Below are 113,782 nucleotides of genomic sequence, written 5' to 3' on the forward strand. Positions count from 1 at the left end.
CAGGAAAAAGCTCCTCACCATCAAAACCTACTATTCCTTCTACTTCCTCACCAGAATCCGAATCATTTATTAGCACTTCCTTGAGGAACAAAAGACCTATAGCGAAGAGCGCGACCCAGAACGCCAAATACAGGAAGCCTCCAATCAAGGCCAACCTAGCCACAAAAAAAACCAAAGTATTCAATGTCGGCGGCGAACCTTTCTTACCCATCCAGGTAGCCGCCCTTTTCTCATATTTCAGATAGCTAGCAGATATCCTGCCCATCCATTGACCCACGAGATAGAAAAATCCATTTTTCTTCGTTTCGGCTGCCATGCTGCTGACCTCGCGTTGAGATTCCGTACGTGTTCGGACCAGCTTTGCAGATGAGCCGCAGAAGAGCCTGTAGGGACTTTCGGCAAATGCTGACGGATTGGCCTTTTAATAGGGAGGCTTTTGAAGGGGATCACCCTTGCGGCCCCTGAGACCGCAAGTTTCTTACCGTTGCGTGGTCGAATAGATCGATGGAGGATCAGGGCAGGGCTCCTCCACTTCAGAGTCAACTCTCTCTGCACCGCAGTTAGGATCCTCTCTCAGAATGCCCATCAGCACCAAGAGCCCAAGAATCAAAGGCACTATCCAAAGCGCCAAATACAAGAAACAGCCGAGAAAGATCAGCCTCACTGACATCTTCAAGACGTCGGCCAGAACCGTGGGCACGCCCTTGTCCAGTAGCCAGTCCATGCAGTCATCCTCAGCCCTCTGGTAGCGGCCAGAGAACCGCCCCAGACAGAAGCCCAGCCGATAGGACGATCCACGACGGGCAGCAGAAGGCCCGTCCCCTTCGCTGCTGTGTTGTGCTTTGCATCGTGCCCACCAGTCCTTCAACGTCTGCATCTGTGCCTGCGAGGCCGCAATGAGCTCAGGATCAGAGGTGGTTTTGATCACCTTCACGACAGCCAACTCGGCGTCGAACCGGTGCACCGTGTATTTGTAGTTGGAGCCGCCCTCTTCTTCCGTGTATCTGGACTGGGTGACATGTAACACAGCGTTCGCCCCCCACAGCCTGGCGGTCTCGATCAGCAGTTGGCGGGCCTTGTTGAGGTCACTGGATTCGCTCCAGCCTTTACCCGTGATCAGTACCCTCTTCATGCCTTTCGGTGGGCCGGCTTTGGACCAGACGAAATCGTAGGGTTCAACATAAATGTCTGTCGGGCCAGGTCCAGGAACCACACGTTTTGCCTTCGAGCCCTTGGCAGAAGGTGTCGGCATGAACGTGACGTTCTGCCCAGTCACCAGAGGCGCTCGACCTTCGACGTCATCAAGGTGGAAAAAGTACTGCTCCCTGTCCTCCCCTTTGATGAAACCGTACCCCTTGATGGGAACAAAACTGATGACGACACCTGCGATGCTACCGGCGGCTCTACTGTCCATGTCTGCCACGTAAATCTCTCCATAGTCATACGTCACTGGTAGCCCGTCTGCTGCTTCATCCACCCCGAAGCTCAGCACAACGTTTCAAAGAACCCGCAGCCGTTACTGGCCTGCAGGCCCTCAGCTTCGCAGATGGATACGAGACATATGCGTAGGGGAATTCGCAAAAACAGTGGGTATTTTTCAGCAGGAATCGCCGCCGCTCGAGAGCTCACGGTGACCTTCAGGTTTGAAGTTGGCGCGGGGTGGACGGTGGGCAGCTTTTTCAGGGTTCGGTGGGCAGTTGAACGAACGTTTCTTGGTCGTAATTTGCTAAGGCCAGCAAGACAACTCGCTTTCCATTGAGTGAAATTTCCTAGAAAATCCGGACCGCTTGTATGCGCCCAATCTCGCGGCTAGGCTTCGACTGTCACTGCTCATCAGTGATCAGGTTTAGCAGCCTGGAAATAAACATTGGGCGCACAGCGCCACCCTAGTCGGGCGCTATTTTTTTGCCTCCGCTTTATGGTGGCTGTGCGCAGGGCATCCTCACGGGTGCGCCGGGTTCCCAATGTTCCGGTCTGCTAACCTGCGTACAGCTGCCACCTCTTCGTTTAGCAGCGATAACTGGCAGTTCCACTTAACATTGGAAGTGCAAATGTGTTCAAAGTAACCCCCAATCCGCCTGCAATACCCAACGTTGAAACCATCGATCCTCGTATCGCCGACCGGGCTTTGTCTCACTACAACCTCGGCCCGGGCGCGGGATCAAAACCTGCCCCTGTCACCACGCTGCACGATCACCTGAATGAACCCAGGCATCAGGAAGACGCCCTGGCCAACGTCTACTCGATTCTGCAATCCGCTGCGGCCACTGCTTATGAACACGCTGACAACCAGACCGGTTCGAACCGTAAGGTGGCAATGGGTGTGGTGCATTTGATTGAGCTGGCACAGCTGAGAATGGATTCGGTACTGGATGAGCAGGCGATCAGCTTCAGCGGCTGATAGCTCTTAAACGCTAGAAGAACGGGAAGCAGTGCTTCCCGTTCATTTTCACTTGAATATGAAAGCCGTGTCAGCCACCACAAGCAATTGTCTGAGACCTGCTCAGACCGGGATCAGAAACTCAAGGTACTGTCTGAGATCAGTTCACCACGACACTTGCCGCCTTGACCCAAACCTTATCAAGATATTTCGAAAACTAACGATGCAGCGTCCCATCACCCTGTGAGCGCCTCGAATTAGCAATGCACCAATGATGGCGAAATTCCATCACAGTGGTTGGAGTGCTGGGCTGGCTCAGCTAGAGTTCCAGCATCTATCAGCTTGGCGCTCAGTCGCTGAGCAGTCATCAGGGAAGAGAGTATGCAAATTCAGCATCTGGAAATCGCAAACTTCCGCAAGCTACTGTCTGTACGAATCGATCTCGCAGCTCAGACCACCCTGCTCGTGGGAGCCAACAACAGCGGCAAGTCGTCAGCAATGTTGGCTTTACGCAAGTTTCTTCTATCTAAAGCATCAGTTTTCAGACTGCAAGATCTGACGCTGTGCCACCTCGTCACTATTGATGCAATCGGCGAAGCCTGGGAGGCTGCAGATGATAGCTTCCCAGTCCCCGTGGCAAATGACTGGACGGATTGGCTGCCAACACTTGATGTATGGCTCGAAGCGTCTCAGGGTGAGCTTCACCACATCCGTGATCTCATTCCTAACTTCGCGTGGAAAGGTGGCCATGTCGGAATGCGGTTCCGCTTGGAGCCGGATGACATGCCAACTCTGTTCGCTGATTACCGTAAAGAGCGGGCACGAGTGAGGCTGCTTCGACAAGAAATTCAGAAACAGACAGCCCAAGGGGTGGAGCCACCCTCGCTTCCTCTCTGGCCGCAGAACTTGCATGACTACCTGAATCGGCGAATTGGTAAAATCTTCAAGATCCGATGGTACCGACTTGATCCAGAGCAGCTACGAGCCCCAGATCCTGCAACTCGTAAAGCGAACCAGCAACCGCTTGCGGCCACTGCAACGCCTCTCGAGCGCAACCCATTAACAGACCTGATTCGAGTCCACGAAATCAATGCGCAGCGCGGCTTTGGAGACAGCGCTGACGAAGGCGTCTTGGAAGGAGGACATGGATCGGGCAGGAAGCTCTCGGAGCAATTGCGAGCGTACTACAGCAGGCACCTAGATCCAGGCGATAGCCCGGATGTTTCAGATTTGGAGGCGCTCAGAGCAATCGAGGCCGCTCAAACTGCCTTTGACACCCGCTTAAGCACGAGCTTCGCGCCTGCGCTCCAAGAAGTGGCCGGTTTGGGCTATCCGAATAACTCCGATCCGTCCATACGAGTTGCTACCCGCCTCGCCCCTACCGACGGAATGAACCACGAAGCGGCTGTCCTTTTTGAACTGGACTCCGTGGGAGGAGCGCCTGGCGCACCACCTCTTCGACTTCCCGAGACGTCTAACGGGCTGGGCTACCAAAACCTCATCTCAATGATATTCCGATTGATGGCGTTTCGAGATGAATGGCTTAAGAAGTACAGAAGTCCTGAAGAGCAGAGCGCAACTGGAGTTGAGCCTATCCACTTGGTTCTCATCGAGGAACCAGAGGCTCACCTGCACGTCCAGGTTCAGCAAGCGTTCGTAAAACACGCCTACCATGTGCTGTGCAGCGACCCACTGTTAGCGAAGTACCCCAACCTCAGGACACAGCTAATGGTCAGTTCTCACTCCAGCCATGTGGCTCATGAGATTGACTACGAAAACCTAAGGTACTTCCGCAGACTCCCGTCTGGCATGGCCGGGGTACCAATCCCGGTCTCTACCGTGTCGAACCTTAGTACAGTCTTCGGCAAGCCCAATCAAACGAAGGAATTCGTTACCCGTTACCTTCGGGCCCAACATGCCGACCTGTTCTTTGCGGATGCGGTGATCCTGGTCGAGGGGGCCGCTGAGCGCATGTTACTTCCTCATTTTTTGAGGCAACACTTCCGCTTCCTTGACCAGTGCTACATCACCATCTTGGACATTGGGGGAAGCCACGCGCATCGTCTTCGGCCTCTGATTGATGCATTGGGTATCGTTACTCTGGTGATAACCGACTTGGACGCCGGTCTCCATCAGGTCGGCAAACCTGTCGAGCGGAAGAAAGACCAATCCACTAACAACCCAACAGTGCGCCATTGGATGCGAGCAGCAGGCCTTGGACATGATGTGGACTCACTACTGGATCTGCCCTTCGACAGTAAAGCTCAGCAGATTGACGATCTGTTTTCGATCAGGATCGCTTATCAAACACCCATTACTGTTCGCTTACCCAAAACAGGGATGGACGTCGAAGCATTACCAAATACGTTTGAAGACAGCCTCGTGCTGAGCAACATTGATCATTTTGCTGACAAAGCAGGACGCGGGCTGATGCGATCCTTTTCCAAGGCGCTACGTGAAGCTGAGACCTCCCTCGAGCTTGGCGCAGAGCTGTTCACCAAGCTCAAGGATGGTGATAAGGCTGAGTTCGCCTTGCACGTTCTCGGCGACTCTAATTTCTCCCATTTGGCAGTGCCGACTTATATCCATGAAGGCCTGACGTGGTTGCAGTCCAAGCTCGAAAGAAAAAGCAAAGAACTATTGGTCATCCCATCAGCGATTGTCGAGGTGACGCCATGAGCCACCAGCCAGAAGCTGCTATGGATGATGTTCCAGATGCCGACCAGATTATTCAGGACTGTCTGAATCTCGATCATCCGAAGAGTTTTTTCCTATACGCCGGCGCTGGCTCTGGAAAAACCTATTCGTTGGTCGAGGCAGTGAAAAATCTAAAGAATAGGGAGCGGCAACGACTGACTTTTGAAGGACGTCAAATTGCGATCATCACCTATACCAATGCGGCGTCCGAGGAGATTTCCCGCCGTCTTGAACACGATCCGCTGGTGGTTGTGTCAACCATCCACGCCTTCTCCTGGCGGATGATTCAGGGCTTCAATGAAGACATTCGTGAGTGGCTTCGAGTCAAACTCACCGAAGACATCGAGGAGCTTAATGAAAAACTCGGAAAGGCCCGAGGGCAAAACAAGACCTTTCTAGCAAACCAAGCTTCGAGGGATAGCAAAGTTCGTCGGCTCGATTCCCTGAATGAGATATCGACATTCACTTACAGCCCTACTGGCGACAATCGCGGTAGGCAGGCCCTAAACCATAGTGAAGTCATTCAAATGGCTGCTGCTTTTATCCAACAGGCTCCATTGCTAAACGTTATGGCAGATCTGCACCCGGTACTGTTGATCGATGAGAGCCAAGATACCTACGGGCCGCTCATGGACGCTTTTCTGCGAGCACAATCCCTCATCCCTGACCGGTTCTGCATCGGGCTTCTCGGCGATACCATGCAGCGCATCTACAACGATGGAAAGGTGCACTTGGAGGAAGCGATTCCTCGAGACTGGGCCGTACCCGAAAAACGTATGAACCGTCGCTGTCCAACACGGGTGGTTGATCTTATCAACGTAATCCGTGCAAGCGCAGACAATCATCAGCAAACGCCAAAGCCCGACGCCATAGAAGGTACGGTTCGAATGTTTTGCACCCTACAGACTCCAGGTCAAGGTTTCGGGTTGGAGGAAGACATCTCACACCGCATGGCAGCTATCACCGGCGACGCTCAATGGGCATCTGGTAAGGATGGAAGAAAGACACTGATCCTTGAACACAAGATGGCTGCACGTCGGATGGGGTTCGAGGGTGTGTTCACGCCGCTGTATGGGGTTGAGCACCTGCGGACGGGACTACTGGACGGAACCCTGCCAATCTTGAAACTGTTCTTCGAACGGGTAACCCCTATTCTTCAAGCTGCCAAGACGGACAATTTCAGCCTCATGGAAGCTGTACGGCTTCAGTCTCCGCTTATCGACCCTAAATCCATGAAAGAGGCGCCTGACCAGTTAGCCTTGCTTGAGAAAGCAGGAGACGCTACTAAATCGCTGTGTGAACTGTTCAATGACAATGATCCCCTGATAGGGGACGTCGCTCATGCCCTGTTCGAAACAGGCCTACTAGATCTTCCTGATCGCCTTGTAACAGCTCTATTGCTGGGTACCACAACTGATGACCCTCCCGATACATCGGATCGTGATGCATTAGAAACCCATGCATACCAGGTTCTACTGGGGCGTCCCTTCTCGGAAATGGCTGCGTTCGCTGGCTATACCGAGGGGCTATCCCCCTTTGACACGCACCAAGGTGTGAAGGGGCTGGAGTTCCCCAGGGTGATGGTCATCCTCAATGACGAAGAAGCGGGCGGTTTCCTTTTCAGTTACGACAAGCTCTTGGGGGTCAAACCAGCTTCTGATGGCGACGTAAAAAATCAACGTGAGGGCAAAGATGATTCCTTGGCTCGCACTCGTCGTCTGCTCTATGTCACTTGCAGCCGAGCCGAAGAAAGTCTCGCGATTGTGGTTTACACCGCTCAGCCTGGGATAGCTAAGCAGCGAGTGATCGAGGCTGGTTGGCTCAAGCCCGAAGAGGTCGATCTTCTGTGAGGTTCACTACCAACAACATGACTTCTCTTGACGGAAGTACTGAAGTGCCAAGTAGCACAGTGCCTGGCTTCGGCTAGGTGAGTAGCCGCCTAAATCATTCAGACCTTTGCTGCGATCAACTGTGGGCTTTCGCAAGCCCATCGTGCCCCTCAGGCCTGAGTTTGACACCGGGCTGATATATCCCACCGCTTGCTGGCCCGACCTGCTACCCGTTTATGAGCTGACGTCGCGTCGTCATGAACACCACGGCCGATGGACGTGGAATCAGCGGTCTTGGCACAATGTTCACTTGGAAAGGAACCCACCCAAGGAACACCATGGCCCGCCCCGTACACCCCCTGCGTTCAATATTGATGATTGTCGGATTGCTGATGAATGTGGGCACGCCTGCCGTGGCGGCGTCCTTCGATTGCCAGAAAGCCTCGACACCGGTGGAGCGAGCTATCTGTGCCAATCCCGAATTGAGCGAGCTGGACAGCACCCTCAGTGCGCACTACAACCGGGCAATCACCAAGCTGGCACCCGATCAGCGCGATGCCTTACGCACTGGTCAGCGTACCTGGTTGAAAGCCCGCAACGCCTGCGCCGCTGAACCGGACAAACTGGCTGCCTGCCTGCAACCGCTGCTGAGCCAGCGGGTGATCGAGGTGGGTACGCTGACTCAGCCGGACACGGCGGCCCTGGACGCGACCATCGCCAGCATTCCCTACCACCCGACCGAGGCGGCGCAAGGGCTGAGGCGTTATCCGAGCAGTGAGTTAGCCGCGGCCTGGCTGGTTTACCTGCATCGTTTTGAGCCGGCCAGCGGGGTGACGCAAGAAGAAGCCGAAGCGAGTCGCCAGCAGGTACTCAAGGCACTGGCTGACGATGACTTTGCGCGCTCGGTATTTAGCGACATTGAGAATGATCAGTCAGTGAGTCGCGACCGGGTCGAGTTGACGCTGCTGCGCATGATGATCGAACGGGCACAATACGCATTCTTCGCCGACCAGCGCGCCTATGTGCACTGCTTTGTTTTCTCGCGCCAGGGTGAGGCTGCCTACGACGCCTTCGGCTCGCTCTACGGTTCTACCCGAGACACCTTTGCGCCGATCTGCGCACCCCAGGGCAACCTATTTGAACAAGGTCCCTGGAAGCAACTGAGCGGCAGCTTTAACGAAGCGCTGTCTGCGGCGAGCGGGAATGCCGGCACCATTCGCTTTGCCAGCTATGCCGAATGGCACTTGATGGCGCTGCGGGCTACGGTGTCTCCCCGGGACTTTCTCAAGGCGCCGGCTGCAAAAGCGGATGATCCCGAACAGAACGTGCGTGACTGGACCGACGACAAGTCCTGGCCGAAAAAACAGCGTCAGCAGGCCTTGGCTGCGGTTGAACCCGCCCGACAGGTGACCAGCACCTGGTTACAGCACGAGCGTGGTTTATCGGCGGACGAGGCACAACAGGCCGCTCGGGAAATCGTTCGGCAGTGGATGAGCCAGCGCCTGGATTTCATCAGCGAAAACAGCGGGGGCGAGTAAACCCCGCTGCCCCTCCTCCGTACCGGGTGACGCCTCCTGGGTGGAGAGGCCTCAGGGCATTTTCAAACTGGGCAGTGCCGCCTTGCCCTCGGCAGTCAGGATTGGCTGCAACTGGTCCCAGCTAAAGCTCAGCTCAACGTCGCAACCATCGCCCGTGGCGCGCGTCGAGAGCTTTATGCCCTGAGTATCAAATGTCAGGTCCGAGTCGGAGTAGCTGGGGGCGTGGCAGCCTTCGGCCTCAACCTGATCCTCGGCCCCCTTGGGTTGCTTTACCATCCAGGCGCCGAACTTGGCGGGCAGTTTGATATTGCCGTAGTAAGGATCATGCCACTCGTAGCGTCCACCCAGCCAAGACCACGGGTCAACGCTTTCACCGGTTTTCAGGTTCCAGGTGTGCCGACCCCAGCTGTTACCGTTTAAGCCGTAACCGGCGGTCCAGCGATAGAAGTGGACGGTGATCCATTGCGACGACCAATACGTGGGCTCGACGTGGATTTCACTGGTGAAGACCCCGCCACTGTTACCCAGGGAGTTGCGCCGTTCTTGGTAAAAATCTTTTTGACCTTCTGGGCTGATCGCTAGGCGTGCCAAGTCCTTATTGATCTTGGCAATGGCCGGGTCATCCCCTTCAAGCTTCAAGGTGACTTGTGCACCTTGGGTCTTCACCTGATAGGGGTGGTCCTGGAAGCTTTTTTTCTCGATCTTGGCTGCCGGCGGCACGGCGTCGATTGGGTCGTTATAGGTATCGCTGGTACAGTCTCTATCGTTTGATGAAGTGCCGATGCGCTCAAGGTGCAAGGGAGCTGGCTGGCTGTCCTGGCTCTTGCTCCACGCCCCGGTCAACACATCGCCCTGTGGTGCATCCAACCGCCAGATGCCGGTATTACCTGCCTCGACCCATGGCTCACCCGTCTTGCTCTGGGTCAGTTGAATGGGCGTCAGGAAGCGTTGGTAGTAGTAACTGGCACCCCCGAAAGGCGGTGCGTTGAAACAGACAGTGATGGGGCTTTTGCCTAAAGTGCCTTTCCAGACGCCAGCCAGGTCGGCATGGGCGAAGGACGAGAGGGTCACGAGGGAGAGCAGTAACAGAGGGCTTCGCATAGGAATCAGACGTCCGGATGTCCGATGAATGGGCTTACTGGTGGCGATCCTAGGGAGCGTTCGGATTTGAGTCAACCGCATGGGTGTACTCGCGCCCAGGCTGATCGCGCGACGGATCGTGTCCTCCTCATCCGTATTGCTGACATAGGCCAACAACGGGTATCGACGGTGTCTTCCACAACGACCTTGAACCTGGGAACAGGCGAACTCACCAAAGTCCCCATACAGCCAGGATCAATGAGTTTTTGGGTGAACGGTGGAAAGGGTGTGAAGCTCCGTGGGCGATTGAGAGAACGTTTCTCCACGGTGATTTGCTATGGCCAGCAAGACATCTCGCTTTCCATCGAGTGAAATTTCCTAGAAAATCCTGGCCGCTTGCGCCCGTTATTTTCGGTGGCTAGTCTGCGTTTCGTCACCGCCCATTCGGTGACCGGTTTTGACAGACCGATACTCACAGGCGCAAGCAGCGCCCCAATCACCATTGCAGGCGCGAGCCTGTCGTGCGTGTTTGTTATGGCGGCTGTGCGCAGGGCATCTTCGGGTGCGCCGGGTACCTGTGTCCGGTCTGTCAACCTACGTACAGCTGCCACCCTTCCCTGTTGACAGCAGGCGGTGGTAGCCCATCACAGGAGCTCCATCATGTTCAAAGCCACACCCAACCCGCCGGCGACACCCAGCCCATTAGACCTCACCCCTGATGCCGTCGATCGAGCATTGGCGCACTACATTTTTCCGCAGCCCTCCACATCCAAACGCTCTCGACCTGACAACGTCGCGAGTCCAAACCTTTGGGAGCAAGCCCTCGTCGATGCCTGTTCCATTCTCGAATCAGCCGCGGCCATGGCCTACGATCATGCAGACAACCTCACAGGCTCAAACCGCAAGGTCGCCATGGGCATTGTTCATCTGATTGAGTTGGCGCAACGCCGAGTGGACTCAGCGTTGGAGGAAAAGCTTCGAGGGTTTCGGGCCTGACTGAAGTGGACCTGCGGCAGCGTTTGCTGAAGATGGTCTGGTAAGGGGAGCGCGCTTTTCTTACCAAAACGGTAACCGTCTCAAAGGGCGGTTACCGAATCAGCAAGCCCTCACACCAGCCCGTCGGCGATCCAACGCTGGACTAGGTTCCAGACCATGGTCAGGTTCATTTTCCATGTGGCCCTGCCGTACAAATCAGATCTGAATCGAGGGCAAACCCCAGAGGTGCCACTGCACACTCAATTCTCCCGATCATCCCTTCAATCCATCTGCTCGAACCGCCGCCGCTTCATGAACAATCCCATCCCCATCGCCACGGCAAAAACCGACAGCAACCCCAGATCAAACCCCAACAAGCGGGTCTGACCTGCCACAACGCAGCCAACCGCACCCGCCGCCACCAACACCACTCCTAGCCACTTGCGTAGCAGATACGGTTTGAGGAATTGATCGAGCAGAAAGGACACCACCAAGGCAATGACCAATTGAGTAATGTCGGACATGTACGTCTCCAGTCAAGTCTTGATGATCAATGTCGAGAGGGTGCGTTGCGGGCCGATACCGCCGTTGACCTGCGCCTCGATGCTGACCAGTACGTCGCCAGCATGGTAGGTGGGTAGGATTTCATTGGCATACGTGCGCACACCGGCCCCTACAGGTATCGCCACGTAAGAGGGGGCCACGGCCTTGGCGGCGGCAGTGAAGGCCATGCCTGCAAGGTTGGCGATCGTGGTGCGTTGGGCGTTGAGGGCATCGCCCTGTTGCCGGGTCAACGGCTTGGAGATGCCGATCATCATCACGCACGGCAGGTTTTTGGCCAGCATCTTGTCGTACACCTCGACGACCTTGCTGTTGACCTCATAGTGGGCGCTTTTTGCCTCGCCAAAATGCAGCTCGCGCAGGCGTCCGCGTTCACTGTCGGTGAGCGTGATCTGCGAGACGTTGAAGACGATCCCGTGATTGCCCATGTATTGAAAAGTCCCTTCGAACTTCATCGCGCGCTTCCTTTCGGCACAAAGGTGGCGATTCTCTACAAGGAGCGCATTGAGTTCAAATCATTTCACCTTGCTGGCAAGGCGGCGGGTGCCTTCATCGATCAGCTCGCACAGGTGTAAGCGTCCGCCGCACGCGCCTCCCATCGCCTTCGCGCGCGTCGTGGCGACGGTGAGACTGGGCGGCTCTTGCTGCAAGTCTGGTGAGGGGGAGTTACGGTCCTCTCACCAGACCTGCAGCAATTTCCGTAACGGTTATCGAATCCTCAGGCCCTCACACCAGCCCGTCGGCGATCCAACGCTGGACCAGGTTCCAGACCATGGTCAGGCTCAAGGTGGGTTCGCACTCGGTCATCGACATGGTCACCTTCAGGATGGATCGTGGGTCCCGCACGTTCGTGCCCTGCTCTTTCGTCAGTCGGACCCAGTGCTTCCACAGGAGGTGCTCTTCTTCAGAGCGAACCTGGGGCCAGCTCCCCTTTCGATGGGGAATCCCCAGCATGTCGCGCCAGACGGCGACTTCTTTGGCGGGCAAACCAAACAACTCAGTGATCATGGGCGTGCTTGCACCCAACCTGATCGCACGACGGATCGTGTCCTCTTCATCCGTAATGCTGGCATGGGCCAACAGGCGGTGGACGATGGTGCTGTCCACGAAGACCTTGAACCAGGGAACCGGTGAGTTCACCAAAGTCCCCATGCTGCAAGGATCAATCAGGGTTTGCAGATCTTTCTCTTCGAAGCCCATAGCCAAGCAGCTGCGCAGTTGACCATTTTTGATGTTGTCCAAAACTTGAAAGGCGATTGCCAGATTCAAAGGGTGCACGTGTACCTCCACCATTCCATGGTTTTTTAACGGCCTCATTGACGAGCCGTTCGTCCTCAAGCCCGATAGTCCATTGGGCTCTATGTGTTTTCACGATAGGCATTGCGCTGGACACTCAGTATCTCGACACCTGCCCAGCCCTCCATACGGCAGGCCAGCTCATACAGAAAGCCATGGCTTTTCAATTGCTCCGCGCTGAGTTTGAGCTGGACCGTGTAGGTTGTATCGCCAGTGGTATCAGGACTCAAGTCCATTTGTTTTTCTCCCTGTTATGGTTATCGCTTCCAGGTGCGATAGACGGTGATCACTGAACGGCCGACGTCCACTTTCCTCTGTGAACCTACGAAACCGATCCAGTGACTCACCGAACGATTCCGCTCTACAGCCGCTCAATTTTATGGTGCCCCTAATTATGTAGTGCTTCCCTGAAGGATCAGCTGTCAGAAAAGGCGCTTCATCCAAAATGAAAAGCATGCGTCAATTGTGAGGCGACTGTTTTCTTTAGGAATGCGTCAAAGATCGCGCAGTTTTCCAATAGATAACAGCGCCCTCTGCTCCCCGAGTAACGGTGCCCGGTGAGCGTATATCTGTGCACAATTAAATTGTCCATTTCCCACAGCACCACCGGAAGCGGCTGACTATCTCACCCAGTGAGTTTGAATCGATGATTGGGTCTGGTTAGCTGTCGTTGGCAGCACCTTCCCAAGTGGTCGTGATCTTCGAGGCCACGGTGTGCAGATAGCACATTGATCATCCCTAGTTCGCCCAGCATTCGGAAGCGCGAACAGTCGTCGACACCCTCGCCGATCGAATGCCCCAACCCCACCGTGACGGAGACCTACCGTCAGGTGGTGTCTCCTTGTCACGTATCCATTGAGTAGGAGACACCATGAGTATATCTATGGCTGTATTTGACGCGCTGTCAGCCATCAGCGTACCACCGGAAAAAGCCAAAGCCGTCGTAGAGGCTTGGGAGGCCGAAGTGCGAAACACAGCAACGAAATCCGATCTGGTACGAGCGGAAAAGCTGCTGATCCAAAAAACCGTCGATCTAGGTCGAGAGCTGCGTGGCTCGATCAAAGAGCTAGGCGACACGGTCAAAACCCATGGCGAGCAGATACACACGCTCAGCCAAGCGATAGTTACCCAAGGGATCGAGCTTCGCGCTGAAATGAAGGAACAAAACAGCTCGATCCGTACTGAGATGAAGGAACAAGGCAGCAAGCTTCATGCTGAGATCAAAGAACAAGGCAGCGAATTTCGACTTGCAATGGAAAAACAAGGAGGCGAGTTCCGGCTTGCCATGGAAAAGCAAGGTAACCAGCTTCGTACTGAACTCAAGGAGCAAGGCAGCGATCTGAAGAAATCCATTACAGAGTTAACTGCAAAAGTTGATAAAAGCTTGACCCTTGTCTACTGGCAGCTCGGCGTGGTTTTCTTAGTCTTTGTTATTCCAGTAGGAAAGCTTGTTTTCGATTATGTTGTTAAAGAATGGCCGCTCTGACACATTGCCTCACCACTCTACCGGCAGGTTTCGACCTGTGGTTTAAACGCTTCAAGACGTGGGCACTGTCTACGTTGCTCTGAAACACCACCATTTCTGCCCATGCGGGGAACACTCCCCGTCCGGGCGCAGTGTCTCTCCGTTTTGGGCTTTTCCTGGAGAGACCTATGAAACTAGATATACCGACACCGCAACAAGATGCGCTGCTCGACCTGCCTATCGTTTTTACGCCGAGGGCGTGGCATGAGAGTGTTTACATAGCGAAGCCACTGAACATCGCCGAACAGGGCTTTCGCTTGACTGCAGTGCTTCAGGCCGTTCGCAATGCCATCATTCAGGAGTCTTGGGATGATGAGCCATTGTTCTTTGACTTCAGCCACAAATGCTTTCCCTTTACGGGTGAGCGATCGGCACTGGCTCTGTTGGATCTGCGTCTGGTAGTAGACCGTACGGAAGCAGAACGGCATGTGCTGACGCTCATGCTCAGGCATGAAGCCGAGGCGCTTGAGAAGCGGATTCCTGGAGAGCTCTTTGCTCTCGGTGAAGTCGTCATGACCCTTGGTGTAGAAGCGCTCGTTCAACAAGGTCTGTTGGACATAGCGCTCTATCTGGACCGTCACCTTTGTGGTGATTGGGGAGAGCTACCTGGGGCGGACAGACTGAAAAACGAACGGGCGGTACTGACCGGCGCCAGCCTGTTCTCGCGATACGACGTTGACGTTGGAGCGGCGAAGAAGCTCTGGATCATCACGTCGGCAGACAGGGGATTCACCTCCCTGCTCCTGCCTATTGAACCCACCCTGCCCCAGTTCGACTGAGGCTCACTGACCGCCTACCCGACTTTTCAGGCGAGTAGGCGGTTTTTGGCTTTCCGCGCTTTGTGATCAGTATTACCGCGTTTGAAGGCTTGCGTGATGCAGGTAGTCACCCAGGCTTCACAATCTCCTACACCTGCTCAATGCCATTCAACGCTCGATAGACTCCTTCGGTCGCTTGCCCAAGGATGTCACCTTCATAGAACGCGCGTGCGCCTCGAAACGACACGGTAAACAGGAACCTGCCAACTCCAAAGCAGAATAGCCGAGCGTTACAAAACTCCTTTGAAATGAGACACGTATCTTGCCAATCTTGATGTATACATCAATAATCGCGTCGGCGTATTGCTCGCTAGGAGGTGCCGTATGCGAACACTGCGAGAACTCGGTGCGGAGGTCGCGATTAGACGCCGCGCACTGGGCCTGAAGCAATTGGATGTTGCCAAACGTAGCGGCGTGACTGCTGAATCTTTGTCTCGCTTCGAGCGAGGCCGAACCTCCGAGTTCGGAAGCCGAAAGCTCATGGCCGTTTTAGCTGCGGTGGGAATGGAGCTCGCCTTGGTCGAAATCTCGTCAGACCAATGTCAGCCCCCGAGAGAAACCACTCGAACACACGGACGCCCAACCTCCGCTGGTCTAGAGGCCTAAAGCATGCGCCCACTGTTAAACTGTTAGATTAAGAGCCAGGTTTCTGGTGATGGAGTAATGCAATGAAATCGGTTGAGCTTTTCGCTGGCGCCGGCGGGCTTGCGATGGGATGTGAGATTGCCGGTTTTGAGCACCTCGCCGTGGTGGAGTGGGACAAATGGGCCTGCGATACCGTGAGAGAAAACCAGAAACGTGGCTACCCAATCCTGGCGGGCTGGAATCTGCACGAGGGAGATGTGCGCGAATTCGACTGGTCCTCAATTCCGCAAGATATTGAACTGTTAGCGGGCGGTCCTCCATGTCAACCATTTTCTATTGGTGGCAAGCATAAGGCCCATCAGGACAACCGCGACATGTTTCCCGCAACCGTCGAGGTGATCCGCCATCTTCGGCCCAAGGCGTTTATCGTGGAGAACGTCAAAGGCCTGACCCGCTCAACATTCGCGAACTATTTCCACTACATCCAATTGCAATTAGAGTTTCCCGAACTGCCGCCGAACAAGGACGAGGACTGGGCCGACCACTTGGCACGTCTGCAGGTTGAAAAAACGTCTGGAAAACGCAAAGGCAAGGGACTGACGTACAACGTAATCCCCACGCTGGTGAACGCGGCCGACTATGGCGTCCCGCAGAAGCGCGAGCGTGTGTTCATCATTGGCTTCCGTGACGATCTTGACATCGAGTGGTCATTCCCCGCACCCACGCATAGCCATGACGCGCTGCTCTATGATCAGTGGGTCACTGGGTCCTATTGGAAGCGCCATGGCATTCCGCAACCAGAAAGACCCACCAAATTTGCTACGCGTGTAGCCAAGTTGCGCCAAGCCAAGGAACCACCGCAGACATTGCCATGGCGCACCGTGCGTGACGCGATTCAAGGTCTCCCCGACCCAGAATCTCGAGCAGCCTCGCGTGTACCTAACCATCTGTTCCAGCCGGGCGCACGCGTATATCCAGGCCATACCGGAAGCCCGTTGGATCTGCCGGCCAAGACATTGAAAGCAGGAGATCATGGCGTTCCTGGTGGCGAAAACATGCTGGTAAGGGACGACGGAAGTGTGCGTTACTTCACCATTCGCGAAAGCGCGCGGATACAAACATTCCCGGACGGTTTCCGCTTTCATGGAAGCTGGACCGAAACTATGCGCCAACTTGGAAATGCCGTGCCAGTCGTCCTGGCACAACGTGTGGCAAGCAGTGTCGCAGAGCAATTAGCATTGGCCGAGTTAACCCGGCTCGCCAAGATCGAACAGGGTATTAAAAGGAAGAGCGCGTGACAGGCAAGGTCATTCCATTCAATCCGCTGGACAAAAAAAACCTTGGCGCCAGTGTCGCCGAGGCCTTGTTAAGCAAAGAGATTCATCCGCTGAGCGATCTACCGGTATTCGAGGGCGCGGGAATCTACGCGATCTACTACACGGGCGACTTTTCGGCCTATCAAGCCATTTCCCGCCTGAACAATGACGGCAAGTTCCTACTTCCGATCTATGTGGGCAAGGCGGTTCCCGCCGGCGCACGAATGGGAGCGAATCAGGAGTTGGCGGCTGGCAAGGTATTGCACAAACGGCTGAAGGAGCACGCAGAGAGCATCAAGGCGGCCGAGAACCTTAATACTGAAGATTTCCACTGCCGCTTTCTGGTAGTAGACGACATTTGGATTCCACTAGGTGAATCGCTGATCATCGCCAGGTTTACACCCGTCTGGAACTCATTGATAGACGGTTTTGGCAACCACAACCCCGGCAAGGGGCGACACGCGGGCATGCGACCACGTTGGGACGTATTGCACCCGGGACGTGCCTGGGCACTGAGTTTGGCGGAGCGTCCCGAGACTGCGGCGCAGATTGGCCAGGACGCCGAAACATACCTGAGGGTTCTACCGGCCTGCTTATCCGGGCAGTTCATCGAAGCCGAGGGTGAGTAATACAACGTCACCGTGATGAAGGCATCAGGAGTGAACTCCATGATCCTGTCATCGCGGTAAATCAGGCGCGGTGAAAAAAAGAGAACACATGGAGTACTTCAAGGAGCTGGAGTTTGACCTGCCTTCGGCGCTGTTAACGCAACTGGTGAACCTGTTCACAGAGATGACGCCGGGGCCACTAACAGAGGAAACGGTTTCAAATACGCCGGAGGCACAAGGGGTCTACCAATTATTCCTCGATGGCGAGTTGATCTATGTTGGCAAGACAGACGCGGATGCGGGGCTGCGCCGCAGATTGTCGCGACACGCGAAGAAGATTCGCTCCCGACTGAATCTGAGCCAAGAGCAGATTACCTTCAAGGCCGTGCGGGTCTATGTATTCACCACCATGGATCTGGAAGATTTACTCATCAAGCACTACCGGGCCTTGGAAACCCCACTGGCGTGGAACCTCAGTGGGTTCGGCTCCAATGATCCCGGACGCAACAGAGACGAGTCAGTGGTCAAGGAAGGGCACTTTGATAGCCTATATCCAATCGACCTGGATTTTGAAGTCGAAATCGTGCAGTTGGAGGGAGATCATAGTGCGGCGGGAATCCTCAAGCAGTTGAAAGATCAGTTGGCCTACACGGTTCGCTTCCAGAACAGGGGTGGCAAATCCAAAAGGCCTCATCTCGATCTTGAGGGTGCTTCGGTGCGGCTATGCTCCAAGCGGGATAGCGTTCGGAACATTTTACGCCAGGTCAAAGGGGCTTTGGGGAGTGATTGGCAAATCACCGCGTTGCCAGGCTATGTGATCATCTACAAGGAAGGGAAGCACTACCCTCATGGTGAGGTTATCCAGGCCACTACGTAGCTGGTCTCGCCAAGAAAAGTCGAACGCGCTGCTCTAGCGCGTCCAGATTTCGTAACTCGCACTCCCAGATTATTAACGCTTCCCATCCCACTTCGTTCAGCCTTTGGAGATTGAACTCATCTCGCACCTTATTGCCTTCAAGCTTCGCTCGCCAGAACTCCTGATTGGATTTTGGAACACGTGCCAAAGAGCAATTCTTGTGCCGATGCCAGAAGCATCCATGTACAAAAATGACCTTCCTCTTGCCAGCGAAGACCAGATCGGGCTTCCCTGGCAGCTTAGCGCCATGTAGGCGATATCGAAAGCCGGCCCCATGAACCAGTCTGCGCACCACCATCTCCGGCCGGGTGTTCTTCGCCTTAACCAGCGACATGACATGGCTACGTTCTGCAGGAGTGATACTGTCCACCATACTTGAATTTCCACGACAATTGACCTAAACCGCTCATCACGCAGTCTTCACGGTTGAACCTATAGCCGCATGAGGCAGTGGCGGGCGCTTGGATATCCGCTATCGCCTATTCTCCCACAGCGACCGCCAAGTCGATCATGTTGCTGATCTCGAAGACATTTTTCATGTCTCGCTCAAGAGTATATCCCCCAAGCGAGTGCTGACCTGATGCTTTTGTGATCGACGCAAACTCAACTCTAGTCATTCGATCAGCAAATAACGACACAAGTTACGCAGTCGTTTTTGTTGCGAACACACAAGATTTAGCTCGAGGTGGGCTCGCTAGCATAGGCCATAGAAATGGCCCCGCTTTCCATCCAAGATCCGGGCCACCCTCTTGCTTCAGAATAACAAGGGCCGGTGCCAATCTAGTTGGCGCTTTCACCAAATTACGAAGTTCCGCAGTACCGAGAATAGACAACCCGGACCTATCGCCAGATGCCGATTTTGATAGCTGTCGTCCCTCCTCGACCAAAATTAATATTTTTCCAGAGGCCTTATTCGCGTAGTAATGAAGTAACCCTTTCATAGCATCCCAGTCGAACCCAGGCGCACCGTCCATCACCAGGGAGTTGGAAATTATGTCAAGAAGCGCTACTGCATCTTCAAGATCAATCTCAGAGAATATCTTGTTTCCAATGCACTCTTGTGGAATGAGCTTTTCCGCTTCCTTGACCAGTTTTTTCAGATGAGTGTTTGCCACCGTATTAAATCCAGTAGGCGTCAAAATTTCATTTGGCCTTATAGCAATCACATCACTGAGGGATATCTTGCTGGGCGCACAGGGTATAATTCCATTTTTTGCATCATTTTGGATAAAAACAACACCTTGATCGTGCGACCCATCTTCAAACGCTTCGCGAAGAGCGGTTTCCAAACTATGTATCTGGACCAATCTTGAATACACGTCTCTGGAGGTATAGAACCGGGTTACAGCAAGGTCGGCCTGAGGCCTCGCACCATACATCCGGGAATGCTGGAGAACTGTATCAGCTTGCATCCTCTTAGGATTCCTACCGTAATAAAAAGCCAAGAGACTGGGAACGGTAATACCTCGATCCAGGATACTTCCCCCAATAAAAATATTAGCTTTAGTTCTCAGTTTTAACTCCGCCGTCTCAGGATCAAGAAGAGGCTCAAGTTGAACATCCGAATTTACGCGCTGCACATTAAGCTCACCGTCATCTATCAGCTTACACACATCAAAATAGGCTTGCTTTTTATCCGGGAGATGCCCGCGATCAGCTTCGACAGATCTGCTAATATCACTATAGGCCTCATCAAAAACATCCCGAAGGCGACGATCCCTCTGTTGAACAGCTTCCTCAAATGCATTACGCAATTTCTCAACTGTTTCCCACTGCCAATTATGAGCCTCTCTCTGAGTATCATTATGCATAATCATCGCATATTTCTGAAGGGGCTGATCCAACTCCTGTTGTTGTCGTCGCCTAATTGCGACCGACAACAAAAAAGTAACAAGACTAAGACGTAAAGCCTTAATGTTATCACTAGTCCATAAACGATCCTCCCTGATAGTTCGCCCATCATTAGATCTCAGCGCGTCATGCTCTCTCCCCTCAACCTCCATATAAAGATAATGACGCGGATCATCTGCCCCATACCCCCCAAAATATGCTTCCCCCCCGACATAGGCGTCATGTATAGGCAGCAACTCTGTAAAGCTAGGTCTCTTTGGATAAAAAACCTCTTCTGCTTCGCTTGCCCCCCCATAATTATCTGGCTGCAAATAGAGCGCATAGGGAGTGGCAGTCACCTGGAGAAAATACACATCTTTTATACTGCCGCGCAACGCATCCATCTGATTTGCGATGGTGCCTTGTTCATATGCTTTTTCGCCTCGCCTCTTGGTAAATCTAATACTTGCCATATCAGCTTCATCATCAACAAGTAAAACGCGGCGATCTCTTAGCTCAGGATGATCCACCTCAAAAAGTTTTTGAATCCTATCTAGATTTTGCACCTGTTTCTTGGCGACAATTACTATTTTCCGTCTGCGTTCAGATTTGGTGAGGGGCAATGGGGCGGCCATGATATCGAACAGTACGATTTCATCGTTCTCGATAAACTCTTTAAAGTCTCGCCCGATACGCTTTACGGTTTGACTGGCGAGGGTCCGTGTTCCTTTTGTTAAAACAATGGCGATATCGTAATCTCGATCAAAAGCACGAGCGATAACACCTAAAAAAGCTCGCGTCTTACCTGACTGAATTTTTCCAAGCAGCATCCCCGGCTTATTGGGATCCTTTGCAGTGGAGAGCTGATCGACGACGTTTTCCACACACTTTTGCAGGTGTTCGTCATCATTTCTTTTCTCACGTAGCCGTGCGTAAAACCCCATCCTCGCCTCCATGCAGTTAGTGATGCTTCGTTTAGTATCGTATCGCACAAATTTTGTAGGGATTCAACATCCTGATGAATTTAGATCCGCCGCATAGCCTCATCAGGCGATCGCAACGCTTTCTCATCAGACGTGCCAGCTTTACGCAGCACGACCAGATCCTCACGCAAGACATTGGTGATTGACCTCCATGGAAATACTAGTCAGTCTTAATCCAGCCTGCGGCGACCCAATCGAGACTTTCCGGGATCATGTAGTGGTTGCTGGTCTCGGCTAAGCGTTGACTGACTAACTCTTCTGCTGCTTTGAACAACGTTTTGGAGACTTGAGCATCCAAGCCGGTATCACAATGAATAGTAGGGTTGAGCAGCCATTGACTCACAATTAATGGATTCAGTCGGGCATCGCTCCCGTTAACCTGAACTAACACAAACTCCTGGCGCAACCGTTTCCCTTGTGGCCCCTGCCAACGCAGCATAGCACCGAGCAAAGCCCCCTCCCCCAGCTCAGGGGTGACGATTGCAGCTACCTGACCACCAAAATCATACTGACATGCCTTGCCAAGCAGGTACTGCATTAGCTTGGAGTTGAGATCCAGCATGTGAGTATTCGGGCGGTTAGCAGCCAATAGGCGATCCAAGGTAGCATCCATTCGCGGAGAGCTTCTGGATGACAACCCCATTTCAAGCATGACCTGCTCAGGAAGTCGAATTCTTAGTAACCGGTCTTTATGAGTACGCTCTGCCAACTCAATGCCGAGTTGGTCAAACATACCCAAAACGAAACTGTAGAGGTGCTCGAGCGTGATCACCAACTCATTCCGTAACTCATTAGGATCACTGGTGGCGGCATAGGCGAAAAGTTCTCTATGTTTGGCGGCCGCAGTTTTTGCTTGATTCAGTGCTTCGTCAATGCGCTCACGGGTACGTTCAATACCGAGTTTGGTCGCTTGAAACAGGATATCCTCGACATCGACCAACTCAGCCAGCTCTCCTAGGATCTCGTCCCTCAGCCCATCGTTAAACTCATTCTGCTGCACCTGAGCGAGATCAATTACAACACTATCGATACGTTCGTACATCAAGTCAACAATAGACTGATCCAGGCTATCCGTTTGCTGGATATTGAAAACAACTACTTTCTTTTTCTGTCCATATCGGTACAAGCGGCCAATTCGCTGAACTAGACGCATAGGATTCCAGGGAAGATCGTAGTTGACCATGATGTGGCAACTGCGTTGGAGGTTGATACCCTCACCACCGGCCTCAGTCGAGATCAAGAAGCGGGCTTGGTCTTCGAAGCTTTTGATAGCTTCCCGCCGCTCGGCATGCTGCATGGAACCGTTGATGAGTCTTACTTGATCATCCCCATACCGCTCGGTGAGAGCTTCACAGAGATAGCTCTGAGTAGTGCGATATTCGGTGAAAACTAAAATTTTCTCATCAGGATTGTTCGAGTGGATCTTATCGATAATCTCGTTAATAAAAAGCTTTAGCTTCAGGTCGTTGGATTTTAGCGCCGCAGCCTCTTCGATGAGGTCTTTGAGCAGCTGTACCTCCCCAGCAAAGAATTCACGAGAGTCGCTAGCGAACTGCTCCTCCCACTCTCCTAGGTAGCGCTCATCGCGAGCTTCATCTGATGAAACATCATCCACAACACCGTCAAGAAGTCGTTGAAGGCGATTGCAGAGTGCGCGGTGTATCGCAGCAGCACTGGAGGCCGCCAATTTTCGATAAACGGTCATAACGAAACCAATCGTATTACCAGCTCGGCCCATTGCTTCGCTAACAGCGTAGCCTTGGCGCAAATAGCGTTGCAGGGTCTTATCGAACTCGATGGACTCGACACTGCTTGTTACCTGTAAAGCTTTAGTGATCTTACCTTGAAAGATGAAGTTACCCTCAGCATCAGTCACGTCCGCCTTATGATTGCGAAAAACCATATCGCGAAGAATTTCCGGTTTCAGATTAAGCATCAACAAATCAGTACGGCGTTCAGGCCGAAGTAGCTCCAGTAAAGCCACGAACTTATCTTGCATGCCTTGGTGCGGCGTCGCACTGAGCAACAACATGTGCTTGGCTTGACTACGTAGTGCTTTGGCAAGCTCGTATCGTTCAGAACTGTTCAGCTTTTGGCCATATTGGCGGCGGCTCAAACGGTGGCTTTCGTCAAAAATCACCAGATCCCAAGGCTCAGCTTGCAGTAAATTTTCGAGATGGCCCGCCTGCTTCAGCCGATCCATCGAGCCAATGACGCAGTCATGCATTTTCCACTGGCGAGGCTCATTGATGGAAAAGTCTTCACCATATATTTCGAAATCTTCCAATTTGAACTTGTGGTACAACTCCTCTTGCCATTGCTTGGTTAAACCTGCTGGAGTGATCAAGAGGATGCGTTTCACCAGATCACGCTGTCGAAGGGCATGCAGAAGCATCCCTGTTTCGATGGTCTTACCCAACCCCACATCATCCGCAATCAACCAGTTGAAGTTGCCCGATGCGAGGATGTGGTGCACTAAGTGAATTTGATGCGGTAATGGCTCAATCTCTAAATGCGAAAGCGCGCCGGTATTTTCATTCCACACCTTGATTGCCTGAGCCAACATTCGCAGGCGCAGACGCTCTGCATCTTTCGGCTCACACACATGAGCGGTGACAAATTTATGCTTAACACCTTTGACCTGGCGCAGATATTGATAAGGCATCCAGTGGCGCTTCCCGGCCTCAGGAAAGTCTACCAGTACCTGCTCGCTGCCCGCCAATAAACGTTGCTGCATGACGACACCCTGACCCAGCGAGCGGACGCCAGTGCCTGGAGTATTGTCCACTACATCCATGCCATTCTGAAAACCTGAGCGAACAGCCATAGCATCGACGTAGGCAAGCTTTCTCTCCGGACTGAACCAATGCACTTGCAGCTGACCAGTGGCCTCGATTGCTATTTTGACAATGCCTTTGCGTTCATCTTGGCCACTGGGCGACTTTTGGCTGACCCAGCAACCGGGTACATGAGTAAGTCTTAGAGGCTTCATGTGCTAATCCCTTATCTATATAGCGAGATTGGATTGTTAGAGATCGAATCAGCTTTGCCCCATCCTCAGGAGTCAGCAGTAAGGCGCCCTTGCTGAAGTGACCTTACTCAAGCTAAGGTCCTTGTGCTAGCCTTGGTATTGAGCTTCTGTGTACTAATAGACTCTGAGATTTCCTCACTGCCCGCCATGACCTCACTTGCGTGTTCATCAGCAGCACAGACTGGCACGACGACCGACTCTTCTGAGCAAACGGGTTGATCGCTGAAGTAACAACCGGACTCTTGAGGGTGCTTTGTTTGAAAAACACCATATGCCCGGAGCAAATTGGTTTTCTCAACCTCCAGCTCATCCTCTAACCCAAGATCGCTAAACTCCTCGACAGCCAGCTCGTAAGGGGAGCCAAAATCAAACGGCAGGTCCGGCGGCAGGCAGCCCTCAAGATTCGAGAAGCGGAACCAGAGATAACGGGCAAAAGCTTTGAAGACTCGCCGCAGCGTCATGTTTTCGTACCATGACGCAAATAGCTGCTCAAGGAAAACTTCGACCTCTTCAATTTGCGGCAGTGACTGAAAAGACCGGACAATTAATAGCGCTGTTGGCCAAGAGAGCACATGATGGGACAAACGACTACTACCGGTCTTATCAAACGATATCCAATAAATATCGTTCCCGGCCCAGATTACTTTTATATGTGCTGCTAGAATCAGCTCTCCAGGGGTTAATCCCTTGTCTATCTCCCGCTCTAGCGCAAGACGGGTCGCCCCCCAACCACTCATGACAAATATCTGCTGAATCAGTGGCAAAGCACTATGCGCCCAGTTAGCCTTTCCTATCAGTTCTACCGCCTTCTGTAGAGCCCGATCCTCACGGCTCAGACTGTCCAGCTGATCTGACGGACTTTTTACAGCGTCCTCATCACCGTCGAACACCTCATCTGGATCAAAAGCGTAAGCGGCGTAGTCGTCCTCTAGGTCAAGAAAGCTCTCTTGCTGGCTAGTTTCACATTCATATTCTTCGATGGACTCGAAGAGCGTCATACCTTGAAAATCATCATCTAAATCAAAGTCGTCTGTCAGCTCTCCAAAGCTCGAACCACTCTCTAGTTCCCGTAGTTGTGACTCTTGACTCAGTTCAACTGCGTCCTCGTAATTGAATCCGCAAAATCCTTCCAGCTCGCCAATCTGATCGAGCAATTCCGCCTCTGATGGTTTGACAAGTGTTTCGACGGCCTTGGCTTGAACAATAGATATATAAGGGGGTGTTCTCTCGGGGGTGTTAGCATTGCCATCGAGTCTCTTTGAAGTCGCACATGAGGGCTTAGTAAAGACTCTAATTTCATTTTTTTCATGGAGTAATATATAGGCTTTTCGGGCTGCCAGCCTGAGCGTTGGTTTCGCAGTACTGGTGAGGGCCCCATCCTGCTCAGGCTCCAGAGTACTTCCATATAACCCGACTGTTGCTGAATTGCTCGTCGCCCCATTGATTGCATGAAAATGCAGGGATGTTGTGCCCGCCTCATCCAAAACAGCCTCATCAGTTAGTAACGGATATTCAACAGCAGCCTGCTGGATAAATTGGAAAGACTCGTCAGCGTTGCCTGCGGATTCACAGACAGCGGTAGAGTCGCTCTCAAGCGACGTCAACCTCATCGCAATAGAGTTGATGAATGCCAGATCGGTCACGGTGGGGAGTTCATCCCCCCAAACATCAATTACAGGCTCAATGAACGCTTCTTGTTGACGCTCTAGTAGCTGTGCACGCCGCATGGCCTCCGCACTATCACTAGAGCGTCGCTGCAACATGTACACACGACTCAAAAGGTATAAACACTCAGGGTTTTCATCTAACTCAAGTGCCTTTAACAGCAAGGATTCGGCTGCTTGAAATTTTGATGCAGCTACCTGCTCGTTTACCTCACGCAGCAGTATTTCCTTACCTTTTTGCCTGCTTTTCAGCGACAGCACTGATGGCTTTCGACGTTTTTGAACATGCAGGATAAACTCAAGCCTGCGTTGTATTTCACCTACGGCGTGGTGGCTTTTCAAGAACTCACTAAGGAGCGCTCTAGCAGCAGAGCTCTGCCCTTGGTTGACCAGTAACGAAATGGCCTCCAGCAGCCCCTCTGAGGAGTGACCGTAAAGGCATGAGCGAATTTTCGTCTTCAGCTCATCTGGATCCGAGCCTGCAAAGCTCCAGAGCCCATCTAAAAGAGATTCCCAGTCCATTCTCTTACCAACTCCATAATGACCCAGCTCGAATGCGGTCAAGACAGAGGTGACATACCCACTCCATTGGCCCGATGGCTTGCATCGGCTACCACAATATCCGGACTGCTCAGACAGGTAAAGTCGAATGGCCATCTTTTGGCCATCTAGGCCCCGGAGTAGCTTGGCATCAGTGAAATTGCGGTCACAGCTGTTGACGGCCTTGAGTTTACCGCCATCGATGCCAACAATATTTTCTCCGAACAAACCCAGCGACGTAACCGTCCGGGCAATACACCTTGCGATCGACATTGAAACCCCACATCCGCAGCGCCCTTGCCGGCGAAACCGCTCAAGAAAAGCACGAACAACGGTCGATCGAAGAGACTGGTTCGCCGGCTTACGGTGCAAAGTCATGTGCACACGGGTCACTGACTACTTCGTATCAATGAGATAGCCCCTGGTGCTCGACTGCCTTCTGTGCGATGCGGGCACAATTGGAGGTTCGCCCCCCCCTTCAAGTGGCAGCCCCATACTCACTCATAAAATTTGCCGGCCAAAAGAATACTTGCGCAGCGTTGCCAGACATTTGACACGGGAGCATCTGTCGGGGAGCACCTGGTACTGGCCGTTGCCCACGAGGCCGCAGCATCGAGAAATGCATCCACAGAAACGTTCTCCCATCCCAAGGCGCCCGATCCATAGGGAGAAGATGCCGAGGTCTTTTCCAAGAAACGCTCCTGAGCGAAATCAGAGCCAAGGGCTTCTAGAAATCGGATGAAGGACTGCTCATCGCGTACGCCTTTCAGCAGTTGATCAAGATCGGCGGTCATAGGCCTCCTGGCAGCGATGTAAAGGAGAGAGAGTGGCTCGGGCGGTATGCTGCTGTACAGCGATGGGGTGATCAACCTTCTACTACCAACGCTCATGTTGGCTCGAAGGCTGCCATCCTTCAGCGGCCCCTTTTAACCACCAGGATCGAACACAGGGTCAGTGGTGCTCACGGTCTCTCACTGGAGCCGGCAAGAGTTCTCTCTTTCCCTTGAGTGAAATTTCCTAGAAAATCCTGACCGCTTGCGCCTGCCCATATCGGTGGCTATCTTCGAGCCGTCACTGCTCATCAGTGATCGGGTTTAGTAGCCCGCCGTTTGACTAGGCGCAAAGTGCCCCCTTCAGCAAGGCGATGTCTTTCGACCTGCGCTTTATGGTGGCCGTGCGCAGGGCGCCTTTGTGCGCGCCGGGCCTAGTCACCGGTCTACTAACCTGCGTTCGGCCGCCACCTTTAAATCGTTTAGTAGCGATGGTTGCGGCTCACTTCATTGACTGACTTGGAGTCACGCCACATGTTCAAACCTACCCCCAATCCGCCTGCAACCTCAAACATCGAAAGCATCGACCCTCGTATCGCCGACCGGGCGCTGTCTCACTACAACCTCGGTCCGAAGGCAGGTGCCAAACCAACGCCTGTCACCGTGTTGCATGATCATCTGCATGAACCCGGGAACCAGGAAGACGCCCTGGCCAACGTCTACTCAATTCTGCAATCCGCGGCGGCCACGGCCTATGAGCACGCCGACAACCAGACCGGTTCGAACCGCAAGGTGGCGATGGGTGTGGTGCATCTGATTGAGTTGGCACAGCTGAGGATGGACTCAGTACTGGATGGACAGGTAGTCAGCGTCAACGGCTGACCGCGTTCAAACGTTTGATGAACGGGAAGCGAGACTTCCCGTTCAATTGACTTTCAAAGCCCCACAGGCAATTGCCTGACACCTGCTCGGACCGAGACAAGAAACCCAAGGTAGTGTACGACTCAGCTGAACCACAACACCCATCAACACGAGTCGCTGACTGCACTCAATGTGGAACTGGCACGGACGGCCTTCGCGGTGGAGGAAGCAGTCGTGATGTGGCCCCCCAAACCAGCTCACCAGGGGAATCCATAGGTGGGCGTAATGTTCGAACTCCTTGGGTTTGTAGGTAACGGGGAGTCAAGTCGCACCTCTAGCTATTGTTGGATAGCCCGGCGGCTTACACTGTCTTCGTTTGTGGCACCGCCAGAGGCCCCATCCGGACATGAATACTTGCTAGACTGTCGCGCACAGGCCCAGGGAGTGGTGAGTCATGCGTGGAGCGTTCGCTCTGATTGCGCTGTTGAGTATTTTTTGGCCTGGCTTGGTTTTTTCAGCGCTCAAGGTGGAGCAGTTGAAATCCCGTCTCTATCCGGAAAAAGCGGATGATTTTGCCACTCCTCTGATAGTCGGTACGCCAGCGAATGTCGCGCTGCGCATCAATAACTGGCTGCAATACAGTCAGTTAGGCCTGATAGATGGCAAGTACACGCGATCGCCATTTGAAAAGCAGGATCCGGAAACGGGTACCGTCGGGCTGAGTTATTCCGTTCTGGATCAAGCACCGGGCTATCTGTCGCTGGAATTGAATGACTACTATATGGGCGCTCATCCCAGTTACAGCAGTCGGCCAGTGGTCTTCGATCTTCAGAGTGGCGAGCGGATCGAACTTGTCGATCTGCTCACCCCCGCCGCCATGGGGCGCCTGGACAAGCGCATGCTCCGTGCGCGTCTGGCAGCTATCGATGAACTCCTGAAAAGGCCGGACAGGGCCGACTCTTCGCCGGGATCGGATGACGGTCATGAAGACTCTGAGACTCAGCGCAGCAGTTACAGGGAATGTCGTGTACGGATGATTCGCGGCAAGTTGACCCGTAATGATTTCTACCTGGCGGGCGGCAAACTGACCTTGCTTCAGGGGTGTGAGTTCCCCCACGTGATCCAGGCGCTGGATGACCTCATGGATTTGCCGTATAGCGAGACTTACGCCGAGCTGGCCCCCGGCCTGACTTCTTACGGTCGCTGTCTGTTGCTCTCGCAGCAGACGGATTGTGACTTGAGGGCCACCACGGGCTTGCATGACGGGCTCTATGTCGGCGAGCTGGGTGACAAGCTGCCGATCAGCCTGATGATCTTCGGTGACGGGCAGCCGTTCTATTTTTACAACCGCGACAAACAGCACATTCCGCTAACACTCACCCGAATGGGCACGGGGCATATTCTACTGCGCCTTGATCCTGCCGATGGGGGATCCGAGGTGTTCGACCTCAGGGTTACGGCCGACGGGAGCCTGTCGGGCAGCTGGACCCAGGGCGGGCGCGAGAAACTCCCGGTGACACTTCACTGACTCAACCGCTGGCCGGCTGAGGCACAGCGTCCTATCGACGCGATCAACCAACGTTCTCAATAAGGAAGTCCCATGATCAGGGATTTGTCAGTCCGTCTGCCGCTTGGTCTGGCGGGGTTGCTGTTGTGCATACTGACGGGGGCCCTTGCCCACGGGGCCGAAGGTGTTGCCCAGACGCTGCCGTTTGCGCCATTGCCTTCGGTGCATATCACCGGCGACGGCGCCATGACGCCGGATGCCTCCGGGGCTTTTCAGTGGCTTGGGCAAGATAGCCGGAAGTGGTCGTCCACCGATTACCATTGTGTGGCAGCCCCCACGACGTTGGACAGTTGGAACCCCGTGACAGGCCAGTTGACGCAGCGCCCGATTGTCATGGATGGCCTTACGGAAAATGCGTTGCTGCAATGGCAGGCACGGTTACCCACGGGCATCGTTGGGCTGTGGATCGACTCCTGCCCGGGGCGCCAGATGGCGTTGTTCGGGTTTGTCGCCAATGATGGCAAGTCGCTGGGTCATGTCATCGAATACCGCGAGTCCCAGCCGCCTTCGCAAAAGGTCGTGCTATCCCCTTCCATGTTGGGCCACGTCTGGCGCACGGAGGCCGATCGTCATTTGCACGTAGAGACCATCAGCGTGGTCGACGGCACCCTGCAGGTGACGCAGATGCCCGAGCTCGCGGTTGCCTACCGAAACGATTATGGCCTGGCCACTGTTGGCCCAGGCAATTTGATGATTCTTGGAGGCGGCGATGACCCGTACCGTGGTTGTAATGCCTGTCGTGACCAGACCTACGTGCTCGATGTAAAGACCGGCCAATGGAGTGACGGCCCGAGAATGCTTGAGGCACGGTCCGAGCTCAATGCCACGGCCCTTGCCGATGGCGGTGTGCTTGTCTCCGGTGGCTTTACGCATTTGGCGGGGGGGAGCAACGGGTCACGGACCGTAGAGCGCCTGGACCCCGCAACGGGCCGCTTTGTCCCGGCGGCCCCCATGCCTTCTGGCAACACAGGGCATCGTGCGATGGTTTTGCCAGGCAGTGATGGCCGCCTGTTGATGATGATTGCAGGCACTAGCGGCGACATTCTGGGGTATGACCCCGAGCGTGACACGTGGCAAGTGCTGGCGTCCGGTATGAGTTCACAATACGGCGGGTGCGCCGTTTTTCCATTTCAGGCGGCTGGTCGCCTCTATGCCTGGGCTGAATCAGGCTCCTTTGAGCACTCTCAATGCCTGGGGGACCAGAGCCTTTATCCGGTTGCATTGCGCCAGACGCTCTTCCCTCGCCAGGAAGCCGTTGCGGTGCCGCCGCAGTTGTTGTCGCTGCACCGGCAAGGCGCGGTTTTTTTGCCGGCGACGGCAAGCGAGCCGGCAATGGTGATGGGCGGTTCAGGCCTGAATGTGGTTGATAGCATCGACACCTCCGGCCGTCTGGGCACGGTATCGCCCATGCAGGCCGCTCACGACAGGGGCCGGGCGTACCGCTTCAATGGCGGCGTGCTGATAATGGATGGCAACCTGGACAATTTCAGAAAAAGCGATCCCCCGCAGCATTACCTGATGGAGTGGCTTCCCCCCGGCAAGGCTGACGATCCCCCGCAATGGCAGCGCGTCGATGGCACAGCGCCCTCGGTTATCAATGCGCTGACGACCCTGGCCAACGGTAACCTGCTGGAGGTTAATGCGGCAGGCGAAATTCATGAGATCAGCCTGGATAGCAGTACTACCCCTGCATCCCTGAAGCGGGTGGCGTGGCCGGCTTTCAAGCACCTGCGCCGGCCTTCGGCCACTGACCCGATGCAGATCCGCCAGATAGGCGACGGGCGAATTGTCTTTGTCGGCGGCGAATCCCAACCGCATGGGCTGGCGCTGTTTTCGCCGGACTCCGAGCGGCCCGAGGCGGTGGATGAATTCCAGGACTTGGGGGATTTCGACAGTGTCGCTACCTATGTGACATTCGACCCGCAGCATGGGCGCTGGAGCGAGTCAGCCCCCAGTGTTTTCACCCAGGCCACCTCCTTTATCCTGGCGGACGGGCGAGTCGTGCGCTTTGGGATATTGCCCCTTGCGGCAAGTGATGGCCCTTATCCGATGGAGATATCCTCCCTAGATGGTGCGCACTGGTTGCGTCAACCGAACACCGGCTTGCCTGCCTTTGGTCAGGACCGCAGGGTACTTGCCGTGAGCGACGACCTGGTGATGAAGGGCTGGGTCGTCGAAGCCCGCGCACCGAATGGCGGGCACTACGATACCGATTGGTTTGATCCGCAGACGTTGAAATGGACCACGGTGCTCTCCGCAGGCTCCCTAGGTCTTGAGTATCAAGTGGTGAGATTGCCCAATGACCACAGTGTTGTTCTGCAGGAGGACCGATAATGAAACTCACTTTTCTGGTACTCACGGCGAGCCTGCTGGTGTGCAAGAGCGCAGTGGCCCTGGATGACGGCACCTTTTCAGGCAAGCTGGTCATGGTGGTGGGCAACGATGTGACCACCTCCGACCCGGTAGTGGCAGGCAGCGACTGGCTGTCATTTCAGTGTGACGGCAGTGGCTGTAGCCTGCTCCCGGCGCAGGTAAGCGTCAGCGATGTGCCGAACAACAGAGACAGCATGGAGATGGTTCTGCAGCGGCTGCACTTCTCGAACACCGGATCGGACTCGCCCCCAGTCGTTGAAGCCTGGTTCCGCCGGGACAAGGCTCATGCCTGGCTCAAACCCGGCCCGGTACTGACCTTTGCCTCCGTTGAGGGACCCGTGGCGGCAGTTGTAAACCTTTCGACGGAGTCGTTCGAAACGGTCGCCGCCGGGCGTACCATTACCCTCATGCCACTGCTCGACAGGGATCGCAAGCGGATCAGGCTGCAACTGCGAGAACCGGGCGTACGGCAGATGCTGGATGATGTGAGTGAATGCCTGGCATCCCCGCCCAGCTACCTGCGCTGGGCCGGTGACCTGGATGGTGACGGGCGTCCGGACTATCTGATCGATTATCCCCGGGGAGCCGATAAGACCCATGCCGTGCTGTACCTGTCCTCACTGGCCGGCCCCCAACAGTTGGTAGGTTCAGCGGCTGTTTTTGATAGTGCTGTGGACTTCACCGGGTGCGATGGCAGCAACTTCTTCGGGAGTGAGTGAACAGGGCCGGAGATGCTTGCCCTGGCCCATCCGCTGCGCGTGACAGATGCCGGTGTGTCCCGAGAACAGAAAGGTCATGACGCAGCTGATAGCGACCATAGGGCCGACGACCTGCGCTTTATGGTGGCCGTGCGCAGGGCGCCTTCGTGCGCGCCGGGCCTAGTCATCGGCCTACTAACCTGCGTTCAGCCGCCACCTTTAAATCGTTTAGTAGCGATGGGGGCATCTTCTCATCCGTTTGGGTCAGCTTACTTTTTGTCTAACGGGTGGTTACGTCCGTTACTCACCGGCACCATGCCCAAGTCTGCAGGGTCAACACCGTCCAAGCAGCCAACGTTGTAGGCGCACTGTGACGGATCGATTCGCCTAATGTGATGGGTGTACACCCCACAGACGGAACAGAAATAGTGGCAGGCCTGCTGGGTGTTGAAGCGATAACTCTTCAGCACGTCGGCCCCTTTCAGGATCTTCAGGCCCGTGAGGGGAACGGTGCCCATAACGGCGCCTCGCCTCTTGCAAAGTGAACAGTTGCATCGTTTCGGATCAACCACGCCGTTCGGTAGTTCCAGCTCAAGCACCACCTCCCCACAGTGGCAGGAAGCGTTGTGAACCGGTTTGATTTCTGTCTCACCAATACGCTTGATCATCGGTTTCGTCCTTGTACGGCACGGTTGACTCCACAGTACCCGCAGATTACCGAAGCGCCAGGCTGGGCGCACTCTGATTGACCAGGGTCGCGGCTTTTCAGGGCTGCCGTGCACTGCATACGCATCGTGCGGCAAAGCCCGACTAGTCGACCAGTCAGTATCCGACGCGAATCGCAGAGTCTGATTTGTAGTCCTCTTCCCCGCTCTGTAGCTGCGCCAAGATCCTGAAAAAGCTTGTAGCAGTTGGGGTTTTGACAGCCCACTGCAGCGTTGGTCATTGTGTCGGTGCGTACCGCTGACGCTGTCAGCACCATGCCCATGTAGCTTGGATCCGGGAAGCTACGATGCGCCATTGCGCATTGATCCACTCCCCAGGTCGCAACGCTTCCAGTAGCGCGACCGATCGACTGCTGTCGATGGAAGCTCTGCTGTTGCTTCACTGTTTCCCCCATACGGGCCTCGCCCGTATGGGCCAGGTCCTCCCTTAATCTTGGAGGCTCCATGAAAATGGAAACTGTTTTATACAAAGCGTTGGTCGCATCCAACGTTCCAGAAGTACACGCTACTGCCGTCATTGAGGCAATGGAGAAAGAGATGACCTCAACCCTTGCGAGTAAAACTGATCTCGCGGTGCTTCGTGCCGAATTGAAGATCGACATCTCCGAGCTTCAGAAAAGCCTCGTGAAGCTTGACGCCAAGGTGGATACCTTGAGCAAAAACCTGACGATACGTCTCTTGTTGATCATAGGCGCCGCAGCCGGTGTATCTTCCGGCTTGGTCACTTCTGGACTCAAGTACCTGGCGTAACACCATCCGTTGTACCCACCCACGCGGGGAATCCTTCCCCGCCGGGCGAAGTGTTCTCCGCGTTCCGCTTCATGAATCTGGAGAATCGTCATGCCCAATATCTGCTGCAAAGAGCCTCAACGGCTCACCTTTTACCTCGTCAGCGCAGAAGCTGACACGGTGATCGAACACCGGATCCCTGCGATGCCCGCTGCTGGTCGGCCTTCACTTCATGGGTGTGGTGTTTGTCCGCCATGCCCACCCAACACCTTCTGTCAGGCCGCTGATCTGTCGTCAGGTCGGCAAGACAGATACCTCACTCTGCGGCTCCGGCTACGAACAGGCCACATGCGTTCGTGCGGCTGATCGTCGTCACGCGGCTCCATTGATGTTGGGTGTCCTCCACGGCTCCTGACCACGGTTTCAACCCCACATCCATCCATAGGGATTCTCGCCCTATGGGGCGAGCGTTGTCCCGCCCCAGGAGAGCTTTATGGGAAAGCTACTGAATGTGCTGTGCCTACCGTTTCCGTTCATTCGGAACCCTTACGTCCCCGATTCGTTTCTGCGCCTGGACGCGTTTCAGCGGCAGTTCACGATCATCTGCAGCGGTGTCATGCGCTTGCCGGAAGAAGCGCCGCGTGTGGGTTACTACCAAGTCACCGGCGCGTACGAGGTGGGGCATGCGGGTCTAATTGAAGACGCCATTGTGCTCTGTACCTCACGGTTCGAGGAGCTGCATGCGTATCCGAAACTGAGTGCAGCGGAGTCGTTCGATCCGCGAACGGTAGAGGTCTACTACACCCCGTCCGAGGCCTGTAAACGAGGCCCTGTGATCTGTGCACGCGCTGATGTTCAACGGGTGCTCTCAGGTGTTGTAGGCCCCTCTGAGATCGTTTGGCGACGTCCTTGTCGTACGACTGATGAAGCGTATGCGCTTGAAGCACGGATACAGGCACTGCTCGCACAAGCCAACGAGGACATGCATATAGAGGCCTACGAATCGGCGAATCTTGCTCGTCGACAAGCCACGGAGCTGAAAGGCTTTTTGGTTTCACCCAGATGGCGAGTGCCTGTGTTAAAGGCTCTCGACGATACAGGCGTCACCTGCTGCACCTACTGATACTCAAGGCTGGATAAAGCCTCAATAACCGTCACCGGGAAATCACCTCCCGGCCGGGGCGGTGATTTCTCTGAACTGGAGAAATCTCATGTCCCCACAACCGAACCCAGATCGCGTCAGCAAGATGAAGTACTCACTGTCCGTCACGCCACGGGCCTGGGACAAAGCGGTGCAGAGCAATCAGCACCGATGTGGTTCAACCTACGAAAGTCGGCTGCTGGATCTGTTGCACGCCGTAAGCAAAGCCCATAGCCGGCAGCCCGATGCTCAGCAGGTTCATTTCGGGCTCTACCAGCGGCTGCACACACGCCGTCGCACGAAGCAGTCCTCTCTGGAGCTGACACTAAACCTGGTGGAAACAGACCCAGAGACACCGTATCTGCTCCTGTCACTCAAGGACGAGTTGCTTGCTTCATGAGCTGACTCGCCCCATGGCAACACCTCACTCAAGCCCGACGCTGTCGGGCTTTTTTTTCATTTCCGTCACTCAATTCTGTTCAGATTTAGCTTGAGGCAAGTTTTAGCAGATAGGAGAACCTGAAAATGGCTGCATTGATCTCATCCTGAGTATCACGAACGTAGTGCGACAGTTTTAATTCTCAAGAGCAATGCGTTGGGCAGGCTTGTTGAGAGGTTGCGACAGTTTTGCGTGGCTTTGGAGGTATCTTGGAGGCTGCAAATTTTGCGGAGCGTCTGCGACAGCTTTAATTCTCAAAATCCATACATCAGGCTAATCGCCGCCTCACTTTTCGTTGCCTGCAGAGCAACGCTACCTGAATAAAGTTGCTCTTGCTGCGTCTGGTCAATGCAGCGAACATGACTCTCGACAACGCAGCGCCTGCCTGAGCAGTACGTTGCTGGCTGTCATACCTCCCCTGCATACCCGCAAGCCCCGAATAAGGGCCTACGGGAGAGTCATGTCTAATAAAAACGAGAATTGAAAATATGACCAGAAATACAGGCAAGCTGTGTGCGCTGTTTTTTACCTTCGCCGGTGTGAACCTGGCACATGGCGCCGATACCGGGTTCCTAGAACAGTCCACGGCGACCTTGCAGACCCGCAACTACTTTTTCAGCCGGGACTTCTCCGATCTCCACGGAACAACGCAGTCATTGTCACAGGAATGGGCCCAGGGCTTCATTCTCAACTTCGCGTCCGGGTATACGCCCGGACCGATTGGATTTGGCTTGGATGCTGTCGGTAAATTCGGCATCAAGCTCGATAGCAGTCCAGGTCTGACTAACACGGGGCTATTACCGGTAAAGAGCGACGGCCAAGCCGCTGACGAATATGCTCGGCTGGGGTTCGCGGCCAAGATTCGCATTTCCAAAACCGTACTGAAGTTCGGTGAGCTGCAACCCAATCTGCCAACATTGGTGTTCAGCGATATTCGGCTGCTCCCGCCGACTTACCAGGGCGCGAGCGTTACCAGCACTGAAGTTCCCGGCCTGACGCTGCAAGGCGGGCATCTCACCTCGACCAGCCTGCGCAACGAGGCCGGCGAAAGCCGACTGCAGGCCTTGCTGGGCAACAAGCTACAAGGTCAGGTGTCGAGTGATGCCTTCAACTACGCGGGCGCCGATTACACGTTCAACGATGAACGCAGCACCGTGAGCGCCTGGTTCTCGCAGTTGGAGGACATCTACGACCAGAACTTCTTCGGCCTCAAACATAGCCAGCCGATGGGAGACTGGGTGCTGGGCGCCAATATCGGTTACTACGATGCTAAAGAGGAAGGTCGAAAACTGGTCGGCAAGATTGACAACCAGTCCTTCTTCTCCTTGCTCTCGGCCAAGCATGGAGGGCATACGTTCTATGCCGGTTACCAGGGCATGTATGGCGACAGTCCCTTTCCCCGGCTTTTTCTCAATGTCAGCGCACTGGGCAATGAACTGCCGACCTATGAGTTCGTCTCCACCCACGAACGCTCCTACCAACTGCGTTATGACTATGATTTCGCCGCCCTGAAGGTGCCCGGCCTGCTGGCCAGTGCTCGCTATGTCACCGGCAACAACGTGACGACAGCCGCAGGTTACGAAGGCAAGGACCGGGAACGTGATCTGGACCTCAGCTACACGTTCCAATCGCCCCAGCTGAAGGGTCTCGCCGTACGCATACGCAATGCCGTCGCGCGTTCCAACTACCGCACGGGCATCACCGAGAACCGTTTGGTCATCAGTTACACTTGGAAGCTGTTTTAAGAACAAAGAGGGGGCGAACAACTTCACCCCCTCTTGCGTTGCCATCACCTTCAACTGACCTCAACGGTCATCTCTATTTCGACGCACGCCCCCAACGGTATCTGCGCCACGCCAAATGCCGAGCGGGCGTGCTTCCCCCTATTGCCAAACACCTCGGCGAACAGCTCCGATGCGCCGTTGGTGACTAAGTGTTGCTCAGTGAAGCTGGGGGTCGAATTCACCAGACTCATCACTTTAACAATCCGAACGACCCGATTCAGATCGCCGAGATGCGCGTACAGCGTCGCCAACAAGTCGATCGCCGTCGCACGTGCGGCCGCGTAACCGTCTTCAGTGGTCAGTGTATCACCCAGTTTTCCCGCCCATACCTTACCGTCTTTCTTCGCAATGTGCCCAGACAGGTAAACCAGATTGCTACTTTGCGCGCTCATCACATAAGCGGCGGCCGGCGCGGTGGTGATGGGCAAGGTGATTCCAAGGTCGTTGAGACGGATATGGATGTCATGTTCACTCATGGTCTTCTCTCTTCACTGCAAATATGCCAGCGCCCGGGTTGACCGGGCGCTGGCGAAGTTGATGGGGTTGAAACCTGTGTCAGCCCGGGATCGGCTCGTGACTGAAAGCCTCGACTTCGCGAATCAGGCTCTGCGCGGCCATCATCACCAGATCGCGCCCCTTGTCCGGTGTCGCCTGCGCCGGGTCCGAGCCCATGCGGCCATCCAGATGGCGCGCGCGGAAGTCGTACGCTTCACGGATAGGCCCCCACGGCGCTATCCGCGGCGAGTACTCGGCCGTTTTGATCGAGTCTGGGTAGGCCCATTGGGTGACGGCAATCTCGGACGGCGTGGCATGAACGCCGTGCCCGGTCGGGAACTGTTCCTTGGCCAGGTCGCCGACCCCTTCGAGGTCCCACCAGTTGCACAACTTCAGCGCAAACCCCGCCGGGCGTCGGGCAAAACTGGCCTCGGCGTAGAGCTCGGAGAATGCCGCCTCAATCGACGCGACGTTGCCACCGTGCCCATTGAGGAAGAGGATTTTTTCAAATCCATGAGCCGCCAGCGAATGCACCCAGTCCCCAATCGCGGCAATAAAGGTCGACGGGCGCAGCGAGATGGTGCCGGGAAAGCCGATATGGTGCTGGGCCATGCCGATATTGAAGGTCGGTGCAATCAGGATGTCCGCGCTTTTTTGCGCTTCGCCCGCAATGATTTCGGGGCACATCCAGTCGGTGCCCAGCAGGCCGGTAGGGCCGTGTTGCTCGTTGGAGCCGATCGGAATCACGATGGTACGGCTGCGCTCGAGAAATTCCCCGATCTCGGCCCAGGTCGATAGATATAAAAGCATTTTCGGTTCCTCTTTGATTTCAGTGACACGGGATTGCTCAACCCATGCTGTATTCGCGGGCCGAACTGCCGCGCGTTCGCGGTTTGGTCGAAATGATCACGAAGGCCGCGCACAGGAATACGCAGCCTACTGCAACAACCCCCGCATTCAGGCTGCCGGTGGCGGTTTTTGCCCAGCCGATCATGGCCGGCCCCCAGAAACCACCGCAAAGCCCGATGGTGTTGATCAAGGCAATACCGCCTGCCGCCGCATCGCCCTTGATGTGCTCGGACGGCATTGCCCACAACACGGTGTAGGCCATGAACATCATGCTGATCGACAGGCTGAGCAGCGCCAGCGACAGCAACAGGTTGCCGCCGGCGAAGGGATAAAGGATCAACAGGAGGGCGCCGATGGCCGCGGGTACCGCGCAGTGGTAGCGCCGCTCGCCCACCCGATCGGAGCGGCGCCCGATCCAGTACATGCCCAGGGCCGCGCCGACATAAGGAATGGCGGCATACCAACCCAGTTGCCGGGTATCGTTGACGCCCAGGGCCTTGATGATCGCCGGCAGCCAGAAGCTCATGGCATAGATCGAAAAGATGATGCAGAAGTACGCCGACGCCAGCACGTAGATCTTGGGGTCGCGCAACACCGCCCGGAACGAATGGCTGCGCGCCGCCGTCGCGCCCAGTTCGGTTTCCAGCAAGTGCTTTTCTGTCGCATTCAGCCAAGGGGCGTCCAGCGGTCGATCGGAAAGAACGAAATACATGAGAATGCCAAAGAACACACACGGCAACCCTTCAATCAGAAACATCCATTGCCAGCCGGCCAGGCCGCCCACGCCGGCAAATGCAGTGATCAACCAGGCGGACAACGGACCGCCAAGAATGCCGCCAATGGGCCCGGCAATGAACACGATTGCAATCGCCCGCGCCATGCGATTCGGGCCGTACCAGCGGGACAGGTAATAAATCATGCCCGGGGCAAACCCGGCCTCGAATACACCCAGCAGGAAACGCATGGCATAAAACGTCGGCACGTCGCGCACAAACAGCATGCAGGCCGATGTGATGCCCCACAGCACGAGAATACGGCTGAAGGTTTTACGCGCGCCGATGCGTGGCAGCATCAGGGTACTGGGTAGCTCAAACAGGACGTAACCGATAAAGAAAATTCCCGCGCCCGCGCCATAGGCCGCATCCGACAAACCCAAGTCACTTTGCATCTGCAGCTTGGCAAAGCCGACGTTGATGCGATCCAGGTAGGCAAAGACGTAGCCGATGAACAACAGCGGTAGCAGCCGCCAGTTGAGCTTGTGGTAGAGGGCATGAATGGCATCACTTCTTGCCGGCGCCAGAAAGGTTGGCATACGAGTCTCCAATTATTTTTGTTGGCCTACGTTCTTGCCAAGGAATGGTGCGCCGACTTGTAAACTCCAGCAATAGCAACTAAGTTCGTATACTGTTGCTCTACAGGCAACGCAATTTTCTGACGGGTAAACCTGCATGCGGGAAATCAATCAACAACGACTTCGCTACTTTCACGAGGTGCTGGTGCACGGCTCGATCCGGGGCGCGGCGGAGAGCATCAATACCTCACCCTCCGTGATCACCCGTCAAATCAAACTGCTGGAAGAGGAATTGGGTGCGCAGCTGTTCGAGCGCCAGGCCCGTGGCGTGCGGCCCACCGAGGCGGCGGCGCATCTGCTGGAGTTCTGGCGCGGTTATCGATCGCACCAGGAAAAGCTCGAAGACCAGCTTCAGGCGATCAAGGGCCTGCAGCAGGGCCATGTGCGAGTCGTCATCAGCGAAGGCTATGTCGATGCCTTGGTAGACAACGTGCTCGCCCCCTTCTGTAAGCAATACCCCAAGCTCGATGTCACGCTGGATATCCTGCCGGTGGACGATGTGTTGAACGAAGTGGCGGAAAACCGCGCGCACATCGGCCTGGCCTATAACCCACCCGCACATCCGCACATCGATTATCGCGCCGCGTCGTCACAGCCGGTGATGCTGCTGGTGCGCCCCGATCATCCGTTGGCGGTGCGCGGAACGGTAGTGAGTGTCGAGGATATTCTCGGCTGCAAACTGGTACTGACACCGACGACGTTTGGTATCGGGCACGCGATCAAGCTGCTGGAGTATGCCGAGAAGATCGAAATCCGCCCGACGCTGATCAGCAACTCACTGGCCGCACTCAAGCGGTTAGTGGCCTCAGGGGATTTTGCTTCGTTGGCAGGGGAGTTCGCGGCCTACCGGGAAATCGAAAAGGGCCAACTGGCGGCAATCTTGATCAACCATCCGCTGTTACTGGGGGTTGAGGCAAAGCTGCTAGTGAAGTCCGGGCGACCACTGGCCGCGCCGGCGCAAGAATTGCTGAACTGGATGCTGCAATACCTGCCAATGTTTAAATCGTGAGAGACGCAGAGTAGACACCCCACCGTCGGAGCCTAGCGGCTAAGGGCGGAACGGTCGTATCTTAAGGGGGGAACGGTGTCCTGTCTTTCATGGGGCTCGTTCAGTAAGTGCCAATACCAGTCCGAGGCCCAAAGTCAGCTTGAGGTTGACGCTAAGATTGCAGAGCCACTTATTCACTTAATCGCTCCATAGGGAGTTCTGCTATGGATTTTCAGATCGTTGGAGAGCTGTTTCCATCGACAATGAGGGGCTTTCATGGCGAGTATTCGTCATGTTCTGTTCTTGCTGGATCATCTTCTCCAAAAGGCGCCTGGCGCGTACCGCACCGCCATCACTGGCCAGCAATACCGGCTTGAGCGCCCAGAAATCCTGGTCGCCTATCACCTCCTGCTGGGCTTGGAGCATGGGCATGTCTTCGGTGGTAAAGGGTTGAAGCAACCACTGGATATTTTCTTCAGCAAGCCGCCTGCCTTCTTCACCGAGTTCTTTGGGAAAGGCAATGCCAAACCAGTAGTGAGTGGTACCGGCGGTCTCCGGGGTGAAGACATGCGCGACATATACCGAGCGACCGTTCTCTCGAGGCTCTCCGCTCGGGGTGTAACCGCTGTTAAGCAGCAGATTGGACGGCGCATTCCATCGCACGTCGAGCCAGCGATCAACCCGTTGCCCACTGGGAATACCGCGTAAACGCTCCAGATCGGGCGTCAGTTGCTCGTTGTGGGTGGTACGTTTGGAGTGTACAACTTCGCCATGCTGTTCAACCTCAATGACACCTTGGGCCACGGCGGCACTGCCCAAAGAGTTACCGTGCAGAAACTCAATATGACTCAGGTCAAGAATGTTATCAGTCTCCAGCACGTAGTTGGCTTTCACGTGCAAGTAGCTCTTTCCGATGTAAGCCGTTTGCGGGTCCATCGCACTGAAATCGGTAATCAATGCCGGGTCGGCTCGGTCCGGTTCGCCCATCCAAATCCAGGCGAAACCGTGACGCTCCTGCATCGGGTAGACCCGCACCCGGGCAGCATTGGGAATCGCACCGTTGCCATGAGGGTTATGCACACAGGCACCGCTGCAATCAAAGCTCAGTCCATGATAGGCACATTGAATTCTGTCATTGTGAAGGCGCCCTAAGTGCAGTGGTACGAATCGATGAGGGCAGCGATCCTGCAGCGCCTGTAAGGTGCCTTTGCTGTCGCGAAACAGTACGATTTTTTCGTTGAGCACGGTTCGGGGCAGTAGTTGACCTTCGATCAACTCGTCGGCCCAACCGGCGACATACCAGCAATTGCGCAAAAAACTCATGATGATCTCCTTCAAATATCCAGTCGTAAAAACGCACTGCTGGCCCGGGAACAACACAGCAATATCTGATTGTTTGAAGCCTTTTCCTCCTCAGTGAGGAACAGGTCACGGTGATCGGGAATGCCTTCCAATACCCGGGTCAGGCAGGTGCCGCATACACCCTGTTCGCACGACAGCGGCACCTGGACCCCAGCCTCCAGCAACACCTGGGCGATGCTTCGACCCTCGGGCACCTGCAAGGTCAAGCCGGATCGTTCCGCGTGTAGGGTGAATCCTTCGCCGGCGACGTCGACCTCGGCGGCGAAGTACTCGCAATGCACGTTCGCCGCCGGCCACCCCTGCCGGTGCGCAGTGCCTATCACTGCATCCATGAAACCTGCTGGACCACAGACGTAGACATGCCGTTGTGTCTCTGGCCCTCGCAGCAAGCCAGGAATATCAAGCCGCTGCCCATCGTCATCGATATGCAGCCTCACCTTGTCGGCAAACGGTGCCTGCGTCAGCAACTCCAGGAAAGCAGCACGCCCCCGGTTACGTACGCAGTAATGCACTTCAAACGATGCGCCAATCTCGTGCAGCCGCCAGGCCATGGCCAGGATCGGCGTAATGCCGATCCCTCCCCCCACCAGCAATGAATGCCCCGCTCCCTCCTGTAGGCGAAACTGGTTGCTCGGAGGGCTAATCGCAATCAGCAAGCCTTCGTGAAACTGTTCATGAATTCTTGCCGAGCCCCCCCTTGAAACAGGCTCGCGCAAGACTCCCAAGCGGTAAACTTGACGATCTTCGGGCGAACCACAGAGAGAGTAATGGCGGCTAAGGCCTGGAGCGACCTGGACCTCAATGTGTGCTCCGGCCTCAAACGCTGGCAGCCCATTGCCAGCAGGATCAACCAACTCCAGAGAGATAATGCCCTCGGCTTCTTCCTTTCGGCGGGCAATACGTACTTCCAGTAAACGGCTCATCATCCGCTCCTCAAAAAAAATCGTGGGTGTAGGTCAGGTAAAGGCGGTTTTCGTCCAGGTCCCGTTGGGTGGTAACGCTGCTGCGCAGCATCGCGTTGCGCCATTGCATGCCGAATCCCCGCAACATCGGGCTCTGGAACGTGTAGCTGATCATCAAGTCACGCTCCCATTCGTGTTGGTCACCTTGATCGGACTTGATACCACCGCCACGCTGATAGATGACCTGACTGGTCAGACCCGGCATCCCCATCACCGCAAAGTTGTAGCCATACTGTGCGACCCAGGTGTTCTCTCCTGCACGCTGGAAGCGGGCACCGGTCTGGCGGTCGGTGATCAGGTAGGTCGAGGAACCGTCGCCCTGGTTGAGAAACGGAAAATCACTGGAACCATTGAGGTGCTGATAACCCAGGCTCACGGCATGGCCGCCCAGGCTGTAGGTGAACAACCCGGCCAAGGCACGATTATCCACTTCGCCGTTGTTGTGATAACCGCTGCTCACATAACCCTCCTGACGCCCGGCCAGGGTTCCGTTCAAGCCGGCGGAGGAGCTGTCGAAGAAACGCAGGTCGGTCTTGAGGCTACCCACCGGTAGCTGTTGCGTCTGCACCAGACCGAGGAAGTGCTGCTGGTAGAAGTCCTCCAGATTGCCGTAGTAGTACTGCAACAGCAGGCTCGAATCGACCTGGTAGTCGACCCCGGCAAAATTGAATTTGTTGCTGCGCCGTCCGGCCGGCCCACCTGCCCCGGCAATTGCCAGGTCTTCGTTGTTCGACGAGTTGCGGCTCTTGACCGCGCTGACCTGCCCGCCGGTCAGGGTGAAGTGATCAAAGTCCCGTGAGGTTACCTGCACACCCTGGAATGTTTCCGGCAACAGGCGCCCGTCGTTGTAGATCAGGATCGGCATCTTTGGCAGCAAGGTGCCAGCCTTGAGTTCGGTCTTGGCGATGCGGATCTTGCCGGTCAGGCCGAGAGTGGCGAAGTCATCCACGGCGCGGCCGCTGGCGTCACTGGGAAAGACGAAGCCACCCTGGGCCGCAGCGGTCGGATTGCCATGGGTGCCCTTGCCCGAGTCCAGGCGTACCCCGAGCATGCCCAGCGCATCGACGCCGAAGCCCACCGGGCCCTGGGTGTAGCCAGAGGTGAAGTTGAGGATAAAGCCCTGGCCCCACTCCTGCAGTTTCGACGGTGCCGCCGCACCGCTGCGGTTGTCCTGGTTGAAGTAGACGTTACGCAGGTCGAGCTTGGCCTTGGCATCGTCGATAAAGCCATCGGCGCGGCTCTGCTGCGCGATGACCAGGGTCAGCAGCGAGAGGCCGAAGGCCATGGGTTTGAAGGCACGCGAGATCATCTTGAGTTGACGCATGGTAGTGACACCCTTGGTTTTTTTATTGTCGGGAGCTCGGGGCCGAACGCGGGCAAAGCGCGGCCCCTCCTGCCGCGAACGGCAGGATTGGTGAAGTTGTGTCTGTGAGTCGGCGTCAGTGCCTCAGTGGGCGGCGGACACCTGCGGTTCACTCAGGTCTTCGCGCACCGCAAAGCGCTGCAACGAGAAGATCGCGATAGAACCGAGCAAAGCTGGTACCGCCAGGGCGATAAAGAACAGCTTGGGCTGGCCCAACTGGGCGATCAGCCAGGCACCGAGCATCGAACCGATGATCGAGCCAACTCGGCCGTTGGCCATGGCCCAGCTCACCCCGGTGGCCCGTGCCGTGGTCGGATAGATGCTTGCGGAGAGAAGGTTCAGGCCGTTCTGCGCCCCGGCTACTCCGAAGCCGACGAAGAACACCGCCACGGTCAGCCAGGCCGCCTGACCCAGGGCAAAGCCCACCAGCGCGATCACTAGCGCCGCGCCGAGGTAGGCCAGGCCCAGCACCTTGTACTGACTGACCCGGTCCATCAGAAGCGCCATGAAAACCGCTCCGAGGGTCCCGCCCAGAGGCACCATGGCACCGATCCGCGCCGAGCTGGCGATGTCATAGCCGGCGTCCTTGAGGATGCTCGGCAACCAACTGGTCAGGAGGTAGAAGACAAACAACGAGCAGAAGAACGTGCCCCACAGCAGCAGCGTGCGCAGCGCCCGGCCTTCGCTGAAGAGTTGCGAGATCGGTGAGCGTTCGACCACCGGCCGCTGGTCCTCGACAAAGGTCACCTCGTCCCAGTCGCGGCGCCCGCTAATCTTCTCCACCACCGTGCGCAAGGCCACGGTATAACGCGGATGCGCGGCCATATAGCGCACCGACTCTGGCAAGTACCAGGCCAGCAGCGGCAGTAACAGCAGTGGTGCCATCCCGCCGATCAGCAACACGCCACGCCAACCGAAGGTCGGGATGATCTGGCTCGCCACCGCCCCCCCCAGGGCCAGGCCCGTGGTGAAACCGCTGTAGCTGAGGGTCACCATGATCATTCGCCGCCGCAGCGGCGAATACTCGGCGCTCAAGGTGATGCAGGTCGGCATCGCGCCACCGAGGCCGATTCCGGTGAGGAAACGCAAGGCGGTGAGGCTATCGATGGAGTGGGCCCAGGCCGAGGCCAGGGTGCCGAAGCTGAAGATCAGCACCGACACCAGCAATACCTTCTTGCGCCCGTACTTGTCGGCGATGGGGCCGAACAGAAAGGCCCCGCACATCAGGCCGAACAGGCCGGCGCCAAAGGCCGGCGACAGTTGACTGGGTTGCAGGCCCCATTCCTGGCGCAGGGACGGCGCGATATAACCGATCACGGCCGTATCGAAACCGTCCACCAGCACCACCAGGAAACACAGCAGCAGGACAATGATCTGGTAGCGAGATATCCCGCAGGCGTCGATGATTTCGCCAATGGAGGCGGTTTTGTGGTTCATGGTGTTTCCCCTGTTATTGGATTTGTCAGTGGGGGTGAAACAAGTTTCAGCACGCTCAGGTCGGGTAGATTTTCGACCTCTGCAACAGGTCCAGTGCAACGTCGACGATCATGTCTTCCTGGCCGCCGACCATGCGCCGCGCGCCCAGTTCGACGAGGATGTCCACCGCCTTGAGCCCGTAGCGCTTCGCAGCGATTTCGGCATGGCGCAGGAAGCTGGAGTAGACCCCGGCGTAACCCAGGGCCAGGGTTTCGCGGTCGACCCGCACCGGTCGGTCCTGCAACGGCCGGACAATGTCGTCGGCCGCATCCATCAGGGTGTAGAGGTCGGTGCCGTGGTTCCAGCCGAGGCGTTCGGCGGCGGCGATAAACACTTCCAGCGGCGCATTGCCGGCCCCGGCGCCCATGCCGGCGAGGCTGGCGTCGATGCGGTCGCAGCCCTCCTCCACGGCAACGATGGAGTTGGCCACCCCCAACGACAGGTTGTGATGGGCATGCATGCCGGTTTCGGTGTCCGCCTTGAGCACCGCCTTCACCGCGCGAAAACGCTCGCGGATATCCTGCATGCCCATCGCGCCGCCGGAATCCACTACGTAGATGCAGGTGGCGCCATAGCTTTCCATCTTCTTCGCCTCGACAGCCAGGTTCTGCGGGCTGGTCAGGTGGCTCATCATCAGGAAGCCGACGGTGTCCATGCCCAGCTCGCGGGCATATTCGATGTGCTGGCGCGAGACATCCGCCTCGGTGCAATGGGTCGCCACCCGGACCACCCGGGCCCCGGCGTTGTACGCGGCCTTGAGGTCGTGGACGGTGCCGATGCCGGGCAGCAACAGGGTCGCCACCTTGGCATGGCTGATCACATCACTGACCGCTTCGATCCATTCCAGGTCGGTATGGGCACCAAAGCCATAGTTGAAGCTGGAACCTTGCAGGCCGTCACCGTGGGCGACTTCGATACTGTCGACCCTGGCCTTGTCGAGGGCACGGGCGATGGTCTGCACATTGTCGATAGAGTACTGGTGGCGCACCGCGTGGCTACCGTCACGCAGGGTCACATCGGAGATATAGAGTTTCTTGCCGGGATTGAAGGTCATGGGAGTCTCCTCAGTGGGCCATGGACCGGGCCATGCGTTCGGCGGTGGCCAACGCGGCACTGGTCATGATGTCGAGGTTGCCGGCATAGGCCGGCAGGTAATGGGCGGCGCCTTCAACTTCGAGAAACACCGTGGTCTTCAGGCCGCTGAACCGGCCCAGGCCGGGAATATGCAGCGGTGCTTCGGCGGGAATCACCTCGAACTGCACCTTCTGCTTGAGTCGATAACCTGGGACATAGGCTTTCACCGCCAGGGCCATCTCTTCGATGGAGGCTTCGACTTCACGTTGATCCGCCGCCTGCGACAGCACATACACCGTGTCGCGCATCATCAAGGGTGGCTCGGCCGGGTTGAGCACGATGATCGCCTTGCCCCTCCCCGCACCGCCCACGACTTCGATGGCTCGCGAGGTGGTTTCGGTGAACTCGTCGATATTGGCCCGAGTCCCGGGACCGGCCGACTTGCTGCTGATGGAGGCGATAATTTCGGCGTAGTGCACCTTCGCCACCCGCGACACCGCCGCCACCATGGGAATGGTCGCCTGGCCGCCGCAGGTGACCATATTGACGTTGGTCGCCTGCAGGTTGGCCTCCAGGTTCACCACCGGTACGCAGTACGGACCGATGGCCGCCGGGGTCAGATCGATCAGGCGAATGCCTGGCTTGTGCTGGCGTAGCAGCGCGTCGTTGGTCACGTGGGCGCTGGCCGAGGTGGCATCGAAGACAAAATCGATGTCGGCGAACTCGGCCATCCGTACCAGGCCTTCAACCCCTTCATGGGTGGTGGCCACACCCAGTCGCTGGGCACGGGCCAGGCCGTCGGAGGCCGAATCGATGCCGACCATCACGGCCATTTCCAGATGCTGGCCGTGGCGCAGGATCTTGATCATCAGGTCGGTGCCGATATTGCCGGAACCAATGATGGCGACTTTTTTCTTGTATTCGCTCATGTCGTGTTCCTCGCGGTCAGCGGCCCAGGGCCTTGGCGGTCTTGCCTGCGATGCCGAAATCGATCTTGGGCACCTCGGTGATGATCACCCGCACCGATTCGCGGGGCGCCTGGATCGACTCCACCGCCGCCTCGGTCAAGGCCGAGATCAAGCGGGCCTTCTGTTCTTCGTCACGGCCTTCGATCAGGAAAACCTGCATGATGGGCATGGTCCGACTCCTCAGGATGATTGCGACTGGAAGCGCATCGAAACGCTGCCCAGGTGCTGGTAACGCACGGTGATCTGGTCGCCGGCCGCCACCGCGATGGCTTCGGTCACACCGCCGGTCATGATGAAACAGCCAGCCGGCAATTCACGGCCCTGGGTCGCGAGCATATTGGCGAGCATCGCCACGCTCTGCGCCGGGTGCCCGAGCACCGCCGCGCCGGCCGCGGTGGCAACCACTTCGCCATTTTTCTCCAGCACCACGCCCAGGCACTTGAGGTCGATGCCGTTGGCACTGCGCGACTGCCCGCCGGTGACAAATCGTGCTGACGAGGTGTTGTCGGCGATCACGCTCTTGAGGTCGAAACGGAAATTCTCGTAACGCGAGTCGATGACCTCCACCGCCGGCAGGATGAAGTCGGTCGCCGCCAGTACATCGCCGACATGACAACCCGGGCCCCGGAGCGGGTGCTTGAGGACAAAGGCGATTTCCGCCTCGACCTTGGGGTGGATCAGCGAATCGATATCGATCACCGCGCCGTCCATGCACGAGCCGTAGTCGGTGAGAAAGCCGTGGATCGGTTCGGTAACGCCCATCTGCTTCATCTTCGCGAAGGAAGTCAGGCCCATTTTCAGACCGACGATGCGCACGCCCCGCGCCTCCTTGCGTTGGCGGATCGCATCCTGGATCGCATAGGCGTCTTCCCAGTCCATCTCTGGATGGGTGTCGGTGATCTTGGCCACCGCCTCACGGTTCAGCTCGGCGTTTTCCAGGTGCTCGGCCAGGCCGGCGATGGTTTCTGCTGTCAGGTTCATCAGGTTTTCCTTATATGAAACGCACGGAGGCCGAGCCGATACCGCCGAGGCTCATGCGCAATTGATCGCCAGGCTTGACCGGCACCATGGCCGCCAGCGAACCGGAGAGAATCACCTCGCCGCGCTTGAGGCCTATGCCCAGTCGCCCGAGGGTATTGGCCAGCCAGACCACGGCATTGGCCGGGTGCCCGAGGGCCGCCGCACCGGCGCCGGTGGCAACAATTTCACCGTTCTTTTCCAGGGTCATGCCGACACAGGCCAGGTCGACTTCATGGGGTGCGACGCCGGCATCGCCGAGGACAAAGGCCGCCGCCGAAGCGTTGTCGGCCACGGTGTCCTGGATACGGATCTTCCAGTCGCGAATCCGCGAGTCGACGATCTCGAAACACGGCATCACGTAGGCCGTGGCCCGCAGCACATCGGCCAGGGTCACCCCAGGGCCGTTCAGGTCGTCCTTGAGCACAAAGGCGATTTCGCCTTCGGCCTTGGGCGCGATCAGGTCGGCACAGGCGATGGATGCGCCATCGCCCAGGAGCATGCCGCTGAGCAGATGGCCGAAGTCCGGCTGATCCACCCCGAGCATGTCCATCACCACTTGACTGGTGACGCCGATTTTCTTGCCGATGATCCGCTCGCCCGCGTCCAGCCGGGGCTGGATCATCGCCAACTGGATCTGGTAGGCGTCTTCGATCGTCAGATCCGGGTGGCTGTCGGTCAGCGGCGCGATGGCCTGGCGTTCGCTCAGGGCGCGGTGCAGACCCGTGCCGAGTTGCTGGATGGATCGGGAATTCATGGTCGGCCTCACAAGCGAACGCAAACGTTGCGAAGTTCGGTGTAGAACTCCAGGGAGTGCACACCGCCCTCACGGCCAATGCCCGATTGCTTGGCGCCGCCGAAGGCGGTGCGCAGGTCGCGCAGAAACCACGAGTTGATCCAGCAGATCCCGACATCCAGCGCCGCCCCCATGCGATGGGCGACTTGCAGGTTGCTGGTCCAGACGCTGGCGGCGAGACCGTATTGAGTGGCGTTGACCAACCGCACCACTTCTTCCTCGTCGTCGAACGGCGCGATATGGCAGCACGGGCCGAAGATCTCTTCGCGGATCACCGCCGAGCTTTCCGCCAGGCCGGTCCAGATGGTCGGCTGAATCCAGGCGCCTTCGGCCAGTTCCGCCGGCATTTCCGGAGTCCCGCCGCCACTGACCACGGTCGCGCCGTCCTGCACCGCCTGGCGGTAGTAACCGAGGACTTTTTCTCGATGTCCCAGGGAAACCAGCGGTCCCATAGTGGTGCCTTCGGCATAAGGCGCGCCGATACGCAGGGTGTCGACCTTGGCCTTGAGCGCCTGGACAAAACGCTCGAACAATGGCCGCTGGACATAGACACGCTCAGTACCCAGGCAGACCTGACCGCTGTTTTCAAAGGCCGAGCGGGCGATGCCGGCCACCGCCTTGTCCAGGTCGGCATCGGCGAACACCACGCCGGCGTTCTTGCCGCCCAGTTCCAGGGACACCGGACGCAGGCCCTTGGCTGCGGCCTTCATGATGATTTCACCGGTGCCGGTTTCGCCGGTGAAAGTGATGCCATTGACCTCCGGGTGCGCGGTCAGGAAGGCTCCAGCAGAGTTCTCGCCAAAGCCATGGACCACGTTGTAGACCCCAGCCGGCACGCCGGCATCGCGCATCACTTCGCCGAGTAAGGTGGCGGTGGCCGGGGTTTCTTCCGAAGGCTTGACCACCACGGTGTTGCCACAGGCCAAGGCCGGGCCGACTTTCCAGGTCATCAGCAGCAGCGGCAGGTTCCACGGGCAGACCACGGCAATCACGCCCCTGGGCGCACGCACCCCGTAATTGACCGCCTTGCCGCCGTCCGGGGTGTCCATGGTGAAACTTTCGGTGGGCACGTTCTTGATCAGGTCGGCAAAGACCTTGAAGTTCGCCGCACCCCGGGGAATATCCAGGTGACTGGCCAGGCCGTAAGGCTTGCCGGTGTCGGCGATTTCCGCGGCAATAAATTCTTCGGCGCGTTGTTCAATGCCTTCGGCGACCTTGTGCAGCAAGGCCACGCGCTGGGCCACGGAGAATTTGCCCCAAGGCCCGGATAACGCCGCGCGGGCGGCCTTGACTGCGGCATCGACCTGGGCCTCGCCGGCTTCATGCACCGGACCGATCAGGCTGTTGTCGGCAGGGTTGCGGTTGTCGAAGGTGCGCACACCCTCAACCCACTGGTTACCAATAAAGTTGTGAAACTCGCGCAGAGGCAGTTTGGACATGATCAGTTTCCTTCTTCTTGTAAGCGGATACCCGCCTCGGCATCGCCGGCGGTGAGGTAATCCCACATGCGTTCGAAAATGCGTCCCGAATTGGTGGCGCGGCGCTCGGTTTCCCCGGTGCTGAGTACTGGCCCCGCCAGACCGGACGCCAGCAGTTGCAACTCGATACGGGCGGCGTCCTCCAGGTACCAGTTGAGGGTCAGTGCCTCCCCCAGCGAGCCGCCGACCACAATCGCGCCGTTGCCACGCATCACCAGCGCGGGATTGCCGGCCAGTTGCTCGGCCAAGGCTGCGGCCTGGGTGTCGTCGCGCAGCAATTGCGGGTCGTCCCGCAGCGGGATCGAGGAATGGAAATAGGCGCCCATGCCATGCCGCGATTGCGGTGTCAGGCGGGCACAGGACAAGGTCATCACCTGGGCCGGCATACTGCGGATCACCGCACCGACCTCGGCACGGCGGCGATAGATCTGCTGATGAATACGCACTTCGCCGAGCACTGCGGCCGGCAATTCGGCGTCGATGGCAACCACCACGCCGTCCTCGCCTGGCTCGATCAAGCCCATGGGCTTGGCCGCGCAGACCAGGAAATGCCCGGCATCCAGGCGCAGGCTGCAATGCCCGTAGGCATGGGCCAGACCGGCCCGGGACAAGGCCCGGGCGGCCATTCGCAGTTCGATCTGTTGATGGGGCGTGGCCACGGGAGTCCGACTCATGACTTGAACTCCGGGATATCCGGCTTCGAGCCCCAGGCGCAGAACGACGACAGCGCCAGCGGGAATTGTCGAGGGTGGTGGGTGGTTTCCTGCTCGGGGGCAATGTGGCTGACCCCGGTGGAGTATTCGTAGGTCATGCCGTCCGGCCCCTCGAAGTAGAGGAACACCGCTCCCGAAGTCGGATGGCGGCCCGGCCCGAAGAGGATCTTGATGCCGCGCTCACGCAGGAAGTAATAGGCGCGCATCACGTCGTCGATGGTCTCGACCTGATGGTTGATGTGCTGCACCCCCGGATGCACCGAGGGAAACAGGGCGATCTTGTGGTGCACCTCATCGATACGCAGCAGCGGCGCATCGCCGATCCGGTCACTGACCCTGGCATTCGCCAGTTGGGTCCAGAAGGCTTCGTCGCGCTTGGCATCGGTGGTACGCAAACCGATATGGCTGAAGCCGGTTATCCCGGCATCCCGCGACGGGAAATAACGTCCGCCATAAGCATGGGGGGCAAGCACCAGTTCAATCTGGTTGCCGCTGGGATCGCGGAAGTGAATCAGCTCGGCAACCGCGCGCAGCTCGGCCTCTTCACGACTGCCATGGCGTACGGCAAAGCCGTTGTCTTCCAGTAGTTGCGCGGCGTGGTCGAGTTCGGCGCTGGAGTTGAGTTCAAAAGCGGTGGTGGTTTCGGTGGGATCACCTTCGTAGTAACACAGGGTGTGGTCGCGGCTATCGGAGCGCAAATACACCGCTCCGTTGGCGCTGCGAGCGACCTGCAAGCCCAGCACCTGCGTGGCGTACTGGCGAGCCTGGTCGATATCCGCCGTGCCCAGTCGCACGTAGCGGATGTCATGCAGATTGATCATGAGGGAAGCCTCAGTATTATTTTTGTCTGGACACAATCCTCGCGCCCTGGCTCAAATAGCAGAAGCAAATTCTAGTTATTCAATCTATTTGATATGGTTATAGTCATGCGCACAGACCTGAACCTTTTGCGAGTGCTACTGGCCATTCACGATTGCGGCAATGTCACCCTTGCCGCCAAACGTTTGGGCATGAGTCAACCTGCTACCAGCGCTGCACTATCACGCCTGCGCCACTCTCTCGGTGATCCATTGTTCGTCCGTAGCGGTACAACCATGGAGCCCACCCCGCGAGCCCGCAACATCGTTGAACGCACCCGCGAAGTCATCGCCACTATTGACCAGGAAATCCTCACCAGCCCCACCTTCGACCCAGCCCACAGCACCGAAGAGTTCACCTTTTGCCTTAGCGAAATTGGTGAAGTAGTTTTCCTTCCCGCCCTCTTCGACCGCCTTCGCGCAGAAGCCCCAAATGCCAAGATCCGCTGTTTAAGTCTCGCCCCCAAAGACCTGCTTGAAGCGCTACGTGAAGGCAAGGTCGACTCCGTGCTTGGCTACTTCCCCGACCTGGATGCGCCGAACATCTACCAACAACGTCTGTTCTCCCACGACCTCGTCTGCCTCATTCGCAGCGGCCATCGCATCACTGGCGAACAACTCTCCATCGAAGAATTTTGCGGCCTCGAACACTTGCAAGTACGAGACGGCAGCCGCAGCCAGGAAATGTACGAAGCCCACTTGGCGAACAAAGGGATTGAACGCAACATTGTTCTGCAAATGTCCCACTACATGAGCATGGCAGCGATTATCGAGCGTTCGGATTTGGTGGTGGTTCTGCCACGGACTGTGGCCAATCTATATGCCAGGAGTGCGGCGGTCAGGCTCATTGAACCACCCGTGCAGATACCGCCCTATAGCCTTAAACATCATTGGCATGCCAGGTATCATAAGGATCCGCGGCATCTTTGGTTAAGAGGACAGGTTTTGGAGATGTTCGGTGATCGAGAGAGCTCTTACTTAGCTCTCGAGAAACCTTAAGATGCAGGAACAGCATTTTTCTGCGACTGGCATCCTATGTGTGTGATTCACTTTTTCGTACAGAGTCTGGCAGGGGTAATAAGCTGATTGTCGAAGGGAGCCAGACCATGTCTTGGGCGGAAACCGGGCCATTTACAGCCGTTCGACGGACGAGTGTAAATCGGCGACCATCTGCACAGCGACGGTCAGCACACGAGAGGCATTACGTGGAGTTTCTGCGATTTCTCAAGTGCGACAATAGTCGGAAGCTGGAGTCCCAAGTTGTCAGGTTCTACTGTCCGAAGTGCGAAATAAACTATGATCACGGAGGACCGATGAATCAAACCAGTACCGAAGCAGATCAATCCCCGGTGAGCACCGCAGGATGGCTGAGACCGGCTCATTTTTATGTTTGGCTGGCGGCTGGCGCGGTGTTCTATTTTGGTGACGAACTCGACCGCGTGTATGGGCTTTGGCTCTTAATGATTCCGCTGCTTGGAGTCCCCGCGCTCATTGCAATGGGTACCTTCATCGTCGGGCTGATCGCCAGTTTATGGTACCGCCGATGGGGTAGGTTACTTTCCGTCATAGGCGCGCCGGCCCTAACGATCGGGTTGCTAGTGGCCTTGGCCCACTACGAAATCAATCCCGACTGGATACGATTCCAATTGACGAGTGGTCACTACGCGGAACTGGCCCGCAATCTACCCGGGTCGTCGCCAAAATACGGGAAGTGGGATTGGGGGGGAACCGGCGGGGCTACTGGACCGAACCTCTTCTACAACCTTGTCTACGATGAAACTGACAAGCCGCTCGATCGACCTGAGATGGCAGAACAAAAGGGCTGGACATATTCAGTGCGTTCGTATGGTCGCCACTTCTTTTTGATCACGGCACTGTACCAGTGATTTAGCGCGCCAAAATAGGCAGGACTCTGCTCAAATCGAAACATTTTGGCTCTTGTTGCAATGTCTTCTCCATTCGAGGCCGTGTCTGACACATTGCGTTGAATATGCCTTTCGGGCGGTTTGACGGACCGCTCAGGGTCGCCTGCGGCCTCCCACGACGGCCAGAAGCGGCCTGTCGCAACAGATCGACAACCTGACTGACAATCTGTTGCAGTGATGGTCACGGGGAACGGGTCAAACCTTCGCCCCGCCCGTCGCTACTCGCTTGGATATTCGACATAAGCGATGACCTTACCAAAGGGCGCACTGGCCATACCGATAGGCATGCTCAACGTTGGGTGCCCTGGTACCTGAGTATTGATCACCGAAACCTGCTCTCCTGGGGCGGAGTTGTCGGCGGCAACCATCAACAAGTAGGCACCATCAGCCGGCGCAACGCCGGTCCAAACGATCGCCAGGGCGTTGGTACCGGTCAGGTTGTCAGCCACGACATTACCTTGCACATCGAGCACCAGCGCCTTGGGTTTCAGTGCGCTCTTTGCCAACCCCATGCACATGTTGTTGCACAGCGAGATGACATTGATCTTGTAGCGTTGGCCCTTGCGTAACGAGAACTCGAACAGTCGATAGTTACTTTTTTCTGCACCTGAAGCGATACGGGGATCCGTTGCGCTGATTTCCCAGCGGGTGGGAAACAGACCACGATTGACCGGCAACGGCACCGCCTGTGAGAGGCGGACCGCCTCCTGGAAAGAGTGAGCAATGGGGGTACCGCTCACCTGGACCTGGTCGGTGTACTGCTGCCCAGAATTGTTCGAACAGCCGACCAGCAGTAGAGCTGCCACCAAGGGAAGTATGTATTTAAGCATCGCGAATCGTCCACGGAGTTCTGTTGAATTTGAATTCCGCGCTTTTATGTGAAATCTGCGAGAATTTGGTCAGCCAAACACTTTTGGTAAATAGACCTCATTGCTTTCCCTGCTCGTCATCTTAGCTGAAGTGGCGCAGGCTAGCCTTCAAGCCTGGGCAATAGGCCATCATAATGGTTATTTTAGGCTTTTTCCAATGAATGGAGTCTGGCCTTGATCGAGAGAAGAGTACGGATGTTCTCTAGGGCTGGGGCTGTCATCGAGTAGCGATCAGGTGTAATTGGTGAGGAGCGCCTTGTATTTCCCCCTATAGATTACGCCATCCAGCGATGGCCTGGTCGGTCAGAACTGAATCGCCCCGGTTTCGTAGACACCCGAAGGCCGTTTGGGGTCGATTTCTGCCCTTGGTGACAGGCAGAAATCGGCCAAACCCGGACCTTCACTTTCAAAGGCAGGTGTTCGCTTGTAGTAGAATGCTGCTTTAAACAAAATAAATTTCACCATGGATGTTCAAGCGCTCGAACAAAGCAACGTCTTATCGATCACTGTGGACCAGGCCCATCGCTATTTCGAGATGGTTGTCAGTCTAGATGACGAGACTAGATACAAGCTGATGGCATGGAACGCCGACGGCGCTGAGCTGACTATCAGACTTGGCGCGCTTCACGTCCAAAACTCCAGCGGGCTCGGAGAGCTTGAAGGGATAAACATTGTTGAAAACGTTCTATTCCTTGAGGGTGATTTTGGAGATATGGCGATTAAAGCCACTACGTTTTTGCTCGAAAAGCTGATGTAATTCCCCTGCGCGGGCGGAAACCTTGTGGCGTCACAGTGGCTCTGATTGCCTTCGCATCAAGCCCCAAGACACCTTCATCCTCCCTGGTAGGTCGTAGCCAACAACTCATGCGCTCCCACTACTCCATTCAAATCACACCAGCGGGACCATTGCCCGCCTTCTACAGCATCGCCGAACATCTCTGGGGAACAGGCTGTGATGTTGATTCTGATGGTGACTGCACCGCTTTAGATGATCGCCATTGGACGGAACTGACGTTGTCGCTACGTGGTACCCCAGGAGAACGCCTCGACATTGACCCTCTCTCGATCAGCCCCCTTGCGTTGGTAATCCGCTCATCACGAGCAGCTCTCTGCCGAAAAGCGGCTGACTTCATCGTATCTGTTTCTGGAGGCTCCATCGGAGCTACTGTGAATGTCGAGCCCACATGAGCGCAGACGCTAGGTTCGATTCCTGACACTTGAGAGGTCCTTCTGATGCTCCCTTTCCTGCTACCCGACAGATTGCAAACCGAACGCCTGACGTTACGGCCATTGCGAGGGGAAGACGCGCCTATCCTCTACTCCCAATATACCAACGATGCGGAAGTCGCCAGGTATCTGCCATGGGGCCGGCATAGCGCCCCCTCCCAGACTGTTACCATGATCCATTACGCTGCGGAACTCGCAGAACAACGTACGGCCTATCTGCTCGCTATCACACTAGCTGACAGCCCTGAAGTACCCATCGGCCTTCTCAACCTTGGCGACAGTGAAGAAGGAGTATCCGTCGGCTTCGGATTGGTCCGCCATCAGTGGGGTAAAGGGTATGGCCGTGAACTGGTCGCCTACCTCAAGAGCTGGCTCCTGGAGCAGACTGGCTTCACGCAGGTATGGGCCTACTGCGACGACGAAAACGAAGCGTCCGCTCGGGTCTTGATCCAGGCCGGGCTACAACTCAAAGATAAGATCCAAGGCTACGCAGTACACCCCAATCTGTCTTCGGAGCCGCGTGATTGCACGCTGTTTGCTGCCCATCGTGATACAGGAGTATAGGGATGGCACTTGCCCTTACTACTTGATGGCCCCTTCGGGTTGATTGCAGCCGGTGGTGACAGGCTGCAATCAACCCGACGCAGACAACAACACCGCCCTGTCATAAATATCGCGGCGCCTAGCCCCACCGGCAAACTCAGTTTGCCGAGTTCGAAAACACCATGAATGAACGTCAAAAAACAATTAAAAGCAAAATCGACGCCGTGGTGGCCGCCAGCGAATCTGGCGAGATTACCTACAAATCAGAGTGGCTCGGTTACCTTCCCTTCGGGGTGTATCACTGGGTTGAGCACCAGGGCAAAGACGTTTCCAGCGACTTTCCCGCGGGATGGATTCTGGAGGACCTGGATAGACTTGAGCAGACAGGGTTCCTGGAAAAGCTTGAAGCTTACGAGAATCCGGAAGACGAGTTTGAGCGGCATATCATGTATCGAGTTTGTGTTGAACGCATATAACAGTTGGCTGACTACAATTTGACCGCGTACGCTTTCAGCCAAAAGCGACCATCCCCCGAGCAGCCCGGCTAGAGTCTGCGACTCCGTCTCCAATGCGTCAAAGGTACCGCTCAATGTTTAACCGCTATGTCGCCTCCCGCGAAAGGATGGTTCAGGATCTAGGCAATGCGCGTTTGCTGCTGGGTCAGCGACTTTCCGAGTTGTTGCATGACCAATACTACTTCAACGATGAGAAGTATCCGGGAGACATAGGATCGTTAATGTGGCGATGTGGCGGCCATCAAGCCGTTGCGATGTACTTGCTGAGCGATGGGGAAAGCGTCGGTGCTGATCTACTAGATCCAGGTCCCCCTGCGCCCTTCGAGCTTGATGCAGCTAGCACCTGCTCTTGGCGTAGAGAAAATCTGCTTACCGGCTTATCCGTCCCCCTTTTTTGAAGGCAAGATCATCACAGAGGTTCAAGGAGTCGTCGACAACAGATGGGACCAGGGGGCTAGGCTTGTCGCCTTCAAAATCACCTTCGAAACAGGCGACTACCTAATCTATCAGAACCAGGGTGACGATGCAGTTGTGCTGATCAACGAGCCACCGAAGAATTTGGTCGGTACCGAAACCAGCTTGGTGACTTCGTTGGGGTGACCACCCAGGTCTGATTGCGGCCAGTAGTAATCGACCAAAAACGGGACTGCTGCAGACAGAACACATCACTTAAAAACAGGCGATTTCATGACGCGATTCAGTATCTACAGCGGCACGGTTCTGGTGGGCCACTCGGCTCTGGAGTCTGGAGACCCACCCATGGGTGTTGCTTTCGGCGAATTCGAGCCTGCTGATGGATACGTGGGCATACAGAGCGAGTGCAGAACAAACCACTCCGATCAATCTGCTTTAAACCTCTCTGTTCAGACCCGAACAGGCCGTGTCATTCCGTGTGCTGGCGTGGGCATTCTGGATTACACCGAAGAACTCATGCCTCCTTGCATTGAGGTCAACATTCTGGGTGTTCCACATGCGGTGTACATTGAGTTGTTTCCCAATCAAGTCGCTAGATACACGCGCCAATTCGACTAATCGGGCAAGTGCATCAAGCAGCTTTTGCTCGAAGGCGGCCTATTACAACCCGCCGCAACCGGCCAGAAGCCAACATCGTGGCAATAGCCCAATTCGCCTATAGGCTCAGCTGAGGTCACACCCACTCGGCTTAGGCCACGTAGCCGCCGGCCTTTGCGCCTTCACACTGGCCGACACCGGGATGTTCACGTTCTCAACACCGACCTCGGCTTCGAGCTCATTGATGCTTCGAATGTAGGTATCCAGATTGCCCAAGCCGGCCTGATTGGGAATGTACCAACTGATGGCCTGTGTCTCTCCTGCCGCATTCGTGGTGACGACCGTTTTCCAGAAATAGTCCGGCGTACGGATGCCATGGGAGGCCACGAAGTAATCGTTCGACGGATCGCTGTACACCACACCGCCATAGACATGAACCGTCGCCAAATCCCGATAGCACTCCGCAACCTCCTCGGCCTGCTTCCAGATACCGCGGTTGAAGGTGCCCACCTGCGGCACGATGTTGGTCATGTAGTTGGCTCGTCGAATGTAGGTCTCGTCGTAATCCATGTGGTTGGAGGTCACGAGATGTCCCCGGTCCCAACCACCGACACTGGAGTAAGTCACCGCACTGGACTGCTGACCGCAGCCACTGGGCAGATCCGGGTCCAGACGAAACGACGAGGGACGCGGCACCGACCCGGTATCGGCAGTCAGCACATACTGATAACGCAACGCAGTATGGTTCGTGCAGTCATACGTCAGCACGAAGCCCCCCTTGTCGAGCGTGACGATGTTTGAGGCGACGGAGGCCCCCACGGTAGCCGATGATCGAAGCGCTTCATGCGTAGGGCTCTGACAGCCCGACATGACAAGGAAGGAGAAACACAGCGTACCCAGGAATAAATTCGTTCGCATGACATGTCCCTATGACGTGAACTGAGGATGACGCGCTGATTGTAGGCCACGGCCAGACGCCACCTCTATCCGCATCTATTGCGCACTGTTTCGAGCCCGCTCCCTGTCCCCACGATTATCGCCCCCGACAAAAACCACCTCTTCGCTGCAATGCTCAGCGACCGGCAAAAGCTCGCAGTGATTCCAGTGGAATCACAGTGGCGAACAGCCCACGTTCCAAGGAAAGTGGCTTGACGCACGATAGTCCCCATGCCCAGGATGAAGCATCTTGAGGAGGGATCCTTCATGCCAAACGTGCTTTACTTTGCGAGCGACGACAACTTGAACTGCGTCCAGGTGATGCGAAAGCGCTTCTCTGCAAGCACTTTCACCTCCGTGGCGGCCACTCCCGACCCCGCGACCCTCCTCGCCGCCCTCATCAAAGCCCAGCCGGTCGATTTGCTGCTTATTGGCACGCACGGCGCACACGCGGCCTTTCTTACCATCTCCGGCCACTCGGAGTCCGATGTACCAGGTTGTGACATCTCTTACGAAACCGACCACGCGCGACACACTCACCCCACCAGCTTCGGTACGACGATCAAGCCCTACCTCGCGGACAATGCCGTGATATCACTCATCTCTTGCTCCGTGGCCGGGGGCGATCACGGGAAGACCTTCATGATGGAAATATCAGCGGCGACAGAGGCCACGGTACGCGCGGCCGACAACGAGGTTCAGGTCAACACCGTGGGAGATGAAACGGTCAACGTCACCGTCAACAGCGGCGGCGTGTGGGAGAGTACGAAGGGGAGCTACCCAGTGGAAGTCACCAAACGCGGGCATCGCTACCAATATTGGTGAGGGCAGCCTTTTGCCGAAGGATCGACGCGATGTGCTCTCCTTGAACTGGCGAGCACCGATCAAACAGAAGAACTGATTAAAGCGGCAGCGGCCCTTCCAAGGGGCCACTGCCCTCCAGCTCAAAGTCTCCACCGTCATTCCGGCTCATCAGCCTCAGGAGCCGGCACAGGACGCTCTGGCACCATCATGGAAAGGCTCTCGACACGATGCGGCAAAATCCCCACGCGACTGGCCTGAACCTTCATGGCCCGACATTCGACACCGTTGTCATCCTCCCACTTGTCCATGAGCATTCGCCCTGTGACCAGCACCCGCATCCCTTTACAGTAGAGCTCGGAATAGCGCTCAGCGTCCTTGTGCCAGACCTCAACACCAGCCCAGTACCCGCCTCGATCCTCGTACTTGCCATCATTTTTCGGAATCGGATTATCGAAGTAAACATTCAACCGAAGCAGCCGGTAAGGCTCGTTGTTACCGTTGGAGATCTCCTTGAACTCAGGCTCCGTGCCGATGTTGCCCTCACCCCAAAAATTGGTGGCCATGGTTAGTTCCCCTCCGTGTGATGACTGACGTCTTGATCCATTCGCTGGCGATAAACCTGGTCAGCCACCTCCACCTTGCAAGCACACAAAAACGCCTGACGACTAATGCTGTGGGTCAGGCTGATCTGCATATTGATCACGATCCGCTGCAGCTCCAGCGCATGAAGCTCGGGCACCAGGCCAATCGAGGTGCGCTCATCGCGGATCAACTCCGCCCACAGGTCTACGCCCATCTTGCTGCGATCCACCCGGCTCCAACGCAAGAACACTGTGCCCGCTCCAGTGGGCTGTCTCGTCAATCGAATGGGCAACAACGTGAACGGATAACGCTCGGCTTGGGCCAGCACGCCCTGGATGGCCAACTCGATCAGACTGCCCGTCAGTTGACTGCACACATCCCCGAATTCAACCAGCTCCCCCTTACCCTTAAAAGGCTTTAAAAGCCCTTTAAGGAAGGCTGTGTATTCCAATGCCTGGAAGGCAGTGTGTTGCAGCGGCTGGAAGGCAATGTGTTCTGCCTCAACGCCCGACGCCGCCGAGTGATCGCCCCCAAAAATATCGCCTGAAATACTCATGGCATCACCCTCCCACGCGTTCGGAACCCATCGCCGGCTCAGCCAAGCCCGCACTGGAAGATACCTGGCCATCGCCCACCGCATCCTCAACCTCGGCCCCGCCCTCAATCTCTTTTTCAACAGCCTCCAGCCGTCCCTCGTCATTGACCCGACGCCGAATGATCTGAGGCGCAAACTCGCAACGACGCGTACCCTCCAGCACATCCGCCGGCAACTCCCCAAACCGCTCCCGAGCTTCACGCGCCGCGGCATTGTTGGCGGCGAAATCCTCACGGGTCACCCCTGAAAACTTGAACTGCTGGGCCAAGCCAAACAGGCTGCGCAACACATGCCCGCCCGCATTGATCCAGCGCTCCATATCTCGACGCCCCATCAAAGCCGTGTGATTAGCCAACAGCAACTGGCGGGCGATGTTGTCGTAGTCAATCAGCAGGTAGACGGCCAAAAAGCCCAACGGAGTGTTGATATAGAGCGGCACCGTGACCGGGTGAACATTGAAGTTTTCACCCACCTGCATTGCAGAGGGCAGACATCTCATCAACTCGTCCAGTTGCCCCCGAATCAGCGTCAACGCGTCTTTCGAGTGCACGAGCTTCTCGTGGATACGGATCATCCAAAAGTCGGCGTAAGGGTCATCCTGCTCAGCCCCGTGCTTGATCTTGTTCACCAGGCTGACAAAACCGTTGAGGCTGATGATGCTGCTCTTCTCCTGGTCCGCCGGCCTGCCTTGCCAGATGCGAACAGCGTAGTGAGTGTGAAGCGTGAGCTCCATGGCACTGCGCAAAGGACCAAGACTGAGTGGAAATGGATTAGACATGGAAGGCTCCTGATAGATTGAGGTCAAGGCATCAGTGTCATCAGGAACAGGCGAGGCGTCAGTCGACAAACAGGTTTACGTATGATTCGTTTTAACGCGCGAAGGTCGAGAAGCGGAACTCACAGGATGGGGGATGGGGGATGGGACAGGCGAGCCGCGTGCCGATTCACTGAAAATTCAGTAGCACCAAGCCAGTATGATTCCAGTGGAATCACCTGGAGAACTTCCCCCCAGCTCCCCACTTGCCAGGGCGAACGGGGACCCACTGCGGTCCCCGAGATAAAGCCGTGGAAGGATCCGCTGGCGATCACAGCAGGTCTTGAGTGATCCAGCTTTGGATAATGCTCCAGACCTTCGCCAGACTCTGCGTTGACTCTCGCTCAGTCATCAGCATGGCTACCTTCAAAACGGAGCGCATACACTGCAGGTTGGTACTCTGCTCCTTCGTGAGTTTGGCCCAATGCTCCCGGAGAATGGCCTCATGCTCAGGGCCGACTTTAGGTAAGCGTCCCTTACGACAGGGAATCCCCAGAATGTCACGCCGGACAGCGACCTCCTTGGGTGGCAAACCAAAGAGTTCAGTAATCATGGCCGTACTCGCGCCCAAGCTGATCGCACGCCGGATCATGCCCTCCTCATCCATATTTCTGGCATGGGCCAACAACCGTTGGACAATGGTGCCATCCACGATAACCCTAAACCAGGGGACCGGTGAGTTCACCAAGGCCACCATGTTGTGAGGATCACTCAGGGTTTGTAAGTCCTTTTCTTCAAACCCCATGGCCAGGCAGCTACGCAGTTGGCCATTTTTGATGTTGTCTAAAACTTGAAAGGCGACTGCCAAATTCAAAGGGAGCACATGTACCTCCACCATTCCATGGTAATTAAACAACCTGATTCACAGGTCGATCTTCCTGTCGTTCAACAAGACGCCGAGCCAAACGTATGACCCGGAACAGCTTGATCAGGGCGATATCACTGAGACGCTCTGGTCTCGACACCGGCTGATCGTTGAGCGGCAAACCGCCCAGAAGTAATTGCCCGAGCTTGACCGAGAATCGGTCGCCGGACATTTCAAAGGGCAACGCCAGATTAGTGTTGCCCCTGAGTGGTGCTGGCCCTGAGACCAGTCCACAACCGTCGCTCAATCCCTCCAAGAGATTGAGGATAATGAGCGCCTCAGGCGTGGGCCCCTCTGGCGTGATAGTGAGCGAATCATTGCCCCAGTCCACCGGATAGATGCACTGATAACCGATACCCTGGCTCCTCGCGCAGAAGAACTCAGGCGCTAGTGCCACCTCATCGGCGATGTCCCGCACCAAACCAAAAATCGCCTGGCGCAAACCCTCAGGATCATCGACAGCACCTTCGAGATCGTCACAATCCACCGCCCCATTGGGTTCATCCACCTGCACGGCAACGAACGGTTGAGGCATCGACTCGACAGCCGCTGTCGCATCACCGTCGTCACTGATCTGCAGCGGCCCGACCACTTCAGTGCAGGGCATTTGTTCCGGTGTGATCGAGCCTATAGGGTCCTGAAGGCCTGTAGGCTGTTCCTCTGCCGTGAGCGTGAACGGCAGCTCGCCCAAGGGCTCAGGCGGGACCACTTCGCCAACCCTCAAAGGATTGCCAGACGCCGGCACCTCGGATACCCCAGGAGCGTTGTCAGTGGCCTGCCCTGCTTGCGGCGATAACAATGGAGTTGTCTGGGAAAGCTCCATCGCATGCTGTTGCGACACCTGACGTTCGGGTTCAAGGAGGTCCAGTTTCAGCGCGTTGTAATCCTGCCCCAGTAACTGCGCCATCTTATGCAGCAACTCATCTTGGAAACGTTCGTAGCTGAAGTCTCCCTGGTCAAACAGAGCAAGAGTCTCCTGGAACAGGGGGGCGTGATCCATCGCTTGCCCCACTGCCCCCGCGTACTTCAACCAAGTTCTTTCACTCAACCGGCGCAGCGCGGTCAGCTTTTCGATTTGGGGCTTACCCAAGCCTGCGTGCAACGTATTGGGAATGGCCGGCAGCAAATAGCGCAGCGTGTCCTGCATCTTGCTGATGTGGGACTGCGAAACCGGGTAACCATCGGCCATAAGGCGCCTGGCCAACTCACGCTGGGAAAGCGGCGCTTCCAGCTCCTGTTCATAGAACGCCTTCAGCCGCTCCACCCCCAGCGCCCGCTCGATAAAGGTCAGCCCACCGTGCAGGTCGTTCTCCGTCAGGTGCCCTGCCAGGGCAACGATCTCCCCACGAGCCGGCCAAGGACGAAACAAGCAGTGAATACGAAAGAACTGCTCGTCTCGGGTTTCCTGCCAGAGGTCATTGAGAATCGCCAGCCGTGTATTACCACCGTTGCGGATGATGAAGTGCGCCTCTCCTGGCCTACGGGTGATGGGTGGTGGCGCGTCCAAACCACGGCTGAGGATGGAAGCCCGTATCTCGTCATACAGCGGGTTGCGGTTCACCCGGGGGTCGTATTCATAGGCCCGCAGTTCGTCCAGCGTCACAATCATCGGGGTGTCGACAACGGGATCAGGTAATCGCGCCGTCATCGTCTCTTCCTTGTCGTCCCTCAAAGACCTCGAGAGCCTCTGCCAAGTCCTCAAGATCGGATTGAGACTCATAGCAGTACCCCTCAAGCTGAACACGCAGTACCTCAACCTCTGCCCAACCCTCCAGGCGGCAAGCCAGTTCGTACAGAAAACCACGGCTGTCCAACAACTCTTTGCTGAGTTTGAACAGTACCGTGCAGGTGTCATCGACACCCTCATCAAGGCCCAAATCCATTTGTGCATTCTCCCTGTTGTAGCGATCGCCCACAGCGCCGGCCGCCTTCTACTTCGCCTTGTGGCAGGAATGACTCAGCAGCCCCACCGAACTCTCCTCCTGCAAGATCCGAACCCGCACCCATCGTCTATGAGCGTCATCGTGCATGTCATCGGATCCATTCCGTAATGACGCTCTTGATTTTTAGTTCATTTCCTAAGAGGTCTCTGTCAGTAAAAGCGCCTCATCAAAGAGAAAAGCAGGCGCTCATTGTGAGAAGCCACAGTAGTTATCAATCCATGGGGGGAAATGTCGCCACGATCACTGACAAAAAAGAGCAACCCAACACCTGTACCCGAAGTAATCACACGTCGATGCTTGAACCTGAGTGCATCTGCCAGAGCTCCCGTTACGCCTCAAGGCTGACGTTTGATGCGGTGAAATACTTAGCCTCACGGGCATGGGAAGCGGACGCCCGCAATCCACCTTGCTATCCTGCTGCCCGGGGCTGCTACAGGCGACTTCATGGATGATGTGGCTGCGCCAAACGTGATGAGCCCCGCGCCACTGCACAATGCCAATCAGTACAACCTGAACCACGAGGTCATGAACAGTGAGAGTTGCAATTACGTTGTTGTTGAGCCTGCTGCCGTTTCTGGCTCAGGCGACGGAGATCGGCGAGCGCCTGGCCCCCTGGACCTTGCTTGATCAATATGACCAGCCCTATAGCCTGGATGCACATACCCAGGTTCTGTTGGTCGCCCGCACCATGGACGGCGCCAAGCTGGTCAAGGCCGCCTTGCAGGACAAGCCCAAAGGCTTCCTGGAAGCCCGCCACACTGTCTTCATCGCGGATATCCAACGTATGCCCGCACTGGTCAGCAAACTCTTCGCCATTCCCGCCATGCGTGACTACAACTACCGCGTCATGCTCGACCGCGACAGTCGCGTGGTGCCACGTTACCCAGGCGCTGAAGAGAAGGTACTGTGGCTGCAACTGGACAACGGCCGGTTGGTGGCACAACGCGAATTCGCCAGTGCCACCGACTTGCGCACAGCATTGGATCACGTAGCAAGTCCATAATGGCTTTGTCGGGCCGGGACTGTTTATCGTTCGAGAAATCGCCAAGGTCCATGGCCGAGGTGTAACGGGCAGCTCAGATGCACAGAATGCGCACGACCTTCGACATACACTTTCCGATCATCTATCCACGGACCTGAAGCCTTAACAACCTCCCTACACTCTCTCTATTGAGCCCGGCGCGACCCACGACCTAAACTCCCCGGCCCTCACACGAGAAGCCCTCATGACAGCACCTGCCTCCCCCATCGCCGGGTCGGACCACCGCTGGCTCGCCTTGATCGTCCTGTGCCTCGGGGTACTGATGATCGTGCTCGACACCACCATCGTTAACGTCGCGCTGCCGTCGATCCAGACCGATCTGCACTTCACGCAAACCTCCCTCGCCTGGGTGGTAAACGCCTATATGCTGACCTTCGGCGGCTTTCTACTGCTGGGCGGTCGCCTGGGTGATCTCTACGGCCATCGACGCCTGTTCCTGCTCGGTATCGGCTTCTTCACCCTCGCCTCGCTGGCCTGTGGCCTGGCCCACAACCAGGAAACGCTGATCTGGGCCCGGGCCTTTCAAGGCCTGGCCGCCGCCGTGGTGACCGCCGTGGCCCTGTCGCTGATCATGGACCTGTTCAGCGAACCGGCCGACCGGGCCAAGGCCATGGGCGTCTACGGTTTTGTCTGTGCCGGTGGCGGTAGCCTGGGCGCCCTGCTCGGCGGCGTGCTCACCAGCACCTTGAGCTGGCACTGGATCTTCCTGGTCAACCTGCCGATCGGCGTGGTGGTGATCGCACTGTCCCTGCGCCTGCTCTCGAAAACCCTCAACCAGCACCCGTCCCGCGACCTCGATGTGGCCGGCGCACTCAGCGTGACCGCCTCGCTGATGCTGGCGGTCTACGCCATCGTCAATGGCAACGAAATGGGCTGGACATCGCTGCGCACCGTCGCGCAACTGCTGATTGCCGTCGGCCTGCTGCTGGCCTTCCTGGTCATCGAGACCCGCGTAAAAGTCCCGCTGATGCCCTTGCGCCTGTTCCGCCTGCGCAACCTGGCCATCGCCAATATCATCGGCGTGCTCTGGGCCGCCGCGATGTTCGCCTGGTTCTTCCTGTCGGCGCTGTACATGCAGTTGGTGCTGGGCTACACGCCCTGGGAGGTGGGTCTGGCGTTCCTGCCCGCGAACCTGATCATGGCGGTCTTTTCCCTGGGTATCTCGGCCAGGCTGGTGATGCGTTTCGGCATTCGCCTGCCCCTGGCGGTCGGGCTGGTGCTGGCGGCCCTGGGGCTGCTGCTGTTCGCCCAGGCGCCGGTCGACGGCCACTTCCTGCCCAACATTCTCCCGGGCATGCTGTTGCTCGGCCTGGGCGCGGGCATTGCCTTCAATCCGTTGCTGCTGGCGGCGATGAATGACGTCGCGCCGTCCGAGTCGGGGCTGGCTTCCGGCGTGGTCAATACCGCTTTCATGATGGGTGGCGCACTGGGATTGGCGGCACTGGCCAGCCTGGCCGCGGCGCGTACCGAATCGCATCTGGCGGCAGGAGTGTCGGCACTCTCGGCCCTCAACGACGGCTATCAGAGCGCCTTTCTGGTGGGCGCGGTGTTTGCCGCGCTGGGTGCGGGCCTGGCCGCGGTCATGATGCGCAACAAAAGCGGTGAAAGCCTGGGAGGTGCCGAGGTCTAGCTTGCAGCCTGACGTTCGAGCCGGCCGATATCAGCCATGAATTTCTCCGCTGGCAAGGGGTGCCCCAGCAAGTAGCCTTGCAGGGAGTCGCACCCCAGACGGGTCAGGAAACTCTGCTGCATATCGGTTTCCACCCCTTCGGCGACGATCCGTAACCCCAGCGCCTGGCCCAGGGCGACAATGGCCGAAACGATCGCCGCATCATCAGAGTCATGCTCCAGATCACGGACAAAACCGCGGTCGATCTTCAACTCGTTGGCCGGCAGACGCTTGAGGTACATCAAGCTCGAATAGCCGGTGCCGAAATCGTCGATGGACAGGTCCACGCCCATGTCCGAAAGCTTCTGCAACACTTCCATACTCGCATCGGCGTCACTCATGGCCGTGGTTTCGGTGATCTCCAGGGTCAGGCTGTTGGCCGGCAACTGATGCCGGGCCAGGGCGTTGGCCACGCTGTCGACCAGGCCCACATGGCAAAACTGCAGGGCCGAGAGATTCACCGCGATACGCCAGTCCTGGTAGCCCTGCTCATACCACAAGCGCATTTGCCGACACGCTTCGTTCAGTACCCAGTCGCCGATGGGGATGATCAGGCCGGTCTTTTCCGCCAGGGCGATGAACTTGTCCGGCAGCAACAACCCTTCCTCGGGGTGCTCCCAGCGCAACAGAGCCTCGGCGCCGATCGGTGTGCCCTTCAGGGCGTCGAACTTGGGTTGGTAAAAAAGACGGAACTGTTGCTGTTCCAAGGCCTGGCGCAGGTCCTGCAAGAGTTGCAACTGCTTGCGGGCGTTGCTGTTCATCGATGCGTCGAAGAAGCTGTGGCCGTTTTTGCCCGCCCCCTTGGCGTGATACATCGCCGCGTCGGCGTTCATCAGCAATTCTTCGGCGGTCTGACCGTTGCCCGGGAACAGCACGATGCCGAGGCTCGCGGAGATCAGCAGGTCGTGGTCGCCCACCCGGAACGGCCGGGAGATCAGGCCGACCTGACGCGACGCCACTTGCAGCGCATCGTCCGGCTCGGCCAACTGCACCAGCAACACGAACTCATCACCACCGATGCGCGCCAGGGTGTCCTGGCCGCGCAGATCTTCGCGCAGGCGCAGGGCGACTTCGCGCAGCAACTGATCGCCCATGTGGTGGCCGAACGCATCGTTGACCGGCTTGAAGCCGTCCAGATCGATAAACATCAGCGCAAAGCAACCGCCTTCGTCCGTGGCCTTGTGCATCGCCTGGTCGATCCGGTCCGCCAGCAGCACACGGTTCGGCAAGCCGGTCAGGGTGTCATGCAGCGCCAAATGGATGAGTTCCTGGTTCGCCTGGCTCAGCGAATTGGCCAGCATGGCGGTCCGGGCTTCGAGTCGGGCATCGAGCAGCGAGGTCAACAGGGCGATGGACAGCACCGCCAGGCTGGTGACCAAGACCAGATTGTCCAGCCCCTTACCGGACAACCCGCTGCCCACCGCGCCACAGAAACTGCCCTGGCTGAAGTTGGCGGCCGCCATGCCGGTGTAGTGCATGCCGACAATCGCCAACCCCATGACAACCGACGCACCGCTACGGGCCAGGCGCACATAGGGTGTGCTGCGCCGCAGGTGAAAGGCGATCCACAAGGCCGCCGCCGAGGCCACCACGGCAATCACCAGTGAGGCGCCGAACAGGGTCGGGTCGTAATCGATACCGGGCTGCATCTGCAGTGCCGCCATGCCGCAATAGTGCATGGCACTGATGCCAGCCCCCATGATCAGGGCGCCGAGGGCCAATTGCACCACCGGCAGGCTGGGCTGGCTGACCAGCCAAAGGGCAAAGCCGCTGGAAAGAATCGCAATCAGCAGTGACAGCAACGTCAGTGGGCCGTCGTAGGCCAAGGCAATCGGCAGCTTGAACGCGAGCATGCCGATAAAGTGCATGGACCATACCCCCACGCCCATGGCCATGGCACCGCCGGCCATCCACAGGTACACCGCCCGTCCGCTGGCCGTGGCAATGCGCCCGGCCAGATCCAGCGCGGTATAAGAGGCCAGGATCGCCACACAAAGGGACATGAAGACCAGCGCGGAGGAATAGCTACCAATGAGCATGACGAATCTCTGAAACATCGAACCGGACAATGCCCGAACTCGGTGAAAAAACGGCGGATTGTACCTGCTTCCCTGCGAGTGCACGGTGGAATATTGGCTACTGGCCATTATTCAGGAGGACCTGCCCGACGTATAGGTCAGCGCCCAGGGAAGACCGATCAACGGCATGCTGTATCGATTATGCGCAGGCTCGACCGGCCCAACACTATTTGACGTGCTGGTCGCCTAATCGATAATAGCCGATCAGGCGTAAGTCGCTCCGGTCTCAGGCCTGATCAAGCCCTCTCTCCCGGAGATTCACGTTTGACCCGCTCGATATAACGCGCCACCGCCGGGGCCTTTTCAAAACGCCGATAAATCAGCGACAACCAGGAACTTGCCTCGCAGCCGTGGATCGGTCGATACACCACATTCGGCAGGTTCACATGGCCGACCACCGATTCGGGCACCACCGCCACGCCCTGCCCCAGGGACACCGCCGCGATCACCGCCACCAGCCCGCCGGGCTGCGGCCCCAGCTTCGGCGCATAACCACCCTGGGCGGCGACCTGCAGGGTGCCGCTGATCTGCTCCGGCAGAATGAAGGTTTCATTCTGCAAATGTTCGGTGCCGATCTGTTTCAGACGGCACAACCAGGCATCGTCCGCCACGGCCAGCACAAACCCTTCGGCGTTCAGGCGCACCGCATCCACGCCCTCGGGCAAGGACATCGGCGAGCGCACATAACCGATATCGAAACGTCCCTCGGCGATCAACCCAGGCAGCACCGCCATCGGGCTTTCGCGCACCGTAAGGCTGACCTCGGCGAACTCCCGGCCGAAGGCCTTGACCTGGCGCTGCAGCACCCCGGAATACACCGCCGAGGCTACATAACCGAGTTCGATATGCCCGACTTCACCGCGTCCGGCCCGCTGCGCATTGCGCTGGGCAAACTCGAACTGGCGCACCGTTGCTTCGGCTTCCGGCAGCAGTGCCGCACCGGCTTCGGTGAGGGTGACCTCGCGCTGCCCACGCAAAAACAGCCGGGTGCCGAGAGCGACCTCCATATCCTGGATCTGTCGACTCAGGGTCGGCGGCGCGATATCCAGCTGCTCGGCCGCCCGGGTGAAATTGCGTTGCCGGGCCACCGCCAGGAAATAGCGGAAATGACGAATTTCCATACAGGCATTAGCTCAAAGGTAATGAAGTACCGAAGCCCACCTAACAAAGCTAGGTCCGAGCCGCGATAAGCTGCTTCTACCGCCACAGTAGAGAGCTTGTACCATGCGCGTCAAATCCCTTATTCCCTTGTTTTTTGCCTGCTTGAGCCTGCCGTTGGTGGCAACAGCCGACTCATCACCCGCCGTTGCCCACAAGGCAATCCTTGACCTGGGGCTGGCCCGTACGCTGCTCGAGGCCGCCGAACAGGCAGCCACGGCAAAAGGCTGGCCCTGCGCAATTGTGGTGGTCGATGACGGCGGCTGGCCGGTCCTCGGCGAACGCATGAACGGCGCCCCCGTAGTGGCCGGTATTCAACTGGCCGAAGGCAAGGCCCGAACGTCGGCGCTGTTCAAACGGCCGTCGGGCGATCTGGAAAACGCCGTCAACGGCGGACGCCAGGCCGCCCTCAGCGCCGGCCTGGTGATGATGAAAGGGGCACAGCCGATTCGCCTCGAAGGCCAGGTGATCGGCGCCATCGGCATCAGCGCCGACACCCCGGCCCATGACGATGAAATCGCCCTGGCCGCCATCGCCGCCCTGCCGTCGCAGGCCCAGCCATGAGCCGGGTCAGCCCACGCTTGACACTGCTGACCGCCTCCGGCGTCTGCTCGCTGATTGTCCTCGATACCAATATCGTTGCCGTCACCCTGCCCAGCATTGCCCGCGACCTGGGGGCAAACTTCGCCGATATCGAGTGGGTGGTCAGTGCCTACATGCTGGCCTTCGCCGCCCTGCTGCTGCCGGCGGGGAGCATCGCCGACCGCTTCGGCCGACGCAAAACCCTGCTCTGGGGCCTGACCCTGTTCATCCTCGCGTCACTGGGCTGTGGCGCCGCACCCGACAGCCTGTTCCTCGATATCGCCCGCGCCATCAAGGGCGTCGGTGCCGCGCTGTTGCTGACCTCCGCCCTCGCCTCCATCGGCCACGTCTTTCACGACGAGGCCGAGCGGGCCAAGGCCTGGGCCTTCTGGGGTGCCTGCATGGGAGTCGCCATGACCGCCGCGCCAACCCTCGGCGGGCTGATTACCCAGTACCTGGGCTGGCGCTGGATTTTCTACCTAAACCTGCCGGTGGGCCTGCTGCTGATGGCGATGGTCCGCCACGCCGTGCCGGAGTCCCGGGACAGCCAGGCGGCGCGCCTGGATCCCTGGGGCAGCCTGGCCTTCAGCGGCGCCTTGCTGTGCCTGATCTGGGGCTTGATCGAAGCCAATCGCATCGGTTGGAACAGCCCGCTGACCTACACCCGGCTGCTGGGCGGCGCTGCGCTGCTGGGCCTGTTCGTGTTCGTCGAACGGGTGCAACAACGGCCGATGGTCGACCTGCAACTGTTCCGCCACCCGCGCTTTATCGGTGCCCTGCTGGGGATGTTCGCCTATGCCGGTTGCGCCCAGGTGATGATGACCCTGCTGCCGTTCTACCTGCAAAACGGCCTGGGCTTTTCCGCCGTGGCTTCGGGCCTGGGCATGTTGCCCTTCGCCCTGGCCATGCTGATCTGCCCGCGTATCGGTATTCGACTGGCCTCACGGTTCGCCCCGGCGACAATGATGGCGAGCGGCCTGGCCCTGGTCGGTTGCGGCAACCTGCTCAGCGCCTGGGCGGTCGGCAGTGGCAGCTACCTGCCATTTGCCCTGGCGATTACCGTGACCGGTGCCGGCGCCGGACTGCTCAACGGTGATACCCAGAAAAACATCATGGCCTGCGTACCCCGGGAACGGGCCGGCATGGCCTCGGGGATGAGCACCACCATGCGCTTCAGCGCGATCATGCTGACCATCGGTGTGTTCGGTGCCCTGCTCGCCAGCCATACCGAGCAATTGCTCCAGGCCAGCCTCGCCGCCCAGGCCGCGCCCTGGCTCGATCAGGCCCGGGCGATTGCCTCGCGGGTGGTCGCCGGTGATATGCCGGCGGCCATGGCAACGCTGCCGGAGTCCGCACGCCAGGTGGTCCAGCCTCTGGCTCGCGCAGCCTTCGTCGGGGGCTTTGCCACGGTGCTCTGGGTCGCGGGCTTGCTGGCGTTGTCAGGGGCGTTGGTGGTGGGCAGTTTGATGCGCCATCCACTGCCCGTCAGCCGCTCTTATTCATTGGCCAGGGAATAAGTCCGTACGGGACTCGTCGTACGGGCACTGAAATTATTCAGCCGCCCAATTGAGAAGCCCTTACAGTGGTAGCCGTGGTTGCGGGGACTGGATCGACGCCAATACCCGCTCGGTGTTTTCCGTGCAACTGACCCCATCGGGTCGGTTGCGGATGCTATTGACGATCCCCAACAACTGCATCTTGCTATGGGCCAGGCGCGCCTGCATGGCTTCGATCTGATCGATCTTGCGCTCCAGGCTGTCGACCATGACCTCATGGCCCAAGCCCCCGGTCTCGGCCACCGGCACCAACGCCCGTAGTTCCTCGAGACTGAAACCCGCCTGCTGTGCGCACTGGATGATCGACAATGTCTGCAACACCTCGGCCGGGTACTCACGATAACCGTTGGCCTGGCGCTGTACCTTGCGAATCAACCCCTGGGCTTCGTAAAACCTGATCTTCGACGCCGCCAGGCCACTGCGTAGGGCCAGTTCACCGATCTTCATAAGAGGCCTCGAATGGACGCTTGACATTAAAGTTAGGTTTAAGCTTAGCCTGAACTCCCCACTACCCCGGAGTCAAGCATGTCCCCCTTTCAAGCACTGCTCTTGCCCAACGGCGTACAGATCCCGAATCGCATCGCCAAGGCCGCCATGGAAGAGAACATGGCTGACCTGGATAACGCGCCTTCCGCTCAGTTGATGGAACTCTACCGCGCCTGGGCCGACGGTGAACCGGGTTTGCTGCTGACGGGTAACGTGATGATCGACCGTCGCGCCATGACCGGCCCGGGCGGTGTGGTGCTGGAAGATGAAAAACACCTGGAAAAATTCCGCCAGTGGGCCGCCATTGGCCGGGCCAAGGGCGCGCAATTCTGGATGCAGATAAACCATCCGGGGCGCCAGACCATGGCCAATCTCGGCCAGATCGCCTGGGCACCGTCCGCGGTGGCGCTGGATATGGGCGGCTTCTCGAAAATGTTCGCCGAACCTCGCCCCATGAGCGAAGCGGATATCGAAGAGGTGATCGGCCGTTTCGCCAACAGCGCCCGTCTCGCCGAGCAAGCGGGATTCACCGGTGTAGAGATCCATGCGGCCCACGGCTACTTGATCAGCCAGTTCCTCTCACCGCTGAGCAACCAGCGCAAAGACCGTTGGGGCGGCTCGCTGGAAAATCGCGCCCGCTTGTTGCTGTCGGTGGTCAAGGCGATAAGGGCCGTTGTCTCGCCGGACTTTTGCGTGGCGATCAAACTCAACTCGGCGGACTTCCAGCGCGGCGGCTTCGACGCTGACGATGCCCGCCAGGTGATCGAATGGCTGAACGACTTGCCGGTGGATCTGGTCGAGCTTTCAGGCGGTAGCTATGAGGCTCCGGCCATGCAGGGCGAAGCACGGGACGGTCGCACCCTGGCGCGGGAGGCCTACTTCATGGAAATGGCCGGCGAGTTGGCGAAGGTGGCGAAAATGCCGGTGATGGTCACCGGTGGCATTCGGCGCTTGCCCATCGTCGAACAGGTGCTGGACAGCGGCATCGCCATGGCCGGTATCGGCACTGCGTTGGCCGTGGAACCGCACCTGCCCCGACACTGGCGCGAAGGCCGCGACAGCCATCCGCAATTGCCACCGATCCACTGGAAGAAAAAGCCACTGGCGGCCTTGGCGAACATGGCGGTGGTCAAGTTCCAACTGCAGCGCCTGAGCAAGGGCAAGCGCCCTCACCCCGAGGTTTCGGCGGTGTGGGCGCTGGTGCTGGATCGGTTGTTTATCGGTCGAAGGACAAAGCAGTATCGCGCGGCGATGAAGAACCTGAGCGCCTGATCCCGTTAGCGCCCGGCAAACCGCAACCGAGACAGCATCTTCAAATCGCCATCCTTGTAATACCCATCGCTCCAGCTGTTGTCCGGCGACAGCGGCTGGACCTGCTTGAGCTCCAGCTTCTTCGCGTAATAGCGAAACCGGTAGTGCTCATAAAAGCGCAGGATCTCCAGGCCATAACGATCCGCCAGATCGGTATCGCCACGAATCACCAGGTAGTTCTCGTCATTGCCATCGCTGGCGCCGACGCTGAGGTTGTGGCTGCCACTGATAATGGTCGGCGCGTCGGTGGTGAAGTCAGTGACGATGGCCTTGGTATGCACCAGCAGGTTGCCCTTCTGGCCAAGGAGCCCCTCCTTGATCCAGCCCTCCAGGCCGGTATTGAGCAGCGCCGTGGCCACGAAATCATCCGTCCGATCGGCATGAATCCCGGAGATGCTGCTGGCGGTGTTCTGCAAGCCGAAACGCAGCACATCGTCGTGGGGCTTGCCGAGCAAGGCGTCGAGGATTTCCTGGGGCAAGGCAAAGGCCGTGGCGAACAGCACATCCTTCTGCGCCGCCGTAATGATCTGCACGAACTCCTTCAGATCGCCCTGTCCGGTACGCGGGGAAAACCCGGCGAACAGCGGCTGGCTCGGGTCCATGGGATTGTTCTGGGTGATCCACTTGCGGGTCGCCGCCACATCCGCCGGCGCCGCCCAGATCTCCTCGAAGACCTGGGTGTACTCGGTGGCCAGGCGGACGTCGTCAAGCACATGCACCACGTTGGCCTGACGATAGACACCATTGGCGGTGAAGTTGGTGCTGCCACAGAGCACGGCTTCAGGCCGGTACTCGCCACCGGCGTCGCGCTGACTGAGCACGATGAACTTGTCATGGAAGATATTGCTGGTGACCCGACCCCGTTTGCTCTCGGCCGGAATCGGCGCCAGGCTCTGCTCGTTCAGGGTGGTGTCCTCATCACCGACCTTGGCGTGGTAGAGCACGCGAATCCGCACACCGCGCTGCTGCGCCGCGTTCACCGCATCGACTATCGCTTTCAACTGATACTCGTAGATGGCGATATCCAGGCCCCACTGCACATCCGCTGCACGGGCAATAAAACCCAGCAACTCTTCCAGCAGGCCGTTTTCCAACCACAGCCGCGCCGCATCGGGCCAGGCTTCGATGGGCAGGTTTTTCTGGGTGGTGATCAGTTTGTCCAGATCCGGAAATTTGCGTTCGAAGCCCTGGCTGGCCGCCACCGCACGGTTGAAGATCACTCGCTGGCCCTTGGGCAGGCCATTGTCGGTGGTCACCGTCACCGCCAGTGATTCGCCCAGTTGCGGCGCATCGGGCGTGCCGTAGGCCAGGTGCACCCGATAGTTGCAGGTGCTGCCGGGCTCGACGTTGTAGTCGGCCCAACGGAATTTCTGCAAAGGCGCCAGATTGCTCGGGGTCGCGTGGTACTGGGGGAAGGTGTGTTCCTTGCCGGGGAACGTCAGGCTGTTGAACAGGAACTCCCAGGGCCCGCTACCTTCCTGGCGTTCGATGGCAAAACCGAGCAGGCCGGCCCGCCGCGATTCGGCCAGGTCGATGGCCAGCAACACGCCACTGGTCCCGGCGTAGGCCTTGACCCGAAAATCGTCCTGGGGATTGCTCTGAAGTACGCGCATGCACCACATCCTTGGGAAGTCCGCTGAGGTGTTCGAGCGTAGCGAATTTTTATGACGCCAGGCACTTCATACGCGACTTTCACCATGAAATTTTCCATCCAAGGTTTCAACCGTCCGACCTTGATCAACGACAAGCGGCGAGTTACCGTCTGACTCCATCCGGTGCCCCCGACGCCAGAACCAGAGAGGACATGCCATGGAATCCCCCTTGCACCCCAGCGTAGGGCCGGCCCTCAGCTTCAACGGCGGCTTCGTCGACACCCTGGGTTTCCTCGCCTTGCAAGGGCTGTTCACCGCCCACGTCACCGGCAACTTCGTCACCCTGGGGGTGAGCATTGTCCATGGCACCTCCGGCGCACTGCCCAAGCTGATCGCGCTACCGGTATTCGTGCTGGTGGTGGGGCTGACGCACCTGGCCGCGGTGGCCATCCATCGTCGGGGGCTGACGCCGCTGCGCCTGCTGCTGGTGACCCATACCCTGATACTGGCCGCCTTCGCTTTCCTGGCGATTTTCTGGGGCCCCTTTATCGACGGCGACAGCACGACGGCGCTGATCACCGGCATGACCGGGGTCACCGCCATGGCGATTCAGAACGCCATTTCCCGCCAGCATATGAAAGGCACCCCGCCGACCACGCTGATGACGGGCAACGTCACCCAGTTCGCCGTCGATGTGTTTGCCCTGTGGACCGAGCGGGATATGCAGCAACGGAGCGTGATCAAACAACGTCTGAAACCGATTTGCACGACGCTGCTGGCCTTTGCCTCAGGCTGCGTCAGCGCCGCCCTGCTCTATCTGGCCTGGGGATTGTGGGCGCTGATTCTGCCGGTAGTGGTTGCCGTGGGCGTCTGCCTGGGTGTCTACCGCGGCGACCGACTCAAGCCGTAACCGGCGTTACCCCTCAATGCCCGTGTGTCGAGGGGTGAGTGTGGGCCTGCAATGAATCGGGCACACCGGTACGAACCAACCCGCCCGCCTCGATCCAGATGCAGGTTTGTTCATAGGCACGCTGCAACAGGGCGTCGGTCTGGCTGAAGTCAAAGACCGAGATCCCCAAGGGACACAAAGGCGCGACCACGTGAATACCCGCCCGGTGCGCGTAGAGTTCGATATCCCGCACCAATTGCCGCATGCTCATCAGGTTCAACGTGTGCAGCGCCAGGGCCACCAGGCCGGCCGGCGGTTGTGGGCAGGCGCAGCCGAAGCCCGTCGGCACCACCACGATGCGATTGGCCCCCAGGTCGACCGCGCTGGCAATCGGTGTATTACTCGCCACGCCACCGTCGATCAACAGCTTGTCGCCAACCCTCACACAAGGAAATACCAACGGGATCGCCGCACTGGCCAGCAGCGCCTGTTCCGCGCTGCCGCTGGACAACAGCTCTTCGGCCCCCGTCAGCAGGTTGGTGGTGACGATATGCAGTGGCAGGACCGTGTCTTCGATCCGTGCCACGGGCAACGCTCGCTTGACCAGTCGCTCCAGCGCCGTGGCCTGCAACAGAAAGCCGCGCCGATTGATCAGCGCCCCCAGGGTATCGAGTAACGACAGGGGAAACACATCGCCCTTGCGCAAACTGCGCCAGAAGTCCGCCAGCTCCGCCACCCCCTGCGCGGTGGGCCGTGCGGCAAAGTAGGCGCCGTTGATGGCACCGACCGACGCGCCGATCACCAGGTCAAAGTTCACCCGGGCCTCCACCAGGGCCTTGAGCATGCCCACCTGGACCGCGCCGAGGCTCCCACCTCCAGCCAACACGAGGGCAGTTTTGACAGCGTGCATGGCAGGCCTCGCTCGTACTCAATGACGGTCATACAGGAGCATAGCTGGTGACTTGAAACTCAACGCGATAGCCAACTAGTATTGGGTCCGGACTCAATCCTCCTTGGCCGTGAACGAGACAGTGCTCCTTTCTTCAGATCGAGAGGGCGTTCTTCATGGAGCCTCAGGATAGTTGCGTGTCCGGCACAGTAACCGGTTCAAGCCCCAGGGGCTGCCAGGATTCCCTTCACCGCATCAAAAGGACAGGATCAATGAAGCTTATCGGTATGCTGGACTCTCCCTACGTGCGCCGGGTCGCCATCACCCTCAAGCACCTGGGCATCGCCTTCGAACACCAGTCGGTCTCGGTGTTTCGTGACTTCGAGCGCTTTGCGCAGATCAACCCGGTGGTCAAGGCCCCGACCCTGGTCTGCGACAGCGGTGAAGTGTTGATGGACTCCGGACTGATTCTCGAGTACCTGGCGCTGATCGCCGGTCCCGGCCAGGCCTATGCCAGCCTGGCCGAGCAGGTGCGCGGACTGCGACTGATCGGGCTGGCCCTGGCCGCCTGCGAAAAATCGGTGCAGATCGTCTATGAGAAGAATCTGCGTCCCGCGGAGAAACAGCATGGTCCCTGGCTGGAACGGGTTGGCGGCCAGTTGGCAGCCGCCTACACGCAGATCGAGAACGAACTGTCACGCCAGCAACTGCCCCAAGACGGCACGATTCGTCAGGAAGGCATCAGCCTGGCGGTTGCCTGGAGCTTCAGCAAGATGATGCTCCCCGAGCAATGCCTGGCGACACACTATCCGCACCTCGAACAATTCACGGCCTATGCCGAGCGCCTGGAGATTTTCGTCAGCACTCCGGCCACCTGATTCCCCGCTTCCTCCCACACCTGTTGATCCTGTCGGCGGTCAGTGACTAGGCCGCCGACACGGCACCATAGTGGCGAACTGGCATTTCGGCAAAACTCGACAATACTTGGTCGCGATCGGAATGCTCAGTCACTCTTCTCCTCGAAATGGAGTTCGCCATGAAGTCGCAAGAACTGGAACTTGATGTGGCGGTGGTCGGCGGTGGCGTCTCAGGTTGCTACAGCGCCTGGCGACTGCAGCAGGTTCATGGCGATACGCAGAACATTGCCTTGTTCGAATACAGCGACCGGATCGGCGGACGCCTGTTCAGTATCACCCTGCCAGGCTTGCCCAATGTGGTCGCCGAGGTCGGCGGCATGCGCTACATCCCGGGCCCTGACGGCCATGTGGTGGTGGACAGCCTGGTCAAGCACCTCAAGCTGCCCAGCCAGGATTTCCCCATGGGCGCGCCCAAGCCGGTCTATTCGAAGAACAACCTGTTCTACCTGCGCGGCAAGCGCTTCCGTTATCGCGACTTCATCGAATCCCCGGAAAAAATCCCCTACGACCTGGCCTGGTCCGAGCGCGGCTTCTGCCCCGAGGACTTGCAGGTCAAGGTGATGAACTACGTCTACCCCGGCTTCGACAAGCTCAACCTGTGCCAGCAGATGCAGGTCAGCGTGTTCGGCAAGGAAATCTGGCGGTACGGCTTCTGGGACCTGCTCTACCGGGTGATGAGCAATGAGGGTTACCAGTTCATGAAGGACGCTGGCGGCTATGACGCCAACGTCGCCAACGCCAGCGCCGTGACCCAGCTGCCGGCCACCGAATACAAGGACACCACCGAGTTCCTGACCCTGACCAAGGGTTTCCAGAGCCTGCCCCTGACCCTGGCGGCAAAGTTCGCCAAGCTGCCCGGAAAACTGCCGGGCAAGCAGCGGGTACAGATGAACCAGCGGCTGACCGCCATCAGCTACGCCAAGGACGCCGACTTCCCCTACCGCCTGCACTTCCAGGCCACCACCACGGTGGACGGCAGTACCCGCGACAGCGGCGGCCAGTCCGTGGTCAAGGCGAAGAAAATCATCCTGGCCATGCCCCGTCGGTCCCTGGAACTGATCGAGTCGCCGTTCTTCAGCGATCCCTGGCTCAAGGACAATCTCGGCTCGGTGCTGGTGCAATCGGCCTTCAAACTCTTCCTCGCCTACGAGCAACCCTGGTGGCGCGCCCTCGGCTTGGTGGCCGGGCGTTCGGTCACCGACCTGCCGGTGCGGCAGATCTACTACATGGGCACCGAATGCGAGCAGAAAGGCGGCGAGCCGACACTCAACTCGTTGCTGATGGCCTCCTACAACGACATCGGCACCGTGCCGTTCTGGAAAGGCCTGGAAGGCGGTGCGCCCTTTGTTGGCCACACGCCTGTCAACCTGGTCGGCCTGCTCAAGTCCGAGCCGGTGGTGCCCAGGACCCAGTTCACCGTCAGCGACGAAATGGTCCGGGTAGCGCAGATGCAGGTCACCCAGGTCCATGACCAGGTGGAACTGCCGCGTCCCTACTCGGCGGTCTATCACGCTTGGGACGCCGACCCGTACGGCGGCGGCTGGCATGAATGGAAAGCCAATTACCGGCTCGACCAGATCATCTGCCGCATGCGCCGGCCGGTGGAAAACCAGCAGATCCATATCGTCGGCGAGGCCTACTCCTATGGCCAGGGCTGGGTCGAAGGCGCCCTGACCGTGGCCGAATCGACACTCCAGGACTTCTTCGGGCTCAAGCGTCCGACCTGGTTACCCAAGCACTACGCCCTGCTGCCAGTGCCGACACCCGACGGTTGTGCCCTGCAACCGGGCCAGCGCCCGGCCTGCAAGGACTGCGCGGACACCCTGAATGAAGTGACTCAATTTGCCTATAAGGGGATCGACCATGGCAATACGTAGAGACTTTACTGTCGCTGACTACCTGCTGGCACGACTCCTTCAACTGGGTGTGCACAAGGTGTTCCAGGTCCCCGGCGATTATGTGTCGGGATTTATGGATGCCCTGGAGAAGTCCGCCGATATCCAGCCGGTCGGCGAAGTCAATGAAATGAGTGCCGCCTACGCCGCCGACGGTTACGCCCGTTATGCCGGGATCGGCGCGGTATCGCTGCAATACGGTGTCGGCACCTTCAGCGCGGTGAATGCCATTGCCGGCGCCTATGTCGAGCGCAATCCGGTGGTGGTTATCAGTGCCAGTCCGTCGGCGAAGAATCGCCAGATCATCTGGGCGGCGGACGTCCTGTTCCACCACTCCACCGGCGACCTGGACGTCGGGCGCAAGGTGTTCGAGAACATCACCGTCGCCTGCGAACTGCTGGATGACAGCCGCACCGCACCGGCACTGATCGACCGGGCTCTGGTCGCCGCCATCAGCCAGCGCCGGCCGATCTACCTGGAAGCCTGGCAGAACGTCTGGGGCGAACCTTGCGAGGAACCCGTCGGCGAACTGTCTCCCGTGCCAGCTGCCTGCGATCTGCTGTCCCTGGAAGCGGCGGTCGAGACCTCGGTGCAACGCCTGCGCGAGGCGAAAAAGCCGTTGATCATGCTCGGCATCGAGATCGCCCGTTTCGGCCTGCAAAAGCAGGCGCTGCACCTGATCGAAGCCAGCGGCCTGTCGTTCACCACCTCATTGGAAGCCAAGACCGTTGTCGACGAAAACCACCCGCAATTTATCGGCACCTATGCCGGTACCGCCTCTCGGCTGTGGACCCAGGAGCTGGTGGACCAGACCGATTGCATCCTGGCCATCGGGGTCATCTTCACCGACGACTACCTGCAACTGCTGAAGAAGGATTTCGGCCAGATCATCCTGGTCAACACCCAGCTGGCCCGCACCGGCTTGCAGTACTACCCCCATGTTCCGCTGCCGCAGTACCTCACCGCGCTGACCAGCGCACTCGGCCTGGACGATGATTTCCCGCTGCCCCTGCGCCCGCGCGAACCACTCTCGCCGCTGCTCAAGGCAACCGACCATGACACGCCCCTGAGTTACGAGCGGTTCCTCGACACCCTCGCCGATTTCGCCCGGGAGCAACGCCTGTGGGACAACAGCGCGCTGATCCTCGGTGAAAGCTCGGCGCTGTACGCCGCCAGCAATATCATGGGCATGCCCGAGAACAGCTTTGTCGCCGATGCCATCTGGGGTTCCCTCGGTCACGAGACCGGCTGTGCCCTGGGAGTGGCCATGGGTGGCCAGCGCCGGCCGCTGGTGGTCGCCGGCGACGGCGGCTTCATGATGATGTGCCAGTCGCTGTCGACCCTGGTGCGCAATCGCGTGAATGCCGTGGTGTTCGTCATGAGCAACGAGGTCTACGCCATCGAGCAGGCCTTTGTGAACATCAACGCCTTCAAGGAATACGGCGAGTTCGCACCGTTCGACATCCTGCCCAGCTGGGATTACCTGGCCCTGGCCCAGGGTTTCGGCGCCAAGGGCTACAAGGTCTCGACCCTGGGTGAGTTGCGCGAACTGCTGCTCAAACTGCTGGTGATCGACGAGACCGTGCTGGTCCAGGTGGTCATTCCGCAAAAAGACCTGGCGCCCCAGATCGAACGACTCGCGTCCTGAAAGGAGCATTCACTACATGGCTGTATTGCGTCTTGCTGTCGCTGCCCTGCTGCTCACCGGCCTGTCCGTGGCCCAGGCCCATACCCACGGGCCTGAAACGGCCGAAACTCCGAAACGTTTCACACCCGTCTCGCCGGACACCCCGTACCTCGAAGTCCTGCACCAATGCGTCAGCCAGAAGGACACCGAACAGGGCCAGTTGCTCTCGGGCCTGGGCGGCACGCGCTACCCCATGGTCAGCCTGAAGGACGCCGACCGGGTCGAAGCTTTCTATAGCCAGGGCATGGCCCTGCAATACGGCTTCAACTTCTCCGAAGCAATCCGCGCCTTCTACCAGGCCAGCCGTTTCGACGAAGGTTCGGCGATGCCCTATTGGGGCATTGCCCTGTCGGCCAACTCCAATATCAACAGCGACGCCACTCCCGGTTGCGACCAGTTGGCCTATCGCTCGGCGCAGATTGCACTGGAGCACGCCAATGCTCGCCTCAAGGACTCGGACGCCAAGGCCCGTTTCAGCGAAGGGCAGTTGCAGCGTGAAGTCGATTACGCCAAGGCGTTCCTCAGCGCCTATACCCTCAAGGACGGCCAGGTCAGCCTCGACGGCGACGGCAAACAACACTACGCCGACGCCATGAAAGAACTGTCGCAGACCTATTTCGACGACCTCGATGCCGCCACCCTCTACGCCGACGCCCTGCTCAATCTGACACCCTGGAAATGGTGGGACGGCGAGGAGGCGGTCTCCGATCAGGTCCACCCGACGCCGGCGGCCTATCAGGCGCTGCAAGTGCTCAACCGCGTACTGGTGCAGGACAAGCTGCACACCGGTGCCAATCACTTCTATATCCACGCCATCGAGGAGTCGCCGTTCCCCGACAACGGGTTGCCCATGGCCAATCGCTTCCGCGACCAGAATCCGGCCATCGGGCACCTGGTGCACATGGCCTCGCATATCTACCAGCGCACCGGCAATAACGCCCTGGCCAGCGTCGCCAACTACACGGCGGTTTCGGTGGACCGGGCCTACGCCCATCAGGTCGGCCCGCAGAGCCCCTACCCGTTGCATTACCTGGGCCACAACATTCACTTCCTGATCTGGACCCTGTCCATCGAAGGCCGTCAGAACGAAGCCATGAACATGGCCGAGGAACTGGTGGAGAACACCACGCAGTATTCGGCGCTGGAGTTCCTCTGCAAGCAGTACCCCGACGAGATCCGCACCAAGTCGGACTACTTCTATGCCGTGCCCTATTACTTTGCCGTGCGCTTCCAGGACTGGGCAGCGCTGGAGCGTATCGAACCGAAGATCGAGCAGGGTCTGAAGACCATCAACGAGACCTGCACCCAGGCCGACAAGGATTGGCAGCCACTGACCGCGCCTTACACCCGGGTAATGGCCGCTTATGCCAAGGCTTATCGGCAGTTGGCCGAGGACGGGGCGGACAAGGAGAAGGTCAACGACGCGCTCAAGGGCTACTGGCAGGCGGTGACCGATACCCTGAAAGCCACACCGGCTCTCAACTACGGCAACAACAAGGCCTCGGAGCTGTTTCGCATCGCCAACCTGATCCTGCTGAACAAGGCCCAGGACAGCAGCCACGGCAAGCTGGACTTGGCGTCACTGCGGGAAACCGCTGCGAAGGTGTTTGGCAAGGATCCCTCACAGGCCTTGGCCACTGACCTCAAGTCACTCCAGGGCGATAACCAGGAACAGATCATTGGCGCCTGGCGCAAGGCGGTCTCCATCCAGGACGCACTGAGCTATAACGAGCCGCCGGACTGGTATTACACCTTGCGTGAGTCCCTGGGCTACGCACTGTTGGCCCAGGGCAAGGCGGCCGAAGCCGAGAAGGTTTTCCGTGAAGACCTGATGGGCAATCGCCTCAGTGGTCGTTCGCTCAACGGGCTGAAGCTCAGCCTGCAACAACAGCCGGACAAGCCGGTGCCGGCGCTGCTCGATAAACAACTGCAGAACGCCTGGCGCAACGCGACCATCAGTGCCGCGCCGGACTGATCAACGTGCAAAGCGCAACCGGAATGGCCAACGCCATTGGGGGACCCGGTTGCGCTGCAAGCGTTCGAGGACCATCCAGGCCATGGTCAACAGCATCAGCACCAGGTGTCCCTGTTCGGCCAACATTGGCAATAGCATCAATGCCCAGCATGAACCCACGCACCAGGCACCACTGACGACACCGTACTTCAGGCAATCCCTGAAAAAGCCGAAACCGAATGCGGAAATACGCGGCTGATGATGACAGCGGTTCAGGCACCGTTGCTTGGCAGGCGAAGCCTGCCACAGCAAACAGATCAACAAGCCTCCGACCAGGGCCTCCGACGGCTCGACCCCCAGCAGCACCCGGGCACCCACCGCCATTGCCAACAACCCCGCTCCCGCCAGTATCCAGACACTGCCGAAACCAACCACGAACAGACCCAACGCCTGCCAGCGCCGTCTCGACAGGCTGACTCGCCACAGATGCTCCAGGGGATGCGCCAGCAGCAAAGGCATCATCGCCAGCAGCATCAGTGTCCAGCCCCCCAACAACGCCAGCGGGGGATTGAACAGCAATGTCTGTTCAATCCCCTGCAGGCTCGCGGTATAACCCAGCGACGGCCAACTTCCGCAGAACGCCGGAACGGAGAAATCACTCACTCCGCCTGCCAACCAGCCCCACCCGACCAGACTGATCAGTGTCAGCCATCGCCGTGAGCCCTGGATCAGCGCCGCGACCAGAAAGTAGCTCGGCATCCCCTAGCTGCCCAGACGGTAGATGCTCACCCGACCGATCGTGAACTGATCGGCCGGTACAACGGTCGACACGGGGATAAAACGAACCTTCAACTGAGACAGATCCTGTACCCCCTCCAAGTGCAGCGCGTCGATGATATGGGTGATTTCCAGCACCTGGCCGACGCCGTTACCGCCATGATCGCCATCCGGTTTACTGGCCTTGCGCACACCGAACAGCGCGAGCGTGCCTGCCAGCAATTGCGGATAACTGGCCGGATCAACGCCATCGGGCAGATTGATATAGACATGAAACACCGCCGAATCACTTTTACCGCGAATGTTTTCCATATTGAGAAACACGCGATCAGGGAGCTGGGGATCTGCGGATAGCCCGGCGACCTTCAGACTGGTGAACACTTTGCTCGAGGCAAGCTTATCCAGTTGGACCGGCGTTTCGACGCTGCCACGGCTCAAATCGACGGATGTCTGGCTTGCACCGATCAGTTCGGCCGCTTCAGGTTCTCTCATCGCCAGCAACCTCGTGTGTTCGACGCTCAGCCCCTTCGCGGCGATCCCGAGGCGCAACAGCCGCTGTCTGACAGGCTCGACGGTGGATATAGGGTCCGAAGTATCCTCATAGATATAGTCGAGCCTGGGGGCCAGCGTGTCGACCATATCGCCAGCCTTGAACGTCCAAGGAGTGCCCTCCACGGTCGGCATGATAAACACCAATCCGGGTATCACCGGACCGTTGTACCAGGAAGGCAGGTCCGGATTCTGATGGTCGGGATTTCGCTTGCGCCAAACCTCCCACAACCGGTCGATGTTGGCATGATGAGCCCAGAAGATCGGGTCGAGGGCCGCCGTATCGGAGTCGCCCATCAAGCCATCGATCTTCGGATCAACCCCTTCTGAACCGCCGACAATGTTATGCACCACGTTGTGAGGCTGTTTCTCCAATCCTCCGGCCCCGGGATGATCGTGCGCGGTCTTCAGCTCGGACCCACCGAAGCCTGGGGGCACACCATCGTATCGACCTTCGAATACAGGGTCGGTCAAGGCCTTCAAGGCAATATCCGCGGGATTGAGCTCGGTTCCGAAGCGGCGTTCCACAAACAGTGGGTTCGGCGTGCCATCGGGCAGTGTCCGGGCACTGAAGCACGCCGGGACTTTCAGGCTCTGACTACTCTCATTGTAATTCCAGTAGGGAAACGCCCACTCCTTTGGTCCACCGAGCCCGACAATCGCCGAGCGTAGAATCTGCTCGACTGCGGCGGTATAACCTCGATGCCAGGGTAAGAAAAACCAGGTCGAGTGCTGACATTGCCCCCAATAAACTGACTGTTCCTTCTCCGACGGCAATGCTTCGTCTTCCGTCAGATAGCCCGCATCAATCCATAGATCCTTGTCGAAACCGTGGATCGCCGCCAGATACCGCCAACTGGTGGGATCGGCAATCGGGCGTTTCTTCAACTCGGCGACCCCGCGTGCATACCACAGCAAAGTCTCGCTCCAGCGCTCCCCCAACTTCTCTATATCAAGACGTACATGTGCCATGTTCGATCTCCCTGATAACTGATAGTCCATCGGGCCGGGGACTTGCGGGCCCGAAGGCAACAGTAGATCAGGCGATATCAATTTGCCTTGAGGCCGTCTCCCCAATAGACAGACGGTCTCTGTTTTCTTGGCACATCCCCGCTTTCAACAGGGGGCAGAGCGTGTCGGGCTTAGCCCGGCAGGCACTGGAAGTCGCCGGTCTTGGCCACTTGCTTGCCATGGGAATCCATCAAGCGGGCGGTGACTTCCTGGCCCAGGCTCGACTCCACCAGCTTGTAGTGCTCGCCGGCCTTGAACTGGTTGAAGCTGACTTCACCCGAACAGTCCTGCTGGTTGCCATCGCCCCACGGCATCTCCACCAGCATCACGTCCAGCTTGTGGGCGCCAGGTGGCACTTCGAAGAAACGCCCGTCATCGATTTTCTTGCCATCGACCTTCTCGGCGAGCATGTCGTTCGGCGCTTCATTTTGCAGACCGATCCAGGCTTCGCTCGGATCCGCTTTCGGCATCGGGCCGGCACACGCGGACAGCAGAAAAGCCAGGCCCAGGGTTGGAATCAGCATCAGGGGTTTGAATGTCATGGTGTTCTACCTCAAAAAATGAAAAAGCTGTCAGCGGTTAAATGCAGGAAAACTTCCTGGAATGGGCCACGGTCACGCCTTGGTCGTTCACCAGCTCAGCCCCTACATCCGCACCCGATCCCGACTCCACCAGGTGATAGCGCTTGCCGGCCTTGAACTGGTCGTAGTCCACCTGACCGGTGCACTCGGGCTGTTCGGTATTGCCGTTGGCCCCCTGGACCAGGAGCACTTTCAGATCGTGCTTGCCCGGCGCTACTTCGAAGTAGCGGCCGTCATCGACGCGCTTGCCATCCACACGCTCTGCCAGCAGGTCGTCGCTCGACTCCTGCCCCAGGCCGATCCAGGCTTCGCTCGGATCAGCCTTGGGCACTGGCGCTGCGCAGGCAGACAGCAGGCAAACCAGTCCAAGGGTCGAAATCAGCATCAGCGGCTTAAGTGTCATTGAATGAATTCCTCTCATCTTCAAGTGCTTTATCGCTGGACGGAAAATCCGTCTAATCGAGGCAAAGAGTGGCGGACTAGAGGCTCTTGTACAAATGAACACACATGAAGGGATTTTCAGTCCTTATCTAAAAGATCCTTCATGTTGGTGAAAGCTAAACGTTAAGTTCCAGACGCAAGACTGCCGGTGTTTGCAATTCCACTCCCCGGAGGTTCAGGCATGCTCGGGCTGGTAAAGACCGCACTGCTCAAGCCCTACACGTTTATCGTGTTGGCGATATTCATCTGCATCATCGGGCCGCTGGCGGCCATGCGTACCCCCACCGATGTGTTTCCCGATATCGGTATCCCGGTGGTCGCAGTGGTCTGGCAATACAACGGCCTGTCCCCCGAGGACATGGCCGGCCGGGTGATCTACACCTACGAACGCTCCTTGAGCTCCACGGTCAACGACATCGAACATATCGAGTCGCAATCGCTACCGGGCATGGGCATCGTCAAGATCTTCTTTCAACCGGGAGTGGACATCCGCACCGCCAACGCCCAGGTGACCGCGGTCTCGCAGACCGTGCTCAAGCAAATGCCGCCGGGGATCACCCCGCCGCTGATCCTCAACTACAGCGCCTCGACGGTGCCGATCCTGCAGATGGCGTTTTCCAGTCCGACGCTGTCTGAAGCGAAGATTCGTGACCTGGTACAGAACAATATCCGCCTGCCACTGACCTCCGTTCCGGGCCTGGCAATTCCGACGCCGATGGGCGGCAAGCAACGCCAGATCACCCTCGACCTCGATCCCCAGGCGCTGGCCGCTAAGGGCCTCTCGGCGCAGGATGTGGGCAATGCCCTGGCCGCGCAGAACCAGATCATTCCGGTGGGTACCGCCAAACTCGGCCCCTACGAATACACCGTGCTGCTGAACAACAGCCCGAAAGTCATCGAAGAACTCAACGACCTGCCGATCAAAACCGTCGACGGCGCCCTGATCACCATCGGCCAGGTGGCCCACGTGCGTGACGGCTCACCGCCACAGACCAATATCGTGCGGGTCGATGGCCGCCGCGCGGTGCTGATGCCGGCGATGAAGAACGGCAATATTTCCACCCTGTCGATCGTCGACAACATCCGCAACATGCTGCCGCTGATCAATGAAACCCTGCCGCCGGAGCTCAAGACCTCGCTGCTGGGCGACGCTTCGGTGTTCGTCAAGCAGTCGGTGGGCAGCGTGGCCCGCGAAGGCATCATCGCCGCCCTGCTGACCAGTGCGATGATCCTGCTGTTCCTTGGCAGCTGGCGCTCGACCCTGATCATCACCGCCTCGATTCCATTGGCGGTGCTCTCGGCCATCGCCCTGCTGGCCGCCACCGGCCAGACCCTCAACGTCATGACCCTCGGTGGTCTGGCGCTGGCGGTGGGGATCCTGGTGGACGATGCGACGGTGACCATCGAGAACATCAACTGGCACCTGGAACAGGGCAAGGCGGTCAACGATGCGATCCTCGACGGCGCGAAACAGATCGTCGGCCCGGCCTTCGTTTCGCTGCTGTGTATCTGCATCGTGTTCGTACCGATGTTCATGCTGCAAGGCATCGCCGGCTTCCTGTTCCGGCCGATGGCCCTGGCGGTGATCTTCGCCATGGCCAGTTCCTTCATCCTCTCGCGGACCCTGGTGCCGACCCTGGCGATGTTCCTGCTCAAGCCCCATATGGTCGAGGGCGGCAGCGGTCATCATCCCGAAGATGAATTTATCAACCATCACGAAGGCGAACAGCACCGCAAGCCACGCAACCGCCTGCTGCAAGGCGCACTGAATTTCCAGCAGGGCTTCGAGCGCGGCTTCTCCACGGTACGTGACGTCTACCATGGCCTGCTGACCCTGGCGCTGGGTTGCCGCAAGCGCTTCCTGCTGGGTTTCCTCGCCTGTGTGCTGGCCTCCTTCAGCCTGCTGCCGAGCCTGGGCGAGGACTTCTTCCCGGCCACCGACGCCGGTGCCCTGGCCCTGCACGTACGCCTGCCGCTGGGTACGCGAATCGAAGAAAGCGCCGCGACCTTCGACCGTATCGAAGCACGGATCCGCGAGGTGATTCCCGCCGAGGAACTGGACAACATCGTCGACAACATCGGTATTCCGTTGAGCGGTATCGACATGGCCTATAGCAGCAGCGGCACCATCGGCCCGCAGGATGGCGATATCCAGGTCACCCTCAAGGCTGATCACCAGCCCACCGCCGACTACGTGAAAAAACTGCGCACGGCTTTGCCGGAAAGCTTCCCCGGCAGCCAGTTCGCCTTCCTCCCGGCGGATATCAGCAGCCAAATCCTCAACTTCGGCGCACCGGCCCCGCTGGACGTGAAAATCTCCGGACGCAGTGCCGAGGAAAACCGCGTCTTCGCCCTCGAACTGCAACGACGCCTGCAACACGTACCGGGGATCGCCGACCTGCGGATCCAGCAATCGGTCGGCTACCCGTCGCTGGAAGTGAAGGTCGACCGTATGCGCGCCAAGGGCCTGGGCATTACCGAGCGTGACGTCACCAACAGCATGGTCGCCTCCCTGGCCGGCAGCTCCCAGGTGGCACCGACCTTCTGGCTCAACCCGGCCAACGGTGTGTCCTATGGCGTGGTCGCGGCCACTCCGCAATACCGCCTGGACAGCCTGCCATCACTGGAAGCACTGCCGGTCACCGGTAGCAACGGCCAGTCGCAGATCCTCGGCGGCCTGGCGACCATCAATCGGGTACAGAGCCCTGCGGTGGTGACCCACTACAACATCCAGCCGACCCTGGACATCTACGCCAGCGTGCAAGGCCGAGACCTCGGCGCGGTGGCCCATGACATCCAGAAGATCCTCGACGATGCCTCGTCCTTGCGGCCCAAGGGCGCGATTGTCAGCCTGCACGGACAGATCGATGCCCTCCATGAAGCCTTCGGTGGCCTGAGCTTCGGCCTGCTCGGCGCGGTGGTGCTGATCTACCTGCTGATCGTGGTCAACTTCCAGTCCTGGGTCGACCCGTTCGTGATCATCACCGCCCTGCCCGCGGCCCTCGCCGGGATTGTCTGGATGCTGTTCTTGAGCGGCACCTCGCTGTCGGTTCCGGCCCTGACCGGGGCCATCCTCTGCATGGGCGTGGCCACCGCCAACTCGATCCTGGTGGTGAGCTTCTGTCGCGAACGCCTGGCCGAACACGGCGATGCCCTCAAGGCCGCCCTGGAAGCCGGCTACACCCGTTTCCGTCCGGTTTGCATGACGGCCCTGGCGATGATCATCGGCATGTTGCCGCTGGCCCTTTCCGAAGAACAGAACGCCCCCCTCGGACGCGCCGTGATCGGCGGTCTGATCCTGGCGACCACTGCCACCCTGCTGTTCGTCCCCGTGGTGTTCAGCCTGGTGCATGGCCGCCGACCTATTCGCGCCGTAGCTGGAGAAAACACCCATGACTGATCGCAAACCTTCGGGCAAACGCCTGCTTTACATGGGCGTCGGCGGTCTGACCCTGGCCGCCTTGCTGGTCGCCAACGGGATTGCCGCGCGAACCCGCCACGAAAAATCCGTGACCGCCTGGACCGAAACCGCCGCCATCCCCATGGTCAGCGTCTTCAAGCCGGCGCAGAACGCCGCCGGCGACACCCTGCGCCTGCCGGCCCACCTCGAAGCCTGGAGCAAGGCGCCGATCCATGCACGGGTCAGCGGTTACCTGAAAGACTGGAAAACCGACATCGGCAGCCAGGTCAAGGCCGGCCAGATACTCGCCGAAATCGACAGCCCGGATCTCGACCAGCAGGTCGCCCAGGCCCATGCCCACCTGGTGCAGGAACAGGCCAATGCGCGCCTGGCCGAAACCACCGCCACACGTTGGCAGAACCTGGTGGCGACCCATTCGGTATCACGCCAGGAGGCCGATGAAAAAAGCTCCAATGCCGCCGCGGCCAAGGCCAATGTCGAAGCCGCCGCCGCCGACTACGCGCGGCTGTCGGCACTGGAAGCGTACAAGACCATTCGCGCGCCCTTCGCCGGCACCATCACCGCCCGCAACACCGATATAGGCCAGTTGATCAAGGCCGACAACGACAGCGATCCGGAACTCTTCGATATCGCCGACACCCATCAACTGCGGCTCTACGTACCGATTCCGCAGAACTACGCCAGCGTGATCCGTCCCGGTCTCGAGGTGAAGCTGACGGTGCCGGAACATCCGGGCCAGCAGTTCAACGCAAAATTGCTGGGCAACTCCACCGCGATCGACTCGCGCTCCGGCACCCTGCTGGCACAGTTCGTCGCCGAGAACCCGGACAACGTCCTGCTGCCCGGCGACTATGCCGAGGCGACCCTGCCGATCCCGGCGGACACCAACGGCGTCAGCATTCCGGCCAGCGCCTTGATCTTCCGTGCCCAGGGCACCCAGGTAGCGGTGCTGGACGCCCAGTCCCATGTGCACCTGCGTGACATCCACATCGGCCTGGACCTGGGCGAGCGCCTGGTCATCGACCAGGGCCTGAAACCCGCCGACACCGTGATCGACAACCCGCCGGACGCCCTGCGCGAAGGCGACCCGGTAAAACTCGCCGACGCCGGAGGCCAACATGTCCCCAAGGCTTAAGCTCAGCGCCTGGCTCTTGATGATCGCGGCCTTGCAGGGCTGTTCCCTGGCACCGACCTACAAGCCGCCGCAACTCGACTTGCCGGAGCACTATCGCGAACAGACCAGCGACGGCCCATGGCATCTGGCACAACCGGGCGACAAGCTGTCGGAACAATGGTGGTCGCTGTTCCAGGACTCACGCCTCAACGACCTGCAGCAGCGCCTGCTCAAGGCCAACCCTGACCTGGCCGCCGCCCTGGCGCACTACGACGGCGCCCAGGCCTACGCGAGCCAGTTGCATGCCGGGTTGTTCCCGCAGATCACCGCCAGCGCGCAGCCCCTGCGCCAGCGCCAATCGGACAATCGCCCGTTGCGCGGCAGCACCCAGCCGGCGGTATACAACAGCAACACCGCAGGCTTTGCGCTGAACTTCGACCTCGACCTGTGGGGACGAATTCGCAACCAGGTGGCCGCCGGCGATGCCCAGGCCCAGGCCTCCGGCGACGACCTGGCGGTGGCGCGCCTGAGCCTGCAACAGCAATTGGCGACCTTGTATATCCAGCTCAATGGACTGGACGCCCAGAGTCGGATTCTCAGCAGTTCCCTGGATGACTACACCCAGGCGCTGCAACTGACCCGTGACCGCTACCAGGGCCAGATCGCTTCGGAACTCGACCTGACCCGTGCCCAGAGCCAACTGGCCGAGGCCCAGGCACAACTGGACGACGTACGCGGCCAACGCAACCTGGCCGAACATGCGATTGCCGAACTGGTGGGTGAACCGGCCAGTGACTTCCAGTTGCCGCCGACCCAGGCAATCCTGACCATTCCCAAGGTACCCGGCGCCCTGCCCAGCGGCTTGCTGCAACGCCGTCCGGATATCGCCGCGGCGGAACGCCGGGTGTTTGCCGCCAATGCCGGGATCGGCGTGGCCAAGGCCGCCTGGTACCCGGACTTCAGCCTGACCGGCCTGCTCGGCGGCCAGACCCAGGGCAGCGGCAGCCTGCTGTCGACGGGTAATCGCTACTGGGCGTTGGGGCCGCTGGTCAACCTGCCGATCTTCGACGGCGGTCGTCTCAGTGCCCAGGAGCATCAGGCCAAGGCCGAATTCGACGAGGCTTCGGCCCATTACCGCAGCCAGGTCCTGCGCGCGGTGCGCGAAGTCGAGGACAACCTGGCGCAACTGCGCGACTTGCAGCGCGAGGCCCTGGATGAGCAAGCGGCGGTCAATGCCGCGCAGAACACCCAGACCCTGGCGATGAACAGCTACCAGGCCGGGGCCGTGAACTACCTGGATGTGGTGACGGCGCAGACGGCGGCATTGCAGACCCAGCGACAGTTGCAGGCGTTGCAGACCCGACAGCTGCAGGCCAGCATCGGCCTGATGGCCGCCCTGGGTGGCGGTTGGAGTGCCCAAGGCTGAGAGCGATATAATCCTGTGGGAGTATTGTGGCTGCCCCTCCGTTTCACGGGCACGCTTTGTTCCCGCAGGGTTCAAACGCCTTTCGCCGACTGACAAGTTTTCGCCCCCTTCATCAGGGGGTCACACATCAAGTACCAACCGAAATCTCAACACGCACAAGCACCCCCCCCTTCCCGTTGCTGCGCCTGCTCACCCGCCAGGCTGAAGCCTTCATCCAGCCATCCCATCACCCCACCCATCATTTCCTTCACCGGATACTCGAGCGCAGCCAGTTTCACCGCCGCACGGTGGGCGCCGTTGCAATGCGGGCCCGCGCAATAGACCACAAACAACGTGTCTCGCGGGTATTGCGCCAGGTACTCGGCGGTCATCAACCGATGGGGCATATTGATCGCCCCGGGCACATGCCCCTGTGCAAAGGCCGACTCACCTCGCACATCCACCAGCACGAAATCCAGCTCGCCACTCTGCTGGCTGGCATGCACGTCGGAACAATCAGTTTCCAAGGTCAGGCGGTGACTGAAATGCCTCAAGGCAATCGCCGAAGGGGCGGCAGGGATACTACGAACCAGGCTTGTCATGGTGTGGATGCTCCAATCAGTGGGTGTGAGAACACTTTATCCAGCTCGCCGTTATCGCTACAGTGGCGAACAAGACACTGACTGGTAAGTTTCCGCCATATGACTTCCTTTCCCGGCCTGGTCGCGATCCTGGCATACGATGGCCTCTGCACTTTCGAATTCGGCATAGCCGTGGAGATCTTCGGTTTGCCGCGCCCTGAGTTCGACTTTCCCTGGTATGAGCACCGTATCGTCGGCGTCGATCCCGGACCGATGCGGGCCATGGGTGGTATCCAGGTGCTGGCCGACGGAGGGCTGGAACAACTTGAAGACGCACGAACCCTGATCGTTCCCGGCTGGCGCAGCCGTATCGAGCCACCTCCTGCACGACTTATCGAGGCCTTGCAACAGGCTCACGCCCGAGGTACGCGGATAGTTTCCATTTGTTCGGGGGTGTTCGTACTGGCTGCAGCCGGCCTGTTGAATGGTCGACAGGCGACCACCCATTGGCGTTACACAGAAGAACTCGCCTCGCGGTTTCCTGCCATCGAGGTGAATCCCGATGTGTTGTACGTCGACGCCGGGCAGATCATCACCTCGGCTGGCAGCGCGGCCGGTATCGATGCCTGCCTGCATCTGGTCGCTCGTGACTTCGGCACCCAGGTGGCCAATACCGTGGCCCGGCGACTGGTGATGTCGCCTCAACGCACAGGTGGCCAGGCGCAATTTATTCCGGCACCGGTCGGTCGTACGCCACGCAATGATCTGTCACGGGTCATGCAATGGGCCCGGGAACGCCTGCATGAACCGCTGGAAGTCCGCCAGCTCGCCAGCCAGGCCGCGATGAGCGAGCGTACCTTCCTGCGACGCTTCAGCGAGGCAACCGGCATCACTCCCAAAGCCTGGCTGCAGCACGAACGACTGGCCAGAGCCCGAGAATTACTGGAAAGTGGCAATGAAAGCAGCGACCGTATCGCCGAACAATGCGGCTATCGCTCCGTCGAAAGTTTCCGGGTTGCGTTTCGCAGCCTGGTCGGTTTGCCACCTTCGGTTTATCGCGAGCGCTTCGGGCAGGCACAACGAGATTGAACAACATTGAGGCACGTACCCCATGGATACCCAGAACCTGATGTATGCCGGTCCCTTGATCTCCCTCGCCCTGCTCTGGGCTGTTGCCGTAGTCACGCCAGGCCCCAATTTCTTCACCACCGCCCAGCTCGCCGCCGGTAATTCGCGCAAACACGGCGTGGTCTGCGCACTGGGTGTCGCCACGGGTACCATCCTCTGGGGCCTGGCCGGTGGATTGGGGATCAAGTCGCTGTTCACCGCCGCGCCATCGCTGTACCTGGTGCTGAAGATTGCCGGTGGCGCTTACCTGATCTACCTCGGCATCAAGCTGTTCCTGCGTAAACAACCCGCCAACGCCGGCCAGCAACCCACGCTCCACGAACCCAAACGCAGCCTGCTCTCGGCCTATAGCCGGGGCCTGCTGGGCAATATGACCAATCCCAAGTCGGCGCTGTTCGTCGCGACCATCTTCGCCACCACCATGCCCAGCTCCCCGTCCGCGCCGCTGCTGGCCATGGCCGTCGCGATCATGAGCAGCCTGTCCTTCTGCTGGTACTCCAGCGTGGCCCTGGTGTTTGCCAGTACGCGGATGTCAGCCTTCTACAGCCGCTGCCGCAAAGGCCTGGATCGTTTCGCCGGGACTTGCTACCTGCTGTTCGGCGCCCATCTGATGGCCAGCCGCTGAGTCAGGGCCGCAGAATCTCACCATCCACCGCGTCGCCGATTTTCAGGAAATGCCCGCCGGCGACGTGGTGCAAGGTACGCAACGCGTCATGCCCCTCAAAATGCCAGCGCCCCTCGCTGAACACCCGCGAATCAGCCTGGGCTGAAATCACTTCGGCCAGGAACAGGTCGTACTGTTCGTGGTTGCGCGGCTCCGGCAGCAAGCGGCACTCCAGCCAGGCGACACAGCCCTCCAGCATCGGCGCATCGATCTTCTCAGCCTTGAAGGTTTCCAGGCCGTAGGCATCGAACTTGTCGCGGCTATGACTCTGGGTCAGCTCCAGGCCGGAAGTCGTACCGACGGTTTGCACGACATCGGCTTGGGCAACGCAAGGCACGTTGATCACAAAAGTCCCCGAGGCCTCCAGCAGACGCCGCGTCCAGGTGGACTTGTCGATCACCACCGCGACCTTCGGTGGCTCGAAGTCCAACGGCATGGCCCAGGCGGCCGCCATGATATTGCGCTGGCCATCGTGGGCAGCGCTGACCAGCACCGTAGGACCGTGATTGAGCAGGCGATAGGCTTTGGACAAGGGCACGGCGAGACGATGATGGGCGGACATGAGCAATGTTTCCTGGCAAAAATACAGAGTGGACATCCTAGGGGAGCACGCCAGGGAAACACAGCCCCTCTCGGGCAAAGAAACTGCATCGTTCCATGTCTGCCGCTACCCGGAAAATTCAACCGCAAGAGTCGGAGTGTTTAGCCCCAGCGGCCTTTCTAGACTGCAAGCCTCACCGGATATGCCCCGAGGCAAGCTCATGCACACCCGAATACAATCACTGGATTGGCCGGCGATCCGCCGCGACCTGGACCAGCAAGGCAACGCCCTGTTGCCCAACCTCCTCAGCCCCGAAGAATGCCTGGAACTGGCCGCCCTGTACCCGCACAAAGCGTCTTTTCGCTCCCGGGTCGTCATGGCCCGCCACGGTTTTGGCCAGGGCGAATACCAATACTTCACCTACCCGCTTCCGCCACTGGTCCAGCAGCTTCGCACCACGCTCTACCCGCCTCTGGCAACGATTGCCAATGACTGGAACGAGCGCATGCAAATAGCCGGATCGTTTCCCGAAACACACCAGGCCCTGCTCCAACGTTGTCATGACGCCGGCCAGCAACGCCCCACCCCGTTGCTACTGCAATATACAGCCGGTGACTACAACTGCCTGCACCAGGACCTGTATGGCGAACAGGTGTTTCCATTGCAAGTGGCCATTCTTCTGTCCCAACCGGGAGAAGATTTTACCGGCGGCGAGTTCGTCCTCACCGAGCAGCGCCCACGCATGCAGAGCCGTCCCCAGGTGGTCCCGCTGAAACAGGGCGACGCGGTGATCTTTGCCGTGTCCCAGCGCCCGGTTCACGGCACGCGGGGGTTCTATCGCGTAAATATGCGCCATGGCGTCAGCCGCGTGAATGCAGGCCAGCGGCATACCCTGGGCATCATCTTTCATGACGCCACCTGACATCCCGCTCACAGTCAGTAGAATTCAACCGCAAGACTCGGAGTTTTCCTGTCTCGCAGCGCCCCTAAGCTGAGCGAGAACTGAATCTTCCGACAGGAGAACACCATGAATACCTCGACCCAAGGAAACTCCATGGAACAGGATCCGCGCTGGCAAGCAGTACTGACACGGGACGCCAGCGCCGACGGCAGCTTCGTCTACGGCGTCAGAACCACGGGCGTGTACTGCCGCCCGAGCAGTGGCGCGCGTCGGCCCAATCCGGAAAATGTCGAGTTCTTCGATACCCCCGAGCAGGCCGAAGCTGCCGGCTACCGGCCAAGCCGGCGTGCCGCCGCCGACCAGACGTCGATCAACGAGCAACACGTGGCCCTGGTGACCCGGGCCTGCCAACTCATTGAAACGTCCGACACCCCACCCTCACTCAATCCCCTGGCCGAACAGCTGGGCCTGAGCCCTTTTCACTTCCATCGGGTCTTCAAGTCGGTCACCGGCCTGACACCCAAGGCCTACGCCACCGCTCATCGCGCCGGCAAACTACGGGCACAGTTGGCCCGGGGCGGCTCGGTCACCGAGGCCTTGTACGAAGCCGGCTTCAACGCCAGCAGCCGGTTCTACGAATCGTCCAATGGCGTGCTGGGCATGAAACCCAGCGACTATCGCGCCGGCGGTACCAACACCGATATTCGCTTTGCCATCGGCGAGTGCTCGTTGGGGGCAATCCTGGTGGCCCAGAGTGATCGCGGTGTCTGCGCGATCCTGCTCGGTGATGATCCGGATGCCCTGGCCAAGGACTTGCAGGACAAGTTCCCGCAGGCGCATTTCATTGGCGGCGACGCCGCCTTCGAGCAACTGATCGCCAAGGTGGTGGGTTTTATCGAGGCCCCGGCCATTGGCCTGGATCTGCCGCTGGACCTGCGCGGTACAGCTTTTCAGGAACGGGTCTGGCAGGCACTGCGCAACATTCCAGTGGGCAGTACCGCAAGTTATGCCGAGATCGCACAGATGATCGGTGCGCCGAAATCCTTCCGCGCCGTGGCCCAGGCCTGTGGCGCCAACAGCCTGGCCGTGGCGATTCCCTGTCATCGGGTGGTGCGCAGCGACGGTAACCTGTCCGGTTATCGCTGGGGCGTGGAACGCAAACGGCAGTTGCTGGATCGGGAAGCGCAATAGGTGCCACAACACAGGGTGTGCGGCGCTCCAACGCCGCCTCACCCCAGGCAGCACCCAGGCTCGAATCCCTCGCCCCGAGAATAAAGATTGCAGGCTAACGATCTCCGCCTTTACCCTTCCCCACCCGCCTACCACCAAGGCTTCAGCTTCAATAATGTCCTCCGTACTAAGCGTCCTGCTGCCCATCTTTGCCCTGATCCTGGTCGGCTTCATCTGCCGTCGAACCAATCGACTGGGCCCCAACGCGGCTTCCGAGATCAACCGCATGGTGGTCTGGCTGTGCCTGCCGGCGCTGCTGTTCAAGACCACGGCGACCGCGACCTGGGAACAGATCTGGCACCCGGGATTTGTCCTGGCGTTTACCCTCAGTACCTTGGCGATGTTTGTCCTGACCTTGTTGCTACGCTGGCGCAAGTCCGGGCATTTTGCCGACGCGAGCATCGATGCCCTCAGCGCGTCCTACGCCAATACCGGGTATATCGGGATTCCACTGTGCGTGATGGTGCTCGGCCAGAACGGCCTGGAGCCGGCGTTGATCGCCTCTTTGCTGGTGGTCTGCGTGCTCTTCGGACTGGCCCTGGTGTGTATCGAGATCGGCTTGCAGACCGAACGCCAGGTGCACCGGATCGTCTTCAAGGTGCTGCTGGCCCTGGCGAAAAATCCGCTGGTGGTTTCACCCTTGCTCGGCGCGCTCTGGGCCTGGGGTGGAGCACCGTTGCCGGCGCCTTTCGAGAAGTTTCTCAGCCTGCTGGGCGCCGCCACCATTCCTTGCGCGCTGATCTCCCTGGGGCTGTTCCTCGCCCACAAGCAACAAGGCCCACGCCAGGGCGCGACAATGCTGGTGCTGATCAAGCTGATCGCCCACCCGCTGCTGACCTGGCTCCTCGCCTTCAAGGTGTTTCATCTGCCGCCGCTTTGGGCCAATTCGGCGCTGCTCTTGAGCGCGCTGCCCACCGGCACCGGGCCCTTTATGCTGGCGGAGTACTACAAGCGCGAAGCCTCGGTGGTGTCGAGCACCATCCTGATTTCCACCCTGGGATCACTGGTGACACTGTCGATCTGTCTGTATGTGATCGGCAACTGAGGTCCTAAGCCTCAGACGCCGCCTCTTGCGTCAGTAACCACTCCCGCGTGTCGCTGAGCACCTGGTCGGCCAACTGCGGGTCATCACAGACCCGCGCCAACACCATGGCGCCGACCATCGCGGCCCAGCTTCCAGTAGCGGCACGGCGTTTTTCCTCGACCGTGGCACCCACCATGGCCTGGCTCAAACTCTCGATCTGACGGCGAATACTCCCGGTCATCTGCGCCCGCGCCTCGGGGGCCTGACGGCTGGTCTCCGATGCCAGCCCGGCCATCGGACAGCCACCGGCACAGTCCTTCAAATGTGCGGAACTCAAATACTGCGTGACATAACCCGCCACGTTGGCGCCCGCCGGCACCGCCGTCGAAAGCACATGGGCCAGGGACTGGGCCACCAGATCGTCCTTCGAGGCGAAATACCCGTAGAAGCCGCCATGGGTCAGCCCCGCCGCCTTCATCACCTCCGACACGGTGACCGCCTCATATCCCTTGGCGCGAAACAGCCGACTGGCGGCTTCGAGGATATTGCGCCGGTTCTCTGCCACCTGCTCGCGACTGACCTTCATTGGAAACCTCCGGTAATAGGCTTGACAGTATACATGACAGCTATCATATTTACTAAACATGACAATGGTCATGAATAAATCAACCCGCTGAGGATTACCGTCATGACAGTCAAACCCGCCGTTCTGATCACCGGCGCTTCCACCGGTATCGGTGCCGTGTATGCCGATCGCTTTGCCAAGCGCGGCCACGACCTGGTGCTGGTGGCTCGGGACAAGGCCCGCATGGACAGCCTGGCCGAGCGGCTGCGGCAGGAAACCGGGGTTTCGGTGGATGTGGTCCAGGCCGACCTGACCGATGCCGGCGATCTGGCCCGTATCGAAGCTCGGGTTCGCGACGACGACAAGATAGGCATTCTGATCAATAACGCCGGGATGGCCGGAGCCGGGACTTTCCTGGAGCAGGCGCCTGATGCGGTGAGCCAGGTCATCAACCTCAACATCACCGCCCTGGCCCGCCTGACCAGTGCAATCACCCCGCGCCTGGTCCAGGCCGGCACGGGGTCGATCATCAACGTCGCGTCGGTGGTCGGCCTGGCGCCGGAACTGCAGATGACGGTCTATGGGGCGACCAAGGCCTTTGTACTGTTCTTCAGCCAGGGGCTGAATATCGAACTCGGTGGCAAGGGCTTGTATGTGCAGGCCGTCCTGCCGGCCGCCACCCGCACCGAAATCTGGGAACGCTCGGGCAAGCGGATCGAGGACCTGTCGGCGGTCATGGAAGTCGATGATCTGGTGGATGCGGCGCTGGTGGGCTTTGATCGCCGTGAAACCGTAACCATTCCACCGCTGCCCGATGAAGGCCAGTGGCAAGCCCTGGAAGCCGCTCGCCTGGCGATGCTGCCGAACTACATGCAGGTCCTGCCGGCGGCGCGTTATCGCAATGGTGCCTGAGGTCAGCGTCGCGCCACGATAGCCCGTCGTACTCTAGAGCCGGATCTTCTGATCCGGCTGCTCCAAACCCTCAGCGCACAAGCACCCGCTTGAAGCCCAGCGTCCAGCCTTGTTGCATCCCTGCCGCCGCCAGCAGAATGGCAATCACCCCGACCCACTGCACCAGCACCAACTGGTGACCGAAGGCGAACCAGTCGACGAAGATCGCCGCAATCGGGTAGATAAAGGACAGCGCCCCGGTCATGGCCGTCGGCAATTTCTGGATCGCGCCATACAGCAGCACATACATCACCCCCGTGTGCACCACCCCCAGGGTCAGCAAGCTCCCCCAGGCACTCGCCTGCTGCGGGAACGCCGAAATATGCGCCCAGGGCGCCAGCAACAGTACCCCGGTGCAGACCTGGACCAGGGCGATCAGGTGCGGCGGTGTCCCCTTCAAACGCTTGATGATCAACGCCGCGATGGCATACAACAGCGCCGCCGCCAACGCCAGGCCGATACCCAGCAGATACTCGCCGCCGCTCTCTCCCGGCTGCCCGTGGGCACTGACAATCGCCAGCATCCCGACAAAAGCCAAACCCAGCCAGAACAACTTCTGTGCGGTGATCTTCTCACCGAGAAACAACGCCGCCAGGCCCACCAGCATAAACGGCTGGACGTTGTAGACCGCCGTGCCGATGGCAATCGAGGCCCGGGAATAGGAGGCAAACAGCAGCACCCAGTTACCGACGATCGCCACGCCGCTGAGCACCGCCAGCAGGAAGGTGGTGCGGGTCAGGATGCCCGGGCGCAGAAAGCCCATGACGGCGCAGATCACCAGCAAGGTCAGTGCACCGAACAGGCAGCGCCAGAACACCACGTCCAGCACCGGCTGGCCGGACACCAGCACGAACCAGCCGATGGTCCCCGAGATCAACATGGCCGCGACCATTTCCAGCGAGCCACGATGCAGTGATGTGTTCATGAATGAGTTCCTCTGAGTCAGCCTTGGACAGATGGCAAAAGTATGCCCATTCCTCCAGCCGCTTCTCCAGCGCCAGAAATAGGCTAGACTTTGCTTCTGCCTTTCTTATCAAGGTAATTTTAGCGATTGACCTAACGAGGCCGCCATGACTGACGAAATCGACCACCTATTGATCAGCGCTCTGATGAGCGACTCACGGCGTTCACTCAAGGCTCTTGCGCAGGTCAGCGGGCTGTCCTCGCCCAGCGTCGCGGAACGCTTGCGCCGGTTGGAAGAACGCGGCGTGATCAAGGGCTACACCGTCGATGTGGAACCCAAATCCTTCGGCTACCTGTTGCAGGCCATCGTGCGTATTCGCCCCCTGCCCGGCCAGTTGCAGGAAGTGGAACGACAGATCCAGGCGATTCCCCAGTTCACCGAATGCGACAAGGTCACCGGCGACGATTGTTTTATCGCCCGTTTACATGTCCGCGATATGGAGCAGCTCGATACGCTGCTGGACCGACTCAACCATCACGCCGAAACCAACACCGCCATCGTCAAGAAGACACCGATCAAGCGCCGCTTGCCGCCGATGACCTGAGATAATCCGTTCAACCCCGCGCCTCTGCGCAAAAACACAACGCGTCGTCGGGAAATACGCCATCAAACAGGTCGCCATACGGACTTGAAATGGCGGAGGTACACACTCGGCACGCTATAAGAAATCGCCCACGCCCCGATAGGCCGAAACCTTCAACACACGTGGGGGCCCAACGGCTGGCGAAGGCCCACCGCTGGGTTATCATTCACCCATCACCCCTTATCCATCGGATACCCTCCCATGCCCACTCTTACCCAAGCCGCCCCCGCCCGAGGCTGGTCGCTCTGGTGGAAACCATTGCTGTTTCTCGCCGTCGCCGCCATCGGCCTGTACTACGTCAAATGGTCGCCCTATTACGCCAAGGCCTTCGTCGCCGCCGACAGCCACAGCATCGGCGCCTCGATCATCAACGACAACCCGGCCTCGCCGGTCGCCGCCGCGCTGGCCTACGCCCAGGTGTACTTCCTGGCGATCTGGAAAGCCGCGGTACTGGCAGTGATCCTCGGCTCGCTGCTGCAAGTGCTGATTCCCCGCGACTGGCTGTTGCGCCTGTTCGGGCGCGCCGGTTTCGCTTCGACCCTGCGCGGCGGGCTGTTCGCCCTGCCCGGCATGATGTGTTCGTGCTGCGCGGCACCGGTAGCGGCCGGGATGCGTCGACAGAACGTCTCGGTGGGCGCGGCGCTGGCGTTCTGGATCGCCAACCCGGTGCTCAACCCGGCGACCCTGGTGTTCATGGGCTTCGTGCTGGGCTGGGGCTTTACCGCGATCCGCCTGGTGGCGGGCCTGGTGCTGGTACTGGGGGTTTCGCTGGTGGCACAACGGGTCGCCCGTCCGGAAACCTTGCCGGAAGCGGCGGTGGAAGCCGTGGTCGATGCCAGCAGCCCGGACCAGAGCAGCTTTATGGCACGCTGGGGCAAGACCCTGTGGCAACTGTTCTGGACCACCATCCCGATCTATATCCTGGCGGTGCTGTTGCTCGGTGCGGCGCGGGTCTGGCTGTTTCCCCATGTGGATGGCGCCATGGGCAACAGCCTGCTGTGGCTGGTACCGCTGGCGATTATCGGAACCTTGTTCGTGATCCCGACGGCGGCCGAGATTCCCATCGTGCAGACCATGATGACCCTGGGCCTGGGCACCGCGCCGGCAGTGGCACTGCTGCTGACCTTGCCGAGCATCAGCCTGCCGTCGCTGCTGATGCTGCGCAAGGAGTTCGACGCCAAGGTGCTGGTGACCGTGGCGGTGCTGACGATGCTGGTGGGTGTGGTCAGCGGGCTGGTGGCCATGCTGGTCTTGTAAGACGCACTACCCACTCAACGTCTTTGGCGGCGGCTCCTGAGATACTCCAGCACCGCCGCCTGCTCCCCGGCAAACTCGATCCGCTCGCCTTTGCTTTCACGCTGGAAGGCGTACATCGGGTCGTAATATTCGTTCAGCAAACCTTCGATCCAGCCCCGGTGCAGCTCCACCGCACCGCTGCGTTCCTGCTCCTCCAGCGCAGCCTGCATCAAGGCCTTCATCCGCTGGTGTCGCTCGCCACCAAGGCGCTTGTGGATGTTGTCCAGACTGCCCAGCAGTCGCTCGGCAAACAACCGGAACCCCTGATCGGCATACACCGCGACGAATTCCGCGCAGAGATCAACCACATAGTCCCGCAGGATGCGCTCGACCCGGCTCTCCAGGCTGTCTTCAAGCCAGACCATGGGAAACCGTTGCATCCCCTGGAACAGCGTCAGTGGCAAGGCACAACGCCCGACCATGCGGCTCTCATCCTCCAGCACGAAGGATTCGATGCCCCGGTCCTGCTTCTTCAGCAGGTCCACGGCCAGACGGTTTTCAAAGTCGATATTCGACGGCTGGCCGGTAGCGCGCTTGCCGAAGCTGGAACCGCGATGGTTGGCGTGCCCCTCCAGGTCCAGGCTGTTTTCCAGTTGAACGATCACATCGGTCTTGCCGGTGCCCGTCATGCCCCCCAGCAAGACGAAGTCCGCCTGGGCCACGGCCAGCTCAACGGTCTGCATCAGAAAGCTGCGCATCGCCTTGTAGCCACCAGCGACGCGCGGAAAGTCGATCCCCGCGTCGCGAAGCCACTGCTGGACAATCTGCGAGCGCAGCCCGCCACGAAAGCAATACAGCACGCCGTCGGGATGGGCGCGGGTGAAATCGGCCCAGGCCTGGAGCCGGGCCGCCTTGACCTCGCCGCCCACCAGTTGGTGACCGAGGACAATCGCGGCCTGCTGCCCGTGCTGCTTGTAACAGGTGCCCACTCGTTGCCGCTCGAGGTCGGTCATCAGCGGCAGGTTGACCACCCCGGGAAAGGCGCCCTTGTTGAATTCGACAGGCGCCCGGGTATCCATCATCGGTGTGTCATTGAGAAACAAACTGCGGTAGTCGGTGATATCACGGGACATCAATACACCTCTACCGCGTGGCTCTGTCGCTCCACCAGTTGGCCGATGGGCTCAAGCTCCAGGCCCAGTTCGGCAGCCACGGCGAGGAACTCGGCCTCGCCTTCGGCGCTGACCGCCACCAGCAGCCCACCGCTGGTCTGCGGGTCGCAGAGCACGCGCTTGTGCAATTCGCGCAGAGGCCCGACCTTGCTGGCGTAGCTGTCGTAATTGCGCAGGGTACCGCCGGGCACGCAGCCCTGATCCAGGTAATACTCGACGGCCGGCAGACGCGGCACCTGCTCATACACGATACGCGCGGTCAGGCCGCTGCCATCGGCCATTTCCACCAGGTGACCCAGCAGGCCGAAGCCGGTGACGTCGGTCATCGCGGTAACCCCCGCAAGCTTGCCGAAGCGACTGCCGGGTTTGTTCAGGGTGCACATCCAGTCCCGGGCCACGCCGACATCTTCGCTGCGCAACTTGCCTTTCTTTTCCGCGGTGGTCAGCACGCCGATCCCCAGGGGTTTGGTCAGGTACAGTTTGCAGTTGGCCGTCGCGGTGTCGTTGCGCTTCATATGGCGCTTTTCCAGCAGACCGGTCACCGCCAGGCCAAAAATCGGCTCGGGGGCGTCGATCGAGTGACCGCCGGCCAACGGGATACCCGCCGCGTCGCACACCGCGCGCCCTCCACGAATTACTTCACGGGCGATTTCCGGGGCCAGCAGGTTCACCGGCCAGCCAAGAATGGCGATGGCCATGATCGGATCGCCACCCATGGCGTAGATGTCACTGATGGCGTTGGTGGCGGCAATCCGACCGAAATCGAAGGGATCGTCGACGATCGGCATGAAAAAGTCGGTGGTGGAGACCACGCCACGCTCTTCATCGATGGCATACACCGCGGCATCGTCACGCGAGGCATTGCCGACCCAGAGTTTCGGGTCGAGGTTCTGCGCGCCACTGCCGGCCAGGATCACTTCCAGCACCTGGGGCGAGATCTTGCAACCACAGCCGGCGCCGTGGCTGTACTGGGTCAGACGAATCGGTTCGCTCATCGGTACACCTCAATCCGTTTCAAATTCCATCGAGTTTAACAGAGCCATCGACACCGGGCCCGGATCAGACATGGCCCAATCGTGAGCTTGCCCGGCCCGATTGGCGCTCATGCCCGGGGATTTGCGGCTCAACATCGAGCTGCCCCACCGGCGAGCCATTGCCCGCCTCCCCGGCCCCTGTATCGACCTCCAACAAAAACGGGAACCCTCCTACCATGAACAAGGCAAAACTGAGCCTCGCCTGGCAGATCGTCATCGGTCTGCTGCTGGGCATCGCCGTCGGCGCGCTCCTCAACCACTCCAGCGCGGACAAGGCCTGGTGGATCGGCACAGTCCTGCAACCGGCGGGCGACCTGTTTATCCGCCTGATCAAGATGATCGTCATCCCGATCGTGATTTCCTCGTTGATCGTCGGTATCGCCGGGGTCGGCGACGGCAAGAAACTCGGACGCATCGGTTTCAAGACCTTGCTGTACTTCGAGATCATCACCACCGTGGCAATTATTGTCGGTCTGGTCCTGGCGAACCTGTTCCAACCCGGCCATGGCATCGACATGAGCCTGCTGGGCACCACGGACATCTCCCAGTACGAGAAAACCACCAACGAAGTGCAGGCCAACCACGCCTTTATCACCACCCTGCTGAACCTGGTGCCGTCGAATATCTTCGCCGCCCTCGTACGCGGCGACATGCTGCCGATCATCTTCTTCTCGGTGATGTTCGGCCTCGGTCTGTCGAGCCTCAAGGACGAACTGCGCCTGCCCCTGGTCGGGGTGCTGGAGGGCGTCTCGCAAAGCATGTTCAAGGTCACCCATATGATCATGCGCTACGCCCCGCTCGGGGTTTTCGCCCTGATTTCGGTGACTGTGGCCAACTTCGGCTTCGCCTCGCTGTGGCCGCTGGCGCGCCTGGTGACCCTGGTGTACGCCGCCATCGCATTTTTCGGCGTGGTGGTGTTCGGGCTGGTGGCGCGGATCTGCGGCTTCTCGGTGTTCCGACTGATCCGTATCCTCAAGGCCGAACTGATCCTCGGTTTCTCCACCGCCAGTTCGGAAACCGTGCTGCCACGGATCATCGAAAAGATGGAAGCCTTCGGCGCGCCACGGGCCATCAGCCGTTTTGTGGTGCCCACCGGCTATTCCTTCAACCTCGACGGTTCGACCCTGTACCAGAGCATTGCGGCAGTGTTCATTGCCCAGTTGTACGGGATCGACCTGTCCCTCGGTCAGCAGATCACCCTGGTGCTGACCCTGATGGTGACGTCCAAGGGCATCGCCGGGGTGCCGGGAGTGTCATTCGTGGTGCTGCTGGCCACCTTGGGCAGCGTCGGCATTCCCCTCGAAGGCCTGGCGTTCATTGCCGGCGTGGACCGCATCATGGACATGGCCCGCACCGCGCTGAATATCGTCGGCAATGCCCTGGCGGTGGTGGTCGTGGCGCGCTGGGAAGGCCTGTACGATGACGCGGCGGGCGAGCGTTACTGGCAATCGCTGTCGCGGCCGCAAGCGGACGACGAGCAGGCGTTTGTCCCGGCGCGTTAACGGATAGACTGACGCGAGACATCTGAATCATCACGCTGGAGGTCGATCCCATGGCGCATTTATCGCCCAAGCTCAGCAGCATGTCCCCCGACGTGTTCCGCTTCGAGATCAGCGAAAGCACAGGTTATGCCCAGGACTGGCACGCCCACGACTGTCATATGCTGCTGTTACCGCGCCAGGGTGGATTGTTTCTGTCGACCGAAAGCCACACCAATGCGCTCCATGTCTCGCGCCAGGCCTTTTCCCTGGTGCCGGCGGATTTTGCCCACTCGACCCAGGCCGCCCCGGGCCGGGAGAAACACGTGGTGCTCTACGTCGACTCGCACTACATCAATCACCAGGGTCGGCTCGACGGCTACCAGGCCTTTGCCGAACAGGCTGATCGTTCGGGGATCTGGCAAGGCAGCGAGACCCTCGACAGCATCCTGCGCCTGCACGACCAGCTGGCGTCGGGATGCTCGGCCGAAGCCTTCCAACGCCAGGTCCCGCACCTCAACCACCTGCTGTTCGAAGAGTGCGCCCGACTGATTGCCCGCCAGCAACCGCCGACGCAGCACAGCGATAGTCAGCGCAATGCCCTGCTGGTCCGCGATATCCAGCGCTATGTGCGCGAACACCTGCAGGACGAGCTGAATGTCGACCTTATCGGCTATCAGTTCCACCTGTCGCGGCGCCACCTCACCCGCCTGTTCAAGGCCTGCACCGATGAAACCCTGGTGGATTTTACCAATCGCACCCGGGTCGAAACCGCCGCCCAACTGATCTCCAGCAGTTCCCTGTCGATCCTCGAGGTCAGCCTGGCCGTGGGCATCGATTCGCCTTCCTACCTGGCGCGCCTGTTCAAGCGCTACCTGGGCCTGGTGCCCAGCGACCTGCGCAAGCCACATTGAGGTCATGGCCCAAACGTTCGCTTGCAGGACCCGATCCACCTAGAACCTGTCGCTGTCCGTTGCCAGAATCGACCTTATCCACCGTGTCGTGAGGTCAGGTATGAGTGATGTACAGGTTGTAGAAGTCTTCAAATCGAAACAGGGCGGCGGCAACCCCGCCCCCATCGCCGTTGCGGCCGACGGCCTGAGCGCCGAGCAGATGACCGCTATCGCCCGCGCCTACGGCCATGAAAGCGGCTTTGCCTTCACCCCGCAGGATCAGGCCAGCCACGACTACCATTTCCGTTTCTTCGTCCCCCTGCATGAAATGAGCATGTGCGGCCACGCCACCATCGGCACCGTCTGGCTGCTGCAACAACTCGGCAAGCTCGACCGCCAGCAGCTGTCCATCCAGACCCAAAGTGGCACCGTGACCGCGCATATCCAGGGCAAGCCGGGTGATGACGCTTTTATCGAGATTTCCCAGCCGGCGGGCGTGGTGAGCAAGGTCGAGGATGCCGAGATACGGGCACGGATCATCGAGGCCATCGGCCTGCAAGCGGACGACATCCTCGACCTGCCGTTCCTGAACGCCGCCACCAGCCGCATCAAGACCCTGGTTCCGGTCAAGACCCCGGCCCTGCTGGATGCCGCGCGTCCCGACTCGCCGCGCATCAAGGACCTGTGCGAGCAGATCGACTCCACCGGGCTCTATCTGTTCTGCCCGCGCCCGGATATCGCCCGGCAGTTCGACAGCCGGCAATTCCCCAAGGCCTCTGGCTACCCCGAAGACGCCGCCACCGGCATCGCCGCCACGGCCCTGGCGTTCGGTTTACTGGAATACGGCATGATCGAGGCCGATGAACAACCGATCCTGGTGCATCAGGGCCGGGCCATGGGTCGGCCCTCCGATATCTACGTGCGCCTGGACCTGGACGCAGGCAGTGCGCAGCCGGTCGGTTGTTATGTCGGTGGCTACAGCGCCTTTGCCGCCGAGCAGCAACCGGCGGGAGAGCGGCATGAGCACTGAAAACCGCCAATGGCTGCCCTTCTCCGAGGTCCGACAACCGTTCCAGGCATTGCTCTGGGCGGTTTACCACGAGGCGCCGCACAGCTTCGTGGTCCCGACACACTTCAAATTGAGCGTGCGTGACGGCAACCTGCTGTGGGTATCGGGCCAGGTGCCGCGCTTCAACCATGAGATTCGCCACACCGGGATCGTCGGCCAGGATATTTCCCTGGAGCAGGCGCGGGAAGCGGCGCGGCTGTGCACGGCGAACTTCCTGTCGATTGTCGCCGCCGCCTGCGATGGCGACCTGGAACGTGTCGAGCAGATCGTTCGCATCACCGGTTATGTACGGGCCCCCTCGGATTTCGGTGCTCAATCCGAGGTGATCAACGCGGCCTCCGAAGTCCTGGTCCAAGTCTTCGGCGACCGTGGCCGACATGCGCGCTCGGCCATCGGCGTGCAGTCCCTGCCAGGTGGCGCGGCGGTGGAGATAGAAGGTGTGGTTCGATTGAAGGATTAAACGGCGTTTTCCTTTACCATTCGCTTACTTCGGACGGTAAAGGGAGCACCAGGCCACATGGATCAGCGCACAGCAATCACCGACTGGGTCCGGCGGGCGCCACAATCCAGCCCGCTGGAGCGTATTGAAGCATTCTTTTCCGGCCACGGCTTCGACCCTCATCGCCACGACACCTACGCCATCGGCTGCACCTTGTCCGGCGTGCAGAGTTTCAAATATCGCGGCAGCCAGCGCCATAGCCTGCCCGGCGGTACCTTGGTACTGCACCCGGACGAGGTGCACGACGGCGAGGCCGGGACGCGGGATGGCTTCAAGTACCGCATGGTCTACGTGCAACCCTCCTTGATCCAATCGGCACTGGGCGGGCAGCCCCTGCCCTTTGTTCCAGGCGGTATCAGTCACGATCCGCGCCTGCGCCGGGCCACCGAAGCCCTGCTGCGGGGCATGGACAACGTCCTTGATCCACTGGAGGAGGAAGACGCGCTGTTCGACCTGGCCCAGACCCTGAATGCGCTCTGTGGCGCACCACGCCAGCCGCGAAGCTTCGATTACCAGGCGGCGGAACGGGCTCGAGCGTACATTCACAGCGCCCTGGATCGCACGGTTACCCTAGATGAGCTGGCCGAACACAGCGGGCGTGATCGCTGGAATCTGTCACGGGACTTCCGAATGCTGTTCGGCACCAGCCCTTATCGCTACCTGAGCATGCGCCGCCTGGACCTCGTCCGGTCATTGCTGGTTCAGGGTCGATCACTGGCCGAGGCGGCGTTGATCGCCGGCTTTACCGACCAGAGTCATATGACCCGCCAGTTCGGCAAGACCTTCGGTCAGTCGCCGGGACGCTGGCTGAACATGCAGCGCCTGCACAATCGTACAAGCGGTCGACACTGAAATGCAGCTAGGCTGGGTCTTAGTCATCCGCTCAGAGGTCCAGCCCATGAATACCCCGCAAGCCCTTTCACCCATCAATTTCGCGCAGAAACTCGCCCTGTTCGATGACAGGTGGAAACCCCGGGTCATTGCCGAAATGAACGACTATCAGTTCAAGGTGGTGAAGATCGAAGGCGATTTCGTCTGGCACTCCCATGCCGATACCGACGAGACATTTATCATCCTCGAAGGCGTGCTGCGCATCGACTTTCGTGATCGCCAGGTGCATCTGGCGGCCGGCGAAATGCTGGTGGTGCCCAAGGGTGTCGAGCACAAGCCGTTTGCCGAGAAGGAGGTCAGGATGCTGCTGATCGAACCACGGGGGGTGGTCAATACCGGAGACGAAGGCGGGGAAATGACAGCCAGTAACGACGTCTGGGTTTGAGGTGTCCTGTGGGAACTGGCTTGCCAGTTCCCACGGAAATCGCGTTTCAGATCACGCCGACAACGAATAGATCAACGCCGAAATCGCCACCAAGCCCACCAGCGTGACGAATACGTTGGACATCTGCCCCGAATACTGACGCATCGCCGGCACCCGGCGGATCGCGTACATCGGCATCAGGAACAGCAGCGCCGCGATGATTGGCCCGCCGAGGGTCTCGATCATGCCGAGAATGCTCGGGTTCAAGGTCGCCACCAACCAGCACACCACCAGCATGAACGCCGCCGTCATCCGGTCCAGGGCCTTGGCGCCGGGTTTGCGGCCACTCTTGGCGACCAGGCCCTTGAGGCCTTCGCTGGCCCCGATGTAGTGCCCCAGGAACGACTTGGAAATCGCCACGAAGGCAATCAGCGGCGCCGCGAAGGCAATGGTCGGGTTGCTGAAGTGGTTGGCCAGGTACGACAGGATCGACAGATTCTGCGCCTTGGCTTCGGCCAGCTGCGCTGGCGACAGGGTCAGCACGCAACTGAAGACGAAGAACAGCACCATCACCACCATCAGCAGGTGCGCCCGCGACAGGATCTGCGAGCTGCGCTCTTCGGCATGGGTGCCATAACGACGCTTCTGGTCAACCGCAAAGGCCGAGATGATCGGCGAATGGTTGAAGGAGAACACCATCACCGGAATCGCCAGCCACAAGGTGTGCAGCAAGGCCGACGGCTCGGGCGGGCTGCCGGCCGTGGCGAGGATGCCGCCGTTCCAGTGCGGCACCAGGTACACCGCCAGGAACAGCAAGGCGACGATAAACGGATAGACCATCAGGCTCATGGCCTTGACGATCACCTGCTCGCCACACCGCACCACCACCAGCAGGCCAAGGATCAGCATCAGCGACAACAGCGCCCGCGGTGGCGGCACCAGGTGCAGTTGATGTTCGAGGAAACTGCCGACGGTATTGGTCAAAGCCACGCTGTAGATCAGCAGGATCGGGAAGATCGCGAAGAAATACAGCAAGGTGATCAGCGCCCCGGCCTTGATGCCGAAATGCTCTTCCACCACTTCGGTGATGTCCGCGCCATCGCGCCCGGAGAGCACGAAACGGGTCAGGCCACGGTGGGCGTAGAAGGTCATGGGGAACGCCAGCACCGCCAGGACCAGCAACGGCCAGAAGCCGCCGAGCCCCGCGTTGATCGGCAGGAACAAGGTGCCCGCGCCGATGGCCGTGCCGAACAGGCCCAGCATCCAGGTGGTGTCTTGGCGGCTCCAACTGCTCAGTACAGCGGGTGCCGATTCATAGCGTTCGTCGACGCTGTTGGCCTGGTCATTCATCCGGTCGAATCTCCGTTAGCCGG

General features: G+C 58.8%; 106 protein-coding genes and 1 pseudogene. 54 read left to right on the forward strand and 53 right to left on the reverse strand.

Annotated features, from left to right (window positions below; all coding sequences use genetic code 11):
• Both M5C56_RS16995 and M5C56_RS17000 read right to left on the reverse strand, forming a co-directional pair.
• Positions 1–316 (reverse strand): DUF3742 family protein (locus M5C56_RS16995; RefSeq protein WP_247263248.1); only part of this gene is annotated, 316 nt, incomplete at its 3' end.
• A 162-nt stretch (positions 317–478) separates the two neighbouring features.
• A complete protein-coding gene (locus M5C56_RS17000; protein WP_247263247.1) occupies positions 479–1,477 on the reverse strand; it encodes a DUF3742 family protein in 999 nt (332 codons plus the stop codon).
• A gap of 576 nt (positions 1,478–2,053) precedes the next feature.
• Here M5C56_RS17000 and M5C56_RS17005 point away from each other — a divergent pair.
• The 4 genes from M5C56_RS17005 to M5C56_RS17020 all read left to right on the forward strand — a co-directional run bounded on the left by M5C56_RS17005 (position 2,054) and on the right by M5C56_RS17020 (position 8,444).
• A complete protein-coding gene (locus tag M5C56_RS17005) occupies positions 2,054–2,401 on the forward strand; it encodes a hypothetical protein (RefSeq protein WP_247263246.1) in 348 nt (115 codons plus the stop codon).
• A 360-nt stretch (positions 2,402–2,761) separates the two neighbouring features.
• Entirely contained in the window at positions 2,762–5,059 is a 2,298-nt protein-coding gene (locus M5C56_RS17010; RefSeq protein ID WP_103496987.1) for an AAA family ATPase, read from the forward strand.
• Positions 5,056–6,927 (forward strand): UvrD-helicase domain-containing protein, encoded by a 1,872-nt coding sequence (locus tag M5C56_RS17015; RefSeq protein ID WP_103496986.1) that lies wholly within the window; start codon positions 5,056–5,058, stop codon positions 6,925–6,927. Before M5C56_RS17010 ends, M5C56_RS17015 begins: the two co-directional genes overlap by 4 nt.
• 317 nt (positions 6,928–7,244) lie before the next feature.
• Entirely contained in the window at positions 7,245–8,444 is a 1,200-nt protein-coding gene (locus M5C56_RS17020) for a lysozyme inhibitor LprI family protein (protein WP_103496985.1), read from the forward strand.
• A 51-nt stretch (positions 8,445–8,495) separates the two neighbouring features.
• Here M5C56_RS17020 and M5C56_RS17025 read toward each other — a convergent pair whose 3' ends face one another.
• Positions 8,496–9,545, reverse strand: a complete 1,050-nt coding sequence (locus M5C56_RS17025) for a hypothetical protein (RefSeq protein WP_103496990.1) — start codon at positions 9,543–9,545, stop codon at positions 8,496–8,498.
• A gap of 639 nt (positions 9,546–10,184) precedes the next feature.
• Between M5C56_RS17025 and M5C56_RS17030 the strand changes: the two genes are divergently transcribed.
• A complete protein-coding gene (locus tag M5C56_RS17030) occupies positions 10,185–10,520 on the forward strand; it encodes a hypothetical protein (RefSeq protein ID WP_103496984.1) in 336 nt (111 codons plus the stop codon).
• Between the two features lie 260 nt (positions 10,521–10,780).
• Here M5C56_RS17030 and M5C56_RS17035 read toward each other — a convergent pair whose 3' ends face one another.
• From M5C56_RS17035 to M5C56_RS17050, 4 genes are all read right to left on the reverse strand, one after another.
• A complete protein-coding gene (locus tag M5C56_RS17035; RefSeq protein WP_103496983.1) occupies positions 10,781–11,023 on the reverse strand; it encodes a hypothetical protein in 243 nt (80 codons plus the stop codon).
• Positions 11,024–11,035: 12 nt separating this feature from the next.
• The gene (locus M5C56_RS17040) at positions 11,036–11,515 is read right to left on the reverse strand and encodes a hypothetical protein (RefSeq protein WP_103496982.1); all 480 of its coding nucleotides are present in this window, start codon (positions 11,513–11,515) and stop codon (positions 11,036–11,038) included.
• 271 nt (positions 11,516–11,786) lie between these two features.
• On the reverse strand, positions 11,787–12,338 hold the full coding sequence (locus M5C56_RS17045; RefSeq protein WP_103496989.1) for a DUF2857 domain-containing protein: 552 nt from the start codon (positions 12,336–12,338) through the stop codon (positions 11,787–11,789).
• A gap of 80 nt (positions 12,339–12,418) precedes the next feature.
• Positions 12,419–12,592 carry a hypothetical protein gene (locus tag M5C56_RS17050; protein ID WP_178129929.1) on the reverse strand — a complete coding sequence of 58 codons (174 nt, stop codon included), beginning with the start codon at positions 12,590–12,592 and terminating at the stop codon, positions 12,419–12,421.
• 635 nt (positions 12,593–13,227) lie between these two features.
• Here M5C56_RS17050 and M5C56_RS17055 point away from each other — a divergent pair.
• The 5 genes from M5C56_RS17055 (at position 13,228) to M5C56_RS17075 (ending at position 18,085) form a co-directional block, all read left to right on the forward strand.
• On the forward strand, positions 13,228–13,842 hold the full coding sequence (locus M5C56_RS17055; protein WP_247263245.1) for a hypothetical protein: 615 nt from the start codon (positions 13,228–13,230) through the stop codon (positions 13,840–13,842).
• Positions 13,843–14,009: 167 nt separating this feature from the next.
• Entirely contained in the window at positions 14,010–14,660 is a 651-nt protein-coding gene (locus tag M5C56_RS17060) for a hypothetical protein (protein ID WP_247263244.1), read from the forward strand.
• A 707-nt stretch (positions 14,661–15,367) separates the two neighbouring features.
• On the forward strand, positions 15,368–16,582 hold the full coding sequence (locus M5C56_RS17065) for a DNA cytosine methyltransferase (RefSeq protein WP_103499505.1): 1,215 nt from the start codon (positions 15,368–15,370) through the stop codon (positions 16,580–16,582).
• Positions 16,579–17,229: an Eco29kI family restriction endonuclease gene (locus M5C56_RS17070; protein ID WP_103499504.1), complete on the forward strand. Its 651-nt coding sequence runs from the start codon at positions 16,579–16,581 to the stop codon at positions 17,227–17,229. Before M5C56_RS17065 ends, M5C56_RS17070 begins: the two co-directional genes overlap by 4 nt.
• Before the next feature lie 88 nt (positions 17,230–17,317).
• Positions 17,318–18,085 carry a GIY-YIG nuclease family protein gene (locus M5C56_RS17075; protein WP_103499503.1) on the forward strand — a complete coding sequence of 256 codons (768 nt, stop codon included), beginning with the start codon at positions 17,318–17,320 and terminating at the stop codon, positions 18,083–18,085.
• Here the strand turns inward: M5C56_RS17075 and M5C56_RS17080 are convergent.
• The 5 genes from M5C56_RS17080 to M5C56_RS17100 form a co-directional block, all read right to left on the reverse strand.
• Positions 18,078–18,497: a very short patch repair endonuclease gene (locus M5C56_RS17080; protein ID WP_103499502.1), complete on the reverse strand. Its 420-nt coding sequence runs from the start codon at positions 18,495–18,497 to the stop codon at positions 18,078–18,080. The genes M5C56_RS17075 and M5C56_RS17080 overlap by 8 nt on opposite strands.
• A 268-nt stretch (positions 18,498–18,765) precedes the next feature.
• Complete coding sequence (locus M5C56_RS17085; protein ID WP_247263243.1) at positions 18,766–20,898, reverse strand: Z1 domain-containing protein; 2,133 nt, start codon at positions 20,896–20,898, stop codon at positions 18,766–18,768.
• 199 nt (positions 20,899–21,097) lie between these two features.
• Positions 21,098–23,503: a DEAD/DEAH box helicase gene (locus tag M5C56_RS17090; RefSeq protein ID WP_247263252.1), complete on the reverse strand. Its 2,406-nt coding sequence runs from the start codon at positions 23,501–23,503 to the stop codon at positions 21,098–21,100.
• A 533-nt stretch (positions 23,504–24,036) separates the two neighbouring features.
• On the reverse strand, positions 24,037–26,550 hold the full coding sequence (locus M5C56_RS17095) for a hypothetical protein (RefSeq protein ID WP_247263254.1): 2,514 nt from the start codon (positions 26,548–26,550) through the stop codon (positions 24,037–24,039).
• A gap of 119 nt (positions 26,551–26,669) precedes the next feature.
• Positions 26,670–26,966: a hypothetical protein gene (locus M5C56_RS17100; RefSeq protein ID WP_103499500.1), complete on the reverse strand. Its 297-nt coding sequence runs from the start codon at positions 26,964–26,966 to the stop codon at positions 26,670–26,672.
• A gap of 510 nt (positions 26,967–27,476) precedes the next feature.
• On the opposite strand from M5C56_RS17100, the gene M5C56_RS17105 reads away from it, so the two are divergent.
• Positions 27,477–27,824, forward strand: a complete 348-nt coding sequence (locus M5C56_RS17105; protein ID WP_247263242.1) for a hypothetical protein — start codon at positions 27,477–27,479, stop codon at positions 27,822–27,824.
• Positions 27,825–28,013: 189 nt separating this feature from the next.
• Here M5C56_RS17105 and M5C56_RS17110 read toward each other — a convergent pair.
• Positions 28,014–28,112, reverse strand: a pseudogene (locus tag M5C56_RS17110) (NIPSNAP family protein); the annotation flags it as partial.
• 145 nt (positions 28,113–28,257) lie between these two features.
• Here M5C56_RS17110 and M5C56_RS17115 point away from each other — a divergent pair.
• From M5C56_RS17115 to M5C56_RS17125, 3 genes are all read left to right on the forward strand, one after another.
• On the forward strand, positions 28,258–29,331 hold the full coding sequence (locus M5C56_RS17115) for a hypothetical protein (RefSeq protein WP_103498919.1): 1,074 nt from the start codon (positions 28,258–28,260) through the stop codon (positions 29,329–29,331).
• Positions 29,332–29,403: 72 nt separating this feature from the next.
• The gene (locus tag M5C56_RS17120) at positions 29,404–31,704 is read left to right on the forward strand and encodes a kelch repeat-containing protein (RefSeq protein ID WP_103498918.1); all 2,301 of its coding nucleotides are present in this window, start codon (positions 29,404–29,406) and stop codon (positions 31,702–31,704) included.
• Positions 31,704–32,462 carry a hypothetical protein gene (locus M5C56_RS17125; RefSeq protein ID WP_103498917.1) on the forward strand — a complete coding sequence of 253 codons (759 nt, stop codon included), beginning with the start codon at positions 31,704–31,706 and terminating at the stop codon, positions 32,460–32,462. The genes M5C56_RS17120 and M5C56_RS17125 overlap by 1 nt, the downstream gene beginning before the upstream one ends.
• Positions 32,463–32,710: 248 nt before the next feature.
• Here M5C56_RS17125 and M5C56_RS17130 read toward each other — a convergent pair whose 3' ends face one another.
• Positions 32,711–33,109, reverse strand: a complete 399-nt coding sequence (locus M5C56_RS17130) for a GFA family protein (RefSeq protein WP_152742339.1) — start codon at positions 33,107–33,109, stop codon at positions 32,711–32,713.
• A 501-nt stretch (positions 33,110–33,610) separates the two neighbouring features.
• On the opposite strand from M5C56_RS17130, the gene M5C56_RS17135 reads away from it, so the two are divergent.
• The 4 genes from M5C56_RS17135 to M5C56_RS17150 all read left to right on the forward strand — a co-directional run bounded on the left by M5C56_RS17135 (position 33,611) and on the right by M5C56_RS17150 (position 37,220).
• Positions 33,611–33,916: a hypothetical protein gene (locus M5C56_RS17135; RefSeq protein WP_100939724.1), complete on the forward strand. Its 306-nt coding sequence runs from the start codon at positions 33,611–33,613 to the stop codon at positions 33,914–33,916.
• A 472-nt stretch (positions 33,917–34,388) separates the two neighbouring features.
• Positions 34,389–35,018: a hypothetical protein gene (locus M5C56_RS17140; protein WP_247263241.1), complete on the forward strand. Its 630-nt coding sequence runs from the start codon at positions 34,389–34,391 to the stop codon at positions 35,016–35,018.
• A gap of 88 nt (positions 35,019–35,106) precedes the next feature.
• On the forward strand, positions 35,107–35,436 hold the full coding sequence (locus M5C56_RS17145; RefSeq protein WP_247263240.1) for a hypothetical protein: 330 nt from the start codon (positions 35,107–35,109) through the stop codon (positions 35,434–35,436).
• 527 nt (positions 35,437–35,963) lie between these two features.
• Positions 35,964–37,220: an OprD family porin gene (locus M5C56_RS17150; protein WP_103495294.1), complete on the forward strand. Its 1,257-nt coding sequence runs from the start codon at positions 35,964–35,966 to the stop codon at positions 37,218–37,220.
• A gap of 50 nt (positions 37,221–37,270) precedes the next feature.
• On the opposite strand, the gene M5C56_RS17155 is transcribed toward M5C56_RS17150, so the two are convergent.
• The 3 genes from M5C56_RS17155 to M5C56_RS17165 all read right to left on the reverse strand — a co-directional run bounded on the left by M5C56_RS17155 (position 37,271) and on the right by M5C56_RS17165 (position 39,915).
• On the reverse strand, positions 37,271–37,735 hold the full coding sequence (locus tag M5C56_RS17155) for a RidA family protein (RefSeq protein ID WP_103495295.1): 465 nt from the start codon (positions 37,733–37,735) through the stop codon (positions 37,271–37,273).
• A gap of 79 nt (positions 37,736–37,814) precedes the next feature.
• Positions 37,815–38,564 carry a creatininase family protein gene (locus M5C56_RS17160; protein ID WP_103495296.1) on the reverse strand — a complete coding sequence of 250 codons (750 nt, stop codon included), beginning with the start codon at positions 38,562–38,564 and terminating at the stop codon, positions 37,815–37,817.
• Between the two features lie 37 nt (positions 38,565–38,601).
• The gene (locus M5C56_RS17165) at positions 38,602–39,915 is read right to left on the reverse strand and encodes an MFS transporter (protein WP_103495297.1); all 1,314 of its coding nucleotides are present in this window, start codon (positions 39,913–39,915) and stop codon (positions 38,602–38,604) included.
• Between the two features lie 136 nt (positions 39,916–40,051).
• Here M5C56_RS17165 and M5C56_RS17170 point away from each other — a divergent pair, with 136 nt between their 5' ends.
• Entirely contained in the window at positions 40,052–40,963 is a 912-nt protein-coding gene (locus M5C56_RS17170; RefSeq protein ID WP_103495298.1) for a LysR family transcriptional regulator, read from the forward strand.
• Positions 40,964–41,164: 201 nt separating this feature from the next.
• Here M5C56_RS17170 and M5C56_RS17175 read toward each other — a convergent pair whose 3' ends face one another.
• From M5C56_RS17175 to M5C56_RS17230, 12 genes are all read right to left on the reverse strand, one after another.
• Positions 41,165–42,265 carry an aromatic ring-hydroxylating dioxygenase subunit alpha gene (locus M5C56_RS17175; RefSeq protein WP_247263239.1) on the reverse strand — a complete coding sequence of 367 codons (1,101 nt, stop codon included), beginning with the start codon at positions 42,263–42,265 and terminating at the stop codon, positions 41,165–41,167.
• A gap of 11 nt (positions 42,266–42,276) precedes the next feature.
• The gene (locus M5C56_RS17180; RefSeq protein ID WP_103495300.1) at positions 42,277–43,230 is read right to left on the reverse strand and encodes a PDR/VanB family oxidoreductase; all 954 of its coding nucleotides are present in this window, start codon (positions 43,228–43,230) and stop codon (positions 42,277–42,279) included.
• A 7-nt stretch (positions 43,231–43,237) separates the two neighbouring features.
• Entirely contained in the window at positions 43,238–44,575 is a 1,338-nt protein-coding gene (locus tag M5C56_RS17185; protein ID WP_247263251.1) for an OprD family porin, read from the reverse strand.
• Positions 44,576–44,713: 138 nt separating this feature from the next.
• Entirely contained in the window at positions 44,714–46,066 is a 1,353-nt protein-coding gene (locus M5C56_RS17190; RefSeq protein ID WP_103495301.1) for an aromatic acid/H+ symport family MFS transporter, read from the reverse strand.
• A 55-nt stretch (positions 46,067–46,121) separates the two neighbouring features.
• Positions 46,122–47,159 (reverse strand): 4-hydroxy-2-oxovalerate aldolase, encoded by a 1,038-nt coding sequence (gene dmpG / locus M5C56_RS17195; RefSeq protein ID WP_103495302.1) that lies wholly within the window; start codon positions 47,157–47,159, stop codon positions 46,122–46,124.
• 10 nt (positions 47,160–47,169) lie between these two features.
• On the reverse strand, positions 47,170–48,108 hold the full coding sequence (locus M5C56_RS17200; protein ID WP_103495303.1) for an acetaldehyde dehydrogenase (acetylating): 939 nt from the start codon (positions 48,106–48,108) through the stop codon (positions 47,170–47,172).
• A gap of 16 nt (positions 48,109–48,124) precedes the next feature.
• Positions 48,125–48,316 (reverse strand): 2-hydroxymuconate tautomerase family protein, encoded by a 192-nt coding sequence (locus tag M5C56_RS17205; RefSeq protein ID WP_103495304.1) that lies wholly within the window; start codon positions 48,314–48,316, stop codon positions 48,125–48,127.
• A gap of 11 nt (positions 48,317–48,327) precedes the next feature.
• Positions 48,328–49,128 carry a 2-oxo-3-hexenedioate decarboxylase gene (dmpH, locus tag M5C56_RS17210; RefSeq protein ID WP_103495305.1) on the reverse strand — a complete coding sequence of 267 codons (801 nt, stop codon included), beginning with the start codon at positions 49,126–49,128 and terminating at the stop codon, positions 48,328–48,330.
• 10 nt (positions 49,129–49,138) lie between these two features.
• Positions 49,139–49,921, reverse strand: coding sequence for a 2-oxopent-4-enoate hydratase (gene dmpE, locus M5C56_RS17215; protein WP_103495306.1), 783 nt, complete (start codon positions 49,919–49,921; stop codon positions 49,139–49,141).
• Between the two features lie 8 nt (positions 49,922–49,929).
• Positions 49,930–51,384, reverse strand: coding sequence for a 2-hydroxymuconic semialdehyde dehydrogenase (locus M5C56_RS17220; protein WP_247263250.1), 1,455 nt, complete (start codon positions 51,382–51,384; stop codon positions 49,930–49,932).
• 17 nt (positions 51,385–51,401) lie between these two features.
• Positions 51,402–52,112, reverse strand: coding sequence for a class II aldolase/adducin family protein (locus tag M5C56_RS17225; protein ID WP_247263238.1), 711 nt, complete (start codon positions 52,110–52,112; stop codon positions 51,402–51,404).
• Positions 52,109–52,972 carry a VOC family protein gene (locus M5C56_RS17230; protein WP_103495307.1) on the reverse strand — a complete coding sequence of 288 codons (864 nt, stop codon included), beginning with the start codon at positions 52,970–52,972 and terminating at the stop codon, positions 52,109–52,111. Before M5C56_RS17230 ends, M5C56_RS17225 begins: the two co-directional genes overlap by 4 nt.
• A gap of 105 nt (positions 52,973–53,077) precedes the next feature.
• Here M5C56_RS17230 and M5C56_RS17235 point away from each other — a divergent pair, with 105 nt between their 5' ends.
• Positions 53,078–54,007, forward strand: a complete 930-nt coding sequence (locus M5C56_RS17235; RefSeq protein ID WP_103495323.1) for a LysR family transcriptional regulator — start codon at positions 53,078–53,080, stop codon at positions 54,005–54,007.
• Between the two features lie 314 nt (positions 54,008–54,321).
• The gene (locus M5C56_RS17240; RefSeq protein WP_103495308.1) at positions 54,322–54,894 is read left to right on the forward strand and encodes a hypothetical protein; all 573 of its coding nucleotides are present in this window, start codon (positions 54,322–54,324) and stop codon (positions 54,892–54,894) included.
• A gap of 257 nt (positions 54,895–55,151) precedes the next feature.
• Here the strand turns inward: M5C56_RS17240 and M5C56_RS17245 are convergent, their stop codons facing one another.
• Complete coding sequence (locus M5C56_RS17245) at positions 55,152–55,763, reverse strand: hypothetical protein (RefSeq protein ID WP_103495309.1); 612 nt, start codon at positions 55,761–55,763, stop codon at positions 55,152–55,154.
• A gap of 502 nt (positions 55,764–56,265) precedes the next feature.
• Between M5C56_RS17245 and M5C56_RS17250 the strand changes: the two genes are divergently transcribed.
• The 5 genes from M5C56_RS17250 (at position 56,266) to M5C56_RS17270 (ending at position 59,119) form a co-directional block, all read left to right on the forward strand.
• Positions 56,266–56,559: a hypothetical protein gene (locus M5C56_RS17250; RefSeq protein WP_103495310.1), complete on the forward strand. Its 294-nt coding sequence runs from the start codon at positions 56,266–56,268 to the stop codon at positions 56,557–56,559.
• A 476-nt stretch (positions 56,560–57,035) separates the two neighbouring features.
• Complete coding sequence (locus M5C56_RS17255) at positions 57,036–57,593, forward strand: GNAT family N-acetyltransferase (protein ID WP_103495312.1); 558 nt, start codon at positions 57,036–57,038, stop codon at positions 57,591–57,593.
• A 161-nt stretch (positions 57,594–57,754) separates the two neighbouring features.
• Complete coding sequence (locus M5C56_RS17260) at positions 57,755–58,048, forward strand: hypothetical protein (RefSeq protein ID WP_103495313.1); 294 nt, start codon at positions 57,755–57,757, stop codon at positions 58,046–58,048.
• Positions 58,049–58,417: 369 nt separating this feature from the next.
• Entirely contained in the window at positions 58,418–58,687 is a 270-nt protein-coding gene (locus M5C56_RS17265; RefSeq protein ID WP_247263237.1) for a hypothetical protein, read from the forward strand.
• A gap of 159 nt (positions 58,688–58,846) precedes the next feature.
• A complete protein-coding gene (locus M5C56_RS17270) occupies positions 58,847–59,119 on the forward strand; it encodes a hypothetical protein (protein ID WP_103495314.1) in 273 nt (90 codons plus the stop codon).
• Between the two features lie 105 nt (positions 59,120–59,224).
• Here the strand turns inward: M5C56_RS17270 and M5C56_RS17275 are convergent, their stop codons facing one another.
• Positions 59,225–60,016, reverse strand: coding sequence for a DNA/RNA non-specific endonuclease (locus M5C56_RS17275; RefSeq protein WP_247263236.1), 792 nt, complete (start codon positions 60,014–60,016; stop codon positions 59,225–59,227).
• A gap of 285 nt (positions 60,017–60,301) precedes the next feature.
• Here M5C56_RS17275 and M5C56_RS17280 point away from each other — a divergent pair, with 285 nt between their 5' ends.
• A complete protein-coding gene (locus tag M5C56_RS17280) occupies positions 60,302–60,859 on the forward strand; it encodes a DUF4347 domain-containing protein (RefSeq protein ID WP_178129999.1) in 558 nt (185 codons plus the stop codon).
• A gap of 134 nt (positions 60,860–60,993) precedes the next feature.
• On the opposite strand, the gene M5C56_RS17285 is transcribed toward M5C56_RS17280, so the two are convergent.
• The 6 genes from M5C56_RS17285 to M5C56_RS17310 all read right to left on the reverse strand — a co-directional run bounded on the left by M5C56_RS17285 (position 60,994) and on the right by M5C56_RS17310 (position 65,610).
• Complete coding sequence (locus tag M5C56_RS17285; RefSeq protein WP_103495316.1) at positions 60,994–61,401, reverse strand: single-stranded DNA-binding protein; 408 nt, start codon at positions 61,399–61,401, stop codon at positions 60,994–60,996.
• Between the two features lie 2 nt (positions 61,402–61,403).
• Complete coding sequence (locus tag M5C56_RS17290) at positions 61,404–61,976, reverse strand: DUF3158 family protein (RefSeq protein ID WP_247263235.1); 573 nt, start codon at positions 61,974–61,976, stop codon at positions 61,404–61,406.
• Between the two features lie 4 nt (positions 61,977–61,980).
• A complete protein-coding gene (locus M5C56_RS17295) occupies positions 61,981–62,793 on the reverse strand; it encodes a PFL_4669 family integrating conjugative element protein (RefSeq protein ID WP_103498056.1) in 813 nt (270 codons plus the stop codon).
• Positions 62,794–63,100: 307 nt separating this feature from the next.
• On the reverse strand, positions 63,101–63,652 hold the full coding sequence (locus M5C56_RS17300; protein ID WP_103498057.1) for an STY4526/YPO1902 family pathogenicity island replication protein: 552 nt from the start codon (positions 63,650–63,652) through the stop codon (positions 63,101–63,103).
• A 25-nt stretch (positions 63,653–63,677) separates the two neighbouring features.
• Entirely contained in the window at positions 63,678–65,342 is a 1,665-nt protein-coding gene (locus M5C56_RS17305; protein WP_247263234.1) for a ParB family protein, read from the reverse strand.
• Positions 65,323–65,610 (reverse strand): hypothetical protein, encoded by a 288-nt coding sequence (locus tag M5C56_RS17310; RefSeq protein ID WP_247263233.1) that lies wholly within the window; start codon positions 65,608–65,610, stop codon positions 65,323–65,325. Before M5C56_RS17310 ends, M5C56_RS17305 begins: the two co-directional genes overlap by 20 nt.
• A 559-nt stretch (positions 65,611–66,169) precedes the next feature.
• On the opposite strand from M5C56_RS17310, the gene M5C56_RS17315 reads away from it, so the two are divergent.
• On the forward strand, positions 66,170–66,640 hold the full coding sequence (locus tag M5C56_RS17315; RefSeq protein WP_103498053.1) for an FAD/FMN-containing dehydrogenase: 471 nt from the start codon (positions 66,170–66,172) through the stop codon (positions 66,638–66,640).
• A gap of 223 nt (positions 66,641–66,863) precedes the next feature.
• Positions 66,864–68,309: a DHA2 family efflux MFS transporter permease subunit gene (locus M5C56_RS17320; RefSeq protein WP_103498052.1), complete on the forward strand. Its 1,446-nt coding sequence runs from the start codon at positions 66,864–66,866 to the stop codon at positions 68,307–68,309.
• On the opposite strand, the gene M5C56_RS17325 is transcribed toward M5C56_RS17320, so the two are convergent.
• Both M5C56_RS17325 and M5C56_RS17330 read right to left on the reverse strand, forming a co-directional pair.
• Positions 68,306–70,387, reverse strand: a complete 2,082-nt coding sequence (locus M5C56_RS17325) for an EAL domain-containing protein (protein WP_247263232.1) — start codon at positions 70,385–70,387, stop codon at positions 68,306–68,308. The two genes, M5C56_RS17320 and M5C56_RS17325, sit on opposite strands and share 4 nt — an antisense overlap.
• A gap of 275 nt (positions 70,388–70,662) precedes the next feature.
• Positions 70,663–71,547, reverse strand: coding sequence for a LysR substrate-binding domain-containing protein (locus M5C56_RS17330; RefSeq protein ID WP_103499630.1), 885 nt, complete (start codon positions 71,545–71,547; stop codon positions 70,663–70,665).
• 103 nt (positions 71,548–71,650) lie between these two features.
• On the opposite strand from M5C56_RS17330, the gene M5C56_RS17335 reads away from it, so the two are divergent.
• Both M5C56_RS17335 and M5C56_RS17340 read left to right on the forward strand, forming a co-directional pair.
• Entirely contained in the window at positions 71,651–72,148 is a 498-nt protein-coding gene (locus tag M5C56_RS17335; protein WP_103499629.1) for a heme-binding protein, read from the forward strand.
• A complete protein-coding gene (locus tag M5C56_RS17340; protein WP_247263231.1) occupies positions 72,145–73,683 on the forward strand; it encodes an MFS transporter in 1,539 nt (512 codons plus the stop codon). The genes M5C56_RS17335 and M5C56_RS17340 overlap by 4 nt, the downstream gene beginning before the upstream one ends.
• A 60-nt stretch (positions 73,684–73,743) precedes the next feature.
• Here M5C56_RS17340 and M5C56_RS17345 read toward each other — a convergent pair whose 3' ends face one another.
• Entirely contained in the window at positions 73,744–74,169 is a 426-nt protein-coding gene (locus tag M5C56_RS17345; RefSeq protein ID WP_103497014.1) for a MerR family transcriptional regulator, read from the reverse strand.
• A 78-nt stretch (positions 74,170–74,247) separates the two neighbouring features.
• Between M5C56_RS17345 and M5C56_RS17350 the strand changes: the two genes are divergently transcribed.
• Positions 74,248–75,480, forward strand: coding sequence for an NADH:flavin oxidoreductase/NADH oxidase family protein (locus M5C56_RS17350; RefSeq protein ID WP_103497013.1), 1,233 nt, complete (start codon positions 74,248–74,250; stop codon positions 75,478–75,480).
• A 5-nt stretch (positions 75,481–75,485) separates the two neighbouring features.
• Here M5C56_RS17350 and M5C56_RS17355 read toward each other — a convergent pair whose 3' ends face one another.
• Positions 75,486–77,132: a phospholipase D-like domain-containing protein gene (locus tag M5C56_RS17355; RefSeq protein ID WP_103497012.1), complete on the reverse strand. Its 1,647-nt coding sequence runs from the start codon at positions 77,130–77,132 to the stop codon at positions 75,486–75,488.
• Positions 77,133–77,328: 196 nt separating this feature from the next.
• Between M5C56_RS17355 and M5C56_RS17360 the strand changes: the two genes are divergently transcribed.
• The gene (locus tag M5C56_RS17360) at positions 77,329–78,021 is read left to right on the forward strand and encodes a YoaK family protein (protein ID WP_103497011.1); all 693 of its coding nucleotides are present in this window, start codon (positions 77,329–77,331) and stop codon (positions 78,019–78,021) included.
• Positions 78,022–78,034: 13 nt separating this feature from the next.
• Here M5C56_RS17360 and M5C56_RS17365 read toward each other — a convergent pair whose 3' ends face one another.
• Positions 78,035–78,910 carry a patatin-like phospholipase family protein gene (locus tag M5C56_RS17365; protein ID WP_103497010.1) on the reverse strand — a complete coding sequence of 292 codons (876 nt, stop codon included), beginning with the start codon at positions 78,908–78,910 and terminating at the stop codon, positions 78,035–78,037.
• 251 nt (positions 78,911–79,161) lie between these two features.
• Between M5C56_RS17365 and M5C56_RS17370 the strand changes: the two genes are divergently transcribed.
• From M5C56_RS17370 to M5C56_RS17385, 4 genes are all read left to right on the forward strand, one after another.
• Positions 79,162–79,767, forward strand: coding sequence for a glutathione S-transferase N-terminal domain-containing protein (locus tag M5C56_RS17370; protein ID WP_103497009.1), 606 nt, complete (start codon positions 79,162–79,164; stop codon positions 79,765–79,767).
• 158 nt (positions 79,768–79,925) lie between these two features.
• Positions 79,926–81,683 carry an FAD-dependent oxidoreductase gene (locus tag M5C56_RS17375; protein ID WP_103497008.1) on the forward strand — a complete coding sequence of 586 codons (1,758 nt, stop codon included), beginning with the start codon at positions 79,926–79,928 and terminating at the stop codon, positions 81,681–81,683.
• Complete coding sequence (locus M5C56_RS17380; RefSeq protein ID WP_103497007.1) at positions 81,670–83,349, forward strand: thiamine pyrophosphate-binding protein; 1,680 nt, start codon at positions 81,670–81,672, stop codon at positions 83,347–83,349. Before M5C56_RS17375 ends, M5C56_RS17380 begins: the two co-directional genes overlap by 14 nt.
• Positions 83,350–83,365: 16 nt before the next feature.
• Positions 83,366–85,363 carry a hypothetical protein gene (locus M5C56_RS17385; protein ID WP_103497006.1) on the forward strand — a complete coding sequence of 666 codons (1,998 nt, stop codon included), beginning with the start codon at positions 83,366–83,368 and terminating at the stop codon, positions 85,361–85,363.
• Here M5C56_RS17385 and M5C56_RS17390 read toward each other — a convergent pair whose 3' ends face one another.
• The 4 genes from M5C56_RS17390 to M5C56_RS17405 all read right to left on the reverse strand — a co-directional run bounded on the left by M5C56_RS17390 (position 85,364) and on the right by M5C56_RS17405 (position 88,663).
• Entirely contained in the window at positions 85,364–86,101 is a 738-nt protein-coding gene (locus M5C56_RS17390) for a DUF2182 domain-containing protein (RefSeq protein WP_103497005.1), read from the reverse strand.
• Between the two features lie 3 nt (positions 86,102–86,104).
• The gene (locus M5C56_RS17395; protein ID WP_247263230.1) at positions 86,105–87,640 is read right to left on the reverse strand and encodes a tyrosinase family protein; all 1,536 of its coding nucleotides are present in this window, start codon (positions 87,638–87,640) and stop codon (positions 86,105–86,107) included.
• A gap of 170 nt (positions 87,641–87,810) precedes the next feature.
• Positions 87,811–88,221, reverse strand: a complete 411-nt coding sequence (locus M5C56_RS17400; protein ID WP_103497003.1) for a hypothetical protein — start codon at positions 88,219–88,221, stop codon at positions 87,811–87,813.
• A 37-nt stretch (positions 88,222–88,258) separates the two neighbouring features.
• Positions 88,259–88,663, reverse strand: a complete 405-nt coding sequence (locus M5C56_RS17405) for a hypothetical protein (protein WP_103497002.1) — start codon at positions 88,661–88,663, stop codon at positions 88,259–88,261.
• Between the two features lie 219 nt (positions 88,664–88,882).
• On the opposite strand from M5C56_RS17405, the gene M5C56_RS17410 reads away from it, so the two are divergent.
• Genes M5C56_RS17410 through M5C56_RS17420 form a run of 3 tightly spaced genes read left to right on the forward strand, consistent with a single transcriptional unit; the run spans position 88,883 to position 94,662 of the window.
• On the forward strand, positions 88,883–92,101 hold the full coding sequence (locus tag M5C56_RS17410) for an efflux RND transporter permease subunit (RefSeq protein ID WP_152741900.1): 3,219 nt from the start codon (positions 88,883–88,885) through the stop codon (positions 92,099–92,101).
• Positions 92,094–93,257, forward strand: coding sequence for an efflux RND transporter periplasmic adaptor subunit (locus M5C56_RS17415; RefSeq protein ID WP_103494685.1), 1,164 nt, complete (start codon positions 92,094–92,096; stop codon positions 93,255–93,257). The genes M5C56_RS17410 and M5C56_RS17415 overlap by 8 nt, the downstream gene beginning before the upstream one ends.
• Positions 93,241–94,662 carry an efflux transporter outer membrane subunit gene (locus M5C56_RS17420; protein WP_103494684.1) on the forward strand — a complete coding sequence of 474 codons (1,422 nt, stop codon included), beginning with the start codon at positions 93,241–93,243 and terminating at the stop codon, positions 94,660–94,662. Before M5C56_RS17415 ends, M5C56_RS17420 begins: the two co-directional genes overlap by 17 nt.
• 146 nt (positions 94,663–94,808) lie before the next feature.
• Here the strand turns inward: M5C56_RS17420 and M5C56_RS17425 are convergent, their stop codons facing one another.
• Positions 94,809–95,243 carry a rhodanese-like domain-containing protein gene (locus tag M5C56_RS17425; RefSeq protein ID WP_103494683.1) on the reverse strand — a complete coding sequence of 145 codons (435 nt, stop codon included), beginning with the start codon at positions 95,241–95,243 and terminating at the stop codon, positions 94,809–94,811.
• Positions 95,244–95,342: 99 nt separating this feature from the next.
• Between M5C56_RS17425 and ftrA the strand changes: the two genes are divergently transcribed.
• Both ftrA and M5C56_RS17435 read left to right on the forward strand, forming a co-directional pair.
• Positions 95,343–96,311, forward strand: a complete 969-nt coding sequence (ftrA, locus tag M5C56_RS17430; RefSeq protein WP_103494682.1) for a transcriptional regulator FtrA — start codon at positions 95,343–95,345, stop codon at positions 96,309–96,311.
• A gap of 22 nt (positions 96,312–96,333) precedes the next feature.
• Entirely contained in the window at positions 96,334–96,975 is a 642-nt protein-coding gene (locus M5C56_RS17435; RefSeq protein WP_103494681.1) for a LysE family transporter, read from the forward strand.
• A gap of 1 nt (position 96,976) precedes the next feature.
• On the opposite strand, the gene M5C56_RS17440 is transcribed toward M5C56_RS17435, so the two are convergent.
• Complete coding sequence (locus M5C56_RS17440) at positions 96,977–97,576, reverse strand: flavin reductase family protein (protein ID WP_103494680.1); 600 nt, start codon at positions 97,574–97,576, stop codon at positions 96,977–96,979.
• 199 nt (positions 97,577–97,775) lie between these two features.
• Between M5C56_RS17440 and M5C56_RS17445 the strand changes: the two genes are divergently transcribed.
• From M5C56_RS17445 to M5C56_RS17455, 3 genes are all read left to right on the forward strand, one after another.
• Positions 97,776–98,477 (forward strand): 2OG-Fe(II) oxygenase, encoded by a 702-nt coding sequence (locus M5C56_RS17445; protein ID WP_103494679.1) that lies wholly within the window; start codon positions 97,776–97,778, stop codon positions 98,475–98,477.
• Between the two features lie 105 nt (positions 98,478–98,582).
• Positions 98,583–99,647: a bifunctional DNA-binding transcriptional regulator/O6-methylguanine-DNA methyltransferase Ada gene (gene ada / locus M5C56_RS17450; RefSeq protein ID WP_103494678.1), complete on the forward strand. Its 1,065-nt coding sequence runs from the start codon at positions 98,583–98,585 to the stop codon at positions 99,645–99,647.
• 154 nt (positions 99,648–99,801) lie between these two features.
• Complete coding sequence (locus M5C56_RS17455; protein WP_103494677.1) at positions 99,802–100,731, forward strand: AEC family transporter; 930 nt, start codon at positions 99,802–99,804, stop codon at positions 100,729–100,731.
• Positions 100,732–100,735: 4 nt separating this feature from the next.
• Here M5C56_RS17455 and M5C56_RS17460 read toward each other — a convergent pair whose 3' ends face one another.
• Positions 100,736–101,296 carry a helix-turn-helix domain-containing protein gene (locus tag M5C56_RS17460; protein ID WP_103494676.1) on the reverse strand — a complete coding sequence of 187 codons (561 nt, stop codon included), beginning with the start codon at positions 101,294–101,296 and terminating at the stop codon, positions 100,736–100,738.
• 102 nt (positions 101,297–101,398) lie between these two features.
• Here M5C56_RS17460 and M5C56_RS17465 point away from each other — a divergent pair, with 102 nt between their 5' ends.
• On the forward strand, positions 101,399–102,187 hold the full coding sequence (locus tag M5C56_RS17465) for an SDR family oxidoreductase (RefSeq protein WP_103494675.1): 789 nt from the start codon (positions 101,399–101,401) through the stop codon (positions 102,185–102,187).
• A gap of 70 nt (positions 102,188–102,257) precedes the next feature.
• Here M5C56_RS17465 and M5C56_RS17470 read toward each other — a convergent pair whose 3' ends face one another.
• A complete protein-coding gene (locus tag M5C56_RS17470; RefSeq protein ID WP_103494674.1) occupies positions 102,258–103,151 on the reverse strand; it encodes a DMT family transporter in 894 nt (297 codons plus the stop codon).
• 145 nt (positions 103,152–103,296) lie between these two features.
• Between M5C56_RS17470 and M5C56_RS17475 the strand changes: the two genes are divergently transcribed.
• Positions 103,297–103,734, forward strand: coding sequence for an Lrp/AsnC family transcriptional regulator (locus M5C56_RS17475; RefSeq protein WP_100943811.1), 438 nt, complete (start codon positions 103,297–103,299; stop codon positions 103,732–103,734).
• Positions 103,735–103,974: 240 nt separating this feature from the next.
• Positions 103,975–105,030: a permease gene (locus tag M5C56_RS17480; protein WP_103494673.1), complete on the forward strand. Its 1,056-nt coding sequence runs from the start codon at positions 103,975–103,977 to the stop codon at positions 105,028–105,030.
• A gap of 14 nt (positions 105,031–105,044) precedes the next feature.
• On the opposite strand, the gene mnmH is transcribed toward M5C56_RS17480, so the two are convergent.
• Both mnmH and selD read right to left on the reverse strand, forming a co-directional pair.
• Positions 105,045–106,142, reverse strand: a complete 1,098-nt coding sequence (gene mnmH, locus M5C56_RS17485; RefSeq protein ID WP_103494672.1) for a tRNA 2-selenouridine(34) synthase MnmH — start codon at positions 106,140–106,142, stop codon at positions 105,045–105,047.
• On the reverse strand, positions 106,142–107,176 hold the full coding sequence (selD, locus tag M5C56_RS17490) for a selenide, water dikinase SelD (RefSeq protein WP_103494671.1): 1,035 nt from the start codon (positions 107,174–107,176) through the stop codon (positions 106,142–106,144). The genes mnmH and selD overlap by 1 nt, the downstream gene beginning before the upstream one ends.
• Positions 107,177–107,391: 215 nt before the next feature.
• Here selD and gltP point away from each other — a divergent pair, with 215 nt between their 5' ends.
• The 6 genes from gltP (at position 107,392) to M5C56_RS17520 (ending at position 112,430) form a co-directional block, all read left to right on the forward strand.
• The gene (gltP, locus tag M5C56_RS17495; protein WP_103494670.1) at positions 107,392–108,717 is read left to right on the forward strand and encodes a glutamate/aspartate:proton symporter GltP; all 1,326 of its coding nucleotides are present in this window, start codon (positions 107,392–107,394) and stop codon (positions 108,715–108,717) included.
• Positions 108,718–108,767: 50 nt separating this feature from the next.
• Positions 108,768–109,607, forward strand: a complete 840-nt coding sequence (locus tag M5C56_RS17500; protein ID WP_103494669.1) for an AraC family transcriptional regulator — start codon at positions 108,768–108,770, stop codon at positions 109,605–109,607.
• A gap of 100 nt (positions 109,608–109,707) precedes the next feature.
• Positions 109,708–110,616: a PhzF family phenazine biosynthesis protein gene (locus M5C56_RS17505; protein ID WP_103494668.1), complete on the forward strand. Its 909-nt coding sequence runs from the start codon at positions 109,708–109,710 to the stop codon at positions 110,614–110,616.
• A complete protein-coding gene (locus M5C56_RS17510) occupies positions 110,606–111,115 on the forward strand; it encodes a RidA family protein (RefSeq protein ID WP_177143788.1) in 510 nt (169 codons plus the stop codon). Before M5C56_RS17505 ends, M5C56_RS17510 begins: the two co-directional genes overlap by 11 nt.
• A gap of 57 nt (positions 111,116–111,172) precedes the next feature.
• Positions 111,173–112,006, forward strand: coding sequence for an AraC family transcriptional regulator (locus M5C56_RS17515; protein ID WP_103494666.1), 834 nt, complete (start codon positions 111,173–111,175; stop codon positions 112,004–112,006).
• 46 nt (positions 112,007–112,052) lie between these two features.
• On the forward strand, positions 112,053–112,430 hold the full coding sequence (locus tag M5C56_RS17520) for a cupin domain-containing protein (protein ID WP_103494665.1): 378 nt from the start codon (positions 112,053–112,055) through the stop codon (positions 112,428–112,430).
• A gap of 51 nt (positions 112,431–112,481) precedes the next feature.
• On the opposite strand, the gene M5C56_RS17525 is transcribed toward M5C56_RS17520, so the two are convergent.
• Entirely contained in the window at positions 112,482–113,759 is a 1,278-nt protein-coding gene (locus tag M5C56_RS17525; RefSeq protein ID WP_103494664.1) for a serine/threonine transporter, read from the reverse strand.
• Between the last annotated feature and the right edge of the window lie 23 nt (positions 113,760–113,782).

It is taken from the genome of Pseudomonas sp. MWU13-2862, from assembly GCF_023242495.1.
GTDB classification, from domain to species: Bacteria; Pseudomonadota; Gammaproteobacteria; order Pseudomonadales; family Pseudomonadaceae; genus Aquipseudomonas; species Aquipseudomonas gingeri_D.

Bases quoted from the DNA above. Each gene is read 5' to 3' on its own strand.
- M5C56_RS17065 (WP_103499505.1), top strand. From the start codon at position 15,368: ATGAAATCGGTTGAGCTTTTCGCTGGCGCCGGCGGGCTTGCGATGGGA.
- M5C56_RS17425 (WP_103494683.1), bottom strand. From the start codon at position 95,243: ATGACAAGCCTGGTTCGTAGTATCCCTGCCGCCCCTTCGGCGATTGCC.
- M5C56_RS17170 (WP_103495298.1), top strand. From the start codon at position 40,052: ATGCGGGAAATCAATCAACAACGACTTCGCTACTTTCACGAGGTGCTG.
- M5C56_RS17415 (WP_103494685.1), top strand. From the start codon at position 92,094: ATGACTGATCGCAAACCTTCGGGCAAACGCCTGCTTTACATGGGCGTC.
- M5C56_RS17290 (WP_247263235.1), bottom strand. From the start codon at position 61,976: ATGAGTATTTCAGGCGATATTTTTGGGGGCGATCACTCGGCGGCGTCG.
- M5C56_RS17130 (WP_152742339.1), bottom strand. From the start codon at position 33,109: ATGATCAAGCGTATTGGTGAGACAGAAATCAAACCGGTTCACAACGCT.
- M5C56_RS17035 (WP_103496983.1), bottom strand. From the start codon at position 11,023: ATGTCCGACATTACTCAATTGGTCATTGCCTTGGTGGTGTCCTTTCTG.
- M5C56_RS17510 (WP_177143788.1), top strand. From the start codon at position 110,606: ATGAGCACTGAAAACCGCCAATGGCTGCCCTTCTCCGAGGTCCGACAA.
- M5C56_RS17525 (WP_103494664.1), bottom strand. From the start codon at position 113,759: ATGAATGACCAGGCCAACAGCGTCGACGAACGCTATGAATCGGCACCC.
- M5C56_RS17015 (WP_103496986.1), top strand. From the start codon at position 5,056: ATGAGCCACCAGCCAGAAGCTGCTATGGATGATGTTCCAGATGCCGAC.
- M5C56_RS17395 (WP_247263230.1), bottom strand. From the start codon at position 87,640: ATGGCACATGTACGTCTTGATATAGAGAAGTTGGGGGAGCGCTGGAGC.
- M5C56_RS17350 (WP_103497013.1), top strand. From the start codon at position 74,248: ATGTCCCCCTTTCAAGCACTGCTCTTGCCCAACGGCGTACAGATCCCG.
- M5C56_RS17160 (WP_103495296.1), bottom strand. From the start codon at position 38,564: ATGCTTTTATATCTATCGACCTGGGCCGAGATCGGGGAATTTCTCGAG.
- M5C56_RS17325 (WP_247263232.1), bottom strand. From the start codon at position 70,387: ATGCTCATTGGTAGCTATTCCTCCGCGCTGGTCTTCATGTCCCTTTGT.
- M5C56_RS17500 (WP_103494669.1), top strand. From the start codon at position 108,768: ATGGCGCATTTATCGCCCAAGCTCAGCAGCATGTCCCCCGACGTGTTC.
- M5C56_RS17075 (WP_103499503.1), top strand. From the start codon at position 17,318: ATGGAGTACTTCAAGGAGCTGGAGTTTGACCTGCCTTCGGCGCTGTTA.
- M5C56_RS17280 (WP_178129999.1), top strand. From the start codon at position 60,302: ATGCCAAACGTGCTTTACTTTGCGAGCGACGACAACTTGAACTGCGTC.
- M5C56_RS17060 (WP_247263244.1), top strand. From the start codon at position 14,010: ATGAAACTAGATATACCGACACCGCAACAAGATGCGCTGCTCGACCTG.
- dmpG (WP_103495302.1), bottom strand. From the start codon at position 47,159: ATGACCTTCAATCCCGGCAAGAAACTCTATATCTCCGATGTGACCCTG.
- M5C56_RS17380 (WP_103497007.1), top strand. From the start codon at position 81,670: ATGGCAATACGTAGAGACTTTACTGTCGCTGACTACCTGCTGGCACGA.
- M5C56_RS17255 (WP_103495312.1), top strand. From the start codon at position 57,036: ATGCTCCCTTTCCTGCTACCCGACAGATTGCAAACCGAACGCCTGACG.
- M5C56_RS17225 (WP_247263238.1), bottom strand. From the start codon at position 52,112: ATGAGTCGGACTCCCGTGGCCACGCCCCATCAACAGATCGAACTGCGA.
- M5C56_RS17260 (WP_103495313.1), top strand. From the start codon at position 57,755: ATGAATGAACGTCAAAAAACAATTAAAAGCAAAATCGACGCCGTGGTG.
- M5C56_RS17055 (WP_247263245.1), top strand. From the start codon at position 13,228: ATGAGTATATCTATGGCTGTATTTGACGCGCTGTCAGCCATCAGCGTA.
- M5C56_RS17470 (WP_103494674.1), bottom strand. From the start codon at position 103,151: ATGAACACATCACTGCATCGTGGCTCGCTGGAAATGGTCGCGGCCATG.
- M5C56_RS17040 (WP_103496982.1), bottom strand. From the start codon at position 11,515: ATGAAGTTCGAAGGGACTTTTCAATACATGGGCAATCACGGGATCGTC.
- M5C56_RS17125 (WP_103498917.1), top strand. From the start codon at position 31,704: ATGAAACTCACTTTTCTGGTACTCACGGCGAGCCTGCTGGTGTGCAAG.
- ada (WP_103494678.1), top strand. From the start codon at position 98,583: ATGAATACCTCGACCCAAGGAAACTCCATGGAACAGGATCCGCGCTGG.
- M5C56_RS17185 (WP_247263251.1), bottom strand. From the start codon at position 44,575: ATGATCTCGCGTGCCTTCAAACCCATGGCCTTCGGCCTCTCGCTGCTG.
- M5C56_RS17335 (WP_103499629.1), top strand. From the start codon at position 71,651: ATGCGCGTCAAATCCCTTATTCCCTTGTTTTTTGCCTGCTTGAGCCTG.
- M5C56_RS17375 (WP_103497008.1), top strand. From the start codon at position 79,926: ATGAAGTCGCAAGAACTGGAACTTGATGTGGCGGTGGTCGGCGGTGGC.
- M5C56_RS17100 (WP_103499500.1), bottom strand. From the start codon at position 26,966: ATGACCGCCGATCTTGATCAACTGCTGAAAGGCGTACGCGATGAGCAG.
- M5C56_RS17275 (WP_247263236.1), bottom strand. From the start codon at position 60,016: ATGCGAACGAATTTATTCCTGGGTACGCTGTGTTTCTCCTTCCTTGTC.
- M5C56_RS17020 (WP_103496985.1), top strand. From the start codon at position 7,245: ATGGCCCGCCCCGTACACCCCCTGCGTTCAATATTGATGATTGTCGGA.
- M5C56_RS17345 (WP_103497014.1), bottom strand. From the start codon at position 74,169: ATGAAGATCGGTGAACTGGCCCTACGCAGTGGCCTGGCGGCGTCGAAG.
- M5C56_RS17390 (WP_103497005.1), bottom strand. From the start codon at position 86,101: ATGCCGAGCTACTTTCTGGTCGCGGCGCTGATCCAGGGCTCACGGCGA.
- M5C56_RS17190 (WP_103495301.1), bottom strand. From the start codon at position 46,066: ATGAACCACAAAACCGCCTCCATTGGCGAAATCATCGACGCCTGCGGG.
- M5C56_RS17360 (WP_103497011.1), top strand. From the start codon at position 77,329: ATGGAATCCCCCTTGCACCCCAGCGTAGGGCCGGCCCTCAGCTTCAAC.
- M5C56_RS17505 (WP_103494668.1), top strand. From the start codon at position 109,708: ATGAGTGATGTACAGGTTGTAGAAGTCTTCAAATCGAAACAGGGCGGC.
- M5C56_RS17150 (WP_103495294.1), top strand. From the start codon at position 35,964: ATGACCAGAAATACAGGCAAGCTGTGTGCGCTGTTTTTTACCTTCGCC.
- M5C56_RS17465 (WP_103494675.1), top strand. From the start codon at position 101,399: ATGACAGTCAAACCCGCCGTTCTGATCACCGGCGCTTCCACCGGTATC.
- M5C56_RS17265 (WP_247263237.1), top strand. From the start codon at position 58,418: ATGCAGCTAGCACCTGCTCTTGGCGTAGAGAAAATCTGCTTACCGGCT.
- M5C56_RS17385 (WP_103497006.1), top strand. From the start codon at position 83,366: ATGGCTGTATTGCGTCTTGCTGTCGCTGCCCTGCTGCTCACCGGCCTG.
- M5C56_RS17010 (WP_103496987.1), top strand. From the start codon at position 2,762: ATGCAAATTCAGCATCTGGAAATCGCAAACTTCCGCAAGCTACTGTCT.
- M5C56_RS17305 (WP_247263234.1), bottom strand. From the start codon at position 65,342: ATGACGGCGCGATTACCTGATCCCGTTGTCGACACCCCGATGATTGTG.
- M5C56_RS17365 (WP_103497010.1), bottom strand. From the start codon at position 78,910: ATGCACGCTGTCAAAACTGCCCTCGTGTTGGCTGGAGGTGGGAGCCTC.
- M5C56_RS17245 (WP_103495309.1), bottom strand. From the start codon at position 55,763: ATGCTTAAATACATACTTCCCTTGGTGGCAGCTCTACTGCTGGTCGGC.
- M5C56_RS17445 (WP_103494679.1), top strand. From the start codon at position 97,776: ATGCACACCCGAATACAATCACTGGATTGGCCGGCGATCCGCCGCGAC.
- selD (WP_103494671.1), bottom strand. From the start codon at position 107,176: ATGAGCGAACCGATTCGTCTGACCCAGTACAGCCACGGCGCCGGCTGT.
- M5C56_RS17440 (WP_103494680.1), bottom strand. From the start codon at position 97,576: ATGTCCGCCCATCATCGTCTCGCCGTGCCCTTGTCCAAAGCCTATCGC.
- M5C56_RS17155 (WP_103495295.1), bottom strand. From the start codon at position 37,735: ATGAGTGAACATGACATCCATATCCGTCTCAACGACCTTGGAATCACC.
- M5C56_RS17145 (WP_247263240.1), top strand. From the start codon at position 35,107: ATGTCCCCACAACCGAACCCAGATCGCGTCAGCAAGATGAAGTACTCA.
- M5C56_RS17105 (WP_247263242.1), top strand. From the start codon at position 27,477: ATGTTCAAACCTACCCCCAATCCGCCTGCAACCTCAAACATCGAAAGC.
- gltP (WP_103494670.1), top strand. From the start codon at position 107,392: ATGAACAAGGCAAAACTGAGCCTCGCCTGGCAGATCGTCATCGGTCTG.
- M5C56_RS17135 (WP_100939724.1), top strand. From the start codon at position 33,611: ATGAAAATGGAAACTGTTTTATACAAAGCGTTGGTCGCATCCAACGTT.
- M5C56_RS17460 (WP_103494676.1), bottom strand. From the start codon at position 101,296: ATGAAGGTCAGTCGCGAGCAGGTGGCAGAGAACCGGCGCAATATCCTC.
- mnmH (WP_103494672.1), bottom strand. From the start codon at position 106,142: ATGTCCCGTGATATCACCGACTACCGCAGTTTGTTTCTCAATGACACA.
- M5C56_RS17515 (WP_103494666.1), top strand. From the start codon at position 111,173: ATGGATCAGCGCACAGCAATCACCGACTGGGTCCGGCGGGCGCCACAA.
- M5C56_RS17520 (WP_103494665.1), top strand. From the start codon at position 112,053: ATGAATACCCCGCAAGCCCTTTCACCCATCAATTTCGCGCAGAAACTC.
- M5C56_RS17370 (WP_103497009.1), top strand. From the start codon at position 79,162: ATGAAGCTTATCGGTATGCTGGACTCTCCCTACGTGCGCCGGGTCGCC.
- M5C56_RS17330 (WP_103499630.1), bottom strand. From the start codon at position 71,547: ATGGAAATTCGTCATTTCCGCTATTTCCTGGCGGTGGCCCGGCAACGC.
- M5C56_RS17240 (WP_103495308.1), top strand. From the start codon at position 54,322: ATGAATCAAACCAGTACCGAAGCAGATCAATCCCCGGTGAGCACCGCA.
- M5C56_RS17090 (WP_247263252.1), bottom strand. From the start codon at position 23,503: ATGTTGGCTCAGGCAATCAAGGTGTGGAATGAAAATACCGGCGCGCTT.
- dmpH (WP_103495305.1), bottom strand. From the start codon at position 49,128: ATGAACCTGACAGCAGAAACCATCGCCGGCCTGGCCGAGCACCTGGAA.
- M5C56_RS17235 (WP_103495323.1), top strand. From the start codon at position 53,078: ATGCGCACAGACCTGAACCTTTTGCGAGTGCTACTGGCCATTCACGAT.
- ftrA (WP_103494682.1), top strand. From the start codon at position 95,343: ATGACTTCCTTTCCCGGCCTGGTCGCGATCCTGGCATACGATGGCCTC.
- M5C56_RS17175 (WP_247263239.1), bottom strand. From the start codon at position 42,265: ATGAGTTTTTTGCGCAATTGCTGGTATGTCGCCGGTTGGGCCGACGAG.
- M5C56_RS17080 (WP_103499502.1), bottom strand. From the start codon at position 18,497: ATGGTGGACAGTATCACTCCTGCAGAACGTAGCCATGTCATGTCGCTG.
- M5C56_RS17050 (WP_178129929.1), bottom strand. From the start codon at position 12,592: ATGGACTTGAGTCCTGATACCACTGGCGATACAACCTACACGGTCCAG.
- M5C56_RS17295 (WP_103498056.1), bottom strand. From the start codon at position 62,793: ATGTCTAATCCATTTCCACTCAGTCTTGGTCCTTTGCGCAGTGCCATG.
- M5C56_RS17410 (WP_152741900.1), top strand. From the start codon at position 88,883: ATGCTCGGGCTGGTAAAGACCGCACTGCTCAAGCCCTACACGTTTATC.
- M5C56_RS17340 (WP_247263231.1), top strand. From the start codon at position 72,145: ATGAGCCGGGTCAGCCCACGCTTGACACTGCTGACCGCCTCCGGCGTC.
- M5C56_RS17165 (WP_103495297.1), bottom strand. From the start codon at position 39,915: ATGCCAACCTTTCTGGCGCCGGCAAGAAGTGATGCCATTCATGCCCTC.
- M5C56_RS17435 (WP_103494681.1), top strand. From the start codon at position 96,334: ATGGATACCCAGAACCTGATGTATGCCGGTCCCTTGATCTCCCTCGCC.
- M5C56_RS17320 (WP_103498052.1), top strand. From the start codon at position 66,864: ATGACAGCACCTGCCTCCCCCATCGCCGGGTCGGACCACCGCTGGCTC.
- M5C56_RS17405 (WP_103497002.1), bottom strand. From the start codon at position 88,663: ATGACACTTAAGCCGCTGATGCTGATTTCGACCCTTGGACTGGTTTGC.
- M5C56_RS17285 (WP_103495316.1), bottom strand. From the start codon at position 61,401: ATGGCCACCAATTTTTGGGGTGAGGGCAACATCGGCACGGAGCCTGAG.
- M5C56_RS17230 (WP_103495307.1), bottom strand. From the start codon at position 52,972: ATGATCAATCTGCATGACATCCGCTACGTGCGACTGGGCACGGCGGAT.
- M5C56_RS17025 (WP_103496990.1), bottom strand. From the start codon at position 9,545: ATGCGAAGCCCTCTGTTACTGCTCTCCCTCGTGACCCTCTCGTCCTTC.
- dmpE (WP_103495306.1), bottom strand. From the start codon at position 49,921: ATGAATTCCCGATCCATCCAGCAACTCGGCACGGGTCTGCACCGCGCC.
- M5C56_RS17095 (WP_247263254.1), bottom strand. From the start codon at position 26,550: ATGACTTTGCACCGTAAGCCGGCGAACCAGTCTCTTCGATCGACCGTT.
- M5C56_RS17030 (WP_103496984.1), top strand. From the start codon at position 10,185: ATGTTCAAAGCCACACCCAACCCGCCGGCGACACCCAGCCCATTAGAC.
- M5C56_RS17420 (WP_103494684.1), top strand. From the start codon at position 93,241: ATGTCCCCAAGGCTTAAGCTCAGCGCCTGGCTCTTGATGATCGCGGCC.
- M5C56_RS17250 (WP_103495310.1), top strand. From the start codon at position 56,266: ATGGATGTTCAAGCGCTCGAACAAAGCAACGTCTTATCGATCACTGTG.
- M5C56_RS17085 (WP_247263243.1), bottom strand. From the start codon at position 20,898: ATGGGGTTTTACGCACGGCTACGTGAGAAAAGAAATGATGACGAACAC.
- M5C56_RS17200 (WP_103495303.1), bottom strand. From the start codon at position 48,108: ATGAGCGAATACAAGAAAAAAGTCGCCATCATTGGTTCCGGCAATATC.
- M5C56_RS17120 (WP_103498918.1), top strand. From the start codon at position 29,404: ATGATCAGGGATTTGTCAGTCCGTCTGCCGCTTGGTCTGGCGGGGTTG.
- M5C56_RS17455 (WP_103494677.1), top strand. From the start codon at position 99,802: ATGTCCTCCGTACTAAGCGTCCTGCTGCCCATCTTTGCCCTGATCCTG.
- M5C56_RS17355 (WP_103497012.1), bottom strand. From the start codon at position 77,132: ATGCGCGTACTTCAGAGCAATCCCCAGGACGATTTTCGGGTCAAGGCC.
- M5C56_RS17480 (WP_103494673.1), top strand. From the start codon at position 103,975: ATGCCCACTCTTACCCAAGCCGCCCCCGCCCGAGGCTGGTCGCTCTGG.
- M5C56_RS17115 (WP_103498919.1), top strand. From the start codon at position 28,258: ATGCGTGGAGCGTTCGCTCTGATTGCGCTGTTGAGTATTTTTTGGCCT.
- M5C56_RS17205 (WP_103495304.1), bottom strand. From the start codon at position 48,316: ATGCCCATCATGCAGGTTTTCCTGATCGAAGGCCGTGACGAAGAACAG.
- M5C56_RS17270 (WP_103495314.1), top strand. From the start codon at position 58,847: ATGGGTGTTGCTTTCGGCGAATTCGAGCCTGCTGATGGATACGTGGGC.
- M5C56_RS17180 (WP_103495300.1), bottom strand. From the start codon at position 43,230: ATGATGAGCCGTTTACTGGAAGTACGTATTGCCCGCCGAAAGGAAGAA.
- M5C56_RS17400 (WP_103497003.1), bottom strand. From the start codon at position 88,221: ATGACATTCAAACCCCTGATGCTGATTCCAACCCTGGGCCTGGCTTTT.
- M5C56_RS17140 (WP_247263241.1), top strand. From the start codon at position 34,389: ATGGGAAAGCTACTGAATGTGCTGTGCCTACCGTTTCCGTTCATTCGG.
- M5C56_RS17475 (WP_100943811.1), top strand. From the start codon at position 103,297: ATGACTGACGAAATCGACCACCTATTGATCAGCGCTCTGATGAGCGAC.